Here is a 115,343-nt window from a genome sequence, read left to right on the forward strand (position 1 = left end):
CCAACTTAATAGGTATGAGGAGGAATTTATAAGGATACGGGAGGAAAAAAAGGGTCAGATCAATGAACTAAGAAATAAATATGATGATTTCAAATTCTGGGCCCTGAAAAATAGGAACCTGCTAAAATATATCAAGGAGAGGATCTTTTCAAATAAAGAATTCCAACTTTCGAAGATCAAGGATTCATCAAAGGAATGGGCTCTTATACACTTATGGGGTTTGGAAGCACCTGAAAAATATCAAACTAGTAAATTGTATGAGAACCTCTTACTTTATATGGCGATTGTAGGGGATGAAAAGACCCTCATGGAATTAGCAATATCTCTTAGTTCACACGAAAAATCATTAGATTTCCTCGATAAGATCATAAAAAAGGTTGAAAATTGGTTAGCTAGATCCTAAACCAGGATTTTCCCCAGTTATTATAAAAATGTTATCTGCAATGTCTTTTCTTAGCACAATCTTCGACCCATTCACTTCTATTTCAATGGATTTTATCGGATAGCCTTTTTTCAAGACTTTTATAAAACTTCCGATGGTTATCCCCATTTTTTCTACGAACTTGTAATCACCCCTTATAAAGGATACTGTTCCTTTTTCCATTTCCTCTAATTGGGGTAATGATAATAGATTTTCATCCCTTGAACCTATTTCTTTAAGGTCCTCATCTTTTCTCTCCACACATTCATTACATGTTTCGAATTTGAAGTCACATGGGGGTATAGGATTTTTATCTGGACAATAACTTGGCTGCTTGAGCAGCTGACAGAGGGCCCTTTCAGCATCATCAGAAAGTGCATGTTCCATTTCACAAGCCTGTTGATGTATTTTATCCTGTTTCAAATTTAAAATGTCATATAGGAACCTTTCAAGCAGCCTATGCTTCCTTATGACCTTTTCAGCCATCCTATAACCTTTCATTGTGAGTTTAACGCCCTTATATGGTGAATAATCTACAAGGCCCATTTTAGCCAATCTCTGGAGCATTTGAGTGACGCTTGCAGGTGCTATCTTTAATTCCCTGGATATACTGGATGTGCTTACAGGTTCTTTTTCCTGTGAAAGTTTATAGAGAGTTTCTAGGTATTCTTCTATGTTTTCACTTAAAACTTCCATTAGGTTCACCTAAATATTATTTTTAAGATCCCCATATAATAATTTTCGAATCTAAACTCTCTCCCAACAACTTTTCCTTTATCTGGAAACCCATTCACAACTTTGACCTGAAGTATTAATATCATGGACGGTACTTTTCATAACCAAAAAATTTATGTAATGAATAGGATAATATAAAATATAAAATTTTCCAGTCTAGGGGGGCCCGTAGCTCAGTCTGGCAGGGCATCTGGCTCTTAACCAGAAGATCGCGGGTTCAAATCCCGTCGGGCCCATCCAAGTTTTTTAGCACTATCATGGAAGAATAGAATCTGATACAAGGTGGTGTATTTTTGGTATTTGATTTCTCTAACAATAAATTTAGGATCGTTCTCTTAGCATTCTTTACAGGGTTTTCAGCAGCTTTGATTTACTATTTCCATTTTATATTACATGTTCATATCATATTCACCCATTTCTTTTATATTCCAATTATTTTAGCGGCTATCTGGTTTAAAAGAAAGTCTTTGATTTTAACTGGGATATTATCATTTTTACTCTTAGCCTCTTCATACCTTGTATCATCTTATTTTATTGAGGATTTGTTCCGTGTTTTAATGTTTTTCTTTGAAATATTGTGGTTATATTCTTAGTTGAGGAAATAGACAAAAGGAGGATGCAGATAGCAGAAAGCGAGGAAAGGTATCGTTTACTCTTTGAATTGTCACCACAGTATATACTGATCTCCAACCCGGAGGGGGAGATCTATGATGTAAATGAGCATGTCAGCGAGTTTCTCGGGTTAGAAAAGGATAAATTGAAGGGTAAATCCATCTTTGATTTGAACCTCCTCCTACCTGAGAAAATAGATGAAGCTAAGAACCTGCTGAAGATTATAGGAGAGGATGGGGAAGTTCCACCATATGAAACGAGGATTCTCGACCCCATGGGAAATGAACGTCATGTTAAGATCTTCAGTAAACCTATTAATGTCAATGGAAAGGACCTGATTATATTCGTAATCCAGGACTTGACTGAAATAAAAAAGGCCCAAAGTGAATTGGAGAAGGCGGTCAAGGAGAAGGATCTGCTTCTTAAAGAGATCCATCATAGAGTTAAGAATAATCTTATGATAATTTCGAGTCTTTTAAGCCTCCAGGCAAGATACTTGAAGGATAAAGAGGCCTTTGAAATCTTCAAAGAAAGTGAGAATAGAGCGAGATCCATGGCATTAATCCATGAGAGACTCTATCGTTCCTCTAACCTCAAAGAGATTGACATGATGGAATATCTTCAAGCGCTTGCCAGGGGTATATTCAACAGTTACGCCCGCCCAGGGGTCGAATTCAAATTTGACATTGACAAGATAAAAATGGACATAGAACTGGCCATACCAGTTGGTCTAATAGTGAATGAGCTTATAACAAATTCATTTAAGCATGCGTTCCCAGATGGAAGTGGCGGAGAAGTTAACCTAAAGTTGAAATCATTGGATGATAAGATCTTCCTTGAGGTGAGTGATAATGGGATAGGCTTCCCTGAGGATCTTGATTGGCAGAACACAGAATCTTTGGGTCTTCAATTAGTTAAAAGTTTGGCTGATCAGATTAACGCTAAGGTGCAGATGATATCTGATAATGGGACAACCTTCAAATTAACAATACCGGTTTCTTCAAGAAAAATAATAAATAGAGAGCTTAGATAAATTTTATTCTATTTTTTTGAATTCTTCTTTTGGCGCTCCACAAATTGGACATTTTTCTGGTGGTTCATCCTCGACTGTGTTACCACACCAATTACACACATAGTAGTCTATTTCCTCGTTTTCTCCAAGGTTTTCAAGGGCTTTCTTATAAAGTTGTTCGTGTATCATCTCAACTTTATTAGCAACATCGAAACTCCACGCTGCCTGTTCTTCGCCGTCCTTCTCGGCTTCTTCAATGAATAGAGGGTACATTTCTTCGAATTCATGGGTTTCGCCATCTATAGCCTCTCTGAGATTCTCTTCAGTGGTTTTAACAGCCCCCATGGCCTCCAGGTGATTAGAAGCGTGAACCGCCTCTGCAGCCGCTGCTGCACGGAATAGCTTGGCTATTTGGGGATATCCTTCCTCTTCGGCTTTCTTTGCAAATTCGAGGTATTTTCTGTTTGCCTGGGATTCTCCTGCAAATGCTTCTTTCAAATTTTCTAATGTTGACATTATCATCTCCCCAATGAAGGAACAAAAAAGATAGGAGGAATGTGTGGGGTGCTTAACATCTCGTAGATGCATCCCAGCACCCCATGGCGGATTATTTCATTGTTTTAACGGCCAATTCCACATCCTCTGCTTTAACGGTTTTTCTACCGGCGTGTTTTGCGAGTTTAACGGCTGCTACTGCTATTTCTTCGCCCATTTTTTCCAGGGCCTTTGCTAGTTCTTCTCTTGCATCATTACTTATTCTCTCAGCACCGGCATTTTTTATGATTCTCCCGACAGGTGCTATTGGTAATTCAACCATATTTTCACCTCCAAAATAACCTAATAGTTACTCATATTTAAATCTATTGATTATACTCGGATATATGGGACTAATTCAACCATAAGATTACAATGGTAATCACTGGAATACATCAAAAAATTGTAACTTTCCCTAAGCCACATCCCATGAAAAAATTGAACCCAAAAAATATATTGAACACCCTAAGCTAGAATAAACTACCAAAGAAATCCTAGGGGGATAAAAAAATTTATAAGATTAACTCATCATTAGAATAAGGGAAACTTCAATAATCATAAAAGAAGATGATAACATGCTTGACACCCTAAAAATCAGCCCACACACGAAAAAAATACTAGAAAAGGCCATGGATGAGCCAATATCCTCCGAGGATGCGCTTTATCTAATGAAACTTCAAGGAAGCGAATTACATGGACTTTTCATAACAGCGGATGCTGTGCGGCGAGAAACAGTCGGGGAAGAAGTAACATTCATAAAAAATTGGAATATAAACTTCACAAACATTTGCACAGGCAACTGCGGCTTCTGCGCATTCAGAAAAAACCCAGACGAGGACGGGTCATATTTCATGAAAATACCCGAAATACTCAAAAGGGCTAAAATGGCCGCAGCAAATGGCGCCATAGAACTATGCATCCAAGGAGGCCTACACCCCAACGTAGACACATATTTCTATGAAGACATCTTAAGGACCATAAAATCTGAACTCCCGAAAATACACATACATGCATTCTCCCCAATGGAAATATACTATGGATCAAAAAGGGCAGAACTTCCAATAGAGGAAACCCTAAGGATACTTAAAAGGGCAGGGTTAGATTCGATGCCTGGCACGGCTGCTGAGATCCTAGATGATAATATTCGACGTGTAATCTGTCCAAAAAAGCTCAATACAAGAGAATGGATTGAAGTGATAGAAACCGCCCATAAGACAGGCATCCCCACAACCTCAACAATCATGTATGGTCATATAGATGAAGCCGAAGAAAGGATAAAACACCTTGAAATTTTAAGATCTATCCAAGAGCATACAGGTGGCTTCACAGAATTCGTCCCACTACCCTTTATGCACAAAAATACAAGAATATACCAGGAGGGGGCTGCGAAGCCTGGGACTACTGGGACTGAAGATTTAAAACTTTATGCCATTGCAAGGTTAATGTTCAGGGATCTTATAAGGAATATACAAGCATCATGGGTTAAACTAGGATTCAAATTCGCACAAATGTGCCTACTGGCAGGTGCAAATGACCTCGGCGGGACACTCGGTGAAGAGAACATTTCAAGATCTGCCGGGGCATCCTATGGTGTCAGAGCAGAAGTCGAAGAAATGAAGAGGGTTATAACAGATATTGGTAGAATACCCGCCATGAGGGACACGCTCTATAGGAGAATAGAACCAGTCACTCAACCCTATCTATGATTATCCTATCACCTTCCTCCACTTCCCGGAAGATTTCAAGGTTTTCCATGACCTTACCTATATGGTTAACTTCAGAATAGGGTTGACTTGACCCAAAAAAGATACAGAAAGCATAACCTGGAGGCCAATAGGATATATCACCCATAGTAGCCGTCTTGGATGGGTTCTCATATTCTATGGTTAATGGTATGTCAAAGTAGACCTCCTCGAGCCATATAAGAGCTCTGCCTTCTAATGGCAGATTATCATAGATAATCTGAGCCGTTTTAGGGTTTCTATCATCCAATTCTCCAATAGCATAACCCTTCCCCTCAACTTCTATCCTAATCCTCATCTTTTCCACCATCCTGAAACCCCCCTATGGTTGGGGGATCTTCACATCCCCCTTATATATTATTGCCCTTTTGTAAGCTTTAGAGGATGGGGGCTGCCATCAAACAACCCAAGGTAATGACCAATGAATATTAAAACTCTCCCCCCATTAAAGAGGGGTGGTTGACATTAGATTCTCCCATTCTCTGATTATCTGAACACCACTTGAGGTTCCTATTCTATCAGCTCCCGCTTCTATCATGGCAAGCGCGGTTTTAAGATCCATTATACCACCAGAAGCCTTAACACCCATATTTTTTCCCACCACCGATCTCAACAGCTTCACATCCTCTAATGTAGCCCCTTTAAGGTTACAGTAGGCGGTTGACGTCTTAACATAATCTGCACCAGCCTTTTTACTTATCTTGCAAGCTAGTATCTTTTCTTTTTCTGTTAAGTATGCTATTTCTATAATGACTTTAACAATATTACCTTCAGCTACTTCAACCACCCCCTTTATATCATCAGCGACAAGGTCTAGTTCTCTAGATTTTAGCGCCCCTATATTTATGACCATGTCCAATTCACTGGCACCATCTTTTATGGCTTCCTTGGCTTCAAAGGCCTTTACCCTCGGAGTGGGGGTGCCTGTTGGGAATCCTATAACAGAACCTACTCTTACCGGCGTCCCTTTGAGCATCTGAGATGCTAGTTTAACATTAATTGGGGTTACCATTACACAGCCAAATCCGTAATGGACGGCCTCTTTACATAATCTTATTATGTCATCTGCCGTTGCATCAGCTTTTACGTTTGTATGATCTATGAGATGCGCAAAACTCTCTTTTTCCATCCTATCCCCTCATATTAGCATTTTTGCCATGTATGGGCCTTCTTTTTCATATCCAAGTCTCCTGTAATAGTCCCTCACACCTATTCCACTTGTGATTAATATTTTTTCCTTGTTATTTTTGATGGCCAGTTCCTCTGCCCAGGATAATAATTTCTCCCCATACCCAGAATGTTGCCCAATGCCTTCTCCCGGCCGGCCAAGGGGGAGCATGGGCCCATAAACGTGTAATTCTCTTACTAGCGCCGTTTTTTCGTTAACTTCTCTTCGGTGGGCTTTCTTGGATGGTAGTCTTAGTCTGAGGAATCCGATGAGGATATTATTCTCAGGATCTTCATATGAGAGGAAAAATTCTTTTCCACCGGTTGCCTTGTAAACCTCCCTCTGGGCTGTTATATTGTCTGGGTTTATACTGGCGCCCTCTGATAGTCTGTGTCCTATTTCTCTGCATCTTATGCATTGGCATTGTATGCCTTCTTCTTTGAGTTTCTTGTAGACTATTTCTCCAAGGTTTGATTTTTTAACCCCATCAACGATTAGGTGTGATGGTATGTCACGTTGTATTCTCATTGTGCGAACCCACTTTGGTAGTATTTTCTTTATTTGGACGATTAGTTCAGCTGCTTCTTCTGTATTATATGGTTTGTATTCCCCTTTTTTCCATAGGTGGTAGAGTTGGCTGTTTTTTGTAACAAGACATGGGTATATTTTTATCATGTCAGGTTTGAAGGATGGGTCTGAGAACAGTCTTTTGAAGATTCTAAGATCCTTTTCGAAGTCTGCGAATAGGCCGGGCATGAGGTGCATTGCAACTTTGATCCCTGAATCCCTCAGGATCCTGTTGGATTCTATAACATCTTGGATGTTATGGCCTCTTTTTATCCTCTGGTATATGTGGTTGTATATTGTTTGGACTCCGAGTTCTACTCTTGTGGCGCCGAGTGATAGCATCCTGTCCACGTCTTCTTCTTTACAGTAATCTGGTCTTGTCTCGAATGTGAGGCCAACGCATCTTATGGGTGCTTTTTCATTGGCTGATTGGGCATCCTCTAGGGGTATGTGGTTTTTGTATGCTGGTAGTTTTATTTTGAGGTTTTTGATCTTGGCTCCGAAGTCTGTCATTGCCTTTAGGCATTGTGTTATGAACCATTCTTGGTAGCATAGTGTCTGGGATGGGAATGTTCCCCCCATTATGATCAGTTCTACCTTATCTGTGGGGTGTCCTATGTTGTGGAGTTGTTCTAGTCTATTGTATACTTGGTGGTATGGGTGGAATTTGTACATTCTTGCTCTGAGTGCTGCTGGTTCCTCTCCCGTGTAACTTGGGGGTGCTTTTTTGCTTTCTGGACAGTATAGACATCTTCCATGTGGGCATGGGTGGGGTTGGCACATTACGGCTACTATTGCAACTCCTGAAATGGTCCGTGTGGGTTTTTTTCTTAGAAGTTCTTCTATGACCTTTCTTTCTTTTTTTGTGGCATATTTTAAGATTGTGGAGTTGCTTATGAATTTTTTAAGTTTGAAGTCCTTGCAGACTTGGCGTTTCACGTTTTCGAGTTCATCTCTTGTCTTTACTTTTCCTTTGATGATCTCTTCTATTATTAGGCGACATGCGCTTTCCATCCTCTGAATTTCCTCCATTAAGTTCTTGTTCTCCTCATGATGTCAAGGGTTCTTATAAGGTCCGTTTTAGATATTATCCCGACGAGTTTGCCCTCTTTCATAACCGGTAATCTTCCAAGGTCGTGGCTGGTTAATTTCTCCAAGGCTACCATAGCATCATCGTCGATATCTACTGTGATAACATCCTCCGTCATCACATCCCTGATTGGAGTACTCTTATCGGCACTTGATAAATCTTGGAAGGTTACTATACCCTTAAGTTCGCCATTCTCCGTTACTGGATATCCCATATGCTTGTACTTGAATACTATTTCAAGGGCCTCTTCAACTGTTGAGGAAGGTTTGAGGGTGATAGGATCTGGTGTCATCACATCACCTACTTTAACCCCTTCAAGCAAGGATGATATAAATACTAGCCTATATTCTTGTTCAGCGCCAATGTAAATGAAGAGAGCTATTAATATAAGGAATAGGTTGAAGAAAATCCCCGCCATTGCCATGAGTATGGCGAGGAATTTCCCAAGGTTTGCGGCGACCTCTGTTGAACGTAGATAGCTCATCTTCGCTGCTAGTAGCGCCCTTAATATCCTACCACCATCCATTGGAAACGCCGGTATCAGGTTAAAGAATGCTAAAAGCACATTTACTAGTATGAAATTGGCTATAAATTCTGTTATCGCCTGTGGGAATATTCCCGTCGATCCCATCCCATAGAAGGCAGCTGCTATTATCAAGTTCGTAAGAGGTCCTGCGACGGATATTAACAATTCCTGGCGGGGCACCCGCGGTATCTCCTCCATCTTAGCAATACCACCTATGGGGAGGAGGAGTATTTTCTCTATTTTCACTCCAAAATGGCGTGCTACATACGAATGTGCCAATTCATGGATAACAACTGTCACAAAGACTAATGTTATAAGTACAGCGAGTTCCAATGAAATTAAATCTAAAAATGCCAAAAAATATATGGCTACTATCAATATTAGGAATGAAAAGTCTAATTCTATAGGTATGCCGAAAATCTTGAATATCTTTATGGATGTTTTCATAAATAAAATTTTTATCCTATAAGAGAGATATATATTCCCATCCAGATAAATACCATATAGAGAGTTGGTGTCTTGATGTTAGTCTCCGAAGTTTTAGGTAAAAAAGTTCTTGACAAAAACGCCCTCGAAGTGGGGAAAGTATCCGATATGGACATAGACCTTGAAAAGGGGATGATAAATTCTGTGATCATATCAAAAGGGGAGTTATCCCTTAAGCCCCAGACATTCATCGTAAATATCAACGAAATACAGAAAGTAGGCGATTACATCCTGATTAGTATAGCAGCTGAAGAGGTCGAGGAAACCTCAAAGACTCCTAAGAAGGAACCGACCAAACTCTCACTTGGAAAAGAAGAATAAAATTTGGGGGGTATTATATTGGAGATAGTTGATGGGAGAGGAAAAACAATAACCGTAGGTTCTATTGTAAGATATACCAATACCGGTACTACTGGGGAAGTTTCAGGGCTTAAAGTAGAGGACAACCAGGGATGGGCTAGGCTCGCCGACTCAGACCTATGGTATAACACTGAGTATCTCGAAGTGATAGACAGAGCAGAGTTTGAAAGAAAAGAATCAGAAAAGAGGGAAAGGATAGAAAAGCACCTTAAGAAACTTAAGAAGATGAGAGAGGACCTAGAAGAGGTTGACATGGGCTCAGAGGTTTGTGATGGTGGAGGTTAACCTCTTCTAGGTCCTTTCCCAATCCTTTTTTTATTATGGTCTAATCCATCTTCCTTGAAAGTCTCGACTATAAACAAAATTTTAGTTTCCAAAAAATATAGTGGGGGGTGAGAATATTATGGAGCAAAACCACTCGGACTTGTAACATTGATCCTAGGACTACTGATATTGATTTTTCCACTAGCGTCCATATTTACACTCAGCGTCCTTAGCGGAGTCGCCATCCTATTTATAGGCTTATGGTTACTCATTCTAGGAGCCAGAACATGGTCAATCAGCAAGGGGCCTAGTATACTCTACCTGATATTAGGCATATTTGGCATTATCCTAGCAGCCGCTATTATAGGTAACATAGCACTTTTCAGTGCTTTAACAGCATTCTGGATTTACCTTACAGGTATAATCCTGATAATAGCAGGTATAGCAAGTTTATTCGCTAGAGAGGAGAAGTCAAGTAGAATAGCCAGTTTGGCAGTGTGTATAATAGGAGTTTTATATTTGGTAGTGGGGATCTTCGCAAGGGATCCCGTCTTCCTTGCTTGGTTAATCGGCTTAGCGCTCATCATTGATGGGATAGGGCTCCTCATATAACCTCTGGGTCTTGTACGCTGACGCAGAACCTGCAAAGAGCGCCTGGAGTGTCCATCTGCTTCTCTTTGACAGGACAGTAATAAACATTTTTTCTTTTTTTCACCATTAAACCGCCTGGAAAACGAGTCCCAACAGGGTGTATTGGTTCCTCTCTTATAAATGTCGCATATACACTTATTATCCGTGCAATTTTCTGGAAACACTTCTCAGGCTTATCCTTAGCATTCTTGAGTTGTTCATCAAGAAATTCTACAAATTCACCTAATCTTTTAGTATCTACTAGCTTGTTATATTCCTTCCTATCCTTTTCATTTTTCACATCCCTCATCCTATTGAAAAAAGCTTTTGTAAACCTTTTAATAAACTCTTCCCGCTCCCGCGCCGGCATATACTTGGTTTCCTCCCTTAAGTAGATTGTTGCATCCATTATATCCCCTATTGAAACCCTTGAAGCTTCCCTCTTAAGGATCTTTAAAAGATCCCTTTTAGTCAACTTTTCAGGTATACTGTTCTTTTCAATCAATTCCAGACCACCCTATGGTTATTCACATGTAGCTTGTCTTCTTGTTTCCCTAGAACTTATCCTCTACATTCTCCTTCAAGTGGTAGAATAGTATTAGATTAACCATCCCTCTTTTTTATTCTTCCTTTGCTGTCTTGGGTTATCCCATAGCGATTATATTGTGGTTGTGTTTTGCCCGCCTTATTAATGTCTTTCACTCTTGTGCAGTTCATCCTCGATTCTCTTTTCCTTGTGTCCTAACCTTTTATCTTCCCCAGCCTTTAATCTTGGAAGTTTTCCCATTCTCGATTAGTAACTCCAACTTCCCCATATGATACACTTGATGGGCTTTATCTCCATAATTTTTTTAATAAATTTTTTTGAAGTATGAAAAGAGTTAAACTATCCCCCCAACTTCTTCTGATTCATCTTCGCCCTTCCGGACAGAGCCTACCTAGCGACTGAAACATAAAATCAGAATACAAATCTTATAGGAATCCTTGATGCTCGCATATCAAAATAAACCATGAAAAATTTCCTATGGGGGTCGATTTTCTCGTCACTGTGGAAGTTCCAGTTTTTAAGGCTGATATTCTTTGCAGTTTTATCTTTTTGCATATTTTTTAATTGCAGCCGCCATCTTGGGGCCGATCCCATCAACTTTCTGCAGTTCATCTTCGTTCACGTTCTCTAGGTTGTATCCGAATGTTTTCACGAGCCTCCGAGCCCTTACACGGCCTAGTCTTTTCACTCCCACGACAAATGGTATTATATCCTCTTTGACACCATAATATAAGCGGGCTGTTAACATGTCAAGCGCTTGTGAATGACCATATACTCCCGCCACCTCGCATATTTTCTTGAAGAATCTTATAAGTTGTGATGCTTCATAGGCTGCTCTACGAGTTGAAGCGGCATACACGTTAAAGAGGTTTTCAATCTCGTATTCGCTTCTTTCGTTTATCCATTCTATTAGGGATGATGCTGTAGCCTCTGGGTTGCCCACGTCCATGACGAATATGCCATTTTCTTGGAGTTTTTCACGGACACGGTCCTTGCCTTTACGGGTTTTGAATGATATGAATGGCATGTCAGGGGTTTTGCATATCTCATAGATTAGCTTGTAAGTGTCGAGTTCATCCATTTCAGTTGCGAGGTGGCGGAGTTTTATACTCGTCTCGACACTATAATTGGAATTGGCTATGAGGAGTCCGAATGGTGTGGCCCTTAAACCTGTGGGGGTTGGTCTTATTATCTCGTTTTTGATGAAGAATTCTAGTGAAGAGTTTATCTCATATTCAAGGTTATCAGCGAAGATGTTCATATTAGGATTGTTGGTAAGCTGGTGGCCATAGAATGTCTTTTTAAAGAATTCGATAAGTTCATCTGGGTTATCTGATAATCCTGCTGCTATTTGTCCTATTATCTGGTGGTAGACTGCGTCCTTGTTTTCTATGAGTTTTGAACTAGTAGGTTCTACTTCACCTTGTATGTAGTATTCTCTTAACTGGTATGCTTCTTCTGGGCTTTTTGCTAGGAGGTATGAGTATCCTACTTGGTCGTATTGGGGTCTTCCAGCCCTCCCAGACATTTGTTCATAGTCGAATACTGGGATCCATTTGGGTCCCTGTCGGGTCCACCTTGTATAGTCTCTTATGATGACGGTCTGGGATGGTAGGTTGACACCGTACATTAGACTGGGTGTTGCTGTGATCATGTATAGGTTGCCGTTTCTGAATTCGTCTTCTATGATCTCTCTTTGCCTGGTGAATAAGCCTGCGTGGTGGAATGCGACACCTCCCCTTATGCATTCTGCGAGTTTGAGGCAAGTGAATGTTGGTGCTGATCCGCTCTTCTGGGGGATTTCAAGTATCTTATCAGCGACTTCGTTAAATTTTTTTCTAGTCTCTTTGGGGATCTTTTTGCCTATTTTTTGCGAGACGAATGTTGCCAGGGCTTCTGTGAATCTTCTTGTTGATACGAATACTAGGATTTGGTTTTCATCTTTGATAGCATCTTGTAGTATTTTGACTATGGCTTCGTTTTTTTCCCGGGCATTTAACATGTCGAGGCTTATGACTTCCTTGTATAGTGGGACTGGACGATAGTCGTGTTGTATCACCTTCGCATTTAGCCACGCTCCTATCTCCTCAAGGTTGCTGAGGGTTGCTGAGAGTGCTATTATCCTCATTCCAGGATTTAGTATCATGGATCGTGTGATTGCACATTCTATTATGGGTCCGCGGGTGTATTCTCCTATCATATGGAATTCGTCTACTATTAGGAGGTCTATTTCCTTTAGCGTGTTCCATGAGAAGCGTGTTAGTATGTCGAATGATTCGAATACCATGATGGCGAGGTCTGAGGATCTTGGATCCTTACCCACGCTGATACCATGCTTTTCAAGTTCTTTGAATTCTTTAATTTTCTCGTTTTGGATGGATATGAGGGGGACTGTGTAGATGACTTTTCCACCTTCTAGTATTGTTTTTATAGCGGCCATGAGTCCTAATAGTGTTTTTCCGCTTGCTGTTGGTATGGCTAGTATGTAATTGTGTTGGTCTTCAAGGTAGCCTTGTTTGATTGCTGCCTTTTGTGCGGGGTTTAGTTTTTCTATGAAGGGGTAGCAGTCTTTTATTATCTTCATCATGGCCCTCTTGGTGTTCATTTTTGTTCACTTTTCTTTTTTTCCACTACTTTTATGTTTGATATCCTCGTGTGCGGGTATTGGCCTTTTTCGTCTTTTTCAATGCTTTTTACCATGTCCCATATTGTTAGGAGGGCTACGCTCACCCCTGTGAGGGCTTCCATTTCTACTCCGGTTTTGCCATTGCATTTTACTGTTACTTTTACGATTATCTTGTCGTCTAGGATTTTGAATTTCAATTTTGTGCTTGTTATCGGGAGTGGATGGCACAATGGTATTATGTTCCATGTATTTTTAATGGCGTTTATAGCGGCTATTTGGGCTGTTGCAAGCACGTTACCCTTCTCTATCCTCTTTTCTTTGATTAATCTTATTGTATCTTCTTTGAGGTGTATTTCACCTTCTGCTGTGGCTGTTCTCTCTGTTATGGGTTTTGAGGTTATGTCAACCATGTGGATGGATTCTTCACGTGTATGGGTTAATTTCATCATGATCACGCTAATATGGGGTTTTTATTGTTGAAAATTTAGCAGCTTTTTTCAATCCATTTTCTCCGAGGCGTTTTTTTTCTTTTTCATCTGATAGTAATTTGTCTATTGCATCTGCTAGTTCTTTGGGGTTTTTGGGTTCTACGAGGATGCCCACGTTTTCGTCCACGATTTCAGGTATTCCATCAACTTTTGTTGCTATTACTGGTTTGGCCATTGCCATGGCCTCTAATAATACGATAGAGAATCCTTCGGATATTGATGGTAGGACTACTATGTCTGCAGCTGCCATTATATTATTTATATCTTTACGGGGTCCTGTGAATAGGACATCTTTAATGTTCTCTTTTTTAACGATCTTTTTTAGTTTTCCTAGGAGGGGTCCTCCACCTACTATGACCAATTTTGAATCTTCCTTTAGGCGTTTTTTTGCTTTTAGTAGATATTCAACACCCTTTTGTGGGACTAGATTACCTACGAATAGTATGATTGGTTTTTTTGTTCCTATTTCTTCCCTGAATGAGGTTTTGATGTGGGGATTGAATATTTTTGTATCTACCATGTTATAAGTTATCATTATCTTCTCTTGTGGTATTCCGAGTTCTGTGAGTCTTTCAGCTAACTTTTTACTTATAACAAGGATCTTTGAGGCTCTTTTGAGTATTAATTTGATGATCGGTTTTAGGATAGTTTTAGTGGATAATATGAGGGCGTCTGATCCGTGTACGGTTACATAGTATGGTCTGCCGGTTATAATAGATCCTATGAGTGCTATGAGGCCTGGTGGGATTATATAATGGGCGTGTATGATATCGATGTCTTCTTTTTTGATTGTCCTGATTAGTTTCTGTGTTGCTGTGAGTGTGAATATTAGCCCCCTTAAGCCTTTTATGTTTATTGTTGGGGCTGATGAGACTTTTATACCATTTTTGTCCTCTATTTTCTCATGTGGGTATGTTAGGATGTTTATATGGTATCCTTTCTCTTTTAGTTGTTTTGCTAGGTTATAGGTGTGGGATGCGACTCCTCCAAGGTGTGGTGGGAATTTACCTATCATGATGACTCTTTTCAATGGGCTTCACCCTAATTGAAGGTGTGATCTGGTCCTGTTTTAAAATTAGTGTTGAGTATTCTACCTTTTAGGTTGAAGATGAGCACGTCAAAATCTATAGAATACCTTTCCTGGCATTTTTCCCGTATTGAGGATGCTATGCTATCAAATACTGGTTGTGTCAGTCCTGCATGGTCTAATTCTGTGATCATTTCCTCTACCGTCCTTTTATTGAAAATTTCAACCAGAAGCGGTTTTGGGGCGTTGTTCAGGGCCGCGTGGGCTGTTATTATCTCACGTCTTCCATCTGCCACGCTATTTTTGGTGTTGAATATCCCTGCGCTTATTTTTATGAGTTTACCTGCGTGGCCTAGGAGTATGATCCTCTTTAAGCGCCTTTTAGCGGCTATTTTTAGCATGTATCCTGGGTAGTTGCCCATTTGTATTATCCTGTCCTCTTCTATGCTTTTAAAATATTTTTTAGCTATTTTTTCTCCTATGTTACCTGGTACGAATACTAGTTCTTTCCATCCTCTAGAGGCTGCTATGTCTATCTGACATGCTAATGATACTTTGTACGCCTTTGAGGACATTGGCCGTGCGATGCCCGTTGTTCCGAGTATTGATATCCCCCCATGTATTCCCAATCTAGGGTTCATTGTCTTTTTAGCCACCCTCCTCCCCTCTGGTACTGATATTTCTACAGTAGCCCCTTCTCCAGGTGATAAGTATTTTTTTATATTTTCTTTTATCATCTTTTTTGGGGTGGGGTTAATCGCAGATTCTCCAGGGGGGACTGGGAGTCCCGGTTTTGTCACTTTACCTACACCTTCACCTCCTCTGATGATAATCTTTGAAGATTTATTTAATTGGACTGTTGCGATTATATCAATGTTGACTGTTACGTCGGGGTCATTGTATGGTCTTTTTATGACTGAGGCTCTTGCTTTATTCTCTGAGAGTTTTTCCACGCCTTTAATGTCTACTTCTAATTTGCCGTAGGGCGCGTCTATAGCAACCCTTCTAATATCGTTCTCGCCTTTTAAATGTAAAATAGAAGCAACTGCCGCTGCTGTGGCGGCAGTGCCTGTTGTTATACCCAACTCTTGACTTTTTTTATTCACTAAAATCTTAAAAAGAAGATTCTTCCAATTCTTCCTTTATAGCCTCTATAAGCTCCTCTTTACTAGGAGCCCCTATAAATTTCAGAATACCATTCATTGCAATCGCCGGCACGGCTATTAGACCATATTCAATTGCCCGTTCCCTGTCAACCATCACATCTATATGTTCAACTTCTATTGCATCGCCAAATTCTTTTTTCGCCTCTTCAACCACTTCTAGTGCCATTGGACAATATGGACATGTGGGTGATGTGAACACTTCAATCTTGACTACCATAAATATTAACCTCCATTTATCCTTTTAAATTCTTATTTCAATAAATACTTATCCATCCAATAAAAGAATGCGACTATTCATCGCCATCAAAAAAAGTAAAGGATCCACATCCAAAATTCCCCACAAGAAGATCCCATACACTAAAAAAGCCGACATATTATCATCTCCATGATTTAATCTTCCAACAGGGGAATTTTAACTAAAAAATAGACCCTTAAAAGCCTAATAGCCTATAATAATGATATTATGGGTTTATCCTCCCAGGAGGATGAAAGACTTATAAGAATTTTTGGATGGCTATTTTCCACCTTAAATAATGGGCTTTGAGCATATTTCAAAGTGCAGAAAAGCCCCCAGTTATGGAAGTTAAAGAAGATTTCACTCTCCTTAAAAAATATTATATAATATGAACAATAATGATAAAATCTAGTAGGGGTGGGATGATAGTGAAAATAAAAGTTCGTTCACCCGGCTCGGCCACCATCATCAATGCTATCGCAACTGGTAAAGGTTCAGCCTTCGCCATCCAACGCCATGTAACAGCAGAAGTTAAACTCATACCAGAAGGAATAAAATGTATCTGTGAAGAGGACATTGATACAACCCTAATGAGGACATGCGCAGAATCAGTCCTTAAAAAATATAATATAAGCACAGGATTAAAGGTTAAAACCACATCTAACCTACCAGTAGCATCAGGCCTCTCAAGTAGCAGCGCAACCTCAAACGCCATAGTAATGGCCGCATCCAAACTCATCGCAGAAGAATTTGGCCTAGAACCACTCAAAAAATGGGAGATTCTCAATTTAGCTATTGACGCCTCCCTAAAAGCTGGGGTTACAATCACGGGCGCATTTGATGATGCCAGCGCCTCCTTCTATGGTGGATTCACAATAACAGATAACCTTGAAAGGAAGATAATCAAAAAAGGGCCCATGGAAAATCAAAAGATATTAATATATATGCCAAAGAGAAAATCCTTAACCGCAGAATCCAATGTTAAAAGGATGAAGATACTCGCACCCCTCGTAGAAATAGCCTTCAAAAAGGCCCTGGAAGGCGACCTATACAATGCATTAACCCTAAATGGTATAATATACTGTGCAACACTAGGATTCAACCCAGAAGTTGCAGTGGATGCCCTAGAGGCGGGTGCGATGGCAGCAGGCCTATCAGGGACAGGACCATCATTCGTCAGCATAACAAGAGAAGAAAAACAAGATGATATCATAGACACATGGAGCTCCTACCCAGGGAATATAATCATAACAGATGTCGACAACCAAGGCACACAATTTAGGTGACACTCAATGAAAAAATCAGAGGCCATGAAACTCCTAAAAGAATCCAGGGAGAAAATAGACCTTATAGATGAGAAAATATTAAATCTCATTTCTGAGAGAACCTCCTTGGCAAGGAAGATAATAAAAGCAAAAATAGCCTTAAACATGGACATCTGGGACCCTGCAAGGGAAAAACAAATCGAAGAAAAGACAAGGAAAATCGCCAGGGAAAACAAAATCGATGAAGGCAAACTTATAAAGATTATGAGGATACTCACAGAACTAAACAAGATGGAACAAGAACAAATACTCAGGAGGAAATAAACATGGGGAATATTAGAACAGCATTCGTTAAAAGGGTAGCGAAGGAATTAGTAGAAAACAATCCTGGGAAATTCACACTGGACTTTGAAAAGAACAAGAAGCTAGTCGAAGAACTCTCAACAGTAAGCACAAAACACCTCAGAAACAAGATAGCAGGTTACATAACACGGCTAATGAGGCAACAATCACGGTGAGGTTATAGGCCAATGTCACTTATAATTGCAAAATTTGGGGGCACATCCATAGGTAACGGTAAAAGGATAAGAAAAGCAGCCCAATCAGTAGTGAAAGAATACATGAAAGGAAACAAGGTAGTAGTAGTGGTATCAGCCATTAACAGGACAACAGACGAACTCCTAGAAATCGTGGAAGAAGCGACCAACAACACCATAACAGAGAAACAACTAGCTGAAGTAGTTTCAATGGGTGAAATGACCAGTGCAAGGATATTCTCCTCGGCCTTGGAATCCCTTGGCGTGAAATCCGAATACATAGACCCATACAAGGACGAATGGCCAATAATAACCGATAGCAACCTCCTAGATGCTAAAGTAGACCTTAAAACAACAATAAAAAAATCCAAGATACTCTTAAAGCTCCTAGACCAGGGCATCATACCAGTTGTCTGCGGATTCCTAGGAAGGGACAAACACGGTTATATCACAACACTAGGCAGAGGCGGGAGCGACATCACAGCATTTTTACTTGGACGCTGCCTAAACGCAGATGAAGTTATAATAGTCACAGACGTTGGAGGAGTCATGTCAACAGACCCCAACAAGCTCCAAGAAGCTAAAAAATTAGATAAAATCTCAGTAGAAGAGATGAGGGACCTGGCCACCCACGGAGCCCAGGTACTCCACCCACACGCCCTAAAATATAAAGTGCCGGAGATAAAGGCTAAAATAATAGGATTCGAGCATGGAGACCTTTCAGCGCCTGGAACAGAGATCATAGGCCCCTCTAAAAAAGAGCAATTGAAGACTGTAACCTTTAATTCGGAACCATTAGCCGTGCTCGCAGTAGTGGGAGAGGAAATCCTCAACAAGCCAGGCATACTCGCAAAATTAACATCCACCCTATCCAAAAAAAATATCAATATCATAGGCGTGTCCACCGGAAAAAACTCCATCACATTATTCATCAAGAAAGAAGATGCACAAGAAGCCCACAAACTCCTACACGACGTTGTAGTTGAAGATGAAAACCTAAGTTCACTATCCCTTGGGAGAGATATTGCAATGATCACAATTTCAAGCCCAGAATTTATAGACACGCCAGGGATAATCTCAGAGATCACAGAACCATTAAGGGAACATAACCTGAATATTGTTGAAATCTCATCATCACAAACTTCTGTGGTGATATTCGTCGACTGGGATGATGGGAAAAAAGCTTATGAACTCGTAAGGGGTGTTTTAGAATGAAAATAGAAGGCACAATCGTGGCCATGATAACCCCGTTCACTCCAGATGATGAAGTGGACGAGGATGGGCTGCGAGAAAACATAAACTATTTGATAGAGAATGGGGTTGATGGTCTCCTAATCGCAGGGACCACAGGCGAATCAGCCACCATAACCCACGAAGAACAAAGGAGGATGATAGACCTCCTAGTTGAAGAAGTCGATGGTAGAGTAACCACCATCGCAGGAGCCGGCAGTAACTCCACAAAGGAGGCCCTAGGACTTGTAAAGCACGCCGACGCCGCGGGTGCTGATGCCGCGCTCGTCATAACACCCTACTATAATAGGCCACAACCACACGGCCTACTAGAACATTACAAGATACTCAGTGACGCGGCAGAGATACCCATGATAATCTATAATGTACCCTCAAGGACAGGGACAGATATCGACGTTGACACCGTCCTAAAATTAGCAGAGGAAGATAACATAATAGGCCTCAAAGAGGCCAGCCCAGACCTTGACAAAGTATCCCAGTTAATGAAAAAACTCATAGAGAGGGGTCTTGACAAGGAATTCGTCATACTATCCGGTAACGATAATCTCACACTCCCAATGATACCCCTAGGGGCCAGGGGTGTTATATCAGTTGTTGCAAACGTTGACCCGGCCAGGATGTCAAGGATGGTTAACGAGGCTCTTTCAGGGGACTTTGAATCTGCAATGAAAACCCACTATGAATTATATGATCTTATGAAAGGCTTGTTCATTGAAACCAACCCCGTACCTGCCAAAGAAGCATTAAATATGATGGGCAAACCCGCTGGTCATGTGCGACCCCCACTAGGACAACTCAAAGAAGAAAACAGGGCAAAACTCAGGAGGATACTAGAGGATCTCTCATTACTCTAAAGGGTGAAATAATATGATCAGGGTAGCCGTAAGCGGTGCCTGTGGCCGGATGGGTTCAAAAATCATAAAGAGGATAACAAGAGAAGACGACATGGAAGTGGTGGCGGCTATAGAAGCACCCAACACACCATTTAAAGGAAAGGACGTTGGCGAGGTTATAGGTATAGGCACGATTGGAGTTAAGGTAACAGGTGCAGAGGAGCTAGAGGAGGCCCTTAGAGATTCAAAACCTGATGTAGTTGTTGATTTCACAATCGCAGATGCTGCGGTGAATACCGTAGAAAAGGCTTCGAAACTTGGCATCAACCTCGTGGTGGGGACAACAGGTTTCTCAATCGAACAATTAGAGAAGATCGAAAAGGACATCAAAGAAGGCGATGTTAAGGCTATAATTGCACCTAACATGGCTGTGGGTGTTAATGTCTTCTTCAAGGTGCTTGAGGAGCTTGCAAAACTCTTACCAGATTACAATGTTGAGATAATGGAAGCGCACCACAAACATAAAAAGGATGCACCATCAGGAACCGCATTAAGGGCGCTGGAGATAATAGCAGTCGCTACTGGGAGAGACCCTGATAAGGTGAGCGTATATGGTAGGAGGGGTCTTATAGGTGAACGATCAGATGATGAAATAGGAGTACATGCCATAAGGGCCGGTGATATAGTAGGAGACCATATAGTGCTCTTCGCTGGTGAAGGTGAAAGACTCGAAGTGATCCACAGGGCACATAGTAGAGAAGCATTTGTCAGCGGTGTTATCAGGGCCCTTAGATTCATAGAGAAAGCAGAACCAGGTAAGATATCAAATATGAATGATGTATTAGGGATCAGGTGATTATAATGGTTGATGTGGGAGTCTTAGGCGCGACTGGGATGGTCGGGCAACGCTTCATAGAACTTTTAGATAAACACCCCGAATTTGAGATTAAGGTGCTTACGGCTTCCCCACGCTCAGAGGGGAAACCCTACGAGGAAGCGGCTAAATGGTACCTTCAAAGTAAAATGCCGGAATCGGTAAAGGATATAAAGGTCGTGGGGACAGACCCCTCCAAGGTGGGGGATGTTGACATATTATTCTCAGCCCTACCCGCTGATATAGCCGCTAAGGTTGAGCCGAAGTTCGCGGAAGAATACGTGGTGGCTTCAAATGCTAGTGCGATGAGGATGGAGCCTGACGTGCCATTGGTCATACCAGAGGTTAACCCCGACTTCCTAGACCTTATAGAAATTCAACAAAAAAGGCGTGGATGGGATGGTTTCATAGTCACTAACCCCAATTGTAGTACGATAGCCCTTACATTAACTTTGAAGCCCATCCATGACCAGTATACCATAAAGAGAGTGTACGTGGCTACCATGCAGGCTGTTTCAGGCGCGGGATACAATGGAGTCCCATCAATGGCCATCATAGATAATATAGTCCCCTATATTGGGGGTGAGGAGGAGAAGATAGAGACAGAAACCCTCCACCTCCTCGGGGAATTGGAGGATGGTAAGGTCACTCCCGCCCATTTTGGTATAAGCGCATCCTGTCATAGGGTTCCCGTACTTGATGGGCACACAGAGGCAGTTTTCATAGAACTTGAGGAAGAGTTCGAAATCGATGATATAAAAAAGATCATGGAAGAATTCCAGGGGATACCACAGAAGTTGGAGTTGCCCTCCGCCCCTGAAAAACCAATAATCGTAAGGGAAGAGGAGGACAGGCCACAGCCACGCATGGACAGGGATGAATCCAATGGGATGGCTGTTACGGTTGGTAGGCTGCGGAGGGATGTGGCATTTGAGAATAGTCTGAGATATGTGCTTGTTGGCCATAACACGATACGTGGAGCTGCAGGTGCATCAATATTAAATGCAGAGTTAATAAATGAGATAATATTCTAGAAAATGTTCGAAGGTCTGCTGGAAGGTCTGCATCATCTGGACCTTCTATTACTTTATTTTTTTAATATTCAAATCCAAAATCCCTTCTTTGATTTTTTAATGCCAATTATAACATATGCGGGGACCCAGATATTCTGGATAATCATATCCACAATACTTGTCTTTTTAGGTGAGAATGGCCGGAGAACGGCTTTCACATGCCTTTTAGCCCTCCTTTTAGGCTATTTCCTAAGCGAGTTTTTAAAGATCATCTTTCAAGTTCCCCGTCCATTTGAAGTTATAGAATGGGTGAGGCATACTAACATCGTCTGGGGCTATTCCCTACCTTCAGGTCATACCACAGCCGCTTTTAGCGGATTCCTGATCCTTGGGGTAAAGTATGGTAGGATTCCCATTTTCCTATCACTAGCAGCTCTAGTGGGGATTTCCAGAATTTATATGGGTTTACATTATCCATCAGATGTTATTATGGGGGCCCTACTTGGGGTATCATGCGCCTTAGTTTCTCTAAGGATTGAAGAAAAATTTTTTAAGTCCTTGAAGGATAAATATCAGAAGGGATAACCAGTGATTCTTTTCAAGTGATTAACATGTTTCTTAAAGACTCGGAGAAGGAAGAATTAAGGCGTCTTGTCAAGGCATGCATGCTCGAGATAAGCAAATTAGAACTTGAACTTGAAAAATGCGAGAAGAGAAGGACTGGAAGGGAAAAGCTAGAAAGATTAGAGGAAGAATTAGCAAAAAAAGATGAACATATAAGGGAGTTTGAAAAGCTTTTAAAGGAAAAGGACAAAGTCATAGAGAATCTGAATAAGATTTTAAGCGAAAAGGAAGCCCAGATCGAAAAATTAGAAAAGATAAAAGAATACTTTGATAAGTTAACAGCAAAGCCTAAAAAGGATCTTACATCATTCCAATCACAAATTTACAGACTATTACCAGAGGGGAAGGCCACAACTGAAAAATTGCATTCTTTCATACAAGATATAGGATTCAAAGATTTAAAGTATGAGAACATGTTACAGATCCTTCGAAACCTTGAAAGAAAAGGCTATCTAAGATCATATAATATGGATGATGATATACTCTGGGAAAAAATTGAAAAATAGATTAGGTGATTTTCGCGACAAGCTCGGCAACTTTCTTTCCAAGGTTCTTGGATGTTTCTATACCGAATTCATCTTCTTCACAGTCTTTTTCTCCCCGTCCAACCCCTGTTCCACCATAATGCGCTGTAGGTGAAGCGTCTCCCACCACTATCATTTCATGTATTAATAGGAAATTATGGATTGCATTACATGTTGTTTCTTGTCCACCATTTCTTGAACCCCCTACCGCTACCGCCCCGCCTACTTTATCCTTTAACTTGAAATCTATCCTTAAAGGTCTTGTCCGGTCCATGAAAATCTTCGTTTGCCCTGTCACATTACCAAAGTAGACTGGGCTGCCTATTATGATGCCATCAGCTGCTTCTAGTTTCTCTAATATTAATGGGACGTCATCTTCTATTGGACATTCACCTGTCAGGCAAGTGTCGCATGCTCTACATGGGTTTATCTCATGTTCTGCAAGTTTTATAAGTTCTGTTTCAACCCCCATCTCTTCTGCAGCACTTAATGCCTCCTTGACTAAAAAAGTTGTGTTACCATTAATCCTCGGACTTCCAACTATCCCTATTATCCTTGGCATAAAACACCTCTAGTTTCATTCACGCAAAACTTGTAAACTACCCCATCCTATCAAATGGGTGCCTATGAGGACCTGCTAGTATACCATGTAGAGGTTTTCATCTCCACAAGCTCAAAGGATCGTCCCAGTCCCCCACTTGAGTATCCTGTTAGCGACGATATAGTCTCTGTATGGATCATTGGAGGATAATCTCCCGTTTGTGCCTTTTGGATTCACCTTCACAACTTGTCTGCCACCTCTCCCCAGTCTTGCAGACAAAGGAAGTGGAGATTGTCATATTCTCACCTATTTAAAGATATATATAAACCTTTCGGCTCTCATCCCCTCCCTTTTGGAAGGAGGACCTCCTGTCAAAAGAATTATCTTTATAATCACAAAAAGACCGTAAAATATTTATAGAACCTCTAACCCATGAATAATTGCAAATATTATATTGAGGTGATCACATGGCACAGTTAACTGGAGGACAACAACAACCAGTTCTTATCTTACCTGAAGGTACAAGTAGATACCTTGGAAGAGACGCCCAGAGAATGAACATACTAGCAGGTAAAGTATTAGCAGAAACCGTTAGAACAACCCTAGGCCCTAAGGGAATGGATAAAATGCTCGTAGACTCCCTAGGGGATATAGTAGTGACAAATGATGGTGTCACAATCCTAAAGGAGATGGACATAGAACACCCAGCCGCTAAAATGCTGGTAGAAGTTGCCAAAACCCAAGAAGACGAAGTAGGAGACGGGACAACAACAGCAGTCATAATAGCAGGCGACCTCCTCAAAAAGGCAGAAGAATTACTCGACATGGACATACACCCCACCATAATAGCAATGGGCTACAGGCAAGCAGCTAAAAAAGCCCAAGAAATCCTAGACTCCATAGCAATAAGCGCAAGCGACAGAGACACACTAATAAAAGTCGCCATGACAGCAATGACAGGAAAAGGAACAGAAAAAGCCAGAAAACCACTAGCTGAGCTTGTTGTGGACGCTGTTAAACAAGTAGAAGAAAATGGTGAAGTAGACAAAGACCACATAAAAATAGAAAAGAAAGAAGGTGGCAGCGTAGACGACTCAATGCTAGTCCAAGGAGTAATAATCGACAAGGAAAGAGTACACCCAGGCATGCCAAAAAAGGTTGAAAACGCCAAGATAGCACTACTCAACTGTCCAATCGAAGTTAAAGAAACAGAAGTCGACGCCGAAATAAGAATCACAGACCCTTCACAGATGCAAGCCTTCATCGAACAAGAAGAACAAATGATAAAGGACATGGTCGACAAGATAGTGAGCACAGGAGCCAACGTACTATTCTGCCAAAAGGGCATCGACGACCTAGCCCAACACTACCTAGCGAAAAATGACGTGCTCGCCGTCAGAAGAGTTAAAAAATCAGACATCGAAAAACTATCAAAGGCAACCGGTGCAAAAATAGTCACAAACATAGAAGACCTCAGTGAAGAAGACCTTGGAAATGCAGGAAAAGTTGTGGAGAAGAAAATCTCAGGAGAAGAGATGATATTCGTAGAAGAATGCAAAGAACCCAAAGCAGTCACCATACTCGTAAGAGGATCCACAGAACACGTCGTAAGTGAAGTGGAAAGAGCCATCGAAGATGCTATTGGTGTTGTTTCAGCGACTGTTGAGGATGAGAAGGTTGTTGCTGGTGGTGGGGCTCCTGAGGTTGAGATTGCTAAAAGACTTAAGGATTATAGTGAGTCTGTTAGTGGTAGGGAGCAGTTGGCTGTTGCTGCTTTTGCAGAGGCTCTTGAGGTTGTTCCTAAGACTTTGGCTGAGAATGCCGGTCTTGACAGTATTGACACTCTCGTAGATTTAAGAGCAGCCCATGAAGAGTCACCATACATGGGTTTAGATGTTTTCAAGGGTGAAGTAGTTGACATGAAAGAGGCAGGAGTGCTAGAACCACACAGAGTCAAAAGACAGGCCATACAATCAGCCGCAGAAGCAGCAGAGATGATACTAAGAATCGATGATGTCATAGCCGCCGCAGGTGAAGAAGGCGGAGAAGAAGAAGGAATGGAGGGCATGGGTGAAATGCCACCAATGTAAAAAAAAGTCCTCCAAATTTTCCCTTTTTTTATCTTGAAAGTATATGGACAACAGCTGTTCCACCAGTACCCCCTATATTATGTGTCAATCCTATCTCCGCACCCTCTACTTGCCTTTTACCCGCTTCTCCCCTGAGTTGCCATACTATCTCCGCGGCTTGTGCTATTCCAGTTGCGCCAAGTGGATGACCCCTCGCTTTAAGCCCGCCAGATGGGTTAAATGGAATCTCACCATCACGACGTGTTAAACCCTCTTCGAATGCGAGTCCGCCTTCACCTTTTTTGACAAATCCAAGGTCTTCTATAGCGAGTATACCATTAATGCTGAAACAGTCATGGACCTCGATCACATCAACATCCTTTGGCTCTAGACCCGCTATTTTAAAGGCTTTTTTCGCCGCGTGTACAGTTGCGTCGATCCTTGTAATGTCTTTTCTGTCATGTAATGCTATTGTCCCTGAAGCGTGTGCCGAAGCCTTCACATAGACTGGTGTGTCAGTGTATTCCTTTGCCTTTTCAGCTGGACATAATATTATGGCGGATGCACCGTCAGATATGGGGGAACAATCAAGCAATCTCAGCGGACTTGCAACCATACTAGAACCTAGAACCTGTTCTACTGTGACCTCCATTGGAAAATGGGCTTTCGGATTCCTAGCAGCATTTTCATGATTTATAACTGATACCATTGCAAGTTGTTCTCTTGTTGTCCCATACTCGTACATGTGGCGACGGGCCATCATAGCATAAAGTGAAGGGAATGTAACCCCTTGTTGTGCTTCCCATTCCTGGTCGGATGCTGTTGCTATTGCAGGGGTTGGATCAACGACATCTGTCATCTTTTCAACTCCACCTACGAGTACCATATCATGGTAGCCGGAGGCTATGGCCATTATACCACTTCTGAGGGCGAGACCCCCTGATGCGCAGGCAGCCTCCACCCTAGTGGCTGGTATGGGTGTGAGTCCCGCGTGGTCTGCTATTAGGGAGGCTATGTGCTCTTGTTTGATGAATAGTCCTGCTGACATGTTCCCAATGTACATTGCCTCTAGGTCGGCTCCTCCAATCCCCGCGTCTTCAATAGCTTCTAATCCCGCCTTCGTGATAAGGTCCCTGAATGATATGTCCCATAATTCGCCGAATTTTGTCTGTGATACTCCGATAATCGCAACATCTCTCATACTCCATCACCTTAGGCCATTTTGAGTTTTTCTTTGAATTTTGCATATAATGCATAGTTGACGTACTTTTTTTCTTTGATCATTTCCCGGACTTTTGGTGCCAGTTCTCTTTTCTCTTCTATTCCATCTTCTACTCTGATTATGAAAGCGTCGCTTCCTGCGCCGGAACCATAGGATACTGCTAATATTAGGTCTCCCGGTTTTGCCATGTCTAGTGTTGCTGCGAGTCCAATGGGTGTTGCACCCGAATAGGTGTTACCTATCTTAGGGGTTAAAAGTCCTGGTTTTACCTGTTCTGTTTTGAAGCCTAACTTTTTAGCTGCTTTAAGGTAGAATTTACCATTGGGTTGATGGAATACAGCATAATCAAAATCAGATGCTTTAAGACCTTCTTTTTTCATTATGTTTTTTGCGGCGGAGATCACATGTTTGAAGTATGCGGGTTCTCCTGTGAATCTGCCACCGTGGCGTGGGTATGGCATGCCTTCTCTCCTATAAAAATCGGGTGTGTCAGTTGTGAAACTATAGGTAGCTTCTATATCTGCTATTAGGTTTTTTTCTCCTATGATGTATGCTGCGCCTCCTGCTGATGCAGTATATTCTAGGGCGTCACCTGGCGCTCCCTGGGCGGTGTCGGCTCCTATTGCAAGACCATAATCTATTATCCCAGCGTCCACCAAACCCAAACATGCTTGCATCCCAGCTGTACCCGCCTTGCATGCGAATTCAAGGTCGGCTGCTGTTAGTTGTGGTGTTGCCCCGATGGCTTCGGCCACTATTGTTGCGGTTGGCTTAACAGCATATGGGTGCGATTCCGAGCCCACATATATTGCTTCTATCCTATCCGGGCTTATTTGACCCCTTTTCAGAGCATGCCTTGCAGCTTCCACGGATATTGTCGCAGTATCCTCATCAGGGGCTGGTACAGATTTTTCCTCGACTATCAAGCCCCTCATGATAGTCTGGGGGTCGTCTCCCCAGACCTTTGCTATTTCTTCAATTTTTATCCGATATAATGGGATGTAAACCCCATATCCAACGATCCCAGCCATGAACATCACAACCTCTTCTTCATAGATAAAAAAATTCTCCCATCCAAAAATTTGAGATATCAAGATTTTATTTTAACATTCCCTTATAAGCTTATAAACTTTTTTTCTCCCAAGTTTTCAGGGTAATAGCAAGAAGAAAAAATTTTAATCATTGTAGAAAACGAGTACATGCGGTTGCCGGGATTTGAACCCGGGTCGCGGGCTTGGAAGGCCCGAGTCCTAACCAGACTAGACTACAACCGCAATGCGGCGTCCGGGATTTGAACCCGGGTCGCTGGCGTGGCAGGCCAGTGTCTTAACCAGGCTGGACTAACGCCGCATAATTTCACTGTAGACTATTATCAAATATAATATATAAAATTTTTGATCAGAATCAATATTATCCTAGAAGGTAGTTCATAATGTCGATTCGAGGACTGGATCAGAGATTCTGGGAAGTGGACATGCTCCGGGGAATTGCAGTTTTAATGATGATAACATTCCACTTGTTATTCGACTTGAACTATCTAGGGATTGTATCATTTAACATCCAAGGAGGGCCTTTATGGTTTTTTGGGAGGTTAACAGCCTTCATTTTCATATTCCTTGTTGGGGCATCCCTTAAGCTCAGTTATATGCGGACAGTCCTAATAGGATACCATGGAAGATTACTTTTCAAGTATGTTAGAAGAGGATTGAGGATACTATTATATGCTTTTGTTATCACAATTGTAACCTGGCTGCTGATTGGTAGTGGATATATCATATTCGGGGTTTTACATTTTATAGGGGTTGCCATAATACTCGGATATCCCCTCTTACGCTATGAAAGGTTAAACCTTTTAGTTGGCCTCTTATTCATAGTCATTGGCATTTTTCTATTAAATCAAAGGTTTGATGTTGGTTACCTGTTCTGGCTTGGTATAATCCCAAGAGATTTCTATAGCCTCGACTATTTCCCAATCCTACCCTGGATGGGAGTGGTATCACTTGGAATATACGCTGCTGGGAAACTATACAGAGACTATAAAAGAAGATTCCCTATAAAGGATCTTTCAAGGAGTAGAATCATAAAATCTCTAGTATTACTTGGGAGACATTCTCTATTCATATATTTCATCCATCAGCCCATTATCCTAGGCTTTCTCCTCCTAGTATATTAGCCGCCATTTTTGACCTTGTCAAATCCAAAGACCTTTGCCTCAAATGGGGCCTTTGAAGATTCTATCACCCTTTTTAGGAACATTCCAGTGTATGTTCCAGATTCAGCAACCTCTTCGGGCGTCCCCTCCGCAACTATCCTACCACCCTCTTCACCACCCTCGGGGCCGAGATCTATTATATGATCCGCCATCTTAATAACATCGAGGTTATGTTCTATGACCACCACAGTATTCCCGGCATCTACAAGACGGTTTAACACGTCTAGAAGCTTTTTTATATCATCGAAGTGTAAGCCTGTTGTGGGCTCATCCAGGATATAGAGTGTCTTGCCAGTGCTTCTCTTGCTTAGTTCCCTTGCAAGTTTAACCCTCTGGGCTTCACCACCAGATAATGTTGTTGCAGGTTGCCCCAATTTTATATAACCTAGGCCAACATCATACAATGTTTGGAGTTTATTCTTGACTGATGGTATGTTATGGAAGAAATCTAATGCTTCCTCCACGGTCATTTCAAGTATCTCGGCAATATTCTTGCCCTTGTATCTGATTTGTAACGTTTCTTCATTGTATCTTTTACCTTTACACACTTCACATGGGATGTAAACATCTGCTAGGAAATGCATTTCTATTTTTATGATACCATCACCGTTACAGGCCTCGCATCTACCACCCTTAACGTTGAAACTGAACCTGCCCGGCTTGTATCCCCTTTTTTTCGCCTCGGGTGTCTGGGCGAAGAGTTCTCTTATATGTGTGAATACTCCAGTATATGTTGCGGGATTAGAACGGGGTGTGCGTCCAATAGGGGACTGGTCTATTATAACAACCTTGTCTAGGTAATGTACACCCTCTATGTCCTTGTGTTTACCAGGGTTCATGTGCTTGTTGTTCAGTCTCTGATAGAGGCCCTTGTAGAGGATCTCATTTACTAGGGTGCTCTTACCAGAACCTGAAACCCCCGTAACACATGTGAATACCCCTAATGGTATTTTAACGTCGATATTTTTCAAATTGTTTTCACTAGCCCCCTTTATGGTGATGTATTTGCTTTTAGGTCTCCTTTTCGGGGGTGTTGGTATTGTTTTTCGGCCTGATAGGTATGCTCCTGTCAGAGAATCCTTGTTTTCTATTATATCCCCTGGCGTTCCTGTTGCTACTATCCGCCCTCCATGTTCACCCGCCCCAGGACCGATATCAACGATATAATCAGCGGATAGTATGGTTTCAGGGTCGTGTTCAACTACTATTAGGGTGTTCCCGAGGTCTCTGAGTTTTTTGAGGGTGTTGATTAATCTAATGTTGTCCCTTTGGTGGAGGCCTATGGTCGGCTCATCCAGGATGTAGAGCACTCCCACGAGCCTTGAACCTATCTGTGTGGCAAGTCTGATCCTCTGGGCCTCCCCACCTGCGAGGGTCCCCGATGACCTGCTTAATGTCAAATATTCTAATCCCACATCTACTAGGAACTTTAAACGTTCTTTTATCTCCCTTAGAACGTCCTTGGCAATCTGTTCTTCCCTGGGTGTTAGTTTAAGTTTTTTGAAAAATTCCAAGGCGTCTTTAATTGACATTTCAGTTATTTCGTGGATTGATTTCCCATTGATGGTTACTGCAAGACTCTCTGGGCGGAGTCTGCTACCACCACATGCAGGGCAGGGTCTGTTGCCCATGAATCCTCCAATGTATCTTCTCATGTAATTGGATCTGGTCTCTAGGTATATTCTCTCCAGGCGGGGGATAACACCTTCAAATCTTCTATTGACGCGATATTTCCTATTCTTTCTCTTGAATACGAATTGTATCCTATCATCGGATCCGTATAATATAATGTTCTGATATTCTGGGTTGAGGTCTTTGAATGGTGTGTCCATGCTGAAGCCATAATCTTTGGCCACCGCCTCGAGCATCTGATAATAATAGTTTTCCTTTTTGAGGGATTTGCTCCATGGTATGATGGCTCCCTGGTTTAATGAAAGTTCTGGTTTTGGGACTACAAGGTCAGGGTCTATCTCGAGTTTGCTTCCGAGGCCGTTACATTCTGGGCAGGCTCTATGTGGACTGTTGAATGAAAACATCCTAGGACTGATCTCTTCGAAGTTTACCCCACAGTCTGTGCATGCGAAGTGTTCGCTGAAAACCTTTTCCTCGGCCCTGTCAGGGTATAGGATCGTGAGGGTGCCTTCACCCAATTCCAGGCTTGTTTCAATGGAATCTGCTAGTCTTTTTCTGAAGTTTGTATTTGAGCGTATTATTAGCCTGTCCACCACAACCTCTATTGTATGCTTACGGTTCTTTTCAAGGTCTAAGTCTTCCTCCAGGCTGTGTATTTCACCGTCTACTCGGATCCTCCCATAACCGTCCTTTTTGAGTTTTTCCAAGACTTTTTTATGTTCTCCTTTCCTGTCCTTTATGATTGGAGCTAGGATGTAGACTCTCGCACCCTCTTCTTCTAATATCCTGTTAACTATCTGGGTGGAGGTTTGTTGTGAAATCTTCTTCCCGCAGATGTAACAGTGTGGTTTACCTATACGTGCAAAAAGTAACCTAAGATAATCGTATATTTCTGTTATTGTCCCCACCGTGGATCTTGGGTTCATCTTGGTTGCTTTCTGGTCTATAGATATTGCAGGGGATAAGCCCTCAATGTAGTCCACGTCTGGCTTTTTCATCTGGCCCAGGAATTGCCTTGCATAAGCTGATAGAGATTCAACGTATCTTCGCTGCCCTTCTGCGTATATGGTGTCGAATGCGAGTGATGATTTCCCTGATCCGCTTATCCCTGTTATGACAATAAATTTGTCCCTTGGGAGTTTGAGGTTTATATTTTGGAGGTTATGCTCCCTGGCACCCTTAATCATGATACTATCTGCCATCTTTTACCCCTTCATATTATCTCCTTTAAGGGCCAGTATCTGGTCCCTTATTGCGGCTGCTTTTTCAAATTCTAGGTTTGATGCGGCCTCTTTCATCTCCTCTTCAAGGTCTCTTATTATAAGTTTCAGCTCATCCTCCGGAAGTTCCATAAGATCTTCCACCTTTATCTTCTCCTTCTTGGCTTTAAGGCTCCTCTTAGCACCCTTTGGGGTTATGCCATGTTTCTTGTTATATTCAAGTTGCATTTCCCTCCTCCTGTTGGTGGTTTCAACCGCGGCCCTTACCGAGTCTGTGAGTTTATCAGCATAGAGTATGACTTCGCCCCTGACATGGCGGGCTGCCCTGCCAATTGTTTGTATTAAAGATGTTTCAGATCTTAGGAAGCCTTCCTTGTCAGCGTCTAGGACAGCTACTAGGGAAACTTCCGGCAGGTCTAATCCTTCCCTTAATAGGTTGACTCCGATGAGGCAATGGAATTCTCCCATGCGGAGGTCGTTGATGATATCAACCCTTTCAAGAGTGTCTATCTCAGAGTGGAGGTATCTTACCTTGACACCCATTTTTGAATAGTAGTCTGTGAGGTCTTCAGCCATCCTCTTTGTAAGTGTGGTTACAAGGACGCGTTCACCTCTTTTAATGCGATGGTTTATCTCCTCGAGGAGGTTATCAACTTGTCCCTGGACTGGTCTTACTATAACCTTAGGGTCTACGAGTCCTGTGGGTCTTATTATCTGTTCAACAACCCTTTGACTCTTTGAAAGCTCATATGCCCCGGGGGTGGCTGAAACGTATATTACCTGGTTTATGCTCTCCTGGAATTCCTCGAATTTTAGTGGGCGGTTTTCCAGTGCTGAGGGTAATCTGAAACCATATTCAATGAGTGTTTCTTTACGTGATCTGTCACCCCTATACATTCCCCTTATTTGTGGTATTGTGACATGTGACTCGTCTATAACTGTTAGAAAATCATCTGGGAAATAATCGAGTAGTGTATAGGGTTTCTCACCCCAGTCACGCCCGCTAAGGTGTAGGGAATAATTCTCAATACCTGGACAATAGCCCATCTCCTCTAACATTTCAATGTCAAACCTCGTGCGCTGTTCGAGCCTCTGGGCTTCTAAAAGTTTTCCCCGGTCCCTCAGCTCCCCCAGCCTTTCTTTAAGTTCCTCTTCTATGGATTCTATAGCTTTTTCCATACGATCCTCTGATATTATGAAATGTTTGGCCGGGAATATGACTATCTTATCTAGGTTTTTTATCCTCTCACCCCTAGTGGGGTGTATGAATGATATTGAATCTATTTCATCTCCAAAGAATTCTATGCGTATTGGAGGCATTCCATGGACAGGGTTAACCTCCAATATATCCCCCCGGACCCTGAACTGTCCCCTGTCAAATTCTATATCATTCCTCTCATATTGCATGTGCACAAGCTCTGACAGGACCTCCTCCCTATCCATGTAGGCTCCAACCTGGAGAGAAAGTGCAGATTCCCCATAATCCCATGGAGCCCCTATACCATAAATGCAGGAGACACTGGAGACCACGATAACATCATCCCTCGTAAGGAGGGACTGCGTCGTGGAATGTCTCATCAAATCTATCTCCTCGTTTATTGAAGTCTCCTTGTCTATGTAGGTGTCTGTTTGGGGGATGTAAGCCTCTGGCTGATAATAATCATAATAGCTTACAAAATATTCCACAGCATTATCCGGGAAAAACTCCCTAAACTCCTCATATAATTGGGCGGCCAAGGTCTTATTATGGGAAATAACAAGGGTTGGCCTTTGAACCTCCTCTATAACATTTGCTATAGTGAATGTTTTACCAGAGCCCGTGACCCCAAGGAGCGTCTGTTCCCTTAAACCCTCATTTATCCCATCAACTAATGCCCTGATAGCCTTGGGCTGATCTCCCCCGGGCTTGAAATCTGATTCTAATCTGAATTTCATCATCAATCACTGACAAAAACCCGAAAATATACTAAAAAAAGTATATTCACAGTATCATATATAATACTATGGGGAGTTGGTTTTCAAATTCAGAGGGGATTATAATTGTCAGCGGCCGTTAAAAGGGTTGAGGATCTTCCAGATAAGATAGGAGTTTACATCCTAAAGGATACTAAAGGTAACATACTCTATATTGGGAAGTCAATATCCCTGAGGAAACGTGTTAGATCATATTTCCAGCCTACAGATAATCCAAAAATAAAAACAATGAGAAAACACATAGACCATATAGAGTATATCCTAACAGACACCGAAAAGGAGGCCCTGATACTCGAGAGCAACCTTATCAAAAAATATAAGCCACCATATAACATCCACCTTAAGGATGATAAAAGATACCCTTACCTTAAAATTACCAATGAAGAATATCCAAGGATAACAATAACGAGAAGAATAACATCTGACGGAGCCTACCTTGGACCATTCACCAACACATACGCCGCCAAGAAGATGATCAAATTCCTAAAATCCGTATTCAAGATCCGAGACTGTAAAAGAATGGACGGGCCATGCCTCAACAACCAGATAAACCTATGCCATAGCCCATGTACCGGTAATGTTTCAAAGGATGAATATATGCAGATGATCAGAAAAGTGGAACTCTTCTTCCAAGGACAATACAAGCACATCCTAGAGGAATTAGAAGATGAAATGGAAAATGCAGCATCAAACCTAGAATTCGAAAAAGCCGCGACAATAAGAGACCAGATAATATCACTAGAAGATTTCATGGGAAAAGAACACACCAAATTCACCCGGGGGATAGACAAAGATATTATAACTTGTAGATTCAATAATAAAGCCATCATCATGATACTACACATCACAGATGGGAAAATTATAGGCAAAGACGATTTTACCATGGATAATATCAGCGAAGAAAAACCTGAGAGGATATTGTCAGCCTTCATCCAACAATACTATTCAACACCACACCAAATACCAGAAGAAATAATCACAGAATATGATATAAACAAGAGAAGATTATTAGAAGAATGGTTATCCAACCTAAGAGGAGTTAAAGTTAAAATAAGAAAACCAAATGGGGGATCAGACCTAAAACTCTTAAAGGCTGCGGTTAAAAGCATCCAAGCACTTTCAAAGGAGAAAACAGAAACCCATAAGATCCTATCCGAACTGAAAAGACAACTTAAACTCCCAAACCACCCCAAGAGGATAGAAGGCTACGATATTTCAAATATTAGTGGGGAGGCCCCAGTAGGGTCCATGGTAACATTCATAGATGGAAAACCTGCAAAGGGCCTTTACAGACGATACAAAATACATGCAAGCGGACCCGATGATTATGCCATGATCCGCGAAATCATCAAAAAAAGATATTCAAAGGATGAGGCAAAAGCCGACCTTATAATAGTGGATGGTGGCCGAGGACAATTAAATTCAACCTTAAGAGTCCTTGAATCATTAAATGTTAAAATACCAATCATAGGGATCGCTAAAAAGGATGAAAAAATATACACACCCTATTCCGCGAATCCGATAAAACTACCCAAAGATTCGAAAATCCTACACCTCATACAACATGTCAGAGATGAAGCTCACAGGTTCGCCATCGAATACCATCGAAAACTCAGAAATAAAAAATTTAGAGCCTCTCAACTCGATAAAATAAAAGGGATAGGACCCAAGAGGAAGATAAGTCTGCTAAGGCACTTCAAGGGCGTGGAGGCTGTTAGAAGTGCTAGTATAGAAGAGCTAAGCCAAGTAGAGGGGATAAACAGGAAGCTGGCGGAGAAGATCCACAAACACTTCCACAAACCCCACTAGGGGGGAGATAATTGAAATCAATGATAGCAGTGAAAAAATGCACATCATATAATCCCCCAAAAGTTCAATGGGCCGTCAAAGAATGTATCAACAATATAAACGGATTTAAAGACCTAGAAAAAGGCGACCAAGTACTCCTCAAACCAAACCTCCTAATGAGCGCATCACCAGATAAGGGGATAACAACACATCCAACAATTGTAGAAGCCACAGCAAGGATACTAATCGAAAAAAACGTTGAAGTCATGATAGGGGACAGTCCAGGAAGCCCCTACACCAACCTAAAGAACCTATGGGAAAAAACTGGGATGAAAACCATAAGCAAAAAACTGGGAATCAAACTACTAAACTTTGAATCAACAGGATCATACATCAAAAAGTTCAAATCAGAAGAATATCCCATAGCAAAGCCCATACTCGAATGCGATTTCATCGTGAACCTCCCAAAGATAAAAACCCACAACCTAACAATATTAACATGCGCCATAAAAAACATGTACGGAGCCATCCCAGGAGCCAGAAAAACAGACTACCATAGAAGATACCCAAGCCCATCAGAATTCAGCGAAAGAATAGTTGACATATATGAACTCACACAACCAAACCTGACAATAGTAGATGGTATAATTGGAATGGAAGGCAACGGCCCCACCGGGGGCAATCCAAGAAAACTCGGAATCATACTAGCATCAGAAGATACAGTAGCATTAGATCTCTACATCCCCCAAATCCTTGGAATGGACCCCTATATGATCCCATCCAATAGGATCGCGATAGAAAGGGGTCTTGGCAAAGGATTAGCTAACATCCAAATTGTAGGAGACGAACCACCACTAATAGAAGATTTCAAATGGCCCTCCAATATTTATCACGCACTCGAATTTTTACCTTCAAGCCTGGCCAAGACACTTCTGAGGTTCTGGTGGTCGAGGCCAGCCATCGATGATAGGCATTGCAAAAATTGTGGAGTATGTGTAGAGGCATGCCCCACCGGCGCCCTTAAAAATGGCATCTCATCCCCAGTATTTAATTATGAAAAGTGTGTAAATTGCCTATGCTGCATGGAACTCTGCCCCCATCATGCATTTTACCATGAGAAAAGTTTCCTTTACAAGTTGACTTCACGCTTATCCAACAAAGGATAAAAAAATAGGGGGTTTGATCATATTGGAAGTGTTTTCAGATGAAATAAACATAAAAACTTCAAAGAGGATGGAGCTCGTGAACATAACCCAGAAGGTGAGAGATATTGTGAAATCTTCAAATATCAGCGACGGCATCGTGAATGTATTCACAAGACACACAACTTCAGCCATTTTCATAAACGAGAACGAATCAAGACTCCTCGGAGACTTTGAGAAGGTTATTGAGAGATTGATCCCTATGGGCGGATCATATGGGCATAATGCCATTGACAATAATGCAGATTCCCATTTAAGGGCGATGATAGTAGGTGGAAGTCAGAGCATACCACTCATCAGCGGTTCACTAGATCTTGGAACATGGCAGAGCATATTCTTTGTTGAATTTGATGGACCAAGAAGGCGCAGAGTCAGGGTCACGGTAATCGGCAGATAACCCCAAAGATCTTATCTGGCTGGGAAGGTTATCTCAAAGGCGACAACAGGATACTCTAATCTGAAGTTGGTTATAACCTCAGGGTGTAATTCCCCGAAAAATCCTGTTAACCCATTATCCTTTAATTTTGCGCATCTGCCTTTTATAAAAGATGGATGATCCAAGGCTTCTATTCGGAATTTGTATCCAAGATTTTCTATTATAGCCGCTACTGTGGATTTTATCTCCGTGAAATTGGCATTTGAATGTATTATAGCACCTGCAAGCTTCTTAACGAGGCGGGTGTTCGTCTCCTGGCTCCTGTCAAGGTATACTACCTCACCCACCTCAAATATCTTCTGCGGCATGTCCTCGTGCCTGTTAGCCTCAAGGAATTCTAACAAGCCATTAAGTAGGCTTTTTCGTATCATTGTCCTGTCAGTGGATATTGGCTGGGCCACCTGTACTCTTTCATCTTCTTCGAGTCTCATTTTCCTGTAATGACTTTCTTCATTGGTTAACATTAAACTCATTATCTCTTGGAAGCCAAGGCCTATCATAATCTCCCTTATAAGGTTGTCAATGACATGCCATGGATCCTCTTCTCCTATGGTCGGGATTGCCGGGATCTCAGGTTCAATATTATTGAAACAGTATTGTATCGCAACGTTTTCGATGATGTCGACTTCATGGAGTATATCAATTCTATAGGCTGGGATTTTAACCTCGATTTCATCATCAGATATGACTTCCGCGTCCATCCTAGCCTTCCCTAGGAGATCTACAATGGTTCTTGGTTCGAGTTTTATTCCTATTATCCTTGTAACATTTGAAACCTTCAATTTTTTTGTTTTGGCTGTTAGATCCGGTGTTTCGAGTTCTTTTTCTGGGCGGATTATCTTGAGGCTTTCTATTTTACCATTGGATTCTGCGAAGGACGTGCAGATTATATTCAATGTTTGCATGACAGCGCGCTCATCAGTCCCCGTGACGTCTATGAGGATATTCCTAGTCTCATCTGTGAGTTTTGTAAGTTCTCCGTTAATTATAGGCGGCATTGAAAGAACGTTCCCGTCCTTGTCAACGATGAGGGGATAACGATCAAATCTTTCCAAAAGGTGGGCGTATTCCACGCCTTTTGGATGTTCTCTGAGTATTTGTGCAGGTGTCATTTCATGGTCACAGTCAAGTGGGGTGAACCTTACCTCATCTGGTTTAACGGCCTTGTAAGTGAATGGAGCTTTCACCACATCAAGGTTATGTATGCCAATGGCCACTTTCTTCCGGTCTCTCCCTATAACCCAATGTAGATCCTCTTGGAACTCCATAACCTGCTTTAACTTTTTATCATTAAAATTAACATTTTTAACAACACCCATCCCAATATGGGGTCTTATCTCTGTCACGCTCTTGTCCACATAGACTCTCATCCCAGAGTTCTTAACCTTGTAGGATGCCAAGCCCTTCTCAAGGCCTATGAAACCTTTAAGGCTCCTTGCAACACCTTCCACTGAAAGCAGATCTGGCCTGTTAGGGAAAAATTCCACCTTTACACTTTTCTCATCAAATTCTTCAATGTCGCTACCCATCATAGGGAGAATCTTAATAAGCTTGTCCCTGCTTATATCCACTCCTAGTTCTTTCAAGTCCTCATATTCAACTGTTATAACTGGCATTATAGAACACCATGAAATTTCTATGAACCTAATATAGTAACATAAAATATAAAAATTACTCAACAGACCACCCATCCTTGGATCATAGTGGGAAAAATTTAGAATGTCTATCTCCTCCAGGGCTTGTAAAACCTGCCCTTTTAAAGGGGATACGATAAGGAAAAACATGTTAAGTTTACCTTCCGTTGCTACCGAATCCCCCTTTCGAAGATGAGAGGGAACTGGGAGCGTCTAGGGGGATGGTTGGAAACTTTTATAAAACAAGAAGCCCCCATACATAACCAGAGGGTACTTCACCGGATAACCGAATATTGGGGGGGTCCAAGAGACCCCCCAAACTGGCGGGGGGTTGAAATCTTATAACTCCGCCTAAATGCCGGGAAAACCCCCAGATTGCTTCATGTGGATGGTGAAAATTGATGAGAGTTATAAAGAGAAGAGGGAGACTGGAGCCATATAAGCCTTCAAAGATCAGAGCAGCTCTTGAAAAGGCCACCATTGATGCAGGTTATAGTCTTGAGGAGAAAAAGGAGATAATAGACAAGATATATGAGAGTGTAACCAAGAAATTGGAGGGTAAAGAGGAGATAAAGACAGATACTATAAGAATGTGTCTTCTCACGGAACTTGATAAATGTGAACCATACATTGCAAGGTCTTGGAGGAGATTTGAGAAGAAATACAAATCATAGACCCCCATTCAATGCTGTTTTCACGAATTCATGGTCTTGTACCATTTTTTCTTTGTAGCCTAATCTTCCCACCTTTTTACCATTCCTCTTCAACCTAGAAAGGATTCTGATATTACTCCAGAGTCAACGGTTTACCATTTGCAAGACTTTCCTGTAGACTTTTTTAAGTTCAGGGTTCTCCCCATTCTTTACCTTGATTATCAGTTTTTGCGTATCATAAGGTTAGTTCTCGGTCTTCTGTTTTTGCATTGTTCTTGGGGTGGGCGGTTGTAGAGCCACCTGCAAAGGTCGAGATCCTGGAGTAGTTTAGCTTCAATGGTTTTAGACGGGTAAAGACGAAACTTGTAGCCGAGCACTTCCTCGCTCCCTCCACACATAAATATAGTGATACTGGAGAGCATATCGCATGCAACCCATGTATCACTATAAATGTTTTTTTGGCTTTCATCCCCTGGGGGTTCCCGCCGAGAAAGTTAAAGTTATCAACGGGAAGGCCCCCTCGGGGGAGGAAAATATAAACTATAGGGGGGAATGTTACAAGTATACGGGGGCTGGGACAGTCCTCCAAGCTATGAGAAAACCCCCTCTACAGAGTATCAGGAGATCCTCATCATTGAAACAGGAAACCCCCCAAGAGGCTGTAGTTTACTCAGAACTGTTCGTAGGTTACTTTGAATCTGTTTTCATCCTCTTTTCCGATTTCCTTTATTATATGGAATAATATATTTTCTTCCTGTTTTGTCATGACGTTAAAGCCATAATATTTTGACCTATATGTAGTATTTTTCCTTTTGATCAGATTGGCATGTTTTTTTAGGCGTTCCATGACGAGCTTCCTTGATAATCTTTTAACCTTTTTTATCCGGGCTTCTATTATACTCTTAAATTTGGTGTTAATCTCATATCCTATTGAATTGCGGGCTGTGCACATTGCAGCTATCATAGTTGTCCCAGTACCCAAAAAGGGATCCAGGACGGTGTCTCCCTGGATCGAATACATGTTTATCAGCCTATATGCTAGTCTTAGAGGATATGCTCCAGTTTTCCTTTTTATATTCTCTAATCTTTGGGGTGTCCCCTTTAAATCAGTCCATATATCAGAGAACCATTCGTTTCTCTCTTCCCAGAAGTATGCGCTTTTCCTCCTTCTATCATGTTCTTCCTTTGTTTTGAATTGGCGGGGGCCATTCTTTCGGAATATTAATATGTATTCATGTTCGTGTGTGACATAAGCGTTTGGTGGTAGCATCCCGGAGCCCATGAACTTTGTCGGCTTGTTTGTCTCTTTCCTCCAGATAATAAATGGTAAAATATTGTAACCCTTCTCTTCGAAATATTTTATTATACGGGAATGGTTTGCGTAAACTTGGAAGGAATCTCCTATTTTCCGCGTGGCGTCTCCTATGTTGATGCAGACAATCCCACCAGGGCTTGTTACCCTATCTATTTCATCCCAGACTCTATCTAATTCTTCGTGCATGAGATTATATGCTCTCATACCATCCCCGTCTTCGAGGGCTTCGCCTATCCGAGGATTAAATGATGAGAATAGGCTATCCCACATTTCTATCATTGGATATGGTGGTGACGTAAGTATGAGGTTCACAGTCCCTGCGGGGATTTCATCCATATCCTTCGAATTTTTAAAAATTATCCTATGGGAGGTTTTCATCCCCTATTCTCCAAGGAATCCTATCATAGGATTGTTATGGAAACCTTTATATATAAAAAAGGATAGCATTTAAAAGTTGGTGTCCATGGTGGCGGATAAAAAGAACCATCTTTATCTTTTGATAAGTATATTATTGGCATTAACAGTCTATCTCATCCCATTACCTGGCATTGGATATTCTGGCCATGCAGCTTTGTCATTACTAGTTTTCGCCATCCTCATGTGGGTTAGTGAGGTTGTACCATTAGCTGTAACTTCCATGATCATACTATTTATACAGCCACTAATGGGTATCCAAAGCTTTGAAGATGCGGTTATAGGATTCGCAAATCCCATAATATTTCTCATAATAGGCGGGTTTATAATGGCGGATGCGATAAGAGAGAGCGGACTCGCACTCAGATTAACCTACACGCTCCTCTCAAAGCTTGGAATTTCCCCTAAACGGACGTTATTTGTAAGCATATTCTCAACCGGCCTATTATCGGCTTGGATCGAGAATGTTGTGGCATTTGCAATGCTGCTCCCAGTTATAAAAGAGATAACAGAGTTAATGGGCTGTGAAAATGCCAAGGATGGTGAAAGCAACTTCGCCAAGAGCATGGTCCTCGGAGCATCATTCGGTTCCTTGGCGGGTGGACTTGCAACAGAAATAGGAACAGCCCCCAACCTTATGGCAGCAGCCTACACAAAGATACCATTCTTGAATTGGATGATATTTGGCTTTCCACTCTCAATAATACTCATGTTAATAATCTGGAAGATTCTATTGCGAATCTTCCCACCTGAAGTCCATAGCGCCAAGAACAAGACCATAGACGATAAACTCGACCTACTCGGACCAATGAAACGTGATGAAAAGATAACACTCCTAATATTATCCTTTGCAATAGTACTTTGGGTTACAGCTGGTTGGACCGGCATAGATAGTTACTCCGTGGCGCTGATAGCTGGTGTGCTCTTCATCTTCACGGGTGTGATAAAATGGAGAGAAGCGCAGAAGAACATCGACTGGGGGCTTATAATATTCTTTGGCGGTGCTCTTTCACTCGGCTCCGCCCTTTTAAATACTGGAGCCGCTAAGTGGCTTATAAAGGATATAATAGTGGCCTTAGGATCCCCATCCCCACTACTCATAACACTTGTCCTCATGGTCTTGGCCGTTACCATAACACAGGTCATGTCTAATATAGCCTTGTCAGCTATACTCGTGCCCTTATCCGTTACACTCGCCCATACGCAACATTTACCTGTTGGCATTTATGCTGTACCCGTTGCAATAGCATGTTCACTCTCCTTCATGTTACCCACAGCAGATCCTACAGTGGCCATGGCCCATGGAACCGGTTTTGTAAAACTAAGAGATATTCCCAAGAGTGGAATTCCACTTATTATCCTGGGGATAATCGTGACGATAATCGTGCTTTTCACTATAGCAAGACCCTTTCTAGGGGTCTGATTCTATTAGTTTTTCTATGAATTCTAGGTTGATGTTTTTTTCCACTGTCTCTGCTAGTCTGTCAAGGGAAAATCTTGTATTATTTTTGAATTCGTCTATATCGTAGGGTATTTTTTCTAGGCCTTTTCTTTCCCGGAGTATGTTCGTGAAGTATCTGCGGAATTTTAGGTTGTGGAATATGCCATGTAGATATGTTCCTGCGATGTTCCCTTCAACCGCCCCATCCAATTTTTTTCCTGGCATGTTACCGCAACCCCTTTTCAATAGTATGAGTGGCCTGGAATCTCCTAGGATTGTTGTGCCTTCATGGAGTTCATAGCCTTTGACCTGGACCCCCTTCAATCCTTGGAATATTCCCTGGCCTATTATTTTCCCTTGGCTTTGTGTTATTATCTTAGGGGCTCCTGTGAATTCTGTTTTGCAGTCTAGCAGTCCCAAGCCTTCTATGCTCCCATGTTGTGATTCTCTGCGGGCTTCATCTATTATTTTTTTGCCTAACATTTGGAATCCGCCACATATCCCGAATATTAGGCTTTCATCTTTGAGGTCGCTTATTTCATCGTGGAATCCATTTTCTTTTAGGAATAGGAGGTCGTTGATCGTGTTCCTGGTCCCGGGTATTATTATGGCGTCTAATCCATGGAGGGTGTCCTCTGCTTCTATAAATTTTATTGAGATGTCCTTTTCATATTCTAGGGGGTCTATGTCTGTGAAGTTGGATATTCTTGGCAATCGTAGGACTCCTATTCTTATTTTCCCCTTGTTTTTGTATTTTCTCTCTGATAGTGAGGCTGAGTCTTCTTCTGGGAGCTTGAGGTTTTCATCGTAGGGTATGACTCCGAGTACTGGGACTTTGGTTATTTTTTCTATCTCTCTGATCCCTGGCATTAGGATGTCTAGGTTTCCTCGGAATTTGTTTATGATCACTCCTTTTATCCTTTCCCTGTCTTTCTTGTCTAATAGCATGAACGTGCCTGCGATTGATGCGAATACACCCCCTTTGTCTATGTCGGCTACTAGTATCACATCCGCATCTGCTAGATGTGCTATTTCCATGTTCGCCAGGTCGTATTGGCGCATGTTGATCTCGGCTGGGGAACCCGCGCCTTCGATGATTATAAGATCATATTTTTCCCTTAGATTGTCCAGTGACTCCTTTATAGCTTTCAAGGCTCTTTTTCGGAGTTTTCTCTGGTAATCATAAAAGTTCATGTCCCCGGCTGGTTTTCCATGGATTATAACATGTGATATGAAATCTTCCTTGGGTTTTAATAGTATAGGGTTCATGTGATGTGATGGTTCAACACCGGCAGCCTCTGCTTGTAGAACCTGTGCCATTGCTATCTCCCTGTTCTCATTTGTCGTGTAGGAGTTGAGTGACATGTTCTGTGATTTGAATGGGGCAACACTGTAGCCTTTCTTTGCGAATATCCTGCAAAGTGCAGCTACCATCACGCTTTTACCAGCACTTGATGATGTTCCCTGGATCATTATACATTTTGCACCCATATGATGACTATCCCCCAGTGACTGTTACGTATATATATCCAATACTTAAGATAAAAAAGTAGTGAGGTTGATTTCATGGAACCTTCCAACCATGAAGATATCTTCTTCAAATATTCTAAAAGTGCTAATCTCATAGTGAAAGATTCTATCATAGAAGAATATAATAGGGAATTCATAAAATTAATCGGCTTGCCAGAAGACAGGTTAAAAGAGCTTAGTCTTGGGGACATGGATATTAGGCTCCCAGGCGAATTCGTTGGGGATCTTCATATAAGTCTCAAAGTTAATGGTTCAATTATACCAGTACTCATGACATGCGTACCCCTTGAGGATGGGAGATCATTCCTATCAATGAAACCAAGCGAAAAACTGCTAGAGGGGTTTAAATCCGTCTTTGAGTCCACAGCTGACGCCATACTCATAGTAGATGAGGATGGTAGGATTTTCGAGGCGAACCCCTCATTCTATAGGATATTCGGTTATGAGCGTGATGAGATCATAGGCCATGAACTTACCCTTATAATACCACCAGAGTTTCATGAAGACTTTAAGGAGATGATGGATAAGTTCAAGAAGGAGGGTGAACATCCCCTCGCAGGTAGAATATTCGAAACTAGGAGTCGAAGGGCTGATGGAAGTATCATATCAGTTGAAATGTCATTAACCCCATGGACTTTCAATGGGGAAAACTATGTTACATCTATTATTAGGGATATCACCGAGAGGAAGAAGATGGAGGAAGAATTAAGGGCCAGCGAGGAGAAGTATCGTAGGATAGTTGAAAAATTCATACAGAACGCACTTAAACTTATAGCTGAGATAAAAAAATAATAAAATAAATAAATGTTAGAAAAATATTTAACCTATGAAAAACATCTTAGTATCATAGTGATTATTTTTTTAATCTCAAAATAGGGGAGGAATCTGGATAAAAATGACAAGCGAGGTTAAAAAGGCTAACATGAAAGAATCATTCTCATATGAAACTTCAAAGGACATACCAGTACCCAAAAGATTAATAGATCAAATAATAGGCCAGGAAGAAGCGGTTGAGACGATAAAGAAGGCTGCTGAGCAACGCCGTAACGTACTACTCATCGGAGAACCAGGCGTCGGGAAATCAATGCTCGCAAAGGCAATGGCAGAACTACTACCAAGGGAACAACTCCAGGATATACTAGTATACCCCAACCTCGACGACCCAAACAATCCCATAATCAGCACAGTACCAGCCGGTGAAGGTAAAAGGATCGTGATGAGCCACAAAAACAGGGCAAGAGCCCAAGAAGAAAAGAAAAACCTCTTCATGATCGCTATAATAAGCTTCATACTCCTCATGGGGTTCATGCTCAAACAATTCCTCGCAGCCATAATAGCAGCAGGGATAATATTCCTAGCACTACAACAAATGAGACCACAGAAGACAATAATGGTACCAAAACTATTAATAAACAACGAAGGGAAAAAAACAGCACCATTCGTCGACGCAACAGGAGCACACGCAGGCGCACTACTAGGCGACGTAAGACACGACCCATACCAATCAGGAGGCCTCGGAACCCCAGCACATGAAAGAGTAGAAGCAGGGATGATACACAAAGCCCACAAAGGAGTGCTATACATCGATGAAATAGGTACAATGAAGATGAAAACACAACAAGAACTCCTAACAGCAATGCAAGACAAAAAATATTCAATCACAGGACAAAGCGAAACCAGCAGCGGGGCCATGGTAAGATCACAGGCAGTACCATGCGACTTCGTACTTGTAGCCTCAGGTAACCTACACGTGCTCGAGGGAATGCACCCAGCACTACGCTCAAGGATAAGAGGCTATGGATACGAGGTTTACATGAAAGACACCATGCCAGACACCCCAGAGAACAGACAAAAACTTGTACAATTCGTGGCCCAAGAAGTGGAAAAGGATGGGCGTATACCACACTTCAACAAGGACGCCATAAAAGAGATCATAAGGGAAGCCCAGCGAAGAGCAGGTAAGAAAGATTCACTAACATTAAGATTAAGGGATCTTGGAGGCCTCGTAAGGGCGGCTGGTGACATTGCAAAGAGTGAAGGCGCGGAACTCGTATCCAAAAAACACGTACTAAAGGCGAAGAAACTCGCAAGGACCCTCGAACAACAGATAGCGGACAGATACATCACCCAAAAGAAAAAATATAGCGTATTCAAATCCCATGGGAGTGAAGTCGGTAGAGTGAACGGTCTTGCAATCATAGGAGATCGTAGTGGTATAATCTTACCCATAGCAGCCGAGGCAGCCCCCGCACAGAGCAAAGAGGAAGGTAGAATCATAGCAACAGGTAAACTAGGTGATATAGCCAAGGAAGCCGTCCAGAACGTAAGTGCACTCATCAAAAAATACACCGGAACAGACATCTCCAACTATGACATACACATACAATTCCTACAAGCCTATGAAGGCGTGGAAGGTGACAGTGCAAGCGTATCAGTCGCGACAGCAGTAATATCAGCCCTCGAAGAGATACCAGTAGACCAGTCAGTGGCCCTTACAGGATCACTAAGCATAAGAGGTGATGTACTACCGGTTGGTGGCGTCACAGGCAAGATAGAAGCCGCAGCAGAAGCAGGAATAAAGAAAGTCTTAATCCCCAAGGCTAACATGGATGACGTGATGATCGAAAAGAAATATGAGGGTAAAATAGAGATAATACCAGTGAAAAGCCTAGGGGATGTTCTTGAACATGCGCTCATTGGTAAGGGTAAGGAGAGTCTAATAGAGAAGATGCAAAGGATAAGCGATATCATGCCAAAGGGTATAATAAAGAACCCCACAACCCACTAATCCCCTTTTAGAGCTTCTGCTATAAGCGGGGCCACTGATACGATGCTGACCTCTGATTTTATAGTGTCAGTGGCTATAACCTCATCCACACCCGTTGAGAATATCCTCAGGAGGGCGTCGCCAACGAGCACAGGATGTACACAGGCTACCTTGACCTCCTTAGGACCTTGAGTGTGGAGTATCCTAGAAGCATTGACGATGGTACCCCCCGTGCTGATAATATCATCAACTATTATAACACTTCTACCCTCTACATCAAAATTTTTGAGGCGTGTCTCCACCCTCTCGGGTGAGATGCGCACCTTTTCCATATAATCATATTCACAGCCTATTATCCTAGCCATACTCCTCGCATGATCCAGGGCGCCTTTATCAGGTGCGATTATGATAGGATCATCAACCCCCACGGATAAATGTTCTGCAAGGAGTGGTATAGCTGAAAGCTCATAAACTGGAATATTGAAAAAATTGATTATATCATGCTCATGTAAATTGACGGAGAATACTTCATCAGCACCCGCAGCTTCCAATAGTTCTGCTATTATCTTCACAGAGACAGCCTCGCCAGGTTTAAACTTTTTGTCCTGTCTTGAATACCCAAGGTATGGTATCACGGCCTTCACTTTATCCGCGCCGATATCCTTAAGATTTTTTATTATTAAAAATAATTCCATGAAATTTTCATCCTGGGGATACCCTGTTGATTGGATGACAACAACCTCATCGGGGATTTCACCCTTTATCCTAACGTATCTCTCACCATCAGGGAACTTATGTGTTTCTATTGGACACAATTGATCGTTTAGTAGATTAGCAACCTTCGCGGCCAAATTTTGAGATGCGGAACCCCCTATTATCAAGATGATCACCCTTGCAAAGAATATTTTAATATTCACATAGACTTTATATTAACTCCCCTCATAGATAATATAAATCCCTACTCATATTAGACTCTGAGAGGTGTGAACCCTTTGCATGAACTTTCAATGGCTGATGCCATTATAAAAACAGTTATTGACGCCGCTGAGAAGAACAACGCCATAGAAGTATTAGAGGTTACAATTGAAATTGGAGAGTTAACACTCCTTAACCCAGAGCAGATAAAATTCATATTAGAAGTTTTAAGTGAAGACACTATACTAGAGGGTGCGAAATTTAACATTGAAATAATACCCGCCAGGATAGAATGCCCCTGCGGATATAATGGTAGGATAACCTCTAATGATGAACTGGACCATTATAATCCGATAATTTCATGTCCATCCTGTGGTGGGGGCGAGTTTAAGATAATTGATGGGAGAGAATGCAACATCAAGAACATAAAAATTGAAAAGGAGGAATAACATGCACAAAATTGCAGAGGTGGAAATACAGAATGATATACTGATAGCTAACAAAAAACTTGCAAAACGTAATCAGAGACTACTTGACAAGGCAGGGGTCTTCGCAATAGACTTCCTCGGGGCTGTGGGCTCAGGCAAAACCACACTCATAGAAAAGCTCATAGAAAAGATGGATTATTCAATAGGCGTTATAGCAGGTGACATTATAAGCAAATTTGACGCTGAAAGAGTTAAACGATACAACATACCAGTAGTGGGCCTTAACACTGGAAAAGAATGCCACCTCGACGCTCACCTAGTAGAACACGGTCTCGAGGATCTCCCACTCGATAAAATAGACCTACTGTTCATAGAAAATGTGGGAAATCTCATATGTCCAGTTGATTTTGATCTTGGTTCACATATGAGGATAGTTATCATAAGCGCCACAGAAGGCGACGACACCGTCCAAAAACACCCACTAATCTTCAAAGAGGCAGATCTTGTAATAATAAACAAGGTAGACCTTGCAGATGCAGTTGGCGCAGACATTGACAAAATGGTGGAAGACGTATCAAGGATCAACCCCCACGTAAAGGTCATAAAAACTAGCCTAAAAAATGATGAAGGCATCGAAGAGATTATAGAAGCCATCCTAGAGGCCATGTAACCCCCCCCAATTTGGTGATCACGTGAAAGTATGGATCGACATAACAAACGCACCCCATGTAAGATTTTTCAAGAATATCATAGAATACCTACAAGGAGAAGGGGAAAATGTCATTATAACCACGCGCAAATTCGGGGACATACACAAATTAATGAAATTATTCGGATTCGATTTCATATCAATAGGCAAACACGGAGTCTCACTAGCCGAAAAACTAAAAGAGAGCACAGAAAGAGCCTACAAGCTTTCAAAGTTGATAATAGAAGAGAAACCGGATGTTGGAGTGTCAAAGCATTCAATAGAACTTCCAAGGGTGACCTTCGGCCTCAAAATCCCCAGTGTCTACATACTCGATAATGAACATGCACTAGCCGCTAACAAACTCACACTACCATTATGTGAAAGGATAATAATGCCAAAGGTAATAAACATCTGGGATGTTATAAAAACAGGCGCAGACCCAAACTCCATAATACGCTACAAGGGCACATCAGAAATCCTACACTTCCAAAATTTCAAATACAATGATAAAATATTCCAAGACCTTAAACTGGAACTGAAAAAAGAAAAAACCATCCTAATGCGGCCAGAACCCGCCCTGGCATCATACCTGGACGCTGATTGCCACAAATCAGTCCTCACACCCATAGTTGAAATACTAAAAGACCATGCCAACATACTCGTCATACCAAGATTCAAAGAACAAGCCGAACTATTCAAGGGATACGAGAACGTGACAATCCTCAAACCACCAGTAGACACCTTCAGCCTAATGAAAAAATGCGATCTCATGATAGGAGCCGGGGGCACCATGAACCGTGAAGCTGCACTATTAGGGACCCCAGTTATATCATGTTACCCAGGCAAACCATTAGCAGTAGACAAATTCTACATAGAGAACGGCCTCATGCACAGATCAACTGACGTGGATGAAATAGTAAAACTAGCCCTAAGATTACTATTAGATGATAAAAAACCGCCAAAAATAAAAACAGATAACCTATTTAAAATAATAATCGAAAATATTTACAATGCAGCTAATAAGAGTTAGTGGACTGGCCGGGATTTGAACCCGGGGCCTCCGCCATGCCAAGGCGACGCTCTACCAACCTGAGCTACCAGCCCCCCATATCCTAAGAGTATTATCAGACTATTAATCAGACTATTATATTATTTAAATTTAACCCCCCCACACACGATAGGTGGTATATTTTGAATATTAGAAACGTTAAGGAAAGGGATTTCACTAGGATAGCGGAACTCGCACAGAAATGTAAGCCCATGGCCACAGAGAGAAACTCTATATATCATTTATTCACGAAATTTTTCTCAAGCACATCATTTGTAGCAGAAAAAAACCAGAGGATAATAGGATTCCTCCTAGGATTCATATCACAAGACAACCCAAAAGAGGCCTATATACACCTTTTATGTGTTCATCCAAGATATAGGGGCGAGGGCATAGCATCCAAACTCCTAGGAGAATTTATAGAAACAGTTAAAAAGAAGAATATCAGGAGAATATCCCTTATAACAAAACCAATAAACAAAAAGGCGATATCATTTTACAGGAAACACGGATTTAAGGACTACAAGGGCCCCCAAACTAGAAAAATTGGGGATGTGAATGTTTTCAAGGACTATAATGGTGAAAGGGAAGACATGGTCCTCTTTGAAAAATCTCTGAAGTGAATCCCCCACCTATCAGATGAGGCCCCCAGCGCTTAGGAAAAATTTTATTCTTCCCCCACATTACATATTGAGAGACCACTCCCATATCTTAAGATACTAGAGGTATGTTTACAGGGACATTCAAAACCGGGGCTGGGGACACGCTCCAAGGAACAATTTTCAGAGGCTGTATTTAAGTCTACGGCTCTTGTCATCTCCCCATTGTATGGGGGTTTTCTTGGAGAATGAGATAAAATTATTTATGTAAGGTTAATCTATATGGGGATTAAAGTTACAGGGGGAGAGTAGATTGCAATTAATCCCTCAAAACCATCTTCAACTGATAATAGAAATAGCGATAATATTGTATGCCGGTATGATATTCCTATTTAATCTCGCCCCTATTTCACTAGGCTTTTTACTTTTCCTTTGCCTCCTTCTCGGTGTTATCTTCAATGTAATGTTCGGAGTAGATATAATATCCCTTTTCACATCATTTGGACAACAAGAGTATACCCACCCCTTCGGGCCCTTGGCCCTTATGACGATGATAACTGCACTGGCAGCTATAAACATGATGGAGGACGCGGGTGTTGATGTCAGAGGTTTAAGAGGATTCCTATACATTCTCATAGCAGGTATAACAATATTCGGGGGGCTGATGCACCGATCCTTCCTCCTTTTATGGCTTCTTGGATTATTCATAGGCCTGATCATAATCTCAAAATCCTTCCGGAGAGAATCAGTCTTCACACTTAAAAGGATTATCTTATTCATCCTAATAGTTATAGGAGCATTCAGCTCCATTGAATTAATTTCGAGGGTCCTTCAAATGCCCATTTTAAGCCCATATCTTAGGATAATAAGGATAGAAGAGAATGCCATCCCAAGCATAAAGATGGTGCTTAAGAACACTTATCTTATCGGGCACGATCCATCATCATCCTACTGGGGGGATGCATCCAAGGGTTTCGCAGATGGATACATTTCACTGCCAATATCCCTAATATTATTCTTTGGATTGCCATTACCAATATTCTATGGTGTACTAGTAAGCAAGAAGGATGTAATAGATTACATGCTCCCAGGGATATTTGGTTGGGCTTATGACTTCGGATACCTTACATTATTCTTTTTCCTGGTCTGGTGTATCGGTATCATAATACTAGGTTTCAAACTGCTTCGAATGTACAGGTCTAAGAGGGAAGAAGGATTAAAAAGTTATCTTGGAAGGGAGGCCCTACTTATAGGTTCCCTGACAGCATTCATATCCCAGGCTATTATAGGCCTTTTCATAGTTAATCGGAGTATAAATGGAACAGCACTTTTAACCTTCATATTCCTAAGTTCATTGATACTAGCCCATATAGTTAAAATAAAGGAAGTGTAATTGATGAAGAAAGTTTTAATACTCTTAGGCTGTCCCGAATCTCCTATACAAGCGCCAATAACCTTATACCTTTCATATAAACTCCGCGAGAAAGATTATAGGGTGACTGTAACCGCTAACCCAGCCGCTCTAAGATTGCTTGAAGTGGCAGACCCCGCCAGAGCATACCTAGATAAAACTTCAGATCTTGACTCCACCATCGATAGTCTCTCAAAGGCCGAATACGATCTTTTATTCGGTTTTATACACAACGACGCCGCCCTAACATATTTCATAACATTCAAAAGTATACTAGAGGTTCCATCCATAGCGATAATATTTGGAAGAGATGCTGAAATTATAGATACACTTGAAAAGGAGGTTAAAGAGAACACAGACTCTCATATAGTATCCGTAAGGGCTCATCACAACCCAAACCCATTGAAAGTGCGCATAGATAAACTCCTAGAGGAACTGGAGGATTAAAATGTCATTTTGTCTTGAAACTTACCTACAGCAATCAGAAGATTATAAAATTCATATTTCAAGGGCAGGTTACAGAGAATGTGCAAAGCTGATCAAGGAAAAAGCCGCGAAGGTCCTATATGTGAAGGCTGGTGAAAAAATCCTCGGAGCAAGACTCATAGGCATACCCCCAATACCCATTGGCATCAACAAAGAAAAGAAAACAATCATGATACCCTATACCAAACCCTGTTATGGGACGGCCGTAGTCGAAATACCAGTAAACGAGGGGGAAATAGAGAAGATAAAAAAGGTTGCGATAAAATAACCCCAATAGGGGGTGCACTATTATTATAACCACAGTAGTTGGAAGTTACCCAAGCCAACCATCCAAACCAAGAAACTGGAGAGAAAAACTACTCAACATAATAGGATCCTATGACCCCTACAAACATGCAATTAAAATAGCAGTTAAAGACCAGATAAAAGCAGGTATAGATATAATCTCCGACGGACAAGTACGCGGGGACATGATAAGCATCTTCGCATCAAAAATCCCAGGAATGAAAGTTGAAAATGGCACATCAAAGATAATATCCCGCATACTACCACCCCAGAACCCCATAGGCGCCCAAGACCTCAAATTTTCACAGAGAATCATAAAAAAACTCGGAGGCGGACAAAAGATCAAGGGTATAATCACAGGCCCCACCACACTAGTCCACTCCTCCAGGATCGAAGGCTTCTATGAAAATAAAGAAAAGGCCATAATGGACATGGCAGAAGCCCTAAAAAGAGAAGCATCATACCTTGAAGAAGCCGGAGCTTCAATGATACAAATAGACGAACCATTCCTATCCACCGGCACCGTCAACATCAAAACAGCCAAAAAAGCAGTTAAAAGGATATCAGATGTTATAAGCGTCCCAGTAGCCCTACACGCTTGTGGAGATATAAGAGAAGTCTTCGAAGACCTTCTAAAATTCAACGTGGAGATAATAGATTGTGAATTCGCAGGAAACCCAAAAAACCTAGAAATCATCAAGGACGCCGAACTAAAAGACAAAAAAATAGGATTCGGATGCATCGACACAAAAAGCCAAAAAATAGAAACTATAAAAGAAATAAAAAACCTCATCAAAAAAGGTATAAAAGTAATCGGAGAAGAAAAAATCATCATAGACCCAGACTGTGGGATGAGAAAACTCCCAAGGAACGTGGCATTCTCCAAACTCAAAAACATGGTGGAGGCGGCTAATGCCCTACAAGATAACAGCCAATGAAATCAAAGACGGATGGCAAAAACTAATCAAAAAAATACTCAAAGAAGGCAAACCAATAAAAGACGAAAGAGGCACAAGGACGTTAGAGATCCTCAACGCAATAGTAGAAATCCAGAGACCATTCAGACCAAACTTCTACCACATAAACGAGGAAATAGAAACCCCAAAAGGGTACTTCTGGAGTGGTGAAAAACTCAAAGAGTATGCAAACCAATTCCTCAAACCAGACAAAAAAGGATTCATCTACACCTACGGAAACAGACTAAGAAGCCACTTCAAAGTCGACCAAGTAGAAGAGGCCATAAAGCGTTTAAAAAACTTCAAAAAGACGCGAAGGGCCACAATGATAACATGGGACCCCCAAGTCGACACAAAAGAAGATGAAGTACCATGCATGATACTAATAGACTTCAAAATCAGAGGCAACAAACTCTACACAACAGGTGTCTGGAGGTCCCATGACATCTACGGAGCATGGTTCCCCAATGCAGTAGGCCTAGCACACCTTGCAAAATATGTTGCAGAAAAAACAGGGACAAAAGTGGGCCCCATAACAATCCACAGTATAAGCGCCCACATATACGAGGTTAACTTCGAAGAAGCCAAAAAAATGATGAGGTGATAAAATATGGTAAGTGTAAATTTAAAAGCTAAAAAAATCCTAGATGAGATGATATCAAAAGCGGACGATCTTAAAATAAAAGTGCAAAGACTGGATAATGGTTCAACAGTCCTGGACTGTGGAGTGAACGTGGAAGGGAGTATAAAAGCCGGTGAACTCTACACCAAAGTCTGTCTTGGAGGGCTTGCAGACGTGGGCATATCAATACCAGCAGACCTCTCCAAAAGATTAGCCCTACCATCCGTAAAAGTGAAAACAGACTCCCCAGCCATCTCAACACTAGGATCCCAGAAAGCGGGATGGGCCGTAAACGTTGGAGAATTCTTCGCACTAGGCTCAGGACCGGCCCGCGCATTATCAAAGAAGCCAAGTGAAACATACGAAGAAATAGATTACGAAGATGATGCCGAAATTGCGATAATAGCCCTCGAAAGCGACAAACTCCCAAGCGAGGATGTTACAGAGAATATAGCAGAAGAATGTGGGGTCCCAACCGAGAATGTTTATGCCCTGGTAGCCCCAACAGCATCAATTGTAGGTTCAATACAAATTTCTGGCAGAGTCGTTGAAAACGGCACCTATAAGATGCTGGAAGCCCTAGATTTCGATGTTAAAAAAGTGAAATATGCTGCTGGGATAGCACCAATAGCACCAGTAGACCCAGACGGACTAAAGGCAATGGGTAAAACAAATGATGCAGTACTATTCGGGGGCCGGACATACTATTATATCGAATCAGATGAGGGCGACGACCTAAAATCCCTTACAGAGAATCTCCCATCATCAGCCTCCAAAGACTATGGCAGACCATTCTATGAAATATTCAAGGAGGCCGACTATGACTTCTATAAGATAGATAAGGGGATGTTCGCCCCAGCCGAGGTTTTCATCAACGATCTTCGCACAGGCGAAGTATTCAGGGCAGGTTTCGTCAACGAAGAACTGCTCATAAAATCCTTCAACTTGTAAACCAGCCCATACTCGCATATGAGATTTGTCTGCCCTGATAGGTGATCCTTTCTGGCGGTTTATGCCGCCATTACCTCCCATCTTTTGGGAGCTAATTTTTTATAATATTCAGAGCAAACATTCAAGACGCTACTATATATTTTTTGCAAAAATTGTATATGTGAGCAAAAATTTTTTGTCTGAAAAAGAGCATAGTGGGGGGGCGTGTCGAAATTTCCGGTTGTTGATTTTTTGCTTAGATTTTTTTGAGCTTTTCCGATTCTATTGCTTAAACAATACCTGACCAGTTATGTTCTAGTGCAATGAAATCGCTTATATTATTTCAATAGCCGAACCACATTATCCTTTGTAGTTTTGGCTCTTCTTTGTTATACCAGTGTTTGAAAAGATTTTAAATTGTGTGGTGACAATTCTTTTGGATATTCTTCAATTGAACTCCGGAAATCCAACTCCAAACTCTTTTGCAAAACCCCCCAAAAAATTATAGCATTATCTTCCTCCTTACTAGTATATGGTGTATCCACAATTTGAACAGTAGCCGTATGGATCCCTATAGCCAGCAGTACCAGTGGCATGGTAGGTATATCCTCCACAGTTTGGACAGACTAATAGGCCATCATCGTCTCCATATCCACACCATGGACATCTTGTACCCACATACCATGGGTAATATCCACAGTTTGGACACTCCTGGGCTCCTGAGGACCTTCCTGAGTCTCCACCATCAGTTTTGATAACTAATGGCGGATTTGTAGTAGTATTATTCGCTGGTGGATAAAATGGCCATTGAATGCATCCAAAACAGGAAGTTAAAAGCACCATCACAGCAAAGATAGAAATCAAAAACTTTGTATCCATCTTCTACCCCCTCTAATATTTTTTTGTGAGCATGACGCTCATTCTAGGAGGGATTTCTAGGGATGATAAAATCATTCTTAGAAGTACCCCCCCATCTTCAATTTTATTTTTATGTAGGATGTTATTATACTTTTCCTAGTGTGGCCCCACTCCCATTTAATGGTGGGATTTTATTAGCAGTCAGTGGTAGATCCTATTGGTGAACTACCCCTCCATGATGGGAGGGATTTCCTGTTTCAATGATGAAACTTGCCCAGCAACCACGACCGAAGCAGGGGATGCTGAGTAGGGGGTTTTTCGCGGGCTTGGGGGCTGTCCCAGCCCCGAGTCGAGTATTCTGGTGGCGGATATGTGGGTCTTGGTATGGGTTATTGGGGGTTAGTCCTTTGCTTGTGCCCTTTGGGTTTACTTTCACTGCTCGTTTACCAGCGTTTTCAGCTTTGTAAGCGAGCATGTTGGAGGAATCTACCCTGACTACCAAGTTTTTGCGTATCATAAAAAGTTAGTTCCCGCCCTTCTGCCCTGGCCTTTTTCTTGGAGTGGGCGGTTGTAGAGCCACCTGCAAAGGTCAAGATCCTGGAGTAGTTTAGCTTCAACTGTTTTAGACGGGTAAAGACGAAATTTGCAGCCGAGCACTCTTTGCTCCCCACACACATAAATATAGTGATACTGGAAAGCATATCACATGCAACCCATGTATCACTATAAATGTTTTTTCGGTTTTCATCCCCGTACGGGGAGTTCCCATCGAGAAAGTTAGATCCAAGTGTATGGGTCGAATTCTGAGGGTGGTATGTACATTATCTCGGCATATCCTCTTCTGAGCAATTCTCTGTTTAAGTTCATACCATCCACGTAGACTACAGCAAGTACTCGACCATATTTGTCATAATTTTCAGCATCATCAATGTCTAGGTAGACTGTTTTACCTAGGCACATTTCCTCTACAAAATCCTTTGCTTCTTGGTATCCCGGCTGTCCACGTTCCGGAGTGTTAACGCCAACGAGGCGTATGCGTCCAACGCCTTCAACATCTATTGTATCACCATCCACTACATGATAACAGTAGCCACTCGTCTCATATGTGTTCTGTTCACTATTATTAGCAGGTGGGGTGGTTTCATTCTCATCAACGTTAAAGGTGATGTTCTCCTCAGTATCTGTTGAATCGGGTAACAGGCTCCCGATAATGACCAATATTAGAATCCCAAGGCAACATACTCCAATTAGCGCGGCTAGTATATTATTGTCCTTTTTGGATGCCATTATAGACCACTATTCTCCGAGTCTTTCGGCTATTGTCTTTGCGAATTCATCAGCCACATTAGGATTCTTAGCAGTTATTATATTCCCAGAGACCACAACATCCCTCTTCACATATTTAGCCCCATTTTCATTTAATATATATTCAAGGCCGGGGTATATTGTGGCTTCTTTACCATTAAGTATCCCTGCTTTTGCTAGTATTGCCGGGGCTGCGCAGATTGCACCTATAATCTTACCCTGCCTATTGGCTTCCTTAACGATTTCAATGACCCTTTCCATGTTTGGATCATCTATTTTCCCTGTCACCCTATCATATACTCCGCTTCCACCAATGAGTATTAGAGCATCATATTGGCCAATATCCTTTGGGTTCATATCTCCTATGTAAATGTCATAATCTCTGTTTATCCTGTCAGCGGCTATGATAGTACAATTTCCGCTTATCTTATTGGCAGCCTCTAATTCTATGGGATTGTACCTGTCAAATATTATAATAGCAACGCGCTTATCAGTTAAGGGTTTCTCACTGGTCATGTGAAATGCTAGAATGGCCAGGACCGCAAAGACCGCGACAAGTATTATAAAGTATACCTTCCGCATCAAAACCCCCACACACACAAACGATTATTATATTGTTTTTTATCTTCTGATTGATAAATTTGAAGGTCATAAAACTCTTGGATGATAATTATACTCATTTTTTTATGCATGGGAGATTATGGGTTAATCTTTTTTATGATACTCTGGTAAAATATAATACAAACGATTTTTATAACAGACTTCTCCAGGTGATCATGTGATAGCCAAAACCACCATTGGTGAAAAGATAAAAAAGCTTAGAAAGGACAAAGAGATAAGCCTTAAAGAACTTTCCAAGAATAGTGGGGTTAAAGAGGATCTTATAAAGGATATAGAAGAGGGTGAGATCATACCATCACTCGCCCCCCTCATCAAAATCTCAAGATCCCTCGGGGTCAGACTAGGAACACTATTAGATGATACAATAGAAGAGGGGCCAGTTATCGTAAGGGAGGGAAAAGCCGGGAAAATCATACACTTTTCTGGTCAAGAGGATGAGACCAGTGAAAGCCACCTTGACTTTTATTCACTCGCAGCCGGGAAAGTTGACAGGCACATGGAACCATTCATAGTCCAAGTTGAAGCACACAAGGATAAATTCAAACTCTCATCACATGAAGGCGAAGAATTCATATACGTACTCGAAGGAGAAATCGAAATATTATATGGTAAGGAAAAATATCACCTCAAAGAAGGGGACAGCATCTACTATGATTCCATAGTCCCCCATCATCTACATACAAAAGACAATAAACCAGCAAAGATACTAGCAGTAGTCTACACACCATTCTAACAGAGAAGATGGAGGGGACGGATCCTATGGTTTTCACAGAAGATACAATCGGCGAATTCCTAGAAAAACAAGTACAAAAGTACCCCAACAAGGAATTTATAGTCTACCCTGATCGAGATCTGAGATTCACCTATAATGAATTCAATGAAAGAGTTAACCTATTAGCGAAGGGGCTTTTAGCCATAGGCCTCAAAAAAGGTGACCATCTAGGTATTTGGGCGACTAACGTGCCTGACTGGTTAACCTTCCTCTTCGCCACGGCAAAGATAGGAGTCGTGCTCGTCACAATAAACACAGCCTACAAGAGCCATGAACTAGAATATGTGATGAAACAATCTGATATGAAAGCTATAGCCATCATAGACGGCTTCCGCGACGTTGATTATATAAGGACCATCTACCAGCTCGTACCCGAACTTAAAAGTCATGAAAGGGGCAACCTTAAAAGTAGGAAATTCCCCCATCTTAAAAGTGTCATCTATATCGGGGCCGCCAAGCATCGTGGAATGTATAACATACATGAATTGATGCTACTCGGCAAACACATCCCAGATAGTGAACTCGAAGAAGTGAAAAAAACCCTCAACAACAACGATGTTATAAATATGCAATATACCTCCGGTACAACAGGATTCCCAAAGGGCGTGATGCTAACACACCGCAACATCCTCAACAACGGCTACTATATTGGTGAAAGGCAAAAATTCACAGAAGAGGACAGACTATGCCTCCCAGTGCCGCTCTTCCATTGCTTTGGGATAGTGCTCGGCGTACTCGCCATCTTAACCCATGCCGGGACCCTCGTAATCCTAGAAGAATTTGATCCACTACTAGTATTGGCTGCAGTTGAAAAAGAAAAATGCACAGCACTTTACGGCGTCCCCACAATGTTCATAGCAGAATTCACACATCCAATGTTCGACATGTTCGATCTTTCTTCCCTCAGAACAGGGATCATGGCAGGATCCCCCTGCCCCATCGAGGCCATGAAACGTGTTATCAATGACATGCACATGAAGGAGATTACCATAGTCTATGGGCTTACAGAAGCATCCCCAGGTATTACACAAAGCAGCGTGGATGATCCCATAGAAAAGAGGGTTGAAACCGTTGGGAAACCACTCCCACACATCGAAGTCAAATTAGTGGATCCTGAAACAGGCGAAGAAGTTGGACCAGGACAGATAGGTGAAATATGTTGCAGAGGATACAATGTGATGAAAGGCTATTATAAGATGCCTGAGATGACAAAGGAAGTCATAGATGAGGATGGTTGGCTGCACAGTGGCGATTTAGCCGTCATGGACGAAGACGGCTATTATTCTATTGTTGGACGTATCAAGGACATGATCATAAGAGGCGGTGAAAACATTTACCCAAGGGAGATCGAAGAGTTCCTACACACCATGCCAGGGATCAAAGACGTTCAAGTGGTGGGAATACCAGATGAAAAATATGGTGAGATCGTCGGAGCCTTCGTCATAAAAGAGGAAAACGCCGACATAAAAGAGGAGGATGTTAGAGATTACGCTATAGAGAGGATAGCCCGTTACAAGGTGCCAAAACACGTTTTCTTCGTGGATGAGTTCCCATTAACAGCCAGTGGCAAAGTTCAAAAATTCAAATTACGAGAAATGGCAATCAAACTACTAAAGAAGAGAGAAAATGATAATATTAAATAGGAAAAAAAGGATAGTCGAATTACTACCCATAGGAAAAGCCAAAGGAGCTTTAAATTCTCGCAGAAGACCATTATTCCAAGGTTACATTCGCCTAACAAAAACAGCCAAGGGGCCCAGGATAAAACGCTTCATCATAAAAAAGGGAAAAAAAGAAAAACCAACACCCCCAGCAGAGGCTATAAAACTTCTCAGAAAACAGCTAATATTCCTCCCAGGGAAAGACGAAGAAATAGAAGAATTCCTAAAATCCCTCAATATTAAAAACCGTTATGCCAGGATATGCCACCATTGCCTCCTTGAAGGGTACGTTACAATCATCAAAAGAGGATTCAAATACCATAACCAGTGGATATGCAAACAATGCGCCGATGAAGTGATAAAAAGAGAAATCAAATATAATAGGATGGACAAGAAAACATTCAAAAACTTCAAAAGACTCCTCCAGAGGACACAGGACCTGGAAAAAGTCCTAAAGGTTTTCGAACCCCGCTTCGACCCCCTAAACGAGCCCAACCTAACATTATATGATAAGATAATATCATCAGAGGACGAAAAAAACCCAATTTCTGTAGACGAACTACAAATACCCCCCAAATTTAAATCCATATTAAAAAAGCATGGTAACAGGCAACTTTTACCCGTGCAAAGACTCGCAATAGAAGAAGGCCTCCTAGAAGACGAAAACCTACTAATAGTATCAGCCACCGCAAGTGGAAAAACCCTAATAGGAGAACTGGCAGGAATACCCAAAGCCCTAAGGGGTAAAAGGTTCCTATTTCTAACACCCCTAGTAGCCCTCGCAAACCAAAAATACCACGACTTCAAATCCAAATACTCCAAGATAGGCCTTAAAACAGCCATAAAAGTTGGAATGAACAGGGTGAAGGCCAAGGGAGAACTCGTAATACCAGACACCGACATCAAAGGCGCTGATATAATCGTGGGCACATACGAGGGTATAGACTTCATACTAAGATCTGACAAAGCTAATATACTAAAAGAGCCCGGTACCGTGGTCATCGATGAAATACACACACTAGATGATGAGGATAGAGGTCCAAGATTAAATGGTATGATATCAAGGTTAAAGAGGATATTCCCAAAAACCCAAATCATCGCATTATCAGCCACCATCGACAACCCAGAAGAGATAGCATCAACATTCAATCTAAAATTAATTGAATATGATAAAAGACCCGTCCCATTAGAGAGACACCTCACATTCCCAAGAAACGAAGAAGAAAAAAAAGATCTCATCACAAGATTAACCACCAGAGAATTTAAAAACATTTCAAAGAAAGGATTCCATGGTCAGACCATAATCTTCACAAATTCCAGGAGAAAGACAAGACTAATCGCAGATTACCTCCAAAGAAGAGGGATCAAGGCAGAAGCATACCATGCAGGGTTACCCTACCGGCAAAGAAGAAAAATCGAAGAAAAATTCGCATCCCAACAATTAGCAGCGGTAGTCACAACAGCCGCACTAGCAGCAGGTGTTGACTTCCCAGCATCACAAGTAATATTTGAAACACTACTCATGGGTAACAGGTGGATAACCCCCAACGAGTTCTCCCAAATGCTTGGAAGAGCCGGAAGACCCTTATACCATGACAGGGGCATAGTATACCTACTACCAGAAGTGGGAATGTCATTTGATGGGGAAACTGAAGAATCAAAGGCCATAGAATTACTCGAGACGGGCCTAGATCCCGTTAACGCCCATTACACCAAAGAGGATGCCATGGAACAATTATTAGCTGATATAAGTTCAGGGGCTATTAAAAACATCAAAGATCTTGAAAAGGACCCAAGATGGCCTATCAGCCCAGAAGAGGCCCTGGAAATTCTGGAATCATATGATCTCATAATGGAAGCTGATGGAAGATTAGAGGTTACAGACTACGGGATGGCGGTCTCCAAATCTTTCTTAAAATGTGAAGAAGCCGATTATATAAGAGAAAACCTGGATGATATGGATCCCCTTACAATAACCCTTTCCATGGAACCCTTTGAGAATGCTTACCTTTCAAATCGCTTACACAACCAATTAACCCACAGGTTAAAGGTTAAATTTTCAAATAAACTATTCGCAGATTCAACATTAGACATAATCTCCAATGGCGACAACATCATAAAACTAGATGAAAAATTCCAAGAGGCCCTCCTCAATATCCAAATTGACTTCCTATCCTGTGAATGTAAAGAAAGACCATTCTGTGATTGCATACAAGACAAACTTTCAGAATATATTGTTAAAATGAGACTAAGAGGGAAAGACCCCGCTGACATAAGCAGGCTACTCCTTAAAAAATACCAAATCCAAGCATACTCTGGTGATATATTCAACTGGCTCGACTCAATACTAAGAATACTCGAAAGTATAAAGAGGATAGCATCAGCATCCAAAAAACATGATAAAGTGAAAGAATCTTCCAGGATATTACAGGCGATTGAAACAGGTGAAAAAATTCCACAATAAAACTTTTTGGGTGGTATCATCTCATGGATAAAAATAAACTGACTTATATTATCCCTTCATTTTTTATCTTCATAATCTGCCTTTGGACAACCCTAAAATTTAAGTGACCACTTGGTTGGGACATTTTTTATCATATCCACCTTACAAAGATTTATATGACTCATGGTTTCACATTCTTCGACCCCATCTATAATGCACCTGAGGGCAGGCTTATCAACTATCCCCCACTCTTCCACATTTTCTTGGCTTTTTTCTCCTCGACATTGGCTCTGAGCCCATTTGAGATTGCGAGATTCATGCAACCATTCCTCGCGGCCTTTATAGTCTTATCAGTTACTATAATAGGCGCCCGCTTCTATAATAGGCTTGTCGGGGTTTTCGCTGGGATTCTTTTAATCTCGGCTTTTATAGCTACGAGGATAATTTTACCATTACCAGAGAATATGGCATTGATATTTTTACCAGTTAGCATCTATTTTTATTATAAGTCCATTAAGACTTCCAAGTTAAAGTTTGCATGCGCCTCAGGAACTCTAATGGGGATTATCGCACTTATACACCCAGCAGCTACCCTTTGCCTTTTCATTTCAATCACATTCATAACATTCACATTACTGGTAGCCTTCAAGAGGAATATTGACTTTTGTTTTGCCTATTTCGTCTGTGTAGGGTTCGCCTTTTTCATCGGCAGTAGTTGGTGGTTGCCCTCCTTATATATTAAGAGTCTTGGAGCCCCTGGAGGAGTTGCAACATCCCTTCCAAGTTCAGTAGGGACTAGCATTTTGAATTATCCGAAGGCCCTGGGCTATTTTGTCTGTGGCTTCGCTATTATAGGATTGGCCCGGGCTTATAGGAGGTTTGGTATGTCATATAAACTTTTCGGGTTCTCATCCCCTTGGGGGGCTTCCCCGCCTATAAAGTTAAAGGATCTTTTTATCATATCATGGATCCTTTCAATGTTTATTCTCTCAAAAGCTTATTACTTTGGGATTAATGTCATCTCTTATAGAGTTCTCATTTATATCCTCTTACCGTTATCTATACTTGCAGGTTCTGGTTTGGAATTTACCTTCAGAACCCTTGGTAGGATGGATGGGAATGTTGCCCGCATCCTTTTAATTTTAGTTCTTTCGTTTTCTCTTTTCCAGGCTGCTGAGAATTTTTCAAATTCAAAGATTGCCGATTTTGGCGCTTTAACAGTTTATGGTAGGGTTTCTATTGCACCACCCACGGGAGGGGAGGTGGAGCTCGCCGAATGGTTTAAGGGATTAGAGGCTGACAAGGTCGCATCATTTTCAAATTATTATACCGGGGTTTTTGTCATGGCATATTCAGGCCAATCTATCAATCCTCTATTGGAAGATTTCCAGGGAATCCCAGGGAAGGATGAACTTTACAGGGAGAATATAGGCTATCTTGTATATGATAAAAGGTTGAAAATGTATGATGACGCTCCATTTATCTCCTCTAGGAATCTGCTATACTATAATCCTAGCATGGTCAATTTAAGCGACCTGGACTATGATTATCTAGAGAAGGTCTATGAGAATGGGGAGTTTGTAGTTTATAGGCTGGTCTAGTTTGGACAGGTCATGTCACGGCATGTGCCAGCATATTCGATAGATTCTGGGAACTTTAGAACTTCTCTCTTTTTACTCCCGTAACGGTAGACTGTTATACCCTTGCATCCAAGTTTATAGGCTGCTTTGAAGATCTTCTCCACGTCCTTTGGTTTTGCACTTGGTGGGAGGTTCACCGTCTTTGAAACGGCATTGTCCACATGTTTCTGGAATACGGCCTGGATTTTCACATGGAAGATCGGATCTATTTCATGGGCTGTTACAAAAAGGCGTTTTATATCGGCTGGGATGCCCTTGATCATCCTAATTGATCCTTCCCTAGCGATTCTTTCCATGAGTTCTCTATCATAGAATCCTCTTTTTTTCGCCTCCGCCTCAAAGAGTGGGTTTACATCTACGAGTTTTCTGTCAATAACCTCTCTTATGAATGACACGGCGAATATGGGTTCTATGCTACTTGTAACACCTGCTATTATACTAAGTGAACCTGTTGGGGCTATGGTTGTGAGTGTGGCGTTTCTCATACACTCAAAACCTTCATGATACCATCTACTATCTTTGAACGCTGGGAATGAACCCCTTTCAAGTGTCAGTTCCATTGAGGCCCTTTGGGCTTCAACTTTTATATGGGACATTATCCTATCCGCTACCTGGAGGGCGGATTTGGAATTGTAGGGTATGCCCAATTTTATTAGCATGTCGGCGAATCCCATAACACCAAGCCCTATCTTACGGGTCTTTTTTGTAGTTTCTTCGATCTTTTTGATAGGGTAAGTGTTAACATCGATTACATTATCAAGGAAATGAATCGCTATCTTAACTGTTCTTGATAATTTTTCCCAGTTTATTTTACCATTCTCTGCCATGAGTTTGAGGTTTATTGATCCAAGGTTGCATGATTCATATGGTAGCAGTGGTTGTTCCCCACAATTGTGGACATAGAATCCGTTGGCGTCAAAGGCATTTATACCAGGCACTTGGATGTCATAGACTGTCTCTATAGTATCTGGTATTATGTCCTTGACAGTTGCAAAGGCGCCTTGGGGTTTAACCATTTCTAGCCGGTATTCGCTTGTATCTTCATGTATCTTTGTGTATATCCCCGCTCTTAGGAGCATCCTTTGCAGGGTCCTTGCGGTTTTAAGATCTCCCTCAAATAGTATCCTATTCGATTTGGAGTCGAGAAGGCCTTTGGATAATCCCCTGTAGAATCTTGAGGAGGCTTTCTCCATTTCATCAGTGATCTTTAAGTTTTCATTATTGATTGCAAGGCCGGTGAGGTAACCGTCATCTTCTGTGAATTCACCATCCCATTCTATGCTTTTGTGATCATTTAGGATTATTTTATCCCCTATTTTCAGTTCTGATAATCTTCTCCATTCAACTTCTCCATTAGAGGATAATCTGAGGATCCTATGATCTGCTGTGAGGCGTAAGTGGAAGCCTTCGACTGTTTCCAGCCTATATAATCGTCTTATGCCGGTTGGGAAGAATCCACCATATGATTTCCAGCCTCTACTATTTAATATTATCTTACAGGTTTTTCCTATTAATTCTTTGACTTGTCTTGGACCATTTGACGTCATTACCCATGTTTCTGGGCTGACACAAGGGTTTGTGGCTTCTATACTACCCAGGGCTGGGGTGGGGTTTGCCCTGTTTATCGTGTCCTTGAATAGTATCCCCGGGTCGCCCCTTTTCCATGCCATTTTAACCATTCGATTAAATATCTCCCTGGTTGGCACTGAACCCGTAACTTCTCCTGTACGCGGATTTATGAGTTCATATTCCATATTAGATTCTATTCCATCCATGAAACTATCAGTCACCATCACCGAGAGGTTAAAGTTGCTGAATGCGCCCTCTTCTTTTTTTGCTTCTATAAATTCGATGATGTCTGGATGGTTAACATCTAATATGCCCATGTTGGCCCCTCTTCTCCTACCACCCTGTTTTATAACTTCCGTTGCAACGTCAAATATTCTCATGAACGATACCGGACCCGAGGCAACTCCCATGGTTGAGCCTACAATATCACCTTTAGGTCTGAGATGGGAGAATGAGAAGCCAACCCCCCCACCTGATTTGTGGATGAGAGCCATATATTTAAGCGCGTCGAATATGCTGTCCATCGAATCTTCTATTGGTATGACAAAGCATGCAGATAATTGGTTTATTGGCGTGCCAGCATTCATTAGGGTCGGTGAATTTGGGAGGAATTCCAGTCTCCTCATTATCTCATAGAATTTCTTTGCAGTAGTTTCAGTGTCGCCACCATACTTTTCCTCTGCCTGTGCAACTGCAATGGCAACTCTCCCGAACATTTCCTCAGGGGTTTCTACTATTTTACCCTTTTCGTCTTTGAGTAGGTACCTTTCCTTAAGGACTTTCAAGGCATTTTGGGTTAATCTCATAGGGGGCACCACTAGCGGGTTCAACCATCTAATAATAATTTTATGTCTTTTATAATATCCTTTAGGGCTTCTTCTAGCAGCGACCTTCCAAGTATCGGATCTGCATAAACACCCTCATTTTCTAACTGTCTTGCACCTTCATCTATCTTCTTGTCACGTTCACGGGCTTCTTTTAAGCCTATCATCCCTATCTCAGGATATTCTTCAATGTTTTCACATTCTCGGAGTCTCTTGGGGTCTGCTATTCCTAGGATCAAGCCTATTGAAACTTCACCGGAGCCGGCGTGTGGACCTTCTATCTCAACTATCTTATTGTTTAATTTTATCTCTACCCCGGTTTCCTCCGCGATCCTGGGCAGATATTTCTTTATTCTTGTGTTACCCCCATGCCCATTCACTATAAGGGCCTTTCGGATCTTCAGGGACTTTCTTGCACATTCTAGGATCGGTTTTAAGTGTCTGTCTATAAGTTCTACAGGTTTTATGTGTATTCCATGTTTTATATAGGGGTGTTCTGTCGCTCCATAGACTATACCCAAGAATTTCGCCCCCGTCCTATTACTTGCCTCGAGGGCAAGATATGAGGCGATTTTAGCGTCAGTGTCTATGGGGAGTGCCGGGCCATGATTTTCAAGGTGCGAACCCAGAGCGAGTATTCCTATCCCATGAATGGCAGGTGATATAATATTACCCGAATCATAATTTAATCTTATACTTCTAGGTTCCATATTTTATCTCCAATATAATGTATGTTCTTTATTGCTTTCCCTTTTCTGTTTCTGACCATGGAAGGGCCATCTATTAAACTTATTCCTATTGTTATGGGCTTTTTATATTTTTCATCTACCACTATCACCAGGTCTCCTTTTTCTATCCTAGGGTCGGCATCAACTATACCAGGACTCATAACATCAGCACCCTTTACAAGGAATTTAACAGCCCCCATATCAACCACAACACGATTAGATTTTATACTAGTTTTGAGAGCCCCCTTGAGGGTGGGAAAAGGTCTTTTATTGACTAACATGACTAACGGTTCACCATCAACTAATACTAGGGGATAAGGTTCTACTTCAAGGAATTCTATTATCGCCTTTTCCGGGATTAGACCAGAATAGTCAGCTAACCCCTCTTTTATCCTTTTAACTTCCCTTTTTTTCAAATGATATCTTCTCTTCACCTTCAAAGGACCTCACCAATTGAGTAATTGATAAGAGGAAATATTTACCCTTTATTATAAGCAGAGCCAAACACTCAATAGGAAGATCACCCCCATATTACAAGCCTTCAATGATTAATGGATTTATACTCTCCCACAAAAAGGGATGAGTTCAAAAAGAGCAAAGTTTAATAACATGCTCTTTTTTGAGACTGAAAATAGCCATATGAAAAAACAATCCCCCAAAAAAGTTTATTAAAATGCAAAAATTATACATCAAACCAAAGTTATTGACCCCCCCAAAACCCACAATTATAAGCCCACCATCAAATGGGGATAGCTTCGTCTCCAACAAGACATTAATCAAAATACTGGACAGGTATCAATGACGCAAGAAATCTTTGTACTTGGATACTACGGCTGGAAGAACACCGGCGATGATGCAATGCTTTATTCCCTCCTCGAAGGACTTAAAGAGGTATTCTCTGATTCAAGATTCAACATAACAGCTGCCTCATGGCCCTCCACCCCAGCGGATGTCAACGTAAATCTGATCCCACCAAGGGTTAATCCCAACTTCATAAAGGCCCTTTTAAGATCATCCATATTCATACTGGGAGGCGGTACCCACTTCTTTGACTATGGAAACACCTTTAAAAGAATTATCAGGCTAACACAGATCCTCCTCTTAACACTCATCTCGAAGATCACTGGAAAGGATATCTATTTTATGGGAGTGGGAGTAGAACCCCCTTCACATGTATGGAGCAAGTTCATCATAAAAAATACCTGTGCCATGGCCACCAAGATATTCGTGAGGGACTCCATTTCAATGAAAGTTCTAGGGAAGATGGGTATTGAGGAGAATGTTGAATTATCACAGGACCTTGCATTCTTCCTTGAATATGAAAAGTCCGTTAAAACGAAAGGACTCCTTGGCGTCTCAGTGATGCCCTACCATGAAATCTATATGGGTGATGAATCAGGAGATGAGATTATCATAAAGGAATTCACAAGAGCCATAAGGGAATGGCTTGAAATAAACCCCAATAACAGTGTTAAATTGTTTGTTTTCAATGGAAAGCCTCCAAATGATGATGAAAGAATCAGCAGAAAAATCCTGAACATCCTAGATGATGAAAGGGTTCAAATTGAACCATATAACAAAGATCCACAAGAAACCCTCAGAAAGGTTGGATCCTGTGAGGCCTTTGTGGCAATGAAATTCCACGCAGCCCTCTTCGCGTATCTAAATGACCTACCCACTATTATAGTGGAATACGCCCTTAAGAACCGTGCACTCGCCCATGATGCAAGATTCCCCAAAGGATCCCTAATAAGACTTGAAGAACTTGATGGCAAGCGACTGAAGAAGACCATCAGAGACCTTCACATGAACCCCGACAATTACAAGGCAAAAGTAAAGCCATCAGATTTAAGAGTATCATTCCCTGCACTGATAAGGTGATCATCATGAGAGTGCTTAATGTACTTATGCAAAATTACATTGGAGGCCCACAAATAAGGGCCGTCTCAGTTGCCAAGGGACTCCTTGATAAGGGTGTTGAAACAGTTATATGCGCCCCAGCTTCAGATGAAAATCCACTAAAAGATTACGCTACAAAAAATGGACTTGAGTTTGAATCCATCTTCATGCCTAGTTTAAGGGAATTTAAGGGCATCAAAGACGTCTTCATTAACCTGATATGGATTCTCAGCATTCCACTGACGATAATCCATGCAGTCATGATCATCAAGAGAAGGAACATCGACTTGGTCCATGTGAATGGAATACTGAACTTCCAGGCAACAATAGCAGCCTACATATGCAATAAGAAGGTTGTCTGGCACCTCATGAGCTCACTCTACCCTGCGATAATCATAAGGGTCATGATGCCAATTATAAAAAAAATAGCAGATGAGATCATCGTCATCGCAAAAGGCCTTGCAGAGTATTACATGGGCGCCAGTGATGAATACACCCTCATCTATGAACCCGTTGACTTGGAAGTCTTCAACAGAAACCATATCAGCAAGGACGAAATTGAATCCCTAAGGAGTTCCCTTGGCCTGTCCCCTGAAGACACAGTGGGAGTATGTGTAGCTAACATAAACCCTGTGAAAGGTTATGAGTACCTCTTAAGGGCCGTTGCCAAGGCAGTGGACACAGCTCCCAGATTCAAATTCCTCATTGTAGGTGACGTCCCGGCCAGCCAGAAAGAATACTTCAAGAGGCTCCTAGAACTCGTAAAGTCCCTTAAAATAGAGGACCAAGTCCTCTTCCTTGGAAGAATGGATAACATTGCAGAGATACTCGCAGTTTCAGACTTCTTCGTCCTCTCCTCCATTGCTGAAGGAACACCCATATCCATCATCGAGGCCATGGCCATGGGTAAGCCAATCATTGCAACAGATGTTGGAGCCATAAATGAGCAAGTCATCCATGGAAGGAATGGTTTCCTTGTACCACCCGCTTCATGGGAAAAACTTGGGGATAAGATTATAGAAATGGTGCTCAACGAGGATTTAAGGAATTCAATGGGCAGGGAATCCATTAAACTTGTAAAAAAGTTTTCACTAGATAAGTGTCTGGAGAAGCACCTCAAGGTCTACATGTCATGATGGAGACATGTTAAGAGTCCCTAATACCATGACACAATCTCTGGTTTCTGTATATTCTAAGAATAGTTAAAAAAAAAGAATTTTTCATAAAACTACCGCCTGAATTTCCTTATCATGCTGTAGACCGACTGGTTCTTCATTAACCAGAAAAGGATGGGTGTTATGATCAAATTCTTCAATGCCGCGTAGACCGCATGTGCATGGTACCCATGTTCCCAGTAGACATAGAACCTGGTCCCAATGTTCTTTAGAATCTTCCGTGACATGTTGGATGAATGTATCCTCCTAGCAGTCAGAATACCTGGTGTTCTTCTGAACTCGGTTATCTCTGAAAGATCCATGAGGAAATTGAGGTCCTCATTTGCATGTAAGTCCTCCCTGAAGAAACCAACCCTTTCTCCAAGTTCTCTCCTGAAGAGTATGCTTGATGCAGTAATATAAGTCCTTTTAAGCCACAGCCGGAAGTCCCATTCAGGTGCCACTGACTCTGCAATAACCCTGCTCTTCTCGTCAACGATAGCCACATCGGTGTAGGTTAAACCATAACCTGAATTTATGGTTTCAACCTGTCTTTCAATTTTTTCAGGATAAAAGAAATCATCACCATCACATAGGGCTATCAGATCACCGGACGATGCCTCTATACCCATATTACGTGCATTTGAGAGACCAACATTTTTCTCTGCTTAACATGTCTGAAACCGTGAGTTTTATAAAAAGGATAGGTCTTGTCAAGTTGACCCACAGTGAATCTGCTCATCAGGATAATACTTACCTGTATTCACAAGGGGGCAACCCCCTTGAATATTATGGTTGTATGGGTTCAATTCAATGCATTACCCAGCCTTGACCTGCTTGTCCTATTCAGTGTTCCAGGTTCAGTTGCAGGGAGCATAGCAATGGACAGGCTCATATCCCTCTGGTTTGTAACCGTCCTTGGAACGGTATTCTCATCTTACTATGAAGGAACATCCTTAAAGAGATCAAATCAAGTATCCCTGATGTTAAATCGTGAGTCTTTACTTTTTCATGACTTGTTAAGGCAGATGCCCGAGATGAAGCCTTTATTTTCCTATTATTGACCTCATTATCTGAAGGTCCACATCATCAACGGCCCTGAAGATAAAAATCCCCACTATATAAACAATCAGAAAGCCCACAGTTCTTATAAGAGGGTCTGCTGGGATCATCAAGATAATGACAGATATCAAAGACGGTACTGCAAGCCTCCAAGCACTCTTCAAGTCATCAAGGCCAGGACCATAACCCATACCCATAACCACCCTCAGGAAAAGAATTGTCATCAAAAGTTCAGTGAGAACAGTAGCGACACTGGCCCCCATGAAACTGAAGGCAGGTATGAGCAGTAGATTAACTGCAACATTGAAGAGGGCGCCGAGACCCGTTATCTTTGTAACAGTCACCTGTCTGTCGGCTGACCCAAGAAGATTTGAAGTGACACCATTAATGAACATGAAACCTGATGCCAGTATGAGTATCCGGAGGGCTGGAACAGACTTCAAGTACTCTTCTGAATAGATGATCCTGATTATCTCAGGGGCCAAGAAAAACACAAGGAAGATCAAGGGTATTGCAACCATGATAAGATACTTAATAGACCTCCTGTAAGTAAACTTGAGAGATTCCGAACTTTCAACATAGAACCTTGACATCACAGGAAAAACAGCAAAGAGATAGACACTGTAGAGTGATGTGATAACTGTGAGGAGACGGTAAGGTGCACTATAAAGTCCCACAGAAACCTCACCCTTCATGAAGGATAGCATGACAGAATCTATCCAGAAGTATATCAGTGCAAAGACACTCGTTATACCAAAAGGCAGGGATTCCCTCAGCATCCCCAAGTCAGATGATATTCTGGGGGTGAAGAAACGTCTTCTAAAGATGATAATAGAATAAAGCAAGGAGAATATGGCTGCAAGTAAATATGCTACGGCCACACTGACAACATCACCACCTAACCATACAACGCACAACACGCCCACAAGTATGAAAAAACTGTTGAGTATGTTCCAGATAGTCTGATACTCCATCCTCTGAAAGCCCTGGAATATGCTGTTGAAAAATGAACCGAAGGACGATACAAGCATATAACCTGCGATGAACATGACCACAGCCGCAGCAGCACCCCTATAAATTCCTGTAAGTGGAAAAAGAAATATGAGTATAAGAACTATGAAAGAGAGTATAAGACGGTTACCAAGACCCGCACCTGCCAATTCAGGGGCCCTTTCAGGGTTCCGCGCAATCTCTCTTGTTATATAAGTCCCTGTGCCCAAGTCCGCCAATATACTGAATATCCCTGTTAATGCAAGGGCCGCTGAAAGCACACCAAATCCTGCAGCACCAAGGTACCTTGCAAGGTACACATTCCAGACAAACGCAGCAACATTTGTGAATATGGTCGCTGCAAGTAGAAAGAGCGTGTTTCTTGCAATTGTCTTTTTTGGATCCATTCTATCAACCATCAGAAGGTCATATATGCTTTCTGAACCACTCCACCTTCCTCGACAACCCCCCAAAGGGTTACCCCTTAGACTGAAACCCCCCCACATCCACCAACTTTACCCGCTGGATTACCCATAGGGGGGTGAAAGGCGAAAAAGTACCTATTGACGTGGGGACAGTCCTCTGAGCCCGTGGAGATGAAACCTCTAAAAGAACTAACCCACCTTCCCGCAAGTTCCACCATTGAAACAGTAAAACCCCCTCTATCGAATGGGGGAGTATCCACTGTGTCTGGGTGGGAATGCTTCACGTCAATTGGCTTCTCATCAAATGATCCAATGATCTGGGACATGACTTCAAACAACCATGTTAAATCTGGGGGATCCTCCCCATTGATGATGGCATTTATGAATCTGAGTATGAATGTAGCATGCTGGGAGTCGGATCTCTTCCCAAGAGCATAGACGTTGAAGTATCTCAAGGAAACCGTATCAAGGTCATATCTACTGAATACCATGCAGTAGTACCTATCAGGGGCCTTGAAGACAGCGCAGGATAAAGGGGGTATTGGTCTTGCATCCTCTGATAGTAGCATTTCAATGCTCCTCCCATATACAGCTGATGTTGAAACATTTATCACTTTCCCGACTTTGACGTTGAATGCTGCCACCAGCAACTTGAAGATGCCAGTTGCATTAGCCCAGAGCAAATGGGGGTCCCCCACACTTTCAGGGACACCTACCATGATTTTCTGATGGAATACAAAGCCCTTACCCTCTGAAGATCGCCCCAAACTCAAATTCATTTGTACCCCCTATATTATCTCAAGGTTTATGATTAGGTTTCTGAGGTTCCTGTTGAGAAAGTCATCAATGACTGTGACAAAGTTTCCCATCTCAAGGAATCTATCACCGTGAATCCAACCCCTCCTATTGTGGCAACGTCCATATCGATTTTATCAACCTACACTGATAAGGTGCAATAACCTGTAGAATTTTTTCCCTTTTTCAATCACTACAAAGTAAGAATTCCACTCTTTTTAACCGGCTTCGTAAAGGTGAATTTTATGGGTCTTTTCCATCTACTCAGCATTAAGCTCCAAAATTTTCAGCATGATAATAGGATATCCTCTCTGTGAATGTTATCTATCCTCAGCATTAAGCTTTATGGTTTCATTCCTTAAAACATCTCCTCTGATTTTACAACATGAATCATTCCTGTAGTCCCCCCTTTAACAACGCCAACCTTTAATCATATTAAACGGGTATTTGAGGTTTTTCTATGGTGGTATTGTTTCAGGCCCCCGGAGGCTTCCTTCAACTTTAAGTAGAAGCTTAGGATGTGTTGAGAGAAAAGAAGAGGCATGTAAAGGGAACTTTGACCGTCCCCGGCTACTACTAGTACAAATGCGACAACAAGGAGGATTTCAATCTCCGCAAACTGTTATTCATGTTACAATAACTGCCCCCATCATCTTTACAATGAACCGGTACCCTTAAGGCACAAAAACTGTGTATGGTGCCATATGTGAAAAAAATGTGCCCGAAGAAGGTTATGGAAGTTAAAGTGGTACTTGAAGATAGAAGGTATGGCCCTTTACAGACCCCAGTGGGATGCAGCACAGGTCAATTGAGGAAACATAAGCTCAGGGGCTACTGTACCGTGAGGTGCATAGCAACCTTTGATGACCTTGTTATTGTACCGGCACAGGTTTCAAGGCCATCCAATAGACATTATAATAGGGGAGAGGTACGTTGAGAACCCACTAGAACTTGAAACTCCAATAATGACAGCCGTGATGCCATCCAATGCCTTGAACAAGGAATAACCATTTGCAATGGGCGCCACGCATAGGAACAGCCACAAAAACCTCAACATTGCAAGTGTATCAGCGGATCTTGGAGCCAGAAGCAGAAAAACCCAAGAGAGCACTCTCCTATCCAGACCACCTAAGTGAGAGGGATCTCTAGGGGTGATGAGATCACCAAGTATGCAACCATCGAAGGGGAAATGCAGAAGACTGCAGACATCCTCCCCATTGTAGGATCAGACTACAAAATCTATGATGAACTTGCGAAGAAGCACGAACTTATAGATACCTATACTGAACGTTTATTTTTAAGTTGTGATTCTTGCCATGATTGTCCTGGCTTGCCAATAACCATCAAGCTTTTTTAAGATTTATTGTAAAATGTGGGGGGTTCAAAAAATAGAAAAATGGAGAGAACGTTTATTCTTGTGGCATTTCTATCTCTAGATGTGCGAGGCTCCTTGCAATGATTATAGTTGCAATAACAGCGAGTATAGTGACAATAATCGCATATACAAAAAGGCCGATGAGAGCATTTCCTGCTTTGAAAATCATGTTTATCAATGCCTTAATGGCTTCATTCCATGCGAGGGCTGCTATAAGTCCAAGCTGTTGTTATAAGAGCCGCCATTGTCTTAATAACCTCTTTTTTTATTTCGCCCATCAAATTCACCTCCTTTCAATTTTCAACACAGGTATAGGATCCCCCTAATCTAATATCCTTAATATAAAACAGCTTTCAAAAAGTGTCCTTTAAATTTTATGGGGTTGTATACGCATAATCATCCAAAAAAAATCTCCGTTGATAGAGGATCATGTGATGATCCGCAGTCTCCCCGACTCAGAGGGACAATAAGGTGTGCAGACTTCAACTTGTATCAGATTATACACGTAGCCTACAATTTTCGACTTGTAAAAAAATAGTCTGCTCTCCAAAATACAAACACCCCACTCTTTGGGGTGGGCTAACTTTCTATACAAGTGAAGATTAATATCACACTAAGAAGATAACAATACAATAATACAGACCTTAAATTTATAATCAGGTGCCTTTTACATGAGGAGAACAGGTCATGCTAATCTACCACTTCACCATGGTCATGCCCCAAGATGGCTCTTTAAACGGATGGTGAAACTCGCCAAGGCCATAACTTCCATCATAATAGACGAATATGGTACTCGAGAGTTTTTATTGCGAGTTTCCGACCCATTCTGGTTCCAATCCCTTTCTTGTATACTTGGCTTTGACTGGCACTCCTCAGGGACCACCACAACTACCTGCGCGGCCTTAAAACAGGCCATTAGCCCAGAAGAACATGGAATCCTAGTAACTGGTGGGAAGGGTAGAGCTTCGAGGAAAACCCCAACAGAGTTAAAGAGTGCCGAGAAACTCTTTGACGTTGAAGCCCAGGATTTGATTCGTGCAAGTCGCCTCGTGGCAAAAGTCGACAACACATGCATACAAGACTCATACCAACTATACCATCATACTTTCATAGTAGACGAAGAAGGCGAATGGACAGTGATACAACAAGGACTTAACGACAAAAAAGCCTATGCCCGCCGCTACCACTGGTCAAGCCAAAAACTAGAAGATTTTATCGAAAACCCACATACAGGCATCACAAGCTCTAGCCGAGAAAAGAAAGTTTTGAACATGACCGCCACCGAAAGTAGAAACTCGAGGAATATAAGCTTAGAATTCGTATGTGACGGGCCAGAACACCTGAAGAGATACATTACAGGGCAGACAACACTTTACAATTATAGCGTGCTTGAGATGCCATCACACCACGAAATACGGCGAATAAACCTCTCAGAATCAGACTTCCAAATACTGCAAAAGGCCTATGAAATACAACCAGAAAACTACGAAAGCCTAATCCTAGTCAAGGGCATGGGGCCTAAAAAGATAAGAGCCCTAGCACTCCTTTCAGACCTTATATATGGTGAACCTCCAAGTTGGGAAGATCCCGTAAAATACACCTTTGCCCATGGTGGCAAGGACGGCCACCCATATCCAGTAGAAAAGGAAGTATATGATAATACAATCCAATTCTTCGAAGAAGCAATTAACGAATCAAAAATAGGCAAGGAGGACAAACTACGGGCGCTCAGATCCTTGGAAGATTTCATATCAAAAAACAGATAACATGAATATAATCTGGGGGATGATTTGGAATGGGAAATATAAAGTTGATCTTTTATTTTATTCTTGGTGGTGTGGTTGTGAGTTTAACAACATACTTTGGGAGCAGAGAGAAGGGTGTTTTAGCGGCTTTTATTGCCATGTTTCCATCCGTAACTGTCCTCACATTGTCCACGATCTATTTGGAGGCTGGTATGCGGCCCGTGCTCTCATATCTCAAGGGTTTACTCTTTCTAACGCCGATTTGGATTCTATACCTTCTCTGCCTGGTTTATATGGTTCCCAGGCATGGTTTCTGGCCGGCTTTAGCCTCTGGGGTGGTCTTGTATCTTATCCTAGCCTGGTTGATAACCTTTGGATTCTAGGATTATTTTGGAGTTTATACTCCTCCTACTTCTAGAAGTTCAAAGAATTCTTTTATGATCTCCTTGCTTATGGGGTCTATAGTACTTGTAAAGCCTATTTGGGGTTTGTATATGCGGTTTTCACCCTTCTTGGAGGCGTTTATGATTATTTTTTCCTCGCCCCAGTGGTGTGATGGGTCTATTACGAGGATATCAAGGCCCTTATAGTATTCTATGTTCACGAATCCGCCGCAGCCGCCAGGATATATTATGGTGGTCCTTAGTGGAGTTTCTGCTATTTTACATGCTTCTAAGAAATCGTTGAAAGGTTCGCCTTTACTTAGGGTCTTCCTGAGAGCCTTAATTATCTTGGTTTTCATCTGACCTACCCCTTATAATATTTTGTGGAACCATAATATTATCTTTTGGCACTCTAGGGGAGAGTCTCCGCGTTTTTATTAAAACCACACAATTTGTATTACTATTCCCATCTTTTATATTTTAATTGTTAATACTCTGGTGGTTGTTTATATACCTCATCTCCTCATAATTTCTAATGGTGATATCTATGAAATTTTCAGCGTTCCCATTCACGGCCATAGTTGGACAAGACCATCTTAAAAAAGCTCTCATCTTAAACGCAATTGACCCTACAATAAGTGGAGTGCTCATAAAAGGGGATAAAGGCACTGGGAAATCCACCACTGTCAGGGCGTTCTCAGAACTATTACCAGCAAGAGAAACAGTTGATGGCTGTCCATTCAACTGCAACCCCAATGAACATTTCCTCTGCCAAGAATGTGAGAAGACCCTTCAACGTGAAGGCAGACTACCCACCTCCAAAAAGAGAATGTCAATAGTTGAACTTCCAGTCTCGGCCACAGAAGACATGGTAGTAGGATCACTCGATATCAAAAAAGCCCTCAGGGAGGGTGTAAAGGCCCTGGAACCTGGTATATTAGCCCGGGCCAATGGTAACATACTCTACATCGATGAAGTGAACCTCCTAGATGACCACCTCGTGAATGTACTATTGGATGCCGCTGCAATGGGAGTTAACATCATCGAAAGGGAAGGAGTCTCAGTATCCCATCCATCCAAGTTTATACTCGTCGGTACAATGAACCCAGAAGAAGGTGACTTAAGACCGCAGATACTTGACAGGTTCGGACTCTGCGTAGAAGTTAAAGCTTTAACAGACCCCCAAGAAAGGCTCAAGGTAATAAAATATAGGATGGAATTCGACGAGAACCCAATAAGGTTCCAAAAAAGATTCCGAAGAAAGCAGAAAAAACTGCGGGAAAAAATAATGAAAGCAAAAGAACTATTAGATAAAGTTGAGATTTCAGATGATATTCTGGAGCTCATAGTGAGGATATCAGCAGCGCTCGGTATTAAGACGCATCGGGCCGATATTATAACAACAAAAGCCGCCACAGCAATCGCAGCATTCAATCAAAGAAAAAAGATAAAAGAAGAAGATGTGAAAGAAGCCGCATTACTCGCACTTAAACACAGAATAAAACAATTACCCTTCGAAAAAGGACAAGAAATCGATGAAAGGCTAATCGAAGAATTAATCGAGGAAGCAGAGGATGAATTCGAGATTGATAAAGAGAGAAAGCTTAAAAAAGAGATAAAAGTCGCTGAATTCACAGGAACCATACAAGGCAAAAATTCTGCCAACATCACAGGAAAACGGGGCAAATATATCAAAGCCAAAGAAGCCCAAAACCCGGATAGTGTCGCGATTGACGCGACAATAAAAAAGGCTATACGAGAAAACCCAGAAAATCCCAGGATCCTACCAGAACATCTAATGGAAAAAGTTAGGATAAGCAAAGCAGAAACACTATACATCATAGTCCTGGATTCATCATCCTCCATGAAACTCGACAAAAAAATAAAATTTGCCAAGACAATAGCATGGCTACTACTCAAAGAATCCTATGAAAAAAAGAACAAAGTCAGCCTAATATCATTCAAAGGAGATGAAGCCCAGATAATAAGTGAACCCACAACAAACCTCACAAAATTGAATGAAGTACTCGAAAACTTGGATATCGGGGGTAAAACACCCCTAACACCCGCACTCATGGAAGCAGCCAAATTAGCATCTAAATACAAAGAATTGACCCCCACAATTATAGTGATTTCCGACGGGCGCTGTAACATCTTCATAGGATCCAACCTTGAAGAAGACCTTAAAATACTCTACCCAGAACTCAAAAAATTGAACCTAATTTTCGTGGACGCAGAACCCAAAGGACGCAACATAGGAGTCCTTGAAGAAATCGCAAACAAATTCAATTCACCAATATTCTACCTCGATGAAATACTCATCTAAACTTTGGAGGCCACCCCCATGAAAAAGGTTTTAGCAATCACCACAATAAACAATACAATATCCCTCAAAGAAGCGCTGAAAAAGATAAAGGACAAATATGGGGACATCCTAGAAATCAGAAAAGTATACCTCGACAAATACGAGGACCCTAAAACTCCACTAGACGATATAAAAAAGGAAATCAGCGAATCAGATGTTATACTAGTCGACATAAGGGGCGACGAACGACTTGGCAGAGAACTACCCCGCCTATTAGCCAAAGAAAAAAAGACAATCATTTCACTAGTCTGGGGCAGCCACAGGATACTCAGCCTCACACGGATCGGAAAATTAAACATGGCCGAACTCATCAAGGAATTCCAAAAGAAGGGAGTAAACATCAACCCCCTTATAAAAGAAGGCGAACTTAAAAATATAATAGAAATCCACGGTTCAGATGAAATCAAAGAAGATCTCAGAAAATGGTTCAGAATCCTAGAATATTATAAGCAAAGCGACCCTGAAAACCTTAAAAACATGCTACTCTACATACTAAGAGAATACTGCAACGTAAACATAGGCAAAATAACTAAACCGGTGAAAATGCCCAAATACGGACTATATCACCCATACAAGGGCATATACAAGGACTTGGAAGAATACAAGTCAGCAATAAATTTCAAACCAGAACTTGACACCGTCGGTATACTATTCTATGGTGGAATGCATTTCGATGATACAAGACCACTTGTAGAAGCCCTATACGAAAACCTCTACGGGCGAGTAAATTGTATAATGGTATTCTCAGACGGCATTGACTACAACATCAAAGCCATCAAAGAATACATGATGAACATCGACCTCTTTATAAACTTACAATACTTCCAACTCCATGGAGGCCCATACGGAGGCGACCCCCAAGTCACTTATCAATTATTGGAAGAGATCAACGCCCCATACCTTATATGCTTGAGAGGCCATGAAACAGACCTCGACGAATGGGAAACCAGCGATGATGGTCTTAAACCAATGGAAATAATATTAGGCGTGACCCTCCCAGAAATGGATGGTGGGATTGAACCATTTTTCACAGCAGCACTACGCACAAAGGATGACGAAGACCTTGGAGAAGTCAGGATAGTTGAAGTACTCCCCGAAAGGATGGAAAAATTCTCCAAGAGAATCCTTAACTGGTTAAAACTCAAAAATAAAGACAATCACGAGAAAAAGATCGCAATTATCATCTATAATTATCCTCCAGGTGAAGGCAATCTTGGAAGCGCAGGATACCTTGACGTCTTCAAAAGCCTTAAAAGATTCCTCAAAAAACTTAAAAGACAAGGATACGATCTCAAGATACCAGAAAAGAACCTCAAGGATCTCCTCCTAGACAAGGGGATTATAAACACTCCCAAATACCTTAAAAGGTCGGGTCATTACCTCGACATAAAAGAATATACCAGATGGTTCAAAAAACTCCCAGAAAAGATCCAGGAGAACATCATAGAATACTGGGGCGAACCACCAGGAAATATAATGACAGACAAAGAAAAGATCATATTACCCATACTCGACCTTGGAAAAATCTATATCTGCGTACAACCTGCAAGGGGAGTCCACGAAGACCCGGACAATTACCATAGCAAAGAACTCCCCCCACACCATCAATATCTCGGATTCTACCACTACATCGAAAATATCCTCAAAGTAGATGCCATAATACACTTTGGAATGCATGGAACACTTGAATTCACCCCAGGCAAGGAAACGGGCCTTTCAAGCTCATGTTACCCAGACCTCCTAATAGGAACAACCCCCAACCTATATTATTATTGGGTGGGTAACACTTCAGAGTCAACCATAGCCAAGAGAAGATCATATGCACTCTGTATTTCACATGCATCCCCTCCAATGAAACCATCAAACCTATACGGAGAATATTTGATACTCGAAGACCTCCTAGGACAATACAAAGAAGACAAGGATGAAGAAACCCTCAAGCTCATAGAAGAAAAAGCCAAAACCTTAAACATGCCCACAGAATTGGAAGAAATCGAAAAAGAACTCCACAGGATGAAAAAACGCCTAATACCATCAGGTTTACATTATATGGACAGAAAATGGAACCTAAAAGAGAAAATAGATCATCTACTGGGAATTTTAAAATTTGACAGGGAACATCCATCAATATTCAAAATAATAAGCAAAGAAAAATTCAAAAAAAGACCACAAGAAATAAACCCCGAAAAATTGGAAAAAGAAGCCAAAAAAGTACTAAAGAATATCCTAAAAGGTAAAATTCCAGATTACCTACCAGAAGATTACATAGAATGGGTGCAAAGACTCTACAAAAACACTGACTTCTCATCAGAGAGCACATCCATCATAAAAGCCCTAAATTCCGAATACATAAGACCAAACAAGGGTGGAGACCCAATAAAAGACCCCCAAACATACCCCACAGGTTATAGTATGTTCGCATTCGACCCAATGAAAATACCAACAGTATCATCAGAAAACAGGGGCCGCAAAGCCGCTGAACTCCTAATCAAAGAACACCTAAAAGAGCATGGAAAATACCCCGAAACCATAGGAATAATACTATGGGGATTCGAAACACTTAAAACCGGCGGAGACACAATATCAATGATACTAGAACTTTTAGGGCTCCGCCTAACAAGGAAATACGGGCCATGGGTCAAAAAGTTCGAAGTAATCCCCCTCAAAGAACTTGGAAGGCCTAGAATTGACATTATAGTGAACATCTGTGGAATATTCAGGGACACACTAGGCACCCAAATAGACCTACTAAACAGGGCTTTCAAACAAGTAGCAGAACTCAACGAGCCAGAAAATATGAACTACATAAGAAAACATTACCTAGAAGACAAATCCCTAGCACGGATATTCGGACCCCCACCAAGTGAATACGCCACCAACCTACCCCAGATCATCGAAAACAGTTCCTGGGACGGGGAAGAAGAACTATCAGACGCCTACAGAGATTGCATGTCCTATGGATACCTACCAGATGGCATAAAAAAAGAAGATAAAACCTTGCAAAAGCTCCTAGCACGCGTCGACATTGTAACCCAAGAAAGGGATAATGTTGAATATGAAGTCACAGACCTTGACCATTACTATGAATTCCTCGGCGGACTTTCAAGTTCAGTCAAAACACTCAAAGGCGAAGAAGCCAGTATAAAAGTCATAGATTCAACCGAAGAAGAAATATACGTTGAAGACCTTGACAAGACAATTGAAAGAGCCGCCAGAACCCGCATACTCAACCCCGAATGGTTAAATGGCATGCTAAAACATGACTTCCACGGTGCAAAACATATCAAAGACAGAATAGAACATCTACTCGGATTTTCAGCCACCACACAAAAAGTCGAAAACTGGATATATGAAAATGTAGCCGACAAGCTAATACTCGATCCCCAGATGAGAAAAAAACTACTAGAAAACAACCCATTCGCCACTATAGAAATAGGTGAAATATTACTTGAAACTGAGAGAAGAGGCTACTGGAAAACATCAAAGGAAAAAACCCAAAAGATAAAAGAAATAATCCTATCAATAGAATACGAACTCGAATAAAACCACACAGACCGGTAAGCTACCAGCATTCAAAAAAGATTCCACACCCCCCAACATCCCCTACCCACCATTGAGGCAAGCCACCACTTATAAACATTCCCAAGTCACATAACCCAAATGAACATGGTGAACCACCCCCTCCCTGATTGGAGGGGCTTCCTGCTTCAACGACGGGACTTGCCCAGCAACCACAGCCAAAGCAAGGATGCCGAGTAGAGGTCTCATCTCCAGGGGGTGAATTCGGGTCGTCCCAAACCCTACCCATCCACCCTGCAATTTTACAGGATGATGAGGACACCGCATCCCAACCTCCTAGTGGAGGACAAAAAATGTATTAAATATATAAAACTTTTCGGCTTTCATCCCCCATGGGGGTTCCCGCCGAGAAAGTTAAATACTATGAAGTAGTATCCACTTTTCTAGCTAACTAGGTCTTATATAGGGATAGATTCAGGAGCATGGAGAGAGAGTATGATGAAATTCACCTTCAAATGTACTATAGCATATATGTTTGGGAGATTAGCTCGTCTCATAGTCAAACTTGGAAAAGGTATGGGTAGAAGTTTCCCAGGGTACCTATTCCTAAGGATAGGTGGACTTGATTGTCTAAGAGAACTTTCAAAAAGGTCGAAGATAGGGAACATACTCATAACAGGGACAAACGGTAAAACAACCACCACAAAAATGTTATGCCTACTCCTAAAAAAAGATTCTTCAGTCTCATGCAACTTTGACAGTAACACAATAAATGCTGTTGCAACAGGACTACTAAAAAGGGAATCCGATCTAGGAGTGTTTGAATATGGTATCAGAACATCTAAATATTCACTCCCAGATACAGTCTGTAAATACGTGGATCCCATTGGCGTCATCTACACAACAATCTCTAGAGAACACACAATAGTCGCAGGAGAGAAAAACCCATTCAAAGAATATTTCAAAGCCAAAAAATTGCTCTCAGCACCAATGGAAAGGGGTGCTATAATCTGCAATGCTGATGACCCAAGAACGGCCTATATTGGGATGAAAAAAGAAAAAGACGTCCAAGTAGCCTACTATGGTCTTGAGGTGGGCTTGGAGGATGAAACACCCTTAAGTGCACCAGTCAATTGTCCAATATGCGACGAAAAACTAGAATATTCAAAAAGGTACCTGAACCACCGTGGGATATACAAATGCAATTGTGGGTTTTCAAGACCAGAACCCAACGTCAAAATAACAAGAATATCCGAAAAGGACAAAAAGTGGGAAATAGAAATTAACAGTGAAACATACAATTATACAAACCAAAAAAAGATCTCATCAAAATTCAAATTAAAAATTCCAAAATTTGGCATCCACAACCTATACAATTTCCTCTGCGCATCCACAGCCTATATCACATTCACACCCCACCCAGAAAACATAAAAAAGACCATGATAAAAACAGCCCAAGAACTTGAAAAATTCACCCTACCACCCGGAAGATTCGAAATATTCAAATTAGATGACAAGACCGTGGGGATAGGCCAAGGAGACAATGGAGACGCGTTAAAAGCCAACCTACAAATTCATCCATCACAAGACATGACACTCATCTATACAACCCCAGACAAAAACGAAGATGAAATATTCCAAGACCACCTAAGAGTTATCAAATCCGCGAAGCCTAAGAAAATCCATGTTTTCCCAGGGAGAGAATCAACCTCCGCCGCGAAAAACTACTATAATACCATCAAAGAACATTTCAACGCCAGCTTCCATCCAACATCAAACAAGCACATGGACAAGAAAATAGATGAAATACTCAAAATCATAGAAGAGTCCTCCACAGAATCCATCATAGTCACTGGCTGCGGGCCAGAACACCTACTCTGGGCCAGACTAAAAACAAAATTCAAATCCCACCTTAGATGATCCTTCATCTTGCGAACCACACGGCCCCCCCATTTGTTTAATCCCCCACCCCCTCCCTTGCGAGAAGAAGGTTTCTGATGATCCTCTCCTTTTTCGATTCCTGTGAAACCTCCTAATTCTATGAACACTTATTATCAGGATATTTTTTTGTCATGTATGTTAAGTGGAGGCCGCCAAGGCCTCCTGATGGGGCTGTGAAGTTCCCTGGGGGTTGGAGCATATAATAAGCGTGGGGTGAAGATTCTTGGATAGGAGGAGGGTTGCCTTTTCTCCTGTGGATCCGATCTGTATCCTTTTCTTTTTCTTGAAGCGGGTGAAGTTACTATCCTTGATAGGGTATAATATGGGGATAACAAAAGGAGAAGATGACCCAAAACAGTAAAAAGAAGGATCCCTTAGGTTATATTATGGGGGTAGCCGTGGACTGTGAAAATGTCAAAAAAAATCATCAAAGAATCGGCGCCGGTAGGGTGGCCTGAAAAGGCCAAAGAAAGCTAAGAATGGAGTTAGTATAGGGGCGTGGCTAACACTCCTATGCTTACCAGTTGCATTGTCCATAGCATCTGGTAAAGGGAGAAGATACAAGAACTAGACATGCGAAAATACCAACCTACACATCCTATGTTTCACTTAAACCAGTATATGTTGTTTTGTGTGTCTTTTTTGAATTGTACCTACACCATCCTATGTTTCACTTAAACTGGAGGGTCTATAATAGGCTTCTCGGATTCTAGTGGAATAGAGCACATTTCAACCTTCATCTAACAACCACCAAGCATACCATAAAACAGTAACATGATAAAATTTTTTAAGTTTTATATGGGGGAAGCCCCCAGTGGAGATGAAAGCCTATATATTGTTGAGAAGACAACATTTTTTAGCAACAACCGGGGCAAGTACCCTTAATATCCGCTACCAGGATACTCAAGCCGGGGCTGGGACAGTCACCAGACCAATGAGAAAACCCCTCTACGAGAACCAGTCCATCATTGAAACAGAAAAAACCCCAAGGGGGGTAGCTCACGGCTAATATTAAAGTATTTATCTGTAGATAATCTATTTTCTTGGATAGGAGGAATAAACATTGAAGAGAGTATTTATCACTTGTGCACTTCCATACGCCAACGGGCCAACGCACCTTGGACACCTAAGATCAACATATATACCGGCGGACATATACGCCCGCTACAATCGGATAAAAGGAAGAGAAGTATTATTTGTATGCGCAACAGACGAACATGGAACCCCAATAGCTGTCAAGGCCGAGAAGGAATCAAAAGATCCCCTGGAGGTGGCCACCCATTATTATAAGATGATCCGCCGCGACCTCGAAGCATGTGACATATCATTCGATAATTTTTCACGTACAAGCAAACCCCTACATTATAGGATAGCCCAAAACTTCTTCCTAAAACTCTACAAAAAGGATTTCATCTATGAAAAGGATATAAAACAATTATATTGCAGTGAATGTCAACGTTTTCTCCCTGACAGGTACGTTGAAGGTGAATGCCCATACTGCGGGGCTGAAGGGGCTCGAGGAGACCACTGCGAAGCCTGCGGCAGACACCTTGAACCCCTACAATTAGTCAACCCCAAGTGCATGATCTGCGGCTCAAAACCAGAGATCAGAAAATCTAGACATTATTTCTTCAGGTTGAGCAAATTCCAGGACAAACTCCTTGAATGGATAAAATCAAATAAAAACCTGCCCGCGAATGTTAAAAACTATGCACTACAGTGGGTGCAGGAAGGCCTGAAAGATTGGATACTTACAAGGGACATGGAATGGGGCATACCAGTACCACTCAAAGAAGCCAAGGGAAAAATAATCTACGTCTGGGGGGAAGCATTCCTAGGTTATATTTCATCAGCGGTTGAATGGAGCGAAAAAACGGGCAAAAACTGGAGAAAATACTGGGACGATACAGTAGTGCACTTCATAGGCAAGGATATAATCTATCATCATGCGATCTTCTGGCCAGCCCTACTCATGGCATATGGTTGCAAACTCCCAGATAATATCATAGCAGGAGAATACCTCTCCCTCGAGGGTAAGAAGATGTCCACGAGCAAGAATTGGGTTATCTGGACATCAGAATTCCTTGAAAGGTTTGAAAGCGACATCCTAAGATATTATCTTACAATAAACGCGCCCCTAACAAGGGACACAGACTTCTCATGGGAGGATTTCCAAAGGAGAGTGAATGATGAACTAGCAGACATCCTAGGCAATTTTCTCCATCGCACATTCTCCTTCACCAACCGCTTCTACAACAGTAAGATACCAGAAGCCAACCTAGAAGATCAGGACATCAAAATCATAGAGGATATTAAAAAGGCTAAAGAAGATATCGAAGATGCCATTGAAAGGTTCAATTTCAGGGAAGGACTCGTAGAGATAATAGGCTTGGCAAAGAAAGGTAACAAGTACTTCAACGACCAGGAACCATGGAGGACCATCAAAGAAGACCCCAACAGGGCCGCGGCTTGCATATTCACTTGTAACCAGTTAGCCAAGGCAATAGGAGTGCTCCTAGAACCATACATGCCTAGGAAATCCGCCAGGATACTGAAGATACTCAATTTAGAGGATGCCTCCTGGGATGATGCCACCACCCCAATAAAGGCTGGCCACGAAATCAGAAAAGCCAAACCATTATTCGCCAAGATCCAAGACAAGATCATAGAAGAAGAAAAACGCAAACTCCACCAGAAAACAAAAACCCAAGAATATATTAGCATAGAAGATTTCGCAAAATTAGACCTCAGAGTAGGCAGAATATTAGAAGCCTCCAGGATCAAAGGCTCAGAAAAACTGCTAAAATTGAAAGTTGACCTAGATGATAGGACAATCCAAGTAGTGGCCGGTATAGGATCAAAATATTCAGCAAGTGAACTCCCCGGGAAAAAAGTTATAGTACTAGCCAATATAAAACCTACAAGATTATTCGGCACAAAATCTGAGGGCATGATACTCGCAACAGCAGAAAAAATGAGCCTACTAACAGTAGAAGATGGTGAAATAGGTGAAAAGATAAAATAGACCCCACACACATAATATCGTTGATAAAATGGAAGAACCAGCCCTCATAGCAAAATCTGAAAGATTCCTAGAAAGTATAAAAAGCCATAGGATAAACCCAGATGATCTTATAGACCCCAAAGGTTTCATCCGAACATACTCCTATCTACGATCCAATCTAAGAAAACTCCAAAAAATAAAAAAGAGGATGGAACTGAAAGGATTCAAAACACCATACCGGTCAGTGGCGATCTACGGGCCCCCACTAAAAGGCGAGCTGAAAGCAGAAGACCTCCATGACATAAGAAGACAAACACAATACTTCAGGATGAAAGCCTCACTTAAAAAGAACATCCTAGACAGGGTAAACTCTGCAATAGCATCCCACAAAATAGCATTAGGCCACCTAGAAGAACACGCCACCTTAACCTGTGAAAGATGCAAAAAAACCTTCAGACTCGGCGAACTGCCAGAAGATAAACCTAGAGAATGTGAATGCGGCTCCACCCTCCAAGTAAAATTCGAGGAAGGAAACATAAAACGTCCCCAGATAATACCATACCTCCCACTTTCAGGAGATTATATGGTCAAGATCTCCCAATTAACCCCATGGGCCAGAGAATCCTTCAAAGAAATTATAAGACTCCTAAAGGATGAGAAAAGTGGGACCATAACCTCGGCGACAATGATCGTTAAAGTCCCCAAATCCGGGCGCTGGATCAGAAAAAGGATGACCATTGAAGACATCGACCACATCGACTATGAAAAAAAAATAAAACAAGAATACGGACCCCATGCAAGGATAGAATTCATACAATTTCACCGTAGAAAATCCACAATAATCAATGACAGACACATTAGAACAGCACTAGCACTAGCCTACTCCGGCTTCATCCAAGATTTCATAGTCAACAGAGAAGATGAAATCCTCCAAAAAAGATTAAAAAAACCACAGTTAGTTAAAAGATATGATGAAATACAGGAAGAAGCCAGAGAATACTCCCCACCCTTTATAAGAGAAGGTAAAGAGCTTGAAGAAATCCGAAAAAGAAGACTAGAGGACCTCCTCATCCAGGAAGGTCTGGCAGATGAAAATGGAAATTTAAAACCAGACCTTAAATCCGACCTAGAACTGAGAGAGAAAATAGTCAAGAATATCTTCTCAAGAACCCCCACAACACTAATACTATGGGATATCACCTGCTACTATCTCACAACATCATATGATAGGAGAAGTAAATATGCAGGTCCATTCCCCGGACTGGGACCGGTCCTAGACTTGAGACAGGCAAAAATATTTAATAGGATGGACAGAGAAGCTGTTAAACTCCTCAGAGAATATGGGGAGAAAATATTCTATATAAAAAATCCTCAAAAATTATTATTGAAAAAATTTGAAATAGAAGAAAAAACAAAAGGCCTGCACATGAAAATCAACCAAAGAGCCTTCGGAGCCGCTCTAATCAACCTAGAATCTGATATAGATGAAAAAACATGTGCCAGTATATTTTCTGTTACATTAGACGAGTTAAAAAAAGAAAAAGAGAATATAAAGACCCTCAGAAAACCAGCCGACAAGGCCAGGCTCTTCATGGAAATGATCAAATAAACCCCACATCACATGCTAACATTCACAGTTAACCCCCCATCCTAATATAATAAGGAACCCCAAACAGTGACCATGTTATTAAAAAGGGGGAGAAAGTGATCACATTGGCTAAAAAAATACATATAAACCAGCCATTAACCTCACGTAGAATAATAGAAGTCCTTGAAAAAAACCCAGACCTTGAAAAGATCACATGCCCACCCAGCCTATATAATAGAATCCCACCAAAATACCTCAAAGCCCTCAAAGACCTGGGAATAAAAGTAGAACCTAAAAGACGGCGTAAATATGCTGAAAAGGACGTGAAGATGATCAGAAAACTTATAAGCGAAGGTAAAACCCCAAAGGAGATAGCGAATATAACAAAGATGCCCATCAAGACAATATACTACCTTAAAGGGGATATGAAACTCAAAAGGGGTCCCAAGCCTAAATATGATAAAATCACGAGAATGCGCGTGCGGAAAATGGCAGAAGAGGGCGTGCCCGCGAAAAAAATAGCGGAAAAGTTTAATATACCCCTAAGGACAGTCTATTACATAATCAAAAAAGGGTGATCAGAGTTGCTGACAGTCGAATTTAACACTATAATAACAGTATCCATTATCTGTTTCACCGTGGCGTTTTCATCAACCTACCTTGTAATGCCAAGATTAATAAACAAACTAAGGAATGCTAACGTTGTCGGGAAAGACATCCACAAAATCTCCAAGCCGATAGTCGCCGAAATGGGTGGCATCGGAATACTATTCGGATTCATAATAGGAATGTTCATAGCAATCTGCACATTCCCAAAACTCCACTATGAATTCATAGTAACCCTACTTGTCATCATATTAGTCGGCCTCGTGGGCATGGTAGATGACCTTGTAAGGCTTTCATCAAAGGAAAAACTATTCCTCTTATTCTTGGCAGGACTCCCACTCATATGGGTAGCCCCCCCTAACGTGGGTATACTATATCTTATAAGCATGCCAATAGCAGTTTCCATAGCCTCAAACCTCACTAACATGCTAGCCGGCTTGAATGGGATCGAATCAGGATTGGGATCTATAGCCATGATATCACTCACAGCATCCTGTATAATAATGGGAAAATATGATGTTTCACTCATCACAATGACAATGTTAGGGGCTCTCCTGGCCTTTTTAATATACAATCGTTACCCCTCACGCGTATTCCCAGGAGATGTTGGGACACTTATAATAGGAGCATGTATAGCTGCTGTGGCATTCATAGGACGTATAAAAAGCATAGCATTCATCGTATTATTGCCGAATATAATAGATTCTCTCCTAAAATTTTATAGTGCTGGTGTGATGGAGAGGCATCAACACGCCCCCACAAGGGTGACAGAAGATGGTAAACTTGTAGCACCCCCAGAGGGGTTTAATTCGCTTATAAGATGGATACTAAGAAGGCCGATGAAGGAAAAACATGTTGTGCTCATTGTATGGTTTATAGGGGTACTATTCGGTTCCCTTGGGATACTACTAGCTTTTATACTACCCCTTGACCCGATATAATAACCTACAAATATCCGCAACAATCTTAGAAGCCTCAAGATCGTCTGAATCCCTAAAAAGTTCAACTGCACTTTTAAAATTATCTAAAGCCTCTTCTTCATCCCCTCTAATGAAATGTATGACGCCCAGGAAAACATTCACAATCCCAAGTGACAGCTTATCCTCCCTCTTAGTGAATATCTCCTCAGCCCGTTTAAAATAATTGAATGCCTCATCATAATTTTTATCTTCGAATGAACGGCTTCCAAGGATTAGGAGGATGGAAGCCTCACCCGATTCGTCGTTGATTGTAGTAGCTATATCTAGGGCCTCTTTCAACTCCTCAATGGTGCCCGCAGATGGTTCATATACTGATTCTAAACGTCCAAATAATGTTCTCAATTTTGGTAGTATCCTGTCAATATCAACTTTGAACTTCCCCGGTTCAGGGGTGGGGGTCTCTTCAAGCCTTTTACGCAATTCAGCCATTTCTATGGCTTCTCTCATCTTCTCAACTTCGTTTATCTTTTCTTTCATCTCAGCCTTGTGGGGTGATTTAATTGAAGAATAAATTTTGAATGCTTCCTTAAAATATTCAATGGCAATATCTAACTCCCGCTTATCCAGGTAAACCTCACCCATAGAATTTAATACGAGGGCTTCGAGTTCCTTATCATCCAATTCAACAGCTACTTTAAACGCCTTTTCAAGATATTCCATAGCATCCTCATGCTCGCCCTCATCAAGATAATACCCTGCTATGGATAAAAGGATATCGAATTCCTCCTCCCATAATTCCTGGAGGCGACGGATATAATCCTCTAATGACTTTCTCCTTCCAAATAGGTCAAATATCATTTTATCCCCCAAAATTCAATCCCATTATCTGTTATAGTGTATTGGGCAGACCTTCTCCCTGCTGAAGATTCTATTTGGATTTTCTCCCCATCAAAACATAATTTTAGATCAGCTAAATCCATCAAAGAAGTTTCAATCGAAGGTTCAACAGTTCCTATTGTATGCACCACAACCCCTATACCCCTAGCCTCACTTATACGAGTCTTATAAGCCTTCACAAGCCTCAACACAAGGCTTGGGGGGTTAAATGCGAACATCATTGTGAGGGAATCTAATACACTCCTAAACTTGGATGATTTCCTGAATAATGAACGTGTACCCACACCCACCTTCACCATAAGATCGGTAAGGTTCTGGACCGATGAAAACCTTAATGTCACCGAATCCTCAACCTTAACACCAGCCAAGCGGGTTAAAAGATCTATTATATAAACGTCACCACTTTGAATATATGGTCGTAGAAACCAATTAAATTCCATCATCCTCTGCTCAAGCTGCCTTGAACCATAATCAGCCACTATATACAAGCACGGTTCGCCACCTTCAAGGCCGGAATAAAGAAACTGATAACAGAATATGGACTTACCCACCTTAGGAGGGCCATGGACTAGTATAAGATCCCCTGGCGCCACATCCTCGAGGAGATCCTCCAAAACCTTCACTTCCTGGTCTTTCATGAACATCACACAAATCTAGTCAACTATTATACCCTCACGGGTTATATCATAATGCGCTTTTATCTTACCACCCCCAATCATGGCCTCTATGGTGAGATTCTCCCCATCAAGGTGGATTATATTATCCACTATGGCCTTTAACATGTTCTCGACCTTGCAAGAAGCTGAACCTTCAGTGTAAGTTACAATGGCCGTCCCCCCACTCTCTTTTATACGCATTATGTAAACTGTGAACACCCTTACAATCAAGACCTCGTCATTGAACGCCATGAGGGTTGTTAACGAATCAAGAACTGATCTGAAACGGGACGCCTTTGATGTTATCTGGCGTATGGCCATGCCCAATTTTACCATGATATCTGTAGGATTATGTACAGATGCTAGGAAATAGTTGGGTTTACTTTCAACTTCCACGCCCGCAATTGTTGATATCGCATCTATAAGATAAAAAGTTTCATTATCGATATACTCATCAAGGTTCCAACCGAAATTGGCTATATTCCTTTCCATGTCCTTCAGACCATAATCGGTACTGATATAGAGGCATGGTTCATCATTACGAAGACCTTCATATGCAAATTGATAAGAGAATATGGATTTACCCACTTTTGGGGGGCCGTAGATGAGTGTAACAGTGTTATCTACAAATGATCCACCACCATCCCCCATGAGCTCATCTAAACCTGGAATTCCTGAGGAGATCCTCACAATCAATTCAATCACCATAGAGCAGTCCTAAGAGGGCTTCAAGGGCATCAGTAACTCCTTTCCCCTCTGTTACTATCGCTGGTATGATAGGGATATCCTCGCCGAGTTTCATCTTTTCACGTATTTCCTCGGGTGAAAGCGCCCCTGGTAAGTCCTGTTTATTTGCGACTAGAACCTTTGGTATGGCTTCTGCCTTCGCCTTCCTTATCATCTCCTTGGCCCTCGCAAATGTTTGCGGAGCTGTTGAGTCAACGATAATAAAAGCACCAACTGATTCCCTGCCTAGAACATCTAATAGCAGGTCGAACCGTTCCTGGCCAGGGGTGCCGAATACATCAGCTATAAAACCTTTATATTCAAGATGTCCTATATCCAATGCTATCGTGGTTGGGAAAGCCGATAAAGCCTTCCTATCAACTGAAACAGACCTCTTCGATATCTTCTTCACGAAAGTCGATTTACCCGCATTATATGGGCCCGTGACTAGTATCTTGGGTATGTATACCTTAACTCCTCCCGGTTGCACCACAAAGAATAAGACCATAGTATCTGATGGTTTAGACCATGAAGAATGGGCCACCATAAAACCTTGACCTATTATAACCCTTTCCTCTATTGTTTTAATCTCAACCACACAATCCATGGATTTCTTAAGGTTCTGGACCAGATCGAAGTTATAATCCCATTTTGTGAAGAGATAAACTAGGCTTGTATTATATTTTTTGCCATCTAGGTTCCATTTTTTTATAATGTTTATTGTCTCATCTTCTCCAAGATAATCTATTAGGGTTGAAAGATTATTTATAACACCTATACCATCTGGCACATCCTCTATAGCTTCCAGGATCGCCTCTTCTACCTGTGAATAATCCTCGATGGAATATTTAGCATCTGATGGCAATCCCATGAATGGCGAAGTTCCATCAACAAAAAAAGCCCGATTATCTTCTAGGAATTTTTCAAGATTCCAACCATAGGATCTGAACTCGTATATTATCGTTTCAGGTTCGGCTACATTCGTGAACACGAAACCCTTATCCCCATCCCTTAATCGTCCATTTAACATCTGGTAACCAAAAGCCTCATAATCCACACCAGGAACGGCAGAAAACATTACAGAAGCGTTATCGATTATGCCACCACCAAGTATATCGTCAAGTTTTGGGATGTAAGTCCTTTTCATCTTCACATCTCCTTGAGGATTTCTTCAACCTGCCCTGCTCTAGTTTCCATTTCAACGAGTAAAAGTCCCAATTGGGCGTCTGGTTCTGCGAGTGCCGTTAATATGGCCTTCTCACCTGCAGGTTTTAAAATTATTATACCCCCTTCAGTTCTTACAGTGATCTCATCCACTGCACCAGTGTTCATCTGACCAGAGGCCGCCTCCGCAGCCCCCATGATAGTGGAACATAAAGCTGAGAAGATCCTCGCATCCACATCAGGGGGTGTGCGTGCATTTATAAGAAGACCTTCTTTGGATACGATCCCACACGCTCTTATCTGCCCAACTTGCATGAAACCTGAAAGAACATCATCCAATTTTTCCTTTTTTGTTTTGGTCATAAATCCACCCAACCAAGAATTTTCAAATTATATATAACCTCATGTGAAGCCCCCACATATTATGTGAGTGTCTACCCAAGCACGTAAATTATGATAGGTTGTTTATAATCTTATCATACTAGTGGTTTTCGATTTTTTTTACACCCATTTCACATCTGGTGTTGTGAACATGTAATTGTATGAAAAGGCCGGATTATAAAAATCATTCGTCATATTCTCTGTTTTAAATGTTAAACAAATGTTTCTCCACATATAATAGTTTATCCTATCTCCTAGTGAATCTTTACAATCATCTGAAACATCCCTTTCCAAGTGAGCATATGCTATAAGATTGATCTTATATTTTCTATAAGTTTCATTGTATCCTTTCCTTATAGCCTCCACTTTAATGATCTGGATAGAAGATGGTTGTAAAAGCACAGCCTTCCCCGTCTCATACTTATAATATGCATTCCATGGATAAACTGCAAGTTCATTCATGTCAGCCCCTTGGATGGCACCATCCCTCGCAGCAGCAATAGCAATATCCAATTCTAGATTATCCTCCAAAAAATAGGATACCGGAATAAGTGTTAGGATGATAAACCCTAACAGGAGAATATACTCTCCTGTTATCTGCCCCCCGTCCATCCTATCTCGCCTCTTCTATCATAATACTCCCATGATCCCCTCTAAAGCTTCTAATCTTATAAGTGAAGCCGGGCCTCAATATGATCGTCCTGGGATTCCCATTAGAATCGACTACCATACAAGGGTAGATGGGGGATTTACCATACCTGCCATTAACCATACCATATACTCCACTGGAATTGACCCTCAACTGGTACCCTGAACCATGAAGATTAGGAGGGGCTGTGAAGATTACCTCATGCCCCGGGCCACCAGCCAATACAAGGTTAATCTTACCAGCCAACTCATCCATTAAAACCCTTAGATCAGTTAATATCCTATCATCATTAGCATAATCTATCCTATAAGATGCTATGGCCATTGAATAGGATATTATGGAAAACAGGCAGAGGAATGAGATCAAAAAATCCGCTGTGAAAACTCCCCTTTCACATCCAATCATAGGCTCCACCAATAGTATGATAATATGATAAAATATTAATATAATTTTCCCCCTATGACTTTTATAGTAGAACCCCACACAAGATATATTATAATGGGGATAGGAATGTATAAGATAATATTATTCAGCGGAGGCCCCTACAGGTTCGAGGAATTCGAAGAATATGTTGAGGACATTGGAGGTTTAGTGCTTAAAAAGGATCGTTTCAACGTCAGCAGGGGAGAATACTTCCTAGCCGAGGAAGTTAAAGCCCTGACAATAATACCCGAAGAAGAAGAGGAACAATTAAAGACGCTTGTAACAGGTATAAAAGGGTTCATCCAAGAATTATCATTTGACGAAGACCAAGAAAGGAGAATACTACTCTGCATACTACTACATGACTCATTAACTAGAAACCCTCAATGGATGGGAGAAGAAGAAATAGAAGAAAAACTAATCTGCCCATGTGAAATTAAATTCTGCGAAAATTCACCAGAATGCTTCAGCGACCTGTCAAGAGTACTAGATGCAATGGTGGAAATGGAACTATTAGAAAAAAGAGATAATAAAGGCGCAACCGAATATAGGAAAAAGATTATCCACTAAATTCAATCGGGGGTCTGATAAAACTTGAACACCAACTCACTGATAATAGTTGGGATAATCCTCATAATCCTAGGTATTTTCATTATATTCGCTGCTAGTATCATGAGCATATTTACCAAGACAAAGGAAGGTGCAGAGGTTAAAACAGGCGGGGTTATAATGCTAGGACCCATCCCCATAATCTTTGGAAGTGACCGGGGGATGGCCATCATAGGATTCCTAATGGCCATAATACTAATGATAGTGGCTTACATATTATTTTATAGGAGTATACTGTAACGTGGGAATGTTCCTATGAAAGGGAAAGTGTTTTTTATTGGTGGAGGGCCTGGAGACCCGGAACTTTTAACTTTAAAGGCCGTTAAGATAATCAAAGATTCTGATATTATAATATATGCAGGTTCCCTTGTGAATAAGAAGATTCTAGATTTTGCATCTGATTCTGCCGAGATCTATGATAGTTCATCCATGACATTAGATGAGATAATAGATGTTATGGTGGATGGTGCCGATTCTGGGAAGATTGTTGCCAGGATACATACAGGTGATCCGTCTATTTATGGGGCTATAATGGAGCAGATGAGGGAGCTTAAAAAGAGAAACATCCCCTTTGATATCATACCCGGGGTGAGTTCGCTTTTCGCCGCCGCAGCCGCCCTTAAGAGGGAGTTAACTGTACCAGGGGTTTCACAGACTGTTATAATCACTAGGCCTTCTGGGAGGACGCCAGTACCCCCTGGAGAGGATCTGGGCGATCTTGCAAGTCATAATTCCACCATGTGCATATTCCTCGGAGTCCACAAAATTGGAGAAGTTGTTAAAAGTTTAAAGGAACATTATAATGATGATACACCAGTAGCCGTGGTTAAGAGGGCTTCGTGGGATGATGAGGAGATAATAAAGGGCAGACTCTCTGATATAGAAGATAAAGTGAAGGAGAGTAATATTAAGAAGACCGCCATCATCATAGTGGGTGATGTTCTCGAACCTGGAGATTTTGAAAGTTCGAAGTTATATGATGCCAGTTTTAGTCATGGATATCGTAGGGCTAGATTATTATAAGTTCAAGGTGTTCCATCTTCCCACAGTTTCGAAATCTAGAAGTGAGTTCTTTTATTTTCTCGGCTTCGCCTTCTAGGATGAAAATTTCAAGGCAATTCTTATTTTTCAGGTGACTATGAATCTGCGTATTTATGATGCTCTCATAGTCATGTTTGATATCGTTAACCTTATCTTCAACCTCTCTTTTGTGTATTAGGAAAATCACACCATTAACTTCACCTTTTATATCCATTTGTTTCCTTGTATCATCTATTAACATTCTGGAGGCTGTTCTTATAATGTCTGAGCGGCTTGAAAACCCCATCTCATCCTTCAAAGCGTCTATTTCCTCTAGGAGTTTTTCGTTTATTGAGATGCTGATCACGGTCATAACCAAAACTATATTAATAAACATTTAAAAAGATTATCATAAAAATTATTAAAAAGTCTTTGTGTTATTAATAAAATTTTTTAGGGAGGAAACCAATAAAAATCTACCAATGAAAAAAACCAGAATATTCATCCTAACCCTAATCGCCATCATAATATGCACACTATTATATACAACAAGTAAAATGGGAGAAACAAGCCCAGAAGAAAAAATAATAGTAGCAACATCAATAATGCCCCAAAAAGAATTCATAGAAGCAGTAGGTGGAGACAAAGTAAAAGTCATAGTAATGGTACCCCCAGGAGCAAACCCACACACCTACGAACCCCAACCAAGCCAACTAAGAGAACTATCAAAAGCAAGAATCTACTTCCAAATAGGCTCAGGAATAGAATTCGAAAAAACATGGATGGAAAGACTAAAAGAACAAAACCCAAACATAAAAATAATAAACTGCTCAAAGGGTATAAAACTCATGAAAGAAGACCCACACATATGGACATCACCACGAAACGCTATCATAATAGTTGAAAACATCTACAAGGCCCTCATAGAAGAAGACCCGAACCACAAAGAATACTACACTGAGAACAAGGACAAATACGTTACAAGGCTCAAAAAATTAGATGAACAATTCAACCAAACCCTCACAGGAAAACAAAACAAAAAAATATTAGTATACCATCCCGCCTGGACCTACCTCTGCAGAGACTACAAACTAGAACAGATCACAATAGAAAGAGAAGGCAAAGAACCATCACCCCAGACCCTCGCAAAAATCATCCAAGAAGCCAAAAAAGACAATATAAGGATTATAATAGTATCACCACAATCCAACAAACAAAGCGCCCAAGCCATAGCAGATGAAATAGGTGCAAAGATAGTCACCATAGACCCACTCGCAGAAAACTACATAGAAAACATGGAAAAAATGCTACAAACACTCAAAAGTATCTGAATTGGATGATAAGATGGATAAAGCGGTTAAAATTAGAAAACTCTACTACAAAGTCGATAACAAGACAATATTAGAGGATATAAACTTTGAAATTCACAAGAACGAATTCCTAGCCATCATAGGCCCAAACGGTGGCGGTAAGACAACCCTACTCAAGCTAATAGTAGGTCTCCTAAGACCAACCAGTGGAAACATCAAAGTATTCGGCCTTAAACCCGAACAAGCAAGGGAAAAAATAGGCTATCTCCCACAAAGACGCCACTTTGACACAGATTTCCCAATAAATGTCTTTGAAACAGTGCTTATGGGATGCTACCACGCCCCGCTCCAAGGTTACACCCAAGAAGACAGGGAAAGGGTGGAAAAATGGCTTGAAAGGTTGGATATCATCAACTTAAAGGATGAAAGATTGGATAATCTTTCAGGGGGCCAATTACAGAGGGTATTCCTTGCAAGGGCCCTTGTGAGGGAGGGTGAACTTCTATTATTAGATGAGCCGACAAGTAGTGTAGACCCCCTATTCCAGGAAAGATTCTACGAATTACTAGATGAACTTAAAAAGGAAATGACTATTGTAATGGTATCCCATGATATAGGGACAGTCGCAGCCCATGTTGACAGGATCGCATGCTTAAACCAGAGATTATTCGCTCACGGACCCCCAAAGGAAGCATTGGAATCTATTGAGGATGTTTATAAGTGTCCAATAGAACTGATAGCCCATGGGATACCCCACAGGGTTCTAAGGGAACATTAAGGTGACTATTATGCTAGGTCTTGAATATCAGTTCATGCAAAACGCGATCATAGCAGCAATACTCGTTAGCATAGCCTGTGGAGTAGTCGGCACCTATATCGTAATTAAAAGGATAGTATCCCTAAGTGGGGGTATATCACATGCAGCATTTGGGGGGGTTGGCCTCGGTTATTTCCTTGGCATCAATCCAGTGGTTACAGCGATACCATTTAGTATCATAGCAGCTTTCCTCATGGGATTCACCACGAGAAAGGTTAAGATTAGTGAGGATACTGCTATTGGGATACTATGGTCAGTTGGAATGTCCCTGGGTGTAATATTCATAAGTTTGACTCCTGGTTATGCCAGTGACATCTTCAGTTATCTTTTTGGTAACATACTAACGGTTACTAGAGCAGATCTTTGGATGATGCTAATATTAGACCTGGTTATAATATCAAGTGTACTTTTATTTAATAGGGAATTCACCGCCATATCCTTTGATGAAGAATTTTCACAGGTTATAGGAGTTCCTGTGAACCTTTTTTATCTATTGCTTTTAACACTTGTAGCTTTAAGTGTCGTGATCCTTATAAAGGTGGTTGGTATAATCCTCGTGATAGCACTTCTCACCATCCCAGCTGTAACCGCAAGACAATTCACCTTCAAAATCCTCCGGATGATGGTCTTATCATCAATAATCGGGATAATATTCACACTAACAGGTTTATGGATTTCATACATCCTTGATGTATCCTCTGGGGCCACGATAGTAATAATACTAGCAATATTCTTTATCGCCGCCTATATTGGGAAAAGGCTAACACTTGATTTTTCATTTTAGAGTTCTATTATCCCATCCCTTGTACCTACTATCACTCTGTCAACGCCCCTCGAGAATATGCCGTTCTCTAGGACCCCTGGGATATTGTTTATCTCATATTCTAGTCCTGGTGGATCGTCAATAGGCCCGAAATCTGCGTCGATAACGAAATTTCCATTATCAGTGATCAGCGGCCCATCTTTTGCATCGGACATTCTGATCTTGACTTCAGCCCCCATAGAATTTAGTTCTTCACATACGAGACGAGAAGATGCCGGTATAACCTCTACTGGTACTGGCCTTTTTAGTTTATCTGTGAGTTTAGAATCATCCACTATAACAATAAATTCACTTGCTGAATAATCTATGATCTTTTCTTGTGTATGGGCCGCCCCACCACCCTTAAGAAGGTTAAGGTTCTTGTCAACTTCATCAGCCCCGTCAACGGCCACATCAACATCATGCTCCATTATACTGGTGATGGGGATCTCCCAATCCCTTGCAAGGAATAATGATTGATAGGAGGTGGGTACTCCTAGTATATCTAGTTCCTCTTTTTCTATGCGCATACCCACCCTTTCTATGAAGTATCGTGCTGTGGAGCCCGTGCCGAGACCAACCACTTGCCCGTCTCTTATCTCCTCGGCGACTTTATATGCGACCATTTTTTTCAAATTCATCATGATCCGACACCATTTTTATCTGGAAATGATTTCAAGGAGGACCTTGTTCAGCTTGTAGCCTTTTTTGCATTTATCGAACCTGCCAAGGTTCTTTTTGATTTTACACTTATTTGAGGATTTTAAACCTTCTGGGAAGCATAAACTCCTCATATTACATTCTTCATCACATTCAGGGGCTTCAAATAATATTACAGACCCTTCAAATGCCATTTTAGCATCTATTAATGCTTCTATGTTAGCCTTTTCAACCTCAACAACTTTGACTTTTCCATTTTCATGTATTGGACATGTATGTTCCGTTTCCTTCACCTCTTTTATCTTGTAGATTCTGCCGGTCTCGAGGGGGTCGATACACACTGATTTATATCTGCAATCTTCACAAGCCTTTGCCGGCCCATGGTATATGAAGGTTAAACCTTTCTTTGCAAGCTTTTCTCCTATTAATGTTATCAACTATATCACTTCCGTTTTTTTCGCGAGTTTCTCGGCAGCCTCCCTTGTAAGTCCCCTATCCCCTAGGATAGTATATCTCTCCTTGCGGATAGTATGAGCTTTTGTAAGGGCCTCTATTATATACTCTGGTTCTATGCCGAGCTCATAGGCTGTTGTGGGTGCGTGCATTTTTTTCAGAGCATCTTTTATGAATCTCCAATCCCCCCCGTGGAGGTGCATCATCATTATTGTGCCAACTCCACATTGTTCACCATGAAGTGCTGGTTTAGGGGCTATCCTGTCAAGTGCATGGCTGAATTTGTGCTCGGAGCCGCTTGCGGGTCTGCTGGTACCCGCTATACTTATAGCTATACCACTGCTTATAAGAGACTTGACAACCAGGCGCGCGCTCCTCTCAAGACCCTCCTTTATCGCATCAGCAGATTTGATAATCATCTTAGCCGTCATGAGTGAAAGTGCCGCCGCAGATTCACTATAACGTTCATTAAGGAGTCTGTGGGCCAATTTCCAATCTAGTATGGCCGTATAATTAGATACTATATCAGCACAACCCGAGGCAAGGAGTCTAAAGGGGGCTTTGATTATTATATCCGTATCTGCTATGACGCCGATAGGTGATGTTGCCTTCATGGAAACCGATCCTCTTTCACCATCACGAATCGACGCCCTAGGAGAGGCTATACCATCATGAGAGGCTGCAGTAGGTACACTTATAAAGGACAAACCTGCGAGGGTTGCTGCCATCTTAGCAACATCTATAACTTTACCACCACCTACGCCCAATACTAGTGACATGTCCTCAAGGTTTTCCTTGACCATCATAACGGATTCCATTGAAGCTTCCTTAACCTTCACATATTCAGTTTCGAAACCCTCGGCTTCAAGGCTGCCTATAACATCCTTGGCAGCTATATTAAAAGTCTTATACCCTGTGACAACCATAACCTTACCCTTGAATCTGAGATCTTTACATATAATCCCTGTATTTTTTATCACACCCGGACCAGTGTGTATCTCCATTGGCAATTCTATCTTCCTTGGATTCATTTCCATCACAAACAACAGCTTTAAGTAGTGAGATAAAATAATCTTTCACCATTGAAGATCTTTATTTACTGATAAAAATATTTTTGGAGAAAAAAAAAACTATAGGAGTTTCCAAGACCCTCACATTAACCTAGAATGGTGGATGAAAATGACAGATTTCAGTGAATGGTTCCATAATATCCTAGAGGAGGCAGAAATAATCGATTCAAGATATCCCATCAAGGGCATGAATGTATGGTTACCCTACGGTTTCCAGTTACGGAAACACACCCTAGAAATTCTCCGAAACATCCTAGACCGGGACCATCAGGAAACCCTATTCCCACTCCTAATACCCGAGGACCAGCTTGAAAAGGAATCAATACACGTGAAAGGTTTCGAGGATGAAGTCTACTGGATAACCCACGGGGGACTCACAAAGTTAAACAAAAAACTAGCACTCAGACCCACTAGTGAAACAGCAATGTACCCCATGTTCTCATTATGGATAAGATCCCACACAGACCTCCCCCTGCGGATTTACCAGATAGTTAACACTTTCAGGTATGAGACAAAACATACAAGGCCACTTATACGTGTAAGGGAGATCACAACATTCAAAGAAGCCCATACAGTACATGAAACAATGGAAGAAGCCGAAGAACAAGTCCAAGAGGCTATCAGACTCTACAAGGAGTTCTTCAACACCATAGCCATACCCTATATTATAACAAAGAGACCACCCTGGGACAAATTCCCAGGATCTGACTATACAATAGCATTTGACACACTACTACCAGATGGTAAAACATTACAAATCGCAACCGTCCACAACCTTGGACAAACATTCTCCAAAACCTTCAATATAAAATTTGAAACACCCACAGGTGAACATGAATACGCATACCAAACCTGTTACGGATTATCTGACAGGATAATAGCATCCATAATAGCCGTCCACGGAGACGAATCAGGCCTGCGCCTACCACCAGAAGTCGCACCATACCAGATAATCATAGTACCAATAATCTTCAAAGAAGAAACGGAAGAAATTATGAAAGCTTGTGAAAAAATCAGGGACAAGTTAAAGGATGCTGGTTTCCGAGTGAAACTAGATGACCGGGATATAAGGGCCGGGAGAAAATATTACGAATGGGAGATGAAAGGAGCGCCACTCCGCATAGAAATCGGCCCAAGAGACCTTAAAAGGAATGTTGTGGTGGTTGCAAGAAGGGATACCAAAGAAAAAATTGAAATAAAAACAGAAGACCTAGAAGAAGAAACAGATAAAATACTTCACGATATTACTAGGACGCTAAGAGAAGAAGCATGGAAAAAAATGCAAGATAATATAAGAACAGCCACCAACCTCGAAGAAGCGAAAAAAATAATAAAGGAAAAGAAGGGTATAATCTCATTCCCATGGTGCGGAGATGAAGAATGCGGGAAAAGCATAGAAGAAAAAATAAAAGTAGACATCCTCGGGATAACCGAAGCTGAGAAAAAAAGTTCCTGTATAAATTGTGGAAAAGAAGCCGAACATAAAGCTTTCCTAGCTAAAACATACTAAAGGAGAATAGACCATGAACTTGAGGGTCCTGATCCTAATAAGCCTCATAATAATCTTCGCAGGAGGCCTAGGATCCCTCTGCTACCTCCACCATGGTGGTATAACCCTCAAAGAAGCATATGATAAAGGAAATGTTAATATAACCCAGATAACCTCTGCTGGTACAATCCCCCACCAAGTACTTATCTCCACCAACAGTGAAGAACCAGTAAGAGTGGAAAAGGGGACCATCCTAACCAACCCAGAATCAGAAGATCTTGTAATCGCAAGAGACGAGATAATACCTCCAAGGAGTAACAGTACAATACCAGCCTATTGTATCGAACCAGAACAAAGCGCCATTAAAGGAAGCCAACTAAACGTGTCAGATAAAGCCCCGGAGATGATACAGGAGGTCATAGAATCATCAAACCCGGAAAACCCCTCAGAAGCATTTAACACACAATTAAAAATATGGTTACTGGCAAGAGGATCCAACTTTGACATATACCGTGGAGAAGTCTACTATACAGTAAAAGCAAACAACATGTATTTCTACCAATTCAAGGAAAACCTTTCATTTACAAAGGCAGAGCTCATGGCAAAATTCAACCTAACCGAAGAACAATTAAATTCCATAAACATAAACAGCACAATCCTTTCAAGTGGCAAAAACTGGCTAGACGAAATCATGGAATTCCTCAGACTAAAATAAAACTAGAGGAGACCAAAGAACATGAAAATTTATGGAATCATCCCAGTCTCAGCATTCGCACATGCAAAGACAAGACTCTCACCAACTCTCTCACCATCAGAAAGAGAGAACCTCCTAAAGGTCATGTTAAAAGACGTTACAAAAAGCCTGAAAAAAAATGTGGATGAATTAATTGTCATAAGCGCCGACAGGGAAGTTCTCCACTTCGCCAACGAATTAGGAGTCCAAACACTTAAAGAAAAGGGCCAAACAGACCTCAACGGGGCCCTGGAACAGGCAGTCAAATGGTGCGAATCCAAATGTGATAAAATCATAATAGTACCCTCAGATGTGCCGCTCATCGGCAAAACCAACCTAGAAAGCCTAATCCAAGACGCGAGAAAATATGATATGATAATAGCCCCTGCCAAGGGTGGTGGGACAAACGCCCTCTTATTCCCCCCCGGGACTATAAAATTGCGCTTCGGGGACTGCAGCTTCTTCAAACATATAAAAGAGGCTAAAAGGCTGAACCTTTCCATCAAAATCTATGATTCATTCTACCTATCATTAGATGTTAACACAGCCGAAGACCTCGGGGAGATAATACTCCATGGAAAAAACACCTACACAAAATCTTACCTAGAAGATCTTAAACTAAAAGTAAAACCATCCCGGGGCGCTGAAAGACTCCAAATAGAAAAAGAAGGGTAATTAGATGATCGCATTAACAATCGCCGGATTCGACCCATCCGCCGGCGCTGGCATCCTAAACGACGTTAAAACATTCTCAGCCCTCAAAGTTTATGGGACGGCTGCCATAACAGCCCTAACAGCCCAAAATCCTAATAGAGTCGCTGGCATACACCCCCTACCTCCAAGTTTCATAGAAGAACAAATAGACCTAATCATGGAATACCTACCCATAGAATATGCAAAAACAGGAATGCTATACTCAGAGGACATAATAAAAACAGTCACCCGGAAGATACGAGAATACAAGCTTAAAACAGTCGCTGACCCTGTGATGATAGCAGAGTCAGGCTCGCCACTAGCAATGAAAGGGATGATAAAAGCCTTTAAAAAACACCTACTCAAAGAATCTATACTAGTAACACCCAACCTACAAGAAGCCGAAGCACTATCCAATATGAGTATAAAAACAATCAAAGACGCCGAAAAAGCCGCTAGGAAAATAGGCAGAAAATGCAATGTAATAATCACAGGAGGCCACCTAGAGGGTAAAAACATATTCTTCGATGGTAAAATCAAAATCTTCGAAGAAAAGTTAATAAAAAGCAGGAACACCCATGGAAGCGGGTGCTCGTTTTCAGCGGCTATAGTCGCCCACCTAACAAGAGGCTATAGCCTAGAAGAGAGTATAAAAATGGCTACAAGGTTCGTGAAGGAAGCCATACGCCATGGCAACTGGGGGACCCTCAACCAATTCTGGAGATTATAAAAGTTCACTCCTCAAATCAATAGTATCCTCAAGATCCGGGCCAGTGGATATTATAGTCACCGGAACCCCCGTAGCATCCTCTATCTCCTCGATAAACCTTTTAGCATCACTTGAGAGCTTGGAATATTCACGGACCCTTTCACATCTTGGATATAGACGATCAACACAAGTAACCGCTATCTGGGTTGCACCATTTATCATGCATGATTCCCTTGCCATGTCCATGTCAAAAAGGCCTATCCTCCTCCTCCTACCAGTAACAGTACCATACTCTTCCAAGCCCATCTTCTCGGCTTCTTCCTGGCTTATCTCCGTAGGGAACGGTCCCTTACCCACCCTGGTAGCATATGCTTTGAATACCGTGATAACCTCGTCTATACGGGTTGGCCCGACACCCACATCAGCCGCGGCCGTGCTTGCGGTAGTGTCCTTACTAGTGACATATGGGTAGGTCCCATAATAGAGTGAAAGGCCAAATCCCTGTGAACCTTCAATGAAAACATCACTGCCTTCATCAAGGGTCTTGTTTATTTCAAGGGGGACGTCAGTCAAATATTCTTCTAATTCAGGTATTTCCCTTGCAAGTTTAGCTGTTCTCATAACCCGTTCCGCATTTGCAGGACCGCAACCTGTACCTGTACTCCCTATCTTCTTTGACAGGTAATCAGATGATCTGTCCTGGATTTTATGCTTTTCTTCGATGATGGCGCATCTATGATCTATGAAGGTTCTCCCCTTGACATTATACTTGTTCAGATTTTCCATTTCAGAGAGGAAGACTTCGGGGTCTATTAGTACACCAGCTCCAATTAACAGCTTAGCATCTCTATGAACAAAACCGGATGGTGTAAGTCTTAAGGCATACTTTTCGCCTTTGAATTCTACTGAGTGCCCTGCGTTGGGTCCTACACCAGCCCTGGCGATTATGGATGGTTTATCATGGTAACAAAGGTAGGTTATACATTTCCCTTTACCTTCGTCACCCCATCCGCCACCTACTAGCACAGTACATGTCATGTTCATGATCTCCCAATTGTTTTATTCTGCCTCTCTTATATTAGGGAGATGATTAATAAAAAATTTTCCCATCCCAACAATTATCCACATCTCACAGTCACCATGATAAAAGAGGTAAAATAGCCTTAAAAATTTGGCTTTATACCCTCAGTCTAAAAAATAAAGAAGAGAATAGTGGATTCCTATTTTTGCATGTGTTATTTATCCCTTTAAGTGTTTTTTCATAAAGTTTTGGATTTTCTATTTGTCTTCCTCTGCTGTCTGTTAGGAAGTGTTTTATCCCTATACCGGTGGCTTTTCCTGTTTTTTGGCAATGGCTCTGGCTTGTCTTCAACTTGGAGGATCACGAACCACTTTTCCTATTCTCTCACGCTTTATAATCACGCCTTTTATCATTTCCTTTTTTGGTTGGTGTAGTTTAATTTTTATAGCTCCAATTTTTGATAAAATAAGCTTATTTCCTTCAAGCTTGAACCCCGATTGATTATAATTCATGGTCTTGTACCATTTTTCCTTTGTAGCCTAATCTTCCCACCTTTTTACCATTCCTCTTCAACCTAGAAAGGACTCTGATATTGCTCCAGAGCTGATAATTTACCATTTGCAAGACTTTACTGTAGACTTTTTTAGGTTCTGGTTTTTCTTCATTTTTTAATTTGACTATGAGTTTTTGTGTGTCATTGGGGGTTGGTTTCTGTTCTGGTTTCGTTTAGTTCTTGGAGTAGGCGGTTGTAGAGCCACCTGCAAAGGTCAAGATGTTCAAGTAGTTTATCTTCAACTGTTTTCGATGGGTAAATGCGGAATTTGTAGCCGAGCATTTCCTTGCTTCTCCACATACTTTACGCATTGCACAAAATGATACTGGAGAGCATAGACAGAATACGCTCCCCTATCAAGTTCATATTTTTTCATGTTTATAGTATTATTTTTACAACTAATAAAAATATAGGCTTTCATCCCCCTTGGAGGGGGACTTCCCGCTAAAAAAGTTAAAGCCAAATGAGATGATCACCTTCTTTAAAAATAACTTCCAAGAGGCATCATATACTTTTTTTAACTAAAACTGCGAAGTTTAAAGCCATTTTGGTAAGGCATGTACTCTTTTTTATTCTTCTTTTTTTTTGAGTTTTCTGTGATGTTCCACTATTTTTCATAAAAAAGAAGGAATGGGAATAGAATTAGACGTTTATGGTGGTCTTGTAGATAGTTGAATCTTCATATCCACCTGAGAAAGGAGTGTCAGATATCATTATATCGACCTTCGCTGGTGTACCCCCCTCTACGTATGATGATGCGCTGAACTTAATAGTTTCCCCTGCCTTGGCATTGTTAGTGTTCCATGCAAGCGGATCAGTTCCTACGACTTTACCTTCTGCATCGTACCATTTAAGCACGATCTCGAGATAATCAAAGTCTGTTGAGGGTGTTATTTGACCGGTTACAGTATAAAAGCCATAGCCTTTCGGCACTACTTTAAGGTCTTCTACTTTTAAATTGCTGGTCTCTTCTGATGTTAAATTGCTGGTCTCTTCTGATGTTAAATTGCTGGTCTCCTCTGATGCACATCCACAAGCAGCCACTACAAGCACCAATAATACTAGAGGCGCTAGTTTCTCCATAATTTCACCTCCTTATAATGGCTAAAATACCACTTATACCTAAAAATACGGTCCCTGGGATCGCGAATGCTGATATGCTTATCAGGAGCCATATAGCGCTTACAATCAAGATTATACCACCATTCCTTGGGTTTTCACGCACATAAACGGCCCCTATTATACCCAGGATAGATGCCATCACTGCGCTTATACCAAGATAGAGCACCTCTGATGCAAACACCGAAAAAAAGATTGCAAAAAGACCGCCAAGGAGTCCGAATATGCTCCCAATTATCCCAAGCACCATTTCAAGTATCCTAGAAGTCCGCATCTCTTCAACCAATTCAATCACCCTCTACAATATCCATCATATTGTACATACAAAATATTAAAGTATCTAGTATATAAATGTAGTTATTATCAAATAATAAAACAGTATGAATAAAAAGGCAATCATGTCCAATATTAATAACCAATATAAAAATAAAACAAACCGATACCAAATACGGATACACAAAGCAACTCTTATATATTCACCAAAAACTTAGAAATGTTAAAATATCATATTCACACCCCCAAAGCATAATGAATATCAAAAAATAGGAGAATATAATGCTGTTAGAGAGGATACAATGGACATACTAGCCCACATATTCATACCCCTGACAATAGCATATTTCCTCAAAAAAGAACTCAACCCATACTATACCTTCACCTTAGCCTTTCTAGGCCTACTACCAGACCTCGACAAGGTCATAGGATTGCCCGGCATCCTACATTCCATTATTACACTAACAATCATCATATTACCAATCCTTATAATCGAAAAAATCACCAAAAGATCCTGGACCTATACGAGTATAATAGCCTTCTTCATACTCTCCCATCTCCTACTAGACCTCCTAGACGCCTCCCCAATATTCCCACTCTACCCATTCACTAACATCGGCCTAATAATAGAATTCCCCCTGAAGATATCATTCACCAACCCCAGTTTTTCATTCACAGGCCCACCTATACAAGTAACCTACACCAGACTCGAAACAGGTTTTAACACATACGGAGGGATCATATCAGGCTTTGGGATAACATCAATGCTCCTTTTCATCACACTACTTACAACAACCAAAAATAGGGAGAACACACAATAATCCTGAAAGTCCCACAGTTGCTGTGTGAAATTTCTCCACACAAAAAATTGTATAATATAATTACTCCCAGATACAATAATATGATATTCATTGTCGGTGGTGCAGGTTACATCGGATCCCATGTTAACAAACTCCTATCAAATGAAGGATATAAGACACTAATACTCGACAATCTTAGTAAAGGACATGAAGAATTTGTCAAATGGGGGAAATTCATAAAAGGAGACCTTAAAGATAAAAGACTACTTGCGAGGATCTTCAAAGAATATGACATAAATGCAGTGATGCATTTTGCAGCCCTCACCGACGTAAGAGAATCCATCCAAGACCCCGGATCCTATTACAAGAACAACGTCAAGAACACATTAAACCTCCTAGATGCCATGCGAGAAAATGTTAAAAAATTCATCTTCTCATCTACCTGCGCAGTCTATGGGAACCCACTGGAGATCCCAATAACCGAGGATCATCCATGCAATCCCATAAGCCCCTATGGTCGCTCCAAACTCATGATAGAAAACATCCTAGAAGATTACAGTAGAGCATATGATTTCAATTACGTTTCACTAAGATACTTTAACGCCGCTGGCGCAGACCCCCAAACCGAGATAGGGGAATGGCACGAACCAGAAACCCACCTAATACCAATAATATTAGATGCTGCAATCGGTAAAAGGGAAAACGTTCAAATCTTCGGCACAGATTACCCAACACCAGACGGCACATGCATAAGAGATTACATCCATGTAATGGACCTTGCAAATGCACATTACAAGGCCCTAAGGCTCCTAGAAGAGGATAAAAGCGAAATCTTCAACCTAGGCAATGGAAACGGGTTCTCAGTGAAAGAAATTATAGAAACTTGCAAAGAAATCACAGGAGAGAAAATACACACAATAGAATCAAAGAAAAGACCAGGAGACCCCCCAATCCTAATTGGAAGCTCAAAAAAGGCCAAGAGAATCCTCAGATGGAGGCCGGAATTCGCCGATATAAAAGATATAATCGAAACAGCATGGGAATGGCACCAAAAACTTAACAGGGAGACTATTTAGCCTTCAATGTTAACACGAGCCCCACCACCAAAAGTAGGATGAATAATACAAATGAGACCATCATAAGAGCCCGGAAAGATCCACCAGCCACAGATCCCCCCACAAGATATACATTAACCAGAAGAACTATCAATGCCATGCCAATAAGTTGACCTAACACCCTAAATGTTACAAGGGCCGCTGATGCCACCCCCCAAAAACCTTTTTTCCACAGCCCCCATGAGAAGTTTACTATTCGGGATGGAAAAAAATGCAAAACCCACACCCATAAAAACCAAACCAATAACAATCCAATAAAGAAGACTTGAAAATGAAAAGATAACCATGGCCAAGATTATAATAAAAAACCCACCGCGGCGATTATTTTTGGACACATCCTATCTGAAAATCTCCCAGCCACCGGCGACGCCAATACTATGAAAAAAGCCTGAATTGAAAGTATAACACCAGTCATCCAAGGATCCAAACCATGAAAGTACTGAAGATACAAACTCAAAAGGAAAATCACAGGATACCCAGCAAAATAACTTATAAAAGTCGTGAACCCATTCCATGCGAAAGCTCTATTCCTGAATAAATCAAAATCAAATAAAGGACTATCACACCCACACTCATACCTATAAAGAAAATATAACAAAAACATTCCCACGACAAAAATAAAAAACCATAAATTGACCTGAATGATAAAAAACCCACCAGGACAAAAACTAATGAGATGGCCATCAAAAACGCTCCTAAAAAGTCAAATTTTTCACCCTCAGCCTCCCTCCATTCAAATCTTATCCTACCAGTCGCATATGCACACAGAACACCCAATGGCACATTAAAATAGAAAATACTCCTCCAACCAAAATATTGGGTCAAAAAACCTCCAAGGGTGGGGCCGAAAAATAATCCGAAATATGTTCCAGTAGCGGACCATCCAAGAGCATAACCCCTATCAACCGGTGGGAAAACAGAAAATATAATAGCCGAAATGTTACTAAAGATCATAGCACCCCCACACCTTGAATAATCCTAAAAAATAAAAGCATCTCCGCAGAAATAGAAAATCCAGCGAACACAGATGAAACCGTGAAGAGTATGATGCCAAACTGGAATATCCTCCTCCTCCCATAAATATCGGCAAGACGGCCCATGGGGATAAGTAGAACAGCTACCGCGAATAAATAGATGGTAGGCACCAATGAGAGTATAAAAGGATCCATACCAAGCTCAGAGCCCAAACTTGGAAGAGCCACATTTATGGATGAAGCCACAAAAGGCGTTAAAAAAGATGCCAAGATCGCCATAAGAAGAGCATATGACCGTGGATCCTCAATAATCCTCATATGGATAAACTCTATAAAAGCTATTATATGAAATTTGATAAAGTGATAAAATATGAAAACCATCGTAACCGGGGACGTCACCATAGACTGGATACAATGGCCCATAAAATCCCATGAAATAACTGATTATAGTGAAAACTGGAAAACACATCTAGGATTCCACAGAAAAGCCCTAGAAGGAAGGGCTCTCTTACTCGCTAAAATGTTGAAAGAAATAGTCCCAAGAGTCGAACACCCACAAATATTGGGCAAACCCGAAAATACCAGTCCAGCGGAGTTTGTACATTCATTCGCCGACCTGGAATTATATAATGGAAAATATCTCATAAAGAGTTTCCTAGGATACACAGGACCCGAAAAAGGACTCCCAAAATTACCATTCAAATTCAAAGACACGAAAGCAGATATCATCGTTATAGATGATGCCGGCAACGGCTTCAGAGAACTAAAAGAAAAATGGCCATCATCCATTATAGAAGATAATCCGCTCATCATCCCCAAAATGTCAGCACCACTCTTTGAAGGCAAACTATGGCACCACCTCCAAAAAAACCACCAAGAAAATCTTATAGTCATAATCACAGTATATGACCTCAGAGAATTAGGCGCCAATATAAGCCGGAGGCTTTCATGGGAACGCACAGCAGAAGACTTCATCTGGCAGATACACCACAACCCCCTACTAGCCCAGCTTAAAGAACTGAAACACCTCATAGTAAGAATAAACCTAGAAGGTGCCATATACTACCAGGCCGGGTCAAAGGCTAAACTTTTCTACCATCCACAACTCTTTGAGGGCGACCTCAACGCCCAATCTCCAGGTAGAATGCAAGGCCATGGCTGCGCATTCACAGCAGCTTTCACAGCAACCATACAAAAGGGGTTAGAAATCGAAGAGGGTATAATAGAGGGTATAAGATCCTCCCAGAAACTATTAGATGAAGGTTTCGGTTCAAAACCGGATTATCCCACTAGCAAGGTATTCTCTGGTGGCGACGAGGCCAACATAGGCATAGTAGAAATACCACCAGTTGAGAGATTAGAAGGGTGGACCATAGCCACCTCACCCCCACACTTCGACATAAAATCAGTATCAGAGCATATTGTCATAGAAGGTTACAAGGAAAAGAAGTTCCCCCTACCAATAGCCCATTTCGGGAAACTCATAACTGCTGATAAAACAGAGATAGAAGGATACCAGAGTATAAGGAATATAATGATAGAATACCTTAAAAATGAAAGAGTTGAAAGAACGCTTTCTATAGGAGTGTTCGGACCCCCAGGAGCCGGTAAATCATTCGCAGTATCCCAATTAGCCGCTAGCGTGGACCCAGAGAATATAAAGACCCTCAATTTCAACATTTCACAATTCCGGGACGAAAATGATCTCATAGGCGCTTTCCACCAGATAAGAGATGCCGTATTAAAGGGTAAGATACCCCAGGCCTTTTTCGACGAATTTGATTCCCCATATAATGGTAAAAAGCTCGGATGGATAAAATATTTCCTATCCCCCATGCAAGATGGAGAATTCAGAGAAGGAGACACCACCCACTAGGAAAATCAATACTCATATTCGCTGGAGGTACCTGCAACACATTTGAAGAATTCGAATCCCAAGACAAGAAACTCCTAAAGGAGGGTAAAGTCCGAGATTTCATAAGTAGACTGCGAGGTTATGTTAACATCATCGGCCCAGATCCCATAGACAAAAAGGACAAATTCTATATACTGAGAAGAGCCATACTACTAAGATCATTATTTGAAAGGAAAACACCCCACCTTCTTGACAGCAAAGGCAAGCTAAGGATAGACTCAGGTGTCCTCAGAGCCTTCCTCATGATACCATCCTACAAGCATGGTGTAAGATCAATAGAAGCAATCCTAGAAATAAGCCTACTAGAAGATGTTAAGAAATTCGAAAAAGCATCATCGCCACCCGCAAGCCAACTAGACCTACACGTTGATGGAGAACTTTTCCACAAACTACTAACAAAATAAAAGACCAAAGCCCTTGGAGGTAAAATCCGTTGAAAAACGACTTTGAAAAACTTCAAGTCAAACTCCTAAAATACGCCCATAGAGGAGATCTTGAAGGGACGGCGAAAACACTCCTAAAACTAGGCGAAATCTATCAAAA

120 protein-coding genes, 4 tRNA genes and 2 pseudogenes (2 of these 126 cut by a window edge) are annotated in these 115,343 nt (G+C 41.5%); 70 read left to right on the plus strand and 56 right to left on the minus strand.

Translation table 11 applies throughout. The features are described 5' to 3' along the window. Nucleotides 1-403, plus strand: the 3' portion of a protein-coding gene (locus MTTB_RS02900) for a hypothetical protein (RefSeq protein ID WP_248565016.1). The gene continues 419 nt to the left of window position 1, outside the view; the window shows 403 of its 822 coding nt (coding positions 420-822); the start codon falls outside the window, past its left edge; its stop codon occupies nt 401-403. Here the strand turns inward: MTTB_RS02900 and MTTB_RS02905 are convergent. Continuing rightward, nucleotides 389-1,117, minus strand: coding sequence for a metal-dependent transcriptional regulator (locus MTTB_RS02905; protein ID WP_345894013.1), 729 nt, complete (start codon nt 1,115-1,117; stop codon nt 389-391). The genes MTTB_RS02900 and MTTB_RS02905 overlap by 15 nt on opposite strands. Before the next feature lie 201 nt (nt 1,118-1,318). Between MTTB_RS02905 and MTTB_RS02910 the strand changes: the two genes are divergently transcribed. Then, a tRNA-Lys gene (locus MTTB_RS02910) sits at nt 1,319-1,392 on the plus strand. A 380-nt stretch (nt 1,393-1,772) separates the two neighbouring features. Continuing rightward, on the plus strand, nt 1,773-2,801 hold the full coding sequence (locus tag MTTB_RS02915) for a sensor histidine kinase (RefSeq protein WP_248565018.1): 1,029 nt from the start codon (nt 1,773-1,775) through the stop codon (nt 2,799-2,801). Nucleotides 2,802-2,804: 3 nt separating this feature from the next. Here MTTB_RS02915 and MTTB_RS02920 read toward each other — a convergent pair whose 3' ends face one another. Beyond that, a complete protein-coding gene (locus tag MTTB_RS02920) occupies nt 2,805-3,296 on the minus strand; it encodes a rubrerythrin family protein (protein WP_248565019.1) in 492 nt (163 codons plus the stop codon). Nucleotides 3,297-3,387: 91 nt separating this feature from the next. Further along, entirely contained in the window at nt 3,388-3,597 is a 210-nt protein-coding gene (locus MTTB_RS02925) for a histone family protein (protein WP_248565020.1), read from the minus strand. 292 nt (nt 3,598-3,889) lie between these two features. Here MTTB_RS02925 and cofH point away from each other — a divergent pair, with 292 nt between their 5' ends. Continuing rightward, the gene (gene cofH, locus MTTB_RS02930; RefSeq protein ID WP_248565021.1) at nt 3,890-5,020 is read left to right on the plus strand and encodes a 5-amino-6-(D-ribitylamino)uracil--L-tyrosine 4-hydroxyphenyl transferase CofH; all 1,131 of its coding nucleotides are present in this window, start codon (nt 3,890-3,892) and stop codon (nt 5,018-5,020) included. On the opposite strand, the gene MTTB_RS02935 is transcribed toward cofH, so the two are convergent. From MTTB_RS02935 to MTTB_RS02950, 4 genes are all read right to left on the minus strand, one after another. Next, nucleotides 5,001-5,354: a cyclophilin-like fold protein gene (locus MTTB_RS02935; protein WP_248565022.1), complete on the minus strand. Its 354-nt coding sequence runs from the start codon at nt 5,352-5,354 to the stop codon at nt 5,001-5,003. The two genes, cofH and MTTB_RS02935, sit on opposite strands and share 20 nt — an antisense overlap. A gap of 147 nt (nt 5,355-5,501) precedes the next feature. Then, entirely contained in the window at nt 5,502-6,185 is a 684-nt protein-coding gene (gene deoC, locus MTTB_RS02940) for a deoxyribose-phosphate aldolase (protein WP_248565023.1), read from the minus strand. A 9-nt stretch (nt 6,186-6,194) separates the two neighbouring features. Then, a complete protein-coding gene (locus MTTB_RS02945) occupies nt 6,195-7,805 on the minus strand; it encodes a tRNA uridine(34) 5-carboxymethylaminomethyl modification radical SAM/GNAT enzyme Elp3 (protein ID WP_248565024.1) in 1,611 nt (536 codons plus the stop codon). Between the two features lie 17 nt (nt 7,806-7,822). Continuing rightward, nucleotides 7,823-8,854, minus strand: a complete 1,032-nt coding sequence (locus MTTB_RS02950; protein ID WP_248565025.1) for a site-2 protease family protein — start codon at nt 8,852-8,854, stop codon at nt 7,823-7,825. A gap of 75 nt (nt 8,855-8,929) precedes the next feature. Between MTTB_RS02950 and MTTB_RS02955 the strand changes: the two genes are divergently transcribed. From MTTB_RS02955 to MTTB_RS08430, 3 genes are all read left to right on the plus strand, one after another. Continuing rightward, nucleotides 8,930-9,214, plus strand: a complete 285-nt coding sequence (locus tag MTTB_RS02955) for a PRC-barrel domain-containing protein (RefSeq protein WP_248565026.1) — start codon at nt 8,930-8,932, stop codon at nt 9,212-9,214. 18 nt (nt 9,215-9,232) lie between these two features. After that, entirely contained in the window at nt 9,233-9,538 is a 306-nt protein-coding gene (locus MTTB_RS02960; protein ID WP_248565027.1) for a DUF2098 domain-containing protein, read from the plus strand. 168 nt (nt 9,539-9,706) lie between these two features. Further along, nucleotides 9,707-10,129, plus strand: coding sequence for a DUF308 domain-containing protein (locus MTTB_RS08430; RefSeq protein WP_248565028.1), 423 nt, complete (start codon nt 9,707-9,709; stop codon nt 10,127-10,129). Here MTTB_RS08430 and MTTB_RS02970 read toward each other — a convergent pair. The 6 genes from MTTB_RS02970 to MTTB_RS02995 all read right to left on the minus strand — a co-directional run bounded on the left by MTTB_RS02970 (nt 10,122) and on the right by MTTB_RS02995 (nt 16,218). Then, on the minus strand, nt 10,122-10,652 hold the full coding sequence (locus MTTB_RS02970; RefSeq protein WP_248565029.1) for a DUF2115 domain-containing protein: 531 nt from the start codon (nt 10,650-10,652) through the stop codon (nt 10,122-10,124). The genes MTTB_RS08430 and MTTB_RS02970 overlap by 8 nt on opposite strands. Before the next feature lie 583 nt (nt 10,653-11,235). Further along, on the minus strand, nt 11,236-13,299 hold the full coding sequence (locus MTTB_RS02975; RefSeq protein WP_248565030.1) for a DEAD/DEAH box helicase: 2,064 nt from the start codon (nt 13,297-13,299) through the stop codon (nt 11,236-11,238). Next, complete coding sequence (gene moaC / locus MTTB_RS02980) at nt 13,296-13,769, minus strand: cyclic pyranopterin monophosphate synthase MoaC (RefSeq protein WP_248565031.1); 474 nt, start codon at nt 13,767-13,769, stop codon at nt 13,296-13,298. Before moaC ends, MTTB_RS02975 begins: the two co-directional genes overlap by 4 nt. Before the next feature lie 7 nt (nt 13,770-13,776). Then, complete coding sequence (locus MTTB_RS02985; protein WP_248565032.1) at nt 13,777-14,838, minus strand: glycosyltransferase; 1,062 nt, start codon at nt 14,836-14,838, stop codon at nt 13,777-13,779. Between the two features lie 11 nt (nt 14,839-14,849). Next, nucleotides 14,850-15,941 carry a cobalt-precorrin-5B (C(1))-methyltransferase CbiD gene (gene cbiD, locus MTTB_RS02990; protein ID WP_248565033.1) on the minus strand — a complete coding sequence of 364 codons (1,092 nt, stop codon included), beginning with the start codon at nt 15,939-15,941 and terminating at the stop codon, nt 14,850-14,852. Between the two features lie 7 nt (nt 15,942-15,948). Continuing rightward, nucleotides 15,949-16,218 (minus strand): MJ0307 family thioredoxin, encoded by a 270-nt coding sequence (locus tag MTTB_RS02995; RefSeq protein WP_248565034.1) that lies wholly within the window; start codon nt 16,216-16,218, stop codon nt 15,949-15,951. A gap of 446 nt (nt 16,219-16,664) precedes the next feature. Between MTTB_RS02995 and MTTB_RS03000 the strand changes: the two genes are divergently transcribed. The 9 genes from MTTB_RS03000 to MTTB_RS03040 are packed head-to-tail and all read left to right on the plus strand — an operon-like array spanning nt 16,665 to nt 23,138. Then, complete coding sequence (locus MTTB_RS03000; protein ID WP_248565035.1) at nt 16,665-17,522, plus strand: shikimate kinase; 858 nt, start codon at nt 16,665-16,667, stop codon at nt 17,520-17,522. 6 nt (nt 17,523-17,528) lie between these two features. Next, entirely contained in the window at nt 17,529-17,825 is a 297-nt protein-coding gene (locus MTTB_RS03005) for a chorismate mutase (RefSeq protein WP_248565036.1), read from the plus strand. Nucleotides 17,826-17,827: 2 nt separating this feature from the next. Continuing rightward, nucleotides 17,828-18,019 carry a 30S ribosomal protein S17e gene (locus tag MTTB_RS03010; RefSeq protein WP_248565037.1) on the plus strand — a complete coding sequence of 64 codons (192 nt, stop codon included), beginning with the start codon at nt 17,828-17,830 and terminating at the stop codon, nt 18,017-18,019. Between the two features lie 12 nt (nt 18,020-18,031). Next, nucleotides 18,032-19,252, plus strand: a complete 1,221-nt coding sequence (locus MTTB_RS03015; protein WP_248565038.1) for an aspartate kinase — start codon at nt 18,032-18,034, stop codon at nt 19,250-19,252. Continuing rightward, complete coding sequence (dapA, locus tag MTTB_RS03020; protein WP_248565039.1) at nt 19,249-20,142, plus strand: 4-hydroxy-tetrahydrodipicolinate synthase; 894 nt, start codon at nt 19,249-19,251, stop codon at nt 20,140-20,142. The genes MTTB_RS03015 and dapA overlap by 4 nt, the downstream gene beginning before the upstream one ends. A 13-nt stretch (nt 20,143-20,155) precedes the next feature. Beyond that, a complete protein-coding gene (gene dapB, locus MTTB_RS03025; RefSeq protein WP_248565040.1) occupies nt 20,156-20,977 on the plus strand; it encodes a 4-hydroxy-tetrahydrodipicolinate reductase in 822 nt (273 codons plus the stop codon). A 5-nt stretch (nt 20,978-20,982) separates the two neighbouring features. Further along, nucleotides 20,983-22,029: an aspartate-semialdehyde dehydrogenase gene (gene asd / locus MTTB_RS03030; RefSeq protein WP_248565041.1), complete on the plus strand. Its 1,047-nt coding sequence runs from the start codon at nt 20,983-20,985 to the stop codon at nt 22,027-22,029. A 3-nt stretch (nt 22,030-22,032) separates the two neighbouring features. Continuing rightward, nucleotides 22,033-22,593 (plus strand): phosphatase PAP2 family protein, encoded by a 561-nt coding sequence (locus MTTB_RS03035; protein WP_248565042.1) that lies wholly within the window; start codon nt 22,033-22,035, stop codon nt 22,591-22,593. A gap of 26 nt (nt 22,594-22,619) precedes the next feature. Beyond that, nucleotides 22,620-23,138, plus strand: a complete 519-nt coding sequence (locus tag MTTB_RS03040; protein WP_248565043.1) for a hypothetical protein — start codon at nt 22,620-22,622, stop codon at nt 23,136-23,138. Nucleotide 23,139: 1 nt separating this feature from the next. On the opposite strand, the gene MTTB_RS03045 is transcribed toward MTTB_RS03040, so the two are convergent. Next, entirely contained in the window at nt 23,140-23,718 is a 579-nt protein-coding gene (locus MTTB_RS03045) for a flavodoxin family protein (protein WP_248565044.1), read from the minus strand. Between the two features lie 446 nt (nt 23,719-24,164). Here MTTB_RS03045 and thsA point away from each other — a divergent pair, with 446 nt between their 5' ends. Next, complete coding sequence (thsA, locus tag MTTB_RS03050) at nt 24,165-25,787, plus strand: thermosome subunit alpha (RefSeq protein WP_248565045.1); 1,623 nt, start codon at nt 24,165-24,167, stop codon at nt 25,785-25,787. 28 nt (nt 25,788-25,815) lie between these two features. On the opposite strand, the gene MTTB_RS03055 is transcribed toward thsA, so the two are convergent. The 4 genes from MTTB_RS03055 to MTTB_RS03070 all read right to left on the minus strand — a co-directional run bounded on the left by MTTB_RS03055 (nt 25,816) and on the right by MTTB_RS03070 (nt 28,338). Then, nucleotides 25,816-26,967: an acetyl-CoA acetyltransferase gene (locus MTTB_RS03055; RefSeq protein ID WP_248565046.1), complete on the minus strand. Its 1,152-nt coding sequence runs from the start codon at nt 26,965-26,967 to the stop codon at nt 25,816-25,818. Between the two features lie 11 nt (nt 26,968-26,978). Further along, a complete protein-coding gene (locus MTTB_RS03060) occupies nt 26,979-28,019 on the minus strand; it encodes a hydroxymethylglutaryl-CoA synthase (RefSeq protein WP_248565047.1) in 1,041 nt (346 codons plus the stop codon). Between the two features lie 169 nt (nt 28,020-28,188). After that, nucleotides 28,189-28,262: transfer RNA gene (locus MTTB_RS03065), tRNA-Gly, on the minus strand. A gap of 2 nt (nt 28,263-28,264) precedes the next feature. After that, nucleotides 28,265-28,338, minus strand: a tRNA-Gly gene (locus MTTB_RS03070). Between the two features lie 82 nt (nt 28,339-28,420). Here MTTB_RS03070 and MTTB_RS03075 point away from each other — a divergent pair. Beyond that, entirely contained in the window at nt 28,421-29,161 is a 741-nt protein-coding gene (locus MTTB_RS03075) for a heparan-alpha-glucosaminide N-acetyltransferase (protein ID WP_248565048.1), read from the plus strand. Here the strand turns inward: MTTB_RS03075 and uvrA are convergent. Both uvrA and uvrB read right to left on the minus strand, forming a co-directional pair. Continuing rightward, entirely contained in the window at nt 29,158-32,034 is a 2,877-nt protein-coding gene (gene uvrA / locus MTTB_RS03080) for an excinuclease ABC subunit UvrA (protein ID WP_248565049.1), read from the minus strand. The genes MTTB_RS03075 and uvrA overlap by 4 nt on opposite strands. 3 nt (nt 32,035-32,037) lie before the next feature. Continuing rightward, the gene (gene uvrB, locus MTTB_RS03085; RefSeq protein WP_248565050.1) at nt 32,038-33,990 is read right to left on the minus strand and encodes an excinuclease ABC subunit UvrB; all 1,953 of its coding nucleotides are present in this window, start codon (nt 33,988-33,990) and stop codon (nt 32,038-32,040) included. A gap of 102 nt (nt 33,991-34,092) precedes the next feature. Here uvrB and uvrC point away from each other — a divergent pair, with 102 nt between their 5' ends. The 3 genes from uvrC to MTTB_RS03100 are packed head-to-tail and all read left to right on the plus strand — an operon-like array spanning nt 34,093 to nt 37,413. Beyond that, nucleotides 34,093-35,835, plus strand: a complete 1,743-nt coding sequence (gene uvrC, locus MTTB_RS03090) for an excinuclease ABC subunit UvrC (RefSeq protein ID WP_248565051.1) — start codon at nt 34,093-34,095, stop codon at nt 35,833-35,835. Between the two features lie 20 nt (nt 35,836-35,855). Beyond that, complete coding sequence (locus MTTB_RS03095; protein ID WP_248565257.1) at nt 35,856-36,980, plus strand: DUF362 domain-containing protein; 1,125 nt, start codon at nt 35,856-35,858, stop codon at nt 36,978-36,980. 13 nt (nt 36,981-36,993) lie between these two features. Continuing rightward, the gene (locus MTTB_RS03100) at nt 36,994-37,413 is read left to right on the plus strand and encodes a secondary thiamine-phosphate synthase enzyme YjbQ (protein WP_345894014.1); all 420 of its coding nucleotides are present in this window, start codon (nt 36,994-36,996) and stop codon (nt 37,411-37,413) included. A gap of 11 nt (nt 37,414-37,424) precedes the next feature. On the opposite strand, the gene pheT is transcribed toward MTTB_RS03100, so the two are convergent. Next, a complete protein-coding gene (pheT, locus tag MTTB_RS03105; protein WP_248565052.1) occupies nt 37,425-39,068 on the minus strand; it encodes a phenylalanine--tRNA ligase subunit beta in 1,644 nt (547 codons plus the stop codon). A 419-nt stretch (nt 39,069-39,487) separates the two neighbouring features. Between pheT and MTTB_RS03110 the strand changes: the two genes are divergently transcribed. Further along, nucleotides 39,488-39,760, plus strand: a complete 273-nt coding sequence (locus tag MTTB_RS03110) for an ATP cone domain-containing protein (protein WP_248565053.1) — start codon at nt 39,488-39,490, stop codon at nt 39,758-39,760. Nucleotides 39,761-39,960: 200 nt separating this feature from the next. Here the strand turns inward: MTTB_RS03110 and MTTB_RS08435 are convergent, their stop codons facing one another. Both MTTB_RS08435 and MTTB_RS03115 read right to left on the minus strand, forming a co-directional pair. Continuing rightward, entirely contained in the window at nt 39,961-40,161 is a 201-nt protein-coding gene (locus tag MTTB_RS08435) for a helix-turn-helix domain-containing protein (protein ID WP_428343370.1), read from the minus strand. A 248-nt stretch (nt 40,162-40,409) separates the two neighbouring features. Beyond that, nucleotides 40,410-41,432, minus strand: coding sequence for a DNA-methyltransferase (locus MTTB_RS03115; protein WP_248565054.1), 1,023 nt, complete (start codon nt 41,430-41,432; stop codon nt 40,410-40,412). A gap of 85 nt (nt 41,433-41,517) precedes the next feature. Here MTTB_RS03115 and MTTB_RS03120 point away from each other — a divergent pair, with 85 nt between their 5' ends. Continuing rightward, nucleotides 41,518-42,891, plus strand: a complete 1,374-nt coding sequence (locus tag MTTB_RS03120) for a DASS family sodium-coupled anion symporter (protein WP_248565055.1) — start codon at nt 41,518-41,520, stop codon at nt 42,889-42,891. Here the strand turns inward: MTTB_RS03120 and cobQ are convergent. After that, nucleotides 42,880-44,400: a cobyric acid synthase CobQ gene (cobQ, locus tag MTTB_RS03125; protein WP_248565056.1), complete on the minus strand. Its 1,521-nt coding sequence runs from the start codon at nt 44,398-44,400 to the stop codon at nt 42,880-42,882. The genes MTTB_RS03120 and cobQ overlap by 12 nt on opposite strands. A 75-nt stretch (nt 44,401-44,475) precedes the next feature. Between cobQ and MTTB_RS03130 the strand changes: the two genes are divergently transcribed. After that, the gene (locus MTTB_RS03130; RefSeq protein ID WP_248565057.1) at nt 44,476-45,231 is read left to right on the plus strand and encodes a PAS domain-containing protein; all 756 of its coding nucleotides are present in this window, start codon (nt 44,476-44,478) and stop codon (nt 45,229-45,231) included. Between the two features lie 103 nt (nt 45,232-45,334). Further along, nucleotides 45,335-47,227 carry an ATP-dependent protease LonB gene (gene lonB / locus MTTB_RS03135; RefSeq protein ID WP_248565058.1) on the plus strand — a complete coding sequence of 631 codons (1,893 nt, stop codon included), beginning with the start codon at nt 45,335-45,337 and terminating at the stop codon, nt 47,225-47,227. Here lonB and MTTB_RS03140 read toward each other — a convergent pair. Beyond that, entirely contained in the window at nt 47,224-48,087 is an 864-nt protein-coding gene (locus MTTB_RS03140) for a ribose-phosphate diphosphokinase (protein ID WP_248565059.1), read from the minus strand. The genes lonB and MTTB_RS03140 overlap by 4 nt on opposite strands. Nucleotides 48,088-48,198: 111 nt before the next feature. Between MTTB_RS03140 and hypA the strand changes: the two genes are divergently transcribed. The 3 genes from hypA to MTTB_RS03155 are packed head-to-tail and all read left to right on the plus strand — an operon-like array spanning nt 48,199 to nt 50,270. After that, nucleotides 48,199-48,570, plus strand: a complete 372-nt coding sequence (gene hypA / locus MTTB_RS03145) for a hydrogenase maturation nickel metallochaperone HypA (protein ID WP_248565060.1) — start codon at nt 48,199-48,201, stop codon at nt 48,568-48,570. Nucleotide 48,571: 1 nt separating this feature from the next. Continuing rightward, on the plus strand, nt 48,572-49,219 hold the full coding sequence (gene hypB, locus MTTB_RS03150) for a hydrogenase nickel incorporation protein HypB (RefSeq protein WP_248565061.1): 648 nt from the start codon (nt 48,572-48,574) through the stop codon (nt 49,217-49,219). Between the two features lie 22 nt (nt 49,220-49,241). After that, nucleotides 49,242-50,270, plus strand: a complete 1,029-nt coding sequence (locus MTTB_RS03155; RefSeq protein ID WP_248565062.1) for a DUF354 domain-containing protein — start codon at nt 49,242-49,244, stop codon at nt 50,268-50,270. On the opposite strand, the gene MTTB_RS03160 is transcribed toward MTTB_RS03155, so the two are convergent. Beyond that, nucleotides 50,271-50,344: transfer RNA gene (locus tag MTTB_RS03160), tRNA-Ala, on the minus strand. An 87-nt stretch (nt 50,345-50,431) separates the two neighbouring features. Between MTTB_RS03160 and MTTB_RS03165 the strand changes: the two genes are divergently transcribed. The 7 genes from MTTB_RS03165 (at nt 50,432) to mch (ending at nt 55,598) form a co-directional block, all read left to right on the plus strand. Next, a complete protein-coding gene (locus tag MTTB_RS03165; protein ID WP_248565063.1) occupies nt 50,432-50,911 on the plus strand; it encodes a GNAT family N-acetyltransferase in 480 nt (159 codons plus the stop codon). A gap of 289 nt (nt 50,912-51,200) precedes the next feature. After that, nucleotides 51,201-52,280, plus strand: a complete 1,080-nt coding sequence (locus MTTB_RS03170; protein ID WP_248565064.1) for a hypothetical protein — start codon at nt 51,201-51,203, stop codon at nt 52,278-52,280. A 3-nt stretch (nt 52,281-52,283) separates the two neighbouring features. Further along, a complete protein-coding gene (locus tag MTTB_RS03175; protein WP_248565065.1) occupies nt 52,284-52,745 on the plus strand; it encodes a DUF1890 domain-containing protein in 462 nt (153 codons plus the stop codon). A 1-nt stretch (nt 52,746) separates the two neighbouring features. Continuing rightward, a complete protein-coding gene (locus MTTB_RS03180) occupies nt 52,747-53,052 on the plus strand; it encodes a DUF1894 domain-containing protein (protein ID WP_248565066.1) in 306 nt (101 codons plus the stop codon). A gap of 25 nt (nt 53,053-53,077) precedes the next feature. Continuing rightward, nucleotides 53,078-54,007: a methionine synthase gene (locus tag MTTB_RS03185; protein ID WP_345894021.1), complete on the plus strand. Its 930-nt coding sequence runs from the start codon at nt 53,078-53,080 to the stop codon at nt 54,005-54,007. Continuing rightward, nucleotides 53,982-54,629 carry a thymidylate synthase gene (locus MTTB_RS03190; RefSeq protein WP_248565067.1) on the plus strand — a complete coding sequence of 216 codons (648 nt, stop codon included), beginning with the start codon at nt 53,982-53,984 and terminating at the stop codon, nt 54,627-54,629. Before MTTB_RS03185 ends, MTTB_RS03190 begins: the two co-directional genes overlap by 26 nt. Before the next feature lie 6 nt (nt 54,630-54,635). Continuing rightward, on the plus strand, nt 54,636-55,598 hold the full coding sequence (gene mch, locus MTTB_RS03195) for a methenyltetrahydromethanopterin cyclohydrolase (RefSeq protein WP_248565068.1): 963 nt from the start codon (nt 54,636-54,638) through the stop codon (nt 55,596-55,598). Between the two features lie 504 nt (nt 55,599-56,102). Here mch and MTTB_RS03200 read toward each other — a convergent pair. The 5 genes from MTTB_RS03200 to MTTB_RS03215 form a co-directional block, all read right to left on the minus strand. Further along, the gene (locus MTTB_RS03200; RefSeq protein ID WP_248565069.1) at nt 56,103-56,456 is read right to left on the minus strand and encodes a hypothetical protein; all 354 of its coding nucleotides are present in this window, start codon (nt 56,454-56,456) and stop codon (nt 56,103-56,105) included. 193 nt (nt 56,457-56,649) lie between these two features. Continuing rightward, the gene (locus tag MTTB_RS03205; protein ID WP_248565070.1) at nt 56,650-56,910 is read right to left on the minus strand and encodes a transposase; all 261 of its coding nucleotides are present in this window, start codon (nt 56,908-56,910) and stop codon (nt 56,650-56,652) included. 38 nt (nt 56,911-56,948) lie between these two features. Further along, nucleotides 56,949-57,110 carry a helix-turn-helix domain-containing protein gene (locus tag MTTB_RS08440; protein ID WP_428343371.1) on the minus strand — a complete coding sequence of 54 codons (162 nt, stop codon included), beginning with the start codon at nt 57,108-57,110 and terminating at the stop codon, nt 56,949-56,951. Nucleotides 57,111-57,212: 102 nt separating this feature from the next. After that, nucleotides 57,213-57,722 (minus strand): thermonuclease family protein, encoded by a 510-nt coding sequence (locus MTTB_RS03210; protein WP_248565071.1) that lies wholly within the window; start codon nt 57,720-57,722, stop codon nt 57,213-57,215. 9 nt (nt 57,723-57,731) lie between these two features. Beyond that, nucleotides 57,732-58,322: a DJ-1/PfpI family protein gene (locus tag MTTB_RS03215; protein ID WP_248565072.1), complete on the minus strand. Its 591-nt coding sequence runs from the start codon at nt 58,320-58,322 to the stop codon at nt 57,732-57,734. A gap of 199 nt (nt 58,323-58,521) precedes the next feature. Between MTTB_RS03215 and MTTB_RS03220 the strand changes: the two genes are divergently transcribed. The 4 genes from MTTB_RS03220 (at nt 58,522) to MTTB_RS03235 (ending at nt 64,838) form a co-directional block, all read left to right on the plus strand. Next, nucleotides 58,522-59,094 carry a helix-turn-helix domain-containing protein gene (locus MTTB_RS03220; protein WP_248565260.1) on the plus strand — a complete coding sequence of 191 codons (573 nt, stop codon included), beginning with the start codon at nt 58,522-58,524 and terminating at the stop codon, nt 59,092-59,094. Between the two features lie 26 nt (nt 59,095-59,120). Beyond that, complete coding sequence (locus tag MTTB_RS03225; RefSeq protein ID WP_248565073.1) at nt 59,121-60,776, plus strand: AMP-binding protein; 1,656 nt, start codon at nt 59,121-59,123, stop codon at nt 60,774-60,776. Continuing rightward, nucleotides 60,760-63,258: a DEAD/DEAH box helicase gene (locus tag MTTB_RS03230; protein ID WP_248565074.1), complete on the plus strand. Its 2,499-nt coding sequence runs from the start codon at nt 60,760-60,762 to the stop codon at nt 63,256-63,258. Before MTTB_RS03225 ends, MTTB_RS03230 begins: the two co-directional genes overlap by 17 nt. 296 nt (nt 63,259-63,554) lie before the next feature. Then, nucleotides 63,555-64,838, plus strand: coding sequence for a glycosyltransferase family protein (locus MTTB_RS03235; RefSeq protein ID WP_248565075.1), 1,284 nt, complete (start codon nt 63,555-63,557; stop codon nt 64,836-64,838). Here MTTB_RS03235 and MTTB_RS03240 read toward each other — a convergent pair. Genes MTTB_RS03240 through MTTB_RS03250 form a run of 3 tightly spaced genes read right to left on the minus strand, consistent with a single transcriptional unit; the run spans nt 64,835 to nt 68,438 of the window. Further along, nucleotides 64,835-67,252, minus strand: a complete 2,418-nt coding sequence (locus MTTB_RS03240; protein WP_248565076.1) for a ribonucleotide-diphosphate reductase subunit alpha — start codon at nt 67,250-67,252, stop codon at nt 64,835-64,837. The two genes, MTTB_RS03235 and MTTB_RS03240, sit on opposite strands and share 4 nt — an antisense overlap. A gap of 20 nt (nt 67,253-67,272) precedes the next feature. Beyond that, the gene (arfB, locus tag MTTB_RS03245) at nt 67,273-67,980 is read right to left on the minus strand and encodes a 2-amino-5-formylamino-6-ribosylaminopyrimidin-4(3H)-one 5'-monophosphate deformylase (RefSeq protein WP_248565077.1); all 708 of its coding nucleotides are present in this window, start codon (nt 67,978-67,980) and stop codon (nt 67,273-67,275) included. Next, on the minus strand, nt 67,962-68,438 hold the full coding sequence (locus MTTB_RS03250; protein WP_248565078.1) for an RNA-binding protein: 477 nt from the start codon (nt 68,436-68,438) through the stop codon (nt 67,962-67,964). The genes arfB and MTTB_RS03250 overlap by 19 nt, the downstream gene beginning before the upstream one ends. A 358-nt stretch (nt 68,439-68,796) precedes the next feature. Here MTTB_RS03250 and MTTB_RS03255 point away from each other — a divergent pair, with 358 nt between their 5' ends. Both MTTB_RS03255 and MTTB_RS03260 read left to right on the plus strand, forming a co-directional pair. Continuing rightward, nucleotides 68,797-69,879: a polysaccharide pyruvyl transferase family protein gene (locus tag MTTB_RS03255; RefSeq protein WP_248565079.1), complete on the plus strand. Its 1,083-nt coding sequence runs from the start codon at nt 68,797-68,799 to the stop codon at nt 69,877-69,879. A gap of 5 nt (nt 69,880-69,884) precedes the next feature. Then, nucleotides 69,885-71,033, plus strand: a complete 1,149-nt coding sequence (locus MTTB_RS03260) for a glycosyltransferase family 4 protein (protein ID WP_248565080.1) — start codon at nt 69,885-69,887, stop codon at nt 71,031-71,033. 92 nt (nt 71,034-71,125) lie between these two features. Here MTTB_RS03260 and MTTB_RS03265 read toward each other — a convergent pair. Next, a pseudogene (locus MTTB_RS03265) lies at nt 71,126-71,704 on the minus strand (glycosyltransferase); the annotation flags it as partial. A gap of 129 nt (nt 71,705-71,833) precedes the next feature. Here MTTB_RS03265 and MTTB_RS03270 point away from each other — a divergent pair. Further along, the gene (locus MTTB_RS03270; protein ID WP_248565082.1) at nt 71,834-72,115 is read left to right on the plus strand and encodes a hypothetical protein; all 282 of its coding nucleotides are present in this window, start codon (nt 71,834-71,836) and stop codon (nt 72,113-72,115) included. On the opposite strand, the gene MTTB_RS03275 is transcribed toward MTTB_RS03270, so the two are convergent. Together MTTB_RS03275 and MTTB_RS03280 are read right to left on the minus strand one after the other, a co-directional pair. After that, nucleotides 72,098-73,510, minus strand: a complete 1,413-nt coding sequence (locus MTTB_RS03275; RefSeq protein WP_248565083.1) for a flippase — start codon at nt 73,508-73,510, stop codon at nt 72,098-72,100. The two genes, MTTB_RS03270 and MTTB_RS03275, sit on opposite strands and share 18 nt — an antisense overlap. A gap of 77 nt (nt 73,511-73,587) precedes the next feature. Further along, nucleotides 73,588-74,211: an NAD-dependent epimerase/dehydratase family protein gene (locus tag MTTB_RS03280; protein WP_248565084.1), complete on the minus strand. Its 624-nt coding sequence runs from the start codon at nt 74,209-74,211 to the stop codon at nt 73,588-73,590. Nucleotides 74,212-75,186: 975 nt separating this feature from the next. On the opposite strand from MTTB_RS03280, the gene MTTB_RS03285 reads away from it, so the two are divergent. Next, nucleotides 75,187-75,330 (plus strand): hypothetical protein, encoded by a 144-nt coding sequence (locus MTTB_RS03285; protein WP_248565085.1) that lies wholly within the window; start codon nt 75,187-75,189, stop codon nt 75,328-75,330. 182 nt (nt 75,331-75,512) lie between these two features. Beyond that, entirely contained in the window at nt 75,513-75,680 is a 168-nt protein-coding gene (locus MTTB_RS03290) for a hypothetical protein (RefSeq protein WP_248565086.1), read from the plus strand. 52 nt (nt 75,681-75,732) lie between these two features. Here MTTB_RS03290 and MTTB_RS03295 read toward each other — a convergent pair whose 3' ends face one another. After that, nucleotides 75,733-75,867, minus strand: coding sequence for a DUF5654 family protein (locus tag MTTB_RS03295; RefSeq protein ID WP_248565261.1), 135 nt, complete (start codon nt 75,865-75,867; stop codon nt 75,733-75,735). A gap of 258 nt (nt 75,868-76,125) precedes the next feature. After that, nucleotides 76,126-76,248: a hypothetical protein gene (locus MTTB_RS08355; protein WP_282570381.1), complete on the minus strand. Its 123-nt coding sequence runs from the start codon at nt 76,246-76,248 to the stop codon at nt 76,126-76,128. 121 nt (nt 76,249-76,369) lie between these two features. Here MTTB_RS08355 and MTTB_RS03300 point away from each other — a divergent pair, with 121 nt between their 5' ends. Together MTTB_RS03300 and MTTB_RS03305 are read left to right on the plus strand one after the other, a co-directional pair. Beyond that, on the plus strand, nt 76,370-77,464 hold the full coding sequence (locus tag MTTB_RS03300) for a DUF763 domain-containing protein (protein ID WP_248565087.1): 1,095 nt from the start codon (nt 76,370-76,372) through the stop codon (nt 77,462-77,464). A 29-nt stretch (nt 77,465-77,493) separates the two neighbouring features. Then, entirely contained in the window at nt 77,494-77,826 is a 333-nt protein-coding gene (locus tag MTTB_RS03305) for a DUF3147 domain-containing protein (protein WP_248565088.1), read from the plus strand. A gap of 14 nt (nt 77,827-77,840) precedes the next feature. Here MTTB_RS03305 and MTTB_RS03310 read toward each other — a convergent pair whose 3' ends face one another. Beyond that, nucleotides 77,841-78,185, minus strand: a complete 345-nt coding sequence (locus MTTB_RS03310; RefSeq protein WP_248565089.1) for a hypothetical protein — start codon at nt 78,183-78,185, stop codon at nt 77,841-77,843. Nucleotides 78,186-78,373: 188 nt separating this feature from the next. On the opposite strand from MTTB_RS03310, the gene MTTB_RS03315 reads away from it, so the two are divergent. The 8 genes from MTTB_RS03315 (at nt 78,374) to MTTB_RS03350 (ending at nt 91,790) form a co-directional block, all read left to right on the plus strand. Further along, nucleotides 78,374-80,152, plus strand: a complete 1,779-nt coding sequence (locus MTTB_RS03315; RefSeq protein WP_248565090.1) for a VWA domain-containing protein — start codon at nt 78,374-78,376, stop codon at nt 80,150-80,152. Between the two features lie 18 nt (nt 80,153-80,170). Continuing rightward, nucleotides 80,171-83,734 (plus strand): cobaltochelatase subunit CobN, encoded by a 3,564-nt coding sequence (locus tag MTTB_RS03320; RefSeq protein ID WP_248565091.1) that lies wholly within the window; start codon nt 80,171-80,173, stop codon nt 83,732-83,734. Between the two features lie 471 nt (nt 83,735-84,205). Next, nucleotides 84,206-85,630 (plus strand): Mur ligase family protein, encoded by a 1,425-nt coding sequence (locus tag MTTB_RS03325; RefSeq protein WP_248565092.1) that lies wholly within the window; start codon nt 84,206-84,208, stop codon nt 85,628-85,630. Between the two features lie 841 nt (nt 85,631-86,471). Continuing rightward, nucleotides 86,472-86,660, plus strand: coding sequence for a hypothetical protein (locus MTTB_RS03330; RefSeq protein WP_248565093.1), 189 nt, complete (start codon nt 86,472-86,474; stop codon nt 86,658-86,660). Between the two features lie 54 nt (nt 86,661-86,714). Beyond that, complete coding sequence (gene metG / locus MTTB_RS03335; RefSeq protein WP_248565094.1) at nt 86,715-88,676, plus strand: methionine--tRNA ligase; 1,962 nt, start codon at nt 86,715-86,717, stop codon at nt 88,674-88,676. A gap of 28 nt (nt 88,677-88,704) precedes the next feature. Then, nucleotides 88,705-90,264: a DUF530 domain-containing protein gene (locus MTTB_RS03340; protein ID WP_248565095.1), complete on the plus strand. Its 1,560-nt coding sequence runs from the start codon at nt 88,705-88,707 to the stop codon at nt 90,262-90,264. Nucleotides 90,265-90,359: 95 nt separating this feature from the next. After that, nucleotides 90,360-90,821, plus strand: a complete 462-nt coding sequence (locus tag MTTB_RS03345; RefSeq protein ID WP_248565096.1) for a helix-turn-helix domain-containing protein — start codon at nt 90,360-90,362, stop codon at nt 90,819-90,821. Nucleotides 90,822-90,908: 87 nt separating this feature from the next. Next, on the plus strand, nt 90,909-91,790 hold the full coding sequence (locus tag MTTB_RS03350) for an MraY family glycosyltransferase (protein WP_248565262.1): 882 nt from the start codon (nt 90,909-90,911) through the stop codon (nt 91,788-91,790). On the opposite strand, the gene MTTB_RS03355 is transcribed toward MTTB_RS03350, so the two are convergent. From MTTB_RS03355 to MTTB_RS03385, 7 genes are all read right to left on the minus strand, one after another. Then, a complete protein-coding gene (locus MTTB_RS03355) occupies nt 91,770-92,627 on the minus strand; it encodes a tetratricopeptide repeat protein (protein WP_248565097.1) in 858 nt (285 codons plus the stop codon). The genes MTTB_RS03350 and MTTB_RS03355 overlap by 21 nt on opposite strands. Continuing rightward, entirely contained in the window at nt 92,624-93,304 is a 681-nt protein-coding gene (locus MTTB_RS03360) for an RAD55 family ATPase (protein WP_248565098.1), read from the minus strand. Before MTTB_RS03360 ends, MTTB_RS03355 begins: the two co-directional genes overlap by 4 nt. 15 nt (nt 93,305-93,319) lie before the next feature. After that, complete coding sequence (locus tag MTTB_RS03365) at nt 93,320-94,012, minus strand: RAD55 family ATPase (protein ID WP_248565263.1); 693 nt, start codon at nt 94,010-94,012, stop codon at nt 93,320-93,322. A gap of 7 nt (nt 94,013-94,019) precedes the next feature. After that, nucleotides 94,020-95,195, minus strand: a complete 1,176-nt coding sequence (locus tag MTTB_RS03370) for a GTP-binding protein (protein WP_248565099.1) — start codon at nt 95,193-95,195, stop codon at nt 94,020-94,022. A gap of 2 nt (nt 95,196-95,197) precedes the next feature. Then, a complete protein-coding gene (locus tag MTTB_RS03375; protein ID WP_248565100.1) occupies nt 95,198-95,575 on the minus strand; it encodes a roadblock/LC7 domain-containing protein in 378 nt (125 codons plus the stop codon). Nucleotides 95,576-95,713: 138 nt separating this feature from the next. Beyond that, nucleotides 95,714-96,205 carry a hypothetical protein gene (locus MTTB_RS03380; protein WP_248565101.1) on the minus strand — a complete coding sequence of 164 codons (492 nt, stop codon included), beginning with the start codon at nt 96,203-96,205 and terminating at the stop codon, nt 95,714-95,716. A gap of 1 nt (nt 96,206) precedes the next feature. Beyond that, entirely contained in the window at nt 96,207-96,647 is a 441-nt protein-coding gene (locus MTTB_RS03385; RefSeq protein ID WP_248565102.1) for a hypothetical protein, read from the minus strand. 105 nt (nt 96,648-96,752) lie between these two features. Here MTTB_RS03385 and MTTB_RS03390 point away from each other — a divergent pair, with 105 nt between their 5' ends. The 3 genes from MTTB_RS03390 to cobM are packed head-to-tail and all read left to right on the plus strand — an operon-like array spanning nt 96,753 to nt 98,297. Then, nucleotides 96,753-97,235: a methyl-coenzyme M reductase family protein gene (locus MTTB_RS03390; RefSeq protein ID WP_248565103.1), complete on the plus strand. Its 483-nt coding sequence runs from the start codon at nt 96,753-96,755 to the stop codon at nt 97,233-97,235. A 24-nt stretch (nt 97,236-97,259) separates the two neighbouring features. Further along, a complete protein-coding gene (locus tag MTTB_RS03395; protein WP_248565104.1) occupies nt 97,260-97,514 on the plus strand; it encodes a TIGR00304 family membrane protein in 255 nt (84 codons plus the stop codon). Between the two features lie 15 nt (nt 97,515-97,529). After that, nucleotides 97,530-98,297 (plus strand): precorrin-4 C(11)-methyltransferase, encoded by a 768-nt coding sequence (gene cobM / locus MTTB_RS03400; protein WP_248565105.1) that lies wholly within the window; start codon nt 97,530-97,532, stop codon nt 98,295-98,297. Here cobM and MTTB_RS03405 read toward each other — a convergent pair. Beyond that, nucleotides 98,284-98,667: a CopG family ribbon-helix-helix protein gene (locus MTTB_RS03405; protein ID WP_248565106.1), complete on the minus strand. Its 384-nt coding sequence runs from the start codon at nt 98,665-98,667 to the stop codon at nt 98,284-98,286. The two genes, cobM and MTTB_RS03405, sit on opposite strands and share 14 nt — an antisense overlap. Nucleotides 98,668-98,776: 109 nt before the next feature. Between MTTB_RS03405 and MTTB_RS03410 the strand changes: the two genes are divergently transcribed. Genes MTTB_RS03410 through MTTB_RS03420 form a run of 3 tightly spaced genes read left to right on the plus strand, consistent with a single transcriptional unit; the run spans nt 98,777 to nt 101,205 of the window. Next, nucleotides 98,777-99,625: a metal ABC transporter solute-binding protein, Zn/Mn family gene (locus MTTB_RS03410; protein WP_248565107.1), complete on the plus strand. Its 849-nt coding sequence runs from the start codon at nt 98,777-98,779 to the stop codon at nt 99,623-99,625. A 13-nt stretch (nt 99,626-99,638) separates the two neighbouring features. Further along, entirely contained in the window at nt 99,639-100,382 is a 744-nt protein-coding gene (locus MTTB_RS03415; RefSeq protein WP_248565108.1) for a metal ABC transporter ATP-binding protein, read from the plus strand. Nucleotides 100,383-100,392: 10 nt separating this feature from the next. Beyond that, nucleotides 100,393-101,205 (plus strand): metal ABC transporter permease, encoded by an 813-nt coding sequence (locus tag MTTB_RS03420; RefSeq protein WP_248565109.1) that lies wholly within the window; start codon nt 100,393-100,395, stop codon nt 101,203-101,205. Here MTTB_RS03420 and rpiA read toward each other — a convergent pair. The 3 genes from rpiA to MTTB_RS03435 are packed head-to-tail and all read right to left on the minus strand — an operon-like array spanning nt 101,202 to nt 103,367. Continuing rightward, nucleotides 101,202-101,864 carry a ribose 5-phosphate isomerase A gene (gene rpiA, locus MTTB_RS03425; RefSeq protein WP_248565264.1) on the minus strand — a complete coding sequence of 221 codons (663 nt, stop codon included), beginning with the start codon at nt 101,862-101,864 and terminating at the stop codon, nt 101,202-101,204. The two genes, MTTB_RS03420 and rpiA, sit on opposite strands and share 4 nt — an antisense overlap. Nucleotides 101,865-101,882: 18 nt before the next feature. Continuing rightward, nucleotides 101,883-102,320, minus strand: coding sequence for a UPF0179 family protein (locus MTTB_RS03430; protein ID WP_248565110.1), 438 nt, complete (start codon nt 102,318-102,320; stop codon nt 101,883-101,885). Beyond that, a complete protein-coding gene (locus tag MTTB_RS03435; protein ID WP_248565111.1) occupies nt 102,321-103,367 on the minus strand; it encodes an NAD(P)-dependent glycerol-1-phosphate dehydrogenase in 1,047 nt (348 codons plus the stop codon). Between the two features lie 148 nt (nt 103,368-103,515). Between MTTB_RS03435 and proS the strand changes: the two genes are divergently transcribed. The 4 genes from proS to thiD are packed head-to-tail and all read left to right on the plus strand — an operon-like array spanning nt 103,516 to nt 107,051. Further along, nucleotides 103,516-104,916 carry a proline--tRNA ligase gene (gene proS / locus MTTB_RS03440; protein WP_248565112.1) on the plus strand — a complete coding sequence of 467 codons (1,401 nt, stop codon included), beginning with the start codon at nt 103,516-103,518 and terminating at the stop codon, nt 104,914-104,916. Nucleotides 104,917-104,929: 13 nt separating this feature from the next. Further along, the gene (locus MTTB_RS03445) at nt 104,930-105,610 is read left to right on the plus strand and encodes an ARPP-1 family domain-containing protein (RefSeq protein ID WP_248565113.1); all 681 of its coding nucleotides are present in this window, start codon (nt 104,930-104,932) and stop codon (nt 105,608-105,610) included. Nucleotides 105,611-105,631: 21 nt separating this feature from the next. Beyond that, nucleotides 105,632-106,303 carry a 2-phospho-L-lactate guanylyltransferase gene (gene cofC / locus MTTB_RS03450; protein ID WP_248565114.1) on the plus strand — a complete coding sequence of 224 codons (672 nt, stop codon included), beginning with the start codon at nt 105,632-105,634 and terminating at the stop codon, nt 106,301-106,303. Between the two features lie 4 nt (nt 106,304-106,307). Further along, entirely contained in the window at nt 106,308-107,051 is a 744-nt protein-coding gene (gene thiD, locus MTTB_RS03455; RefSeq protein WP_248565115.1) for a bifunctional hydroxymethylpyrimidine kinase/phosphomethylpyrimidine kinase, read from the plus strand. Here thiD and MTTB_RS03460 read toward each other — a convergent pair. The 4 genes from MTTB_RS03460 to MTTB_RS03475 form a co-directional block, all read right to left on the minus strand. Continuing rightward, nucleotides 107,046-108,068, minus strand: coding sequence for an adenylosuccinate synthetase (locus MTTB_RS03460; protein WP_248565265.1), 1,023 nt, complete (start codon nt 108,066-108,068; stop codon nt 107,046-107,048). The two genes, thiD and MTTB_RS03460, sit on opposite strands and share 6 nt — an antisense overlap. A gap of 677 nt (nt 108,069-108,745) precedes the next feature. After that, nucleotides 108,746-108,886, minus strand: a complete 141-nt coding sequence (locus MTTB_RS03465) for a helix-turn-helix domain-containing protein (RefSeq protein WP_248565116.1) — start codon at nt 108,884-108,886, stop codon at nt 108,746-108,748. A 360-nt stretch (nt 108,887-109,246) separates the two neighbouring features. After that, entirely contained in the window at nt 109,247-109,687 is a 441-nt protein-coding gene (locus tag MTTB_RS03470; RefSeq protein ID WP_248565117.1) for an FxLYD domain-containing protein, read from the minus strand. 4 nt (nt 109,688-109,691) lie between these two features. Next, nucleotides 109,692-110,009, minus strand: a complete 318-nt coding sequence (locus tag MTTB_RS03475) for a DUF4064 domain-containing protein (protein ID WP_248565118.1) — start codon at nt 110,007-110,009, stop codon at nt 109,692-109,694. A gap of 289 nt (nt 110,010-110,298) precedes the next feature. On the opposite strand from MTTB_RS03475, the gene MTTB_RS03480 reads away from it, so the two are divergent. Together MTTB_RS03480 and galE are read left to right on the plus strand one after the other, a co-directional pair. Continuing rightward, nucleotides 110,299-110,817, plus strand: a complete 519-nt coding sequence (locus MTTB_RS03480) for a metal-dependent hydrolase (protein WP_248565119.1) — start codon at nt 110,299-110,301, stop codon at nt 110,815-110,817. A gap of 80 nt (nt 110,818-110,897) precedes the next feature. After that, entirely contained in the window at nt 110,898-111,872 is a 975-nt protein-coding gene (gene galE, locus MTTB_RS03485; RefSeq protein WP_248565120.1) for a UDP-glucose 4-epimerase GalE, read from the plus strand. Nucleotides 111,873-112,400: 528 nt separating this feature from the next. Here galE and MTTB_RS08445 read toward each other — a convergent pair. Beyond that, nucleotides 112,401-113,131: pseudogene (locus MTTB_RS08445) on the minus strand (MFS transporter). On the opposite strand from MTTB_RS08445, the gene MTTB_RS03495 reads away from it, so the two are divergent. The 4 genes in view from MTTB_RS03495 to MTTB_RS03510 are tightly spaced (at most 29 nt apart) and all read left to right on the plus strand, a layout consistent with a single transcriptional unit that may run on beyond the window. Continuing rightward, the gene (locus MTTB_RS03495) at nt 113,046-113,234 is read left to right on the plus strand and encodes a hypothetical protein (protein WP_248565122.1); all 189 of its coding nucleotides are present in this window, start codon (nt 113,046-113,048) and stop codon (nt 113,232-113,234) included. The pseudogene MTTB_RS08445 and the gene MTTB_RS03495 overlap by 86 nt on opposite strands. Before the next feature lie 21 nt (nt 113,235-113,255). Then, a complete protein-coding gene (locus tag MTTB_RS03500) occupies nt 113,256-114,761 on the plus strand; it encodes a P-loop NTPase family protein (RefSeq protein WP_248565123.1) in 1,506 nt (501 codons plus the stop codon). Continuing rightward, a complete protein-coding gene (locus tag MTTB_RS03505) occupies nt 114,695-115,204 on the plus strand; it encodes a hypothetical protein (RefSeq protein ID WP_248565124.1) in 510 nt (169 codons plus the stop codon). Before MTTB_RS03500 ends, MTTB_RS03505 begins: the two co-directional genes overlap by 67 nt. Before the next feature lie 29 nt (nt 115,205-115,233). After that, nucleotides 115,234-115,343, plus strand: the 5' end (the start) of a protein-coding gene (locus MTTB_RS03510; RefSeq protein WP_248565125.1) for a tetratricopeptide repeat protein. Its footprint extends 1,123 nt past the window's final position; the window shows 110 of its 1,233 coding nt (coding positions 1-110); it begins with the start codon at nt 115,234-115,236; its stop codon lies beyond the right edge, outside the window.

Source organism: Methanothermobacter tenebrarum (assembly GCF_023167465.1).
Lineage (GTDB): Archaea > Methanobacteriota > Methanobacteria > Methanobacteriales > DSM-23052 > Methanothermobacter_A > Methanothermobacter_A tenebrarum.

What these genes read in the sequence shown, in the direction of transcription:
- MTTB_RS03300 (WP_248565087.1), top strand. Translation starts at nt 76,370, where the DNA reads ATGAGGAGAACAGGTCATGCTAATCTACCACTTCACCATGGTCATGCC.
- MTTB_RS03215 (WP_248565072.1), bottom strand. Translation starts at nt 58,322, where the DNA reads ATGCGGAAGGTATACTTTATAATACTTGTCGCGGTCTTTGCGGTCCTG.
- moaC (WP_248565031.1), bottom strand. Translation starts at nt 13,769, where the DNA reads ATGATGAAATTAACCCATACACGTGAAGAATCCATCCACATGGTTGAC.
- MTTB_RS03445 (WP_248565113.1), top strand. Translation starts at nt 104,930, where the DNA reads ATGAACTTGAGGGTCCTGATCCTAATAAGCCTCATAATAATCTTCGCA.
- MTTB_RS03005 (WP_248565036.1), top strand. Translation starts at nt 17,529, where the DNA reads ATGAAAAAATCAGAGGCCATGAAACTCCTAAAAGAATCCAGGGAGAAA.
- galE (WP_248565120.1), top strand. Translation starts at nt 110,898, where the DNA reads ATGATATTCATTGTCGGTGGTGCAGGTTACATCGGATCCCATGTTAAC.
- MTTB_RS03305 (WP_248565088.1), top strand. Translation starts at nt 77,494, where the DNA reads ATGGGAAATATAAAGTTGATCTTTTATTTTATTCTTGGTGGTGTGGTT.
- MTTB_RS03325 (WP_248565092.1), top strand. Translation starts at nt 84,206, where the DNA reads ATGATGAAATTCACCTTCAAATGTACTATAGCATATATGTTTGGGAGA.
- MTTB_RS03110 (WP_248565053.1), top strand. Translation starts at nt 39,488, where the DNA reads ATGAGAGTTATAAAGAGAAGAGGGAGACTGGAGCCATATAAGCCTTCA.
- MTTB_RS03500 (WP_248565123.1), top strand. Translation starts at nt 113,256, where the DNA reads ATGAAAACCATCGTAACCGGGGACGTCACCATAGACTGGATACAATGG.
- uvrA (WP_248565049.1), bottom strand. Translation starts at nt 32,034, where the DNA reads ATGGCAGATAGTATCATGATTAAGGGTGCCAGGGAGCATAACCTCCAA.
- MTTB_RS03465 (WP_248565116.1), bottom strand. Translation starts at nt 108,886, where the DNA reads ATGCTCGGCTACAAATTCCGCATTTACCCATCGAAAACAGTTGAAGAT.
- MTTB_RS03130 (WP_248565057.1), top strand. Translation starts at nt 44,476, where the DNA reads ATGGAACCTTCCAACCATGAAGATATCTTCTTCAAATATTCTAAAAGT.
- MTTB_RS03295 (WP_248565261.1), bottom strand. Translation starts at nt 75,867, where the DNA reads ATGATTTTCAAAGCAGGAAATGCTCTCATCGGCCTTTTTGTATATGCG.
- MTTB_RS03435 (WP_248565111.1), bottom strand. Translation starts at nt 103,367, where the DNA reads ATGAATCCAAGGAAGATAGAATTGCCAATGGAGATACACACTGGTCCG.
- MTTB_RS03505 (WP_248565124.1), top strand. Translation starts at nt 114,695, where the DNA reads ATGGATAAAATATTTCCTATCCCCCATGCAAGATGGAGAATTCAGAGA.
- proS (WP_248565112.1), top strand. Translation starts at nt 103,516, where the DNA reads ATGACAGATTTCAGTGAATGGTTCCATAATATCCTAGAGGAGGCAGAA.
- MTTB_RS03260 (WP_248565080.1), top strand. Translation starts at nt 69,885, where the DNA reads ATGAGAGTGCTTAATGTACTTATGCAAAATTACATTGGAGGCCCACAA.
- MTTB_RS03370 (WP_248565099.1), bottom strand. Translation starts at nt 95,195, where the DNA reads ATGAAAAGGACTTACATCCCAAAACTTGACGATATACTTGGTGGTGGC.
- MTTB_RS03055 (WP_248565046.1), bottom strand. Translation starts at nt 26,967, where the DNA reads ATGAGAGATGTTGCGATTATCGGAGTATCACAGACAAAATTCGGCGAA.
- MTTB_RS02995 (WP_248565034.1), bottom strand. Translation starts at nt 16,218, where the DNA reads ATGGTAGTCAAGATTGAAGTGTTCACATCACCCACATGTCCATATTGT.
- MTTB_RS03230 (WP_248565074.1), top strand. Translation starts at nt 60,760, where the DNA reads ATGATAATATTAAATAGGAAAAAAAGGATAGTCGAATTACTACCCATA.
- thsA (WP_248565045.1), top strand. Translation starts at nt 24,165, where the DNA reads ATGGCACAGTTAACTGGAGGACAACAACAACCAGTTCTTATCTTACCT.
- MTTB_RS02935 (WP_248565022.1), bottom strand. Translation starts at nt 5,354, where the DNA reads ATGAGGATTAGGATAGAAGTTGAGGGGAAGGGTTATGCTATTGGAGAA.
- MTTB_RS02955 (WP_248565026.1), top strand. Translation starts at nt 8,930, where the DNA reads ATGTTAGTCTCCGAAGTTTTAGGTAAAAAAGTTCTTGACAAAAACGCC.
- MTTB_RS03095 (WP_248565257.1), top strand. Translation starts at nt 35,856, where the DNA reads ATGATAGCAGTGAAAAAATGCACATCATATAATCCCCCAAAAGTTCAA.
- cofC (WP_248565114.1), top strand. Translation starts at nt 105,632, where the DNA reads ATGAAAATTTATGGAATCATCCCAGTCTCAGCATTCGCACATGCAAAG.
- MTTB_RS03075 (WP_248565048.1), top strand. Translation starts at nt 28,421, where the DNA reads ATGTCGATTCGAGGACTGGATCAGAGATTCTGGGAAGTGGACATGCTC.
- MTTB_RS02950 (WP_248565025.1), bottom strand. Translation starts at nt 8,854, where the DNA reads ATGAAAACATCCATAAAGATATTCAAGATTTTCGGCATACCTATAGAA.
- asd (WP_248565041.1), top strand. Translation starts at nt 20,983, where the DNA reads ATGGTTGATGTGGGAGTCTTAGGCGCGACTGGGATGGTCGGGCAACGC.
- MTTB_RS03060 (WP_248565047.1), bottom strand. Translation starts at nt 28,019, where the DNA reads ATGGCTGGGATCGTTGGATATGGGGTTTACATCCCATTATATCGGATA.
- MTTB_RS03205 (WP_248565070.1), bottom strand. Translation starts at nt 56,910, where the DNA reads ATGCTCGCTTACAAAGCTGAAAACGCTGGTAAACGAGCAGTGAAAGTA.
- MTTB_RS02925 (WP_248565020.1), bottom strand. Translation starts at nt 3,597, where the DNA reads ATGGTTGAATTACCAATAGCACCTGTCGGGAGAATCATAAAAAATGCC.
- MTTB_RS03210 (WP_248565071.1), bottom strand. Translation starts at nt 57,722, where the DNA reads ATGGCATCCAAAAAGGACAATAATATACTAGCCGCGCTAATTGGAGTA.
- MTTB_RS02975 (WP_248565030.1), bottom strand. Translation starts at nt 13,299, where the DNA reads ATGAACACCAAGAGGGCCATGATGAAGATAATAAAAGACTGCTACCCC.
- MTTB_RS03360 (WP_248565098.1), bottom strand. Translation starts at nt 93,304, where the DNA reads ATGAAAGACCAGGAAGTGAAGGTTTTGGAGGATCTCCTCGAGGATGTG.
- MTTB_RS03010 (WP_248565037.1), top strand. Translation starts at nt 17,828, where the DNA reads ATGGGGAATATTAGAACAGCATTCGTTAAAAGGGTAGCGAAGGAATTA.
- MTTB_RS03015 (WP_248565038.1), top strand. Translation starts at nt 18,032, where the DNA reads ATGTCACTTATAATTGCAAAATTTGGGGGCACATCCATAGGTAACGGT.
- thiD (WP_248565115.1), top strand. Translation starts at nt 106,308, where the DNA reads ATGATCGCATTAACAATCGCCGGATTCGACCCATCCGCCGGCGCTGGC.
- MTTB_RS02920 (WP_248565019.1), bottom strand. Translation starts at nt 3,296, where the DNA reads ATGTCAACATTAGAAAATTTGAAAGAAGCATTTGCAGGAGAATCCCAG.
- MTTB_RS08435 (WP_428343370.1), bottom strand. Translation starts at nt 40,161, where the DNA reads ATGCTCTCCAGTATCACTATATTTATGTGTGGAGGGAGCGAGGAAGTG.
- MTTB_RS03310 (WP_248565089.1), bottom strand. Translation starts at nt 78,185, where the DNA reads ATGAAAACCAAGATAATTAAGGCTCTCAGGAAGACCCTAAGTAAAGGC.
- MTTB_RS03275 (WP_248565083.1), bottom strand. Translation starts at nt 73,510, where the DNA reads ATGGATCCAAAAAAGACAATTGCAAGAAACACGCTCTTTCTACTTGCA.
- MTTB_RS03115 (WP_248565054.1), bottom strand. Translation starts at nt 41,432, where the DNA reads ATGAAAACCTCCCATAGGATAATTTTTAAAAATTCGAAGGATATGGAT.
- MTTB_RS03355 (WP_248565097.1), bottom strand. Translation starts at nt 92,627, where the DNA reads ATGATATTTGACCTATTTGGAAGGAGAAAGTCATTAGAGGATTATATC.
- MTTB_RS03380 (WP_248565101.1), bottom strand. Translation starts at nt 96,205, where the DNA reads ATGGACGGGGGGCAGATAACAGGAGAGTATATTCTCCTGTTAGGGTTT.
- arfB (WP_248565077.1), bottom strand. Translation starts at nt 67,980, where the DNA reads ATGGAACCTAGAAGTATAAGATTAAATTATGATTCGGGTAATATTATA.
- MTTB_RS03460 (WP_248565265.1), bottom strand. Translation starts at nt 108,068, where the DNA reads ATGACATGTACTGTGCTAGTAGGTGGCGGATGGGGTGACGAAGGTAAA.
- MTTB_RS03225 (WP_248565073.1), top strand. Translation starts at nt 59,121, where the DNA reads ATGGTTTTCACAGAAGATACAATCGGCGAATTCCTAGAAAAACAAGTA.
- rpiA (WP_248565264.1), bottom strand. Translation starts at nt 101,864, where the DNA reads ATGAATTTGAAAAAAATGGTCGCATATAAAGTCGCCGAGGAGATAAGA.
- MTTB_RS03180 (WP_248565066.1), top strand. Translation starts at nt 52,747, where the DNA reads ATGTCATTTTGTCTTGAAACTTACCTACAGCAATCAGAAGATTATAAA.
- MTTB_RS03035 (WP_248565042.1), top strand. Translation starts at nt 22,033, where the DNA reads ATGTTCGAAGGTCTGCTGGAAGGTCTGCATCATCTGGACCTTCTATTA.
- MTTB_RS03410 (WP_248565107.1), top strand. Translation starts at nt 98,777, where the DNA reads ATGAAAAAAACCAGAATATTCATCCTAACCCTAATCGCCATCATAATA.
- MTTB_RS03285 (WP_248565085.1), top strand. Translation starts at nt 75,187, where the DNA reads ATGACCTTGTTATTGTACCGGCACAGGTTTCAAGGCCATCCAATAGAC.
- pheT (WP_248565052.1), bottom strand. Translation starts at nt 39,068, where the DNA reads ATGCCAGTTATAACAGTTGAATATGAGGACTTGAAAGAACTAGGAGTG.
- MTTB_RS03200 (WP_248565069.1), bottom strand. Translation starts at nt 56,456, where the DNA reads ATGGATACAAAGTTTTTGATTTCTATCTTTGCTGTGATGGTGCTTTTA.
- MTTB_RS03235 (WP_248565075.1), top strand. Translation starts at nt 63,555, where the DNA reads ATGCAACCATTCCTCGCGGCCTTTATAGTCTTATCAGTTACTATAATA.
- cobM (WP_248565105.1), top strand. Translation starts at nt 97,530, where the DNA reads ATGAAAGGGAAAGTGTTTTTTATTGGTGGAGGGCCTGGAGACCCGGAA.
- MTTB_RS03420 (WP_248565109.1), top strand. Translation starts at nt 100,393, where the DNA reads ATGCTAGGTCTTGAATATCAGTTCATGCAAAACGCGATCATAGCAGCA.
- MTTB_RS02945 (WP_248565024.1), bottom strand. Translation starts at nt 7,805, where the DNA reads ATGGAAAGCGCATGTCGCCTAATAATAGAAGAGATCATCAAAGGAAAA.
- MTTB_RS03330 (WP_248565093.1), top strand. Translation starts at nt 86,472, where the DNA reads ATGAAAGCCTATATATTGTTGAGAAGACAACATTTTTTAGCAACAACC.
- MTTB_RS03045 (WP_248565044.1), bottom strand. Translation starts at nt 23,718, where the DNA reads ATGCCAAGGATAATAGGGATAGTTGGAAGTCCGAGGATTAATGGTAAC.
- cobQ (WP_248565056.1), bottom strand. Translation starts at nt 44,400, where the DNA reads ATGGGTGCAAAATGTATAATGATCCAGGGAACATCATCAAGTGCTGGT.
- MTTB_RS03350 (WP_248565262.1), top strand. Translation starts at nt 90,909, where the DNA reads ATGCCAAGATTAATAAACAAACTAAGGAATGCTAACGTTGTCGGGAAA.
- deoC (WP_248565023.1), bottom strand. Translation starts at nt 6,185, where the DNA reads ATGGAAAAAGAGAGTTTTGCGCATCTCATAGATCATACAAACGTAAAA.
- MTTB_RS03290 (WP_248565086.1), top strand. Translation starts at nt 75,513, where the DNA reads ATGCAGAAGACTGCAGACATCCTCCCCATTGTAGGATCAGACTACAAA.
- MTTB_RS03320 (WP_248565091.1), top strand. Translation starts at nt 80,171, where the DNA reads ATGAAAAAGGTTTTAGCAATCACCACAATAAACAATACAATATCCCTC.
- MTTB_RS02905 (WP_345894013.1), bottom strand. Translation starts at nt 1,117, where the DNA reads ATGGAAGTTTTAAGTGAAAACATAGAAGAATACCTAGAAACTCTCTAT.
- dapB (WP_248565040.1), top strand. Translation starts at nt 20,156, where the DNA reads ATGATCAGGGTAGCCGTAAGCGGTGCCTGTGGCCGGATGGGTTCAAAA.
- MTTB_RS03385 (WP_248565102.1), bottom strand. Translation starts at nt 96,647, where the DNA reads ATGATTGGATGTGAAAGGGGAGTTTTCACAGCGGATTTTTTGATCTCA.
- MTTB_RS03480 (WP_248565119.1), top strand. Translation starts at nt 110,299, where the DNA reads ATGGACATACTAGCCCACATATTCATACCCCTGACAATAGCATATTTC.
- MTTB_RS03240 (WP_248565076.1), bottom strand. Translation starts at nt 67,252, where the DNA reads ATGAGATTAACCCAAAATGCCTTGAAAGTCCTTAAGGAAAGGTACCTA.
- lonB (WP_248565058.1), top strand. Translation starts at nt 45,335, where the DNA reads ATGACAAGCGAGGTTAAAAAGGCTAACATGAAAGAATCATTCTCATAT.
- MTTB_RS03120 (WP_248565055.1), top strand. Translation starts at nt 41,518, where the DNA reads ATGGTGGCGGATAAAAAGAACCATCTTTATCTTTTGATAAGTATATTA.
- cofH (WP_248565021.1), top strand. Translation starts at nt 3,890, where the DNA reads ATGCTTGACACCCTAAAAATCAGCCCACACACGAAAAAAATACTAGAA.
- dapA (WP_248565039.1), top strand. Translation starts at nt 19,249, where the DNA reads ATGAAAATAGAAGGCACAATCGTGGCCATGATAACCCCGTTCACTCCA.
- mch (WP_248565068.1), top strand. Translation starts at nt 54,636, where the DNA reads ATGGTAAGTGTAAATTTAAAAGCTAAAAAAATCCTAGATGAGATGATA.
- hypB (WP_248565061.1), top strand. Translation starts at nt 48,572, where the DNA reads ATGCACAAAATTGCAGAGGTGGAAATACAGAATGATATACTGATAGCT.
- MTTB_RS03190 (WP_248565067.1), top strand. Translation starts at nt 53,982, where the DNA reads ATGCCCTACAAGATAACAGCCAATGAAATCAAAGACGGATGGCAAAAA.
- MTTB_RS03255 (WP_248565079.1), top strand. Translation starts at nt 68,797, where the DNA reads ATGACGCAAGAAATCTTTGTACTTGGATACTACGGCTGGAAGAACACC.
- MTTB_RS03040 (WP_248565043.1), top strand. Translation starts at nt 22,620, where the DNA reads ATGTTTCTTAAAGACTCGGAGAAGGAAGAATTAAGGCGTCTTGTCAAG.
- MTTB_RS03390 (WP_248565103.1), top strand. Translation starts at nt 96,753, where the DNA reads ATGTATAAGATAATATTATTCAGCGGAGGCCCCTACAGGTTCGAGGAA.
- uvrB (WP_248565050.1), bottom strand. Translation starts at nt 33,990, where the DNA reads ATGATGAAATTCAGATTAGAATCAGATTTCAAGCCCGGGGGAGATCAG.
- MTTB_RS02915 (WP_248565018.1), top strand. Translation starts at nt 1,773, where the DNA reads ATGCAGATAGCAGAAAGCGAGGAAAGGTATCGTTTACTCTTTGAATTG.
- MTTB_RS03375 (WP_248565100.1), bottom strand. Translation starts at nt 95,575, where the DNA reads ATGACCAAAACAAAAAAGGAAAAATTGGATGATGTTCTTTCAGGTTTC.
- MTTB_RS03495 (WP_248565122.1), top strand. Translation starts at nt 113,046, where the DNA reads ATGGTAGGCACCAATGAGAGTATAAAAGGATCCATACCAAGCTCAGAG.
- MTTB_RS03340 (WP_248565095.1), top strand. Translation starts at nt 88,705, where the DNA reads ATGGAAGAACCAGCCCTCATAGCAAAATCTGAAAGATTCCTAGAAAGT.
- MTTB_RS03315 (WP_248565090.1), top strand. Translation starts at nt 78,374, where the DNA reads ATGAAATTTTCAGCGTTCCCATTCACGGCCATAGTTGGACAAGACCAT.
- MTTB_RS03470 (WP_248565117.1), bottom strand. Translation starts at nt 109,687, where the DNA reads ATGGAGAAACTAGCGCCTCTAGTATTATTGGTGCTTGTAGTGGCTGCT.
- MTTB_RS03175 (WP_248565065.1), top strand. Translation starts at nt 52,284, where the DNA reads ATGAAGAAAGTTTTAATACTCTTAGGCTGTCCCGAATCTCCTATACAA.
- MTTB_RS03415 (WP_248565108.1), top strand. Translation starts at nt 99,639, where the DNA reads ATGGATAAAGCGGTTAAAATTAGAAAACTCTACTACAAAGTCGATAAC.
- MTTB_RS03405 (WP_248565106.1), bottom strand. Translation starts at nt 98,667, where the DNA reads ATGACCGTGATCAGCATCTCAATAAACGAAAAACTCCTAGAGGAAATA.